Annotated in this window: 98 protein-coding genes, 2 tRNA genes and 1 CRISPR repeat array (2 of these 101 running past the window's edge); of the genes, 39 read left to right on the top strand and 61 right to left on the bottom strand. The window is 58.1% G+C overall.

All coding sequences use genetic code 11. The features are described 5' to 3' along the window. Nucleotides 1-1,617, top strand: the 3' portion of a protein-coding gene (locus CWM54_RS12700; RefSeq protein WP_100680807.1) for a thiamine pyrophosphate-requiring protein. The gene continues 93 nt to the left of window position 1, outside the view; only the last 1,617 of its 1,710 coding nucleotides appear in the window; its start codon lies beyond the left edge, outside the window; it ends in the stop codon at nucleotides 1,615-1,617. A gap of 39 nt (nucleotides 1,618-1,656) precedes the next feature. Here the strand turns inward: CWM54_RS12700 and CWM54_RS12695 are convergent, their stop codons facing one another. Continuing rightward, nucleotides 1,657-1,950 carry a SelT/SelW/SelH family protein gene (locus CWM54_RS12695; RefSeq protein ID WP_061153534.1) on the bottom strand — a complete coding sequence of 98 codons (294 nt, stop codon included), beginning with the start codon at nucleotides 1,948-1,950 and terminating at the stop codon, nucleotides 1,657-1,659. Between the two features lie 215 nt (nucleotides 1,951-2,165). On the opposite strand from CWM54_RS12695, the gene CWM54_RS12690 reads away from it, so the two are divergent. The 6 genes from CWM54_RS12690 to CWM54_RS12665 all read left to right on the top strand — a co-directional run bounded on the left by CWM54_RS12690 (nucleotide 2,166) and on the right by CWM54_RS12665 (nucleotide 8,947). Then, on the top strand, nucleotides 2,166-4,529 hold the full coding sequence (locus CWM54_RS12690) for a TonB-dependent receptor domain-containing protein (protein WP_100697337.1): 2,364 nt from the start codon (nucleotides 2,166-2,168) through the stop codon (nucleotides 4,527-4,529). Between the two features lie 71 nt (nucleotides 4,530-4,600). Continuing rightward, nucleotides 4,601-5,632, top strand: a complete 1,032-nt coding sequence (locus CWM54_RS12685; protein ID WP_061153532.1) for a hemin-degrading factor — start codon at nucleotides 4,601-4,603, stop codon at nucleotides 5,630-5,632. Then, nucleotides 5,629-6,447 carry a heme/hemin ABC transporter substrate-binding protein gene (locus CWM54_RS12680; RefSeq protein ID WP_023342105.1) on the top strand — a complete coding sequence of 273 codons (819 nt, stop codon included), beginning with the start codon at nucleotides 5,629-5,631 and terminating at the stop codon, nucleotides 6,445-6,447. Before CWM54_RS12685 ends, CWM54_RS12680 begins: the two co-directional genes overlap by 4 nt. Then, a complete protein-coding gene (locus CWM54_RS12675; protein WP_100680803.1) occupies nucleotides 6,447-7,442 on the top strand; it encodes a FecCD family ABC transporter permease in 996 nt (331 codons plus the stop codon). Before CWM54_RS12680 ends, CWM54_RS12675 begins: the two co-directional genes overlap by 1 nt. Then, on the top strand, nucleotides 7,435-8,214 hold the full coding sequence (locus tag CWM54_RS12670) for a heme ABC transporter ATP-binding protein (protein WP_048268101.1): 780 nt from the start codon (nucleotides 7,435-7,437) through the stop codon (nucleotides 8,212-8,214). The genes CWM54_RS12675 and CWM54_RS12670 overlap by 8 nt, the downstream gene beginning before the upstream one ends. 115 nt (nucleotides 8,215-8,329) lie before the next feature. Then, nucleotides 8,330-8,947, top strand: coding sequence for a Fic/DOC family protein (locus tag CWM54_RS12665; RefSeq protein WP_016161715.1), 618 nt, complete (start codon nucleotides 8,330-8,332; stop codon nucleotides 8,945-8,947). On the opposite strand, the gene CWM54_RS28615 is transcribed toward CWM54_RS12665, so the two are convergent. Further along, entirely contained in the window at nucleotides 8,944-9,111 is a 168-nt protein-coding gene (locus CWM54_RS28615) for a hypothetical protein (RefSeq protein WP_165451328.1), read from the bottom strand. The genes CWM54_RS12665 and CWM54_RS28615 overlap by 4 nt on opposite strands. Nucleotides 9,112-9,405: 294 nt before the next feature. On the opposite strand from CWM54_RS28615, the gene mutS reads away from it, so the two are divergent. Beyond that, on the top strand, nucleotides 9,406-11,967 hold the full coding sequence (mutS, locus tag CWM54_RS12660) for a DNA mismatch repair protein MutS (protein ID WP_100697335.1): 2,562 nt from the start codon (nucleotides 9,406-9,408) through the stop codon (nucleotides 11,965-11,967). A 118-nt stretch (nucleotides 11,968-12,085) separates the two neighbouring features. Here the strand turns inward: mutS and CWM54_RS12655 are convergent, their stop codons facing one another. The 4 genes from CWM54_RS12655 to CWM54_RS12635 all read right to left on the bottom strand — a co-directional run bounded on the left by CWM54_RS12655 (nucleotide 12,086) and on the right by CWM54_RS12635 (nucleotide 14,844). After that, nucleotides 12,086-12,238 (bottom strand): Hok/Gef family protein, encoded by a 153-nt coding sequence (locus CWM54_RS12655; protein WP_002915097.1) that lies wholly within the window; start codon nucleotides 12,236-12,238, stop codon nucleotides 12,086-12,088. Nucleotides 12,239-12,576: 338 nt separating this feature from the next. Then, nucleotides 12,577-12,813 (bottom strand): non-oxidative hydroxyarylic acid decarboxylases subunit D, encoded by a 237-nt coding sequence (locus CWM54_RS12645; RefSeq protein ID WP_061153527.1) that lies wholly within the window; start codon nucleotides 12,811-12,813, stop codon nucleotides 12,577-12,579. 10 nt (nucleotides 12,814-12,823) lie between these two features. Beyond that, nucleotides 12,824-14,251 carry a non-oxidative hydroxyarylic acid decarboxylases subunit C gene (locus CWM54_RS12640; RefSeq protein ID WP_100631349.1) on the bottom strand — a complete coding sequence of 476 codons (1,428 nt, stop codon included), beginning with the start codon at nucleotides 14,249-14,251 and terminating at the stop codon, nucleotides 12,824-12,826. Continuing rightward, nucleotides 14,251-14,844, bottom strand: coding sequence for a non-oxidative hydroxyarylic acid decarboxylases subunit B (locus CWM54_RS12635; RefSeq protein ID WP_002915099.1), 594 nt, complete (start codon nucleotides 14,842-14,844; stop codon nucleotides 14,251-14,253). Before CWM54_RS12635 ends, CWM54_RS12640 begins: the two co-directional genes overlap by 1 nt. A gap of 174 nt (nucleotides 14,845-15,018) precedes the next feature. Between CWM54_RS12635 and CWM54_RS12630 the strand changes: the two genes are divergently transcribed. Then, the gene (locus tag CWM54_RS12630; protein ID WP_061153525.1) at nucleotides 15,019-15,426 is read left to right on the top strand and encodes a MarR family winged helix-turn-helix transcriptional regulator; all 408 of its coding nucleotides are present in this window, start codon (nucleotides 15,019-15,021) and stop codon (nucleotides 15,424-15,426) included. A gap of 8 nt (nucleotides 15,427-15,434) precedes the next feature. Here the strand turns inward: CWM54_RS12630 and CWM54_RS12625 are convergent, their stop codons facing one another. Further along, nucleotides 15,435-16,322 carry a LysR family transcriptional regulator gene (locus CWM54_RS12625; protein ID WP_061153524.1) on the bottom strand — a complete coding sequence of 296 codons (888 nt, stop codon included), beginning with the start codon at nucleotides 16,320-16,322 and terminating at the stop codon, nucleotides 15,435-15,437. A gap of 108 nt (nucleotides 16,323-16,430) precedes the next feature. On the opposite strand from CWM54_RS12625, the gene CWM54_RS12620 reads away from it, so the two are divergent. Both CWM54_RS12620 and CWM54_RS12615 read left to right on the top strand, forming a co-directional pair. Beyond that, a complete protein-coding gene (locus tag CWM54_RS12620; protein WP_100697333.1) occupies nucleotides 16,431-17,633 on the top strand; it encodes an MFS transporter in 1,203 nt (400 codons plus the stop codon). Continuing rightward, on the top strand, nucleotides 17,630-18,007 hold the full coding sequence (locus CWM54_RS12615; RefSeq protein ID WP_100697332.1) for a DUF4440 domain-containing protein: 378 nt from the start codon (nucleotides 17,630-17,632) through the stop codon (nucleotides 18,005-18,007). The genes CWM54_RS12620 and CWM54_RS12615 overlap by 4 nt, the downstream gene beginning before the upstream one ends. Before the next feature lie 52 nt (nucleotides 18,008-18,059). Here CWM54_RS12615 and rpoS read toward each other — a convergent pair whose 3' ends face one another. From rpoS to cysG, 13 genes are all read right to left on the bottom strand, one after another. After that, nucleotides 18,060-19,052: an RNA polymerase sigma factor RpoS gene (gene rpoS, locus CWM54_RS12610; RefSeq protein ID WP_002915106.1), complete on the bottom strand. Its 993-nt coding sequence runs from the start codon at nucleotides 19,050-19,052 to the stop codon at nucleotides 18,060-18,062. A 157-nt stretch (nucleotides 19,053-19,209) separates the two neighbouring features. Further along, the gene (gene nlpD / locus CWM54_RS12605; RefSeq protein WP_100697330.1) at nucleotides 19,210-20,355 is read right to left on the bottom strand and encodes a murein hydrolase activator NlpD; all 1,146 of its coding nucleotides are present in this window, start codon (nucleotides 20,353-20,355) and stop codon (nucleotides 19,210-19,212) included. Between the two features lie 125 nt (nucleotides 20,356-20,480). Next, nucleotides 20,481-21,107 (bottom strand): protein-L-isoaspartate(D-aspartate) O-methyltransferase, encoded by a 627-nt coding sequence (locus CWM54_RS12600; protein ID WP_002915108.1) that lies wholly within the window; start codon nucleotides 21,105-21,107, stop codon nucleotides 20,481-20,483. Continuing rightward, nucleotides 21,101-21,862, bottom strand: a complete 762-nt coding sequence (gene surE / locus CWM54_RS12595; protein WP_012540737.1) for a 5'/3'-nucleotidase SurE — start codon at nucleotides 21,860-21,862, stop codon at nucleotides 21,101-21,103. Before surE ends, CWM54_RS12600 begins: the two co-directional genes overlap by 7 nt. Further along, nucleotides 21,843-22,892 (bottom strand): tRNA pseudouridine(13) synthase TruD, encoded by a 1,050-nt coding sequence (gene truD, locus CWM54_RS12590; RefSeq protein ID WP_100680796.1) that lies wholly within the window; start codon nucleotides 22,890-22,892, stop codon nucleotides 21,843-21,845. The genes surE and truD overlap by 20 nt, the downstream gene beginning before the upstream one ends. Further along, a complete protein-coding gene (gene ispF, locus CWM54_RS12585) occupies nucleotides 22,889-23,368 on the bottom strand; it encodes a 2-C-methyl-D-erythritol 2,4-cyclodiphosphate synthase (RefSeq protein WP_100697328.1) in 480 nt (159 codons plus the stop codon). The genes truD and ispF overlap by 4 nt, the downstream gene beginning before the upstream one ends. Beyond that, a complete protein-coding gene (gene ispD, locus CWM54_RS12580; RefSeq protein ID WP_074387742.1) occupies nucleotides 23,368-24,078 on the bottom strand; it encodes a 2-C-methyl-D-erythritol 4-phosphate cytidylyltransferase in 711 nt (236 codons plus the stop codon). Before ispD ends, ispF begins: the two co-directional genes overlap by 1 nt. Before the next feature lie 19 nt (nucleotides 24,079-24,097). Then, nucleotides 24,098-24,415 carry a cell division protein FtsB gene (ftsB, locus tag CWM54_RS12575; protein WP_002915156.1) on the bottom strand — a complete coding sequence of 106 codons (318 nt, stop codon included), beginning with the start codon at nucleotides 24,413-24,415 and terminating at the stop codon, nucleotides 24,098-24,100. Between the two features lie 140 nt (nucleotides 24,416-24,555). Next, nucleotides 24,556-24,882 carry a DUF3561 family protein gene (locus tag CWM54_RS12570; protein ID WP_100697326.1) on the bottom strand — a complete coding sequence of 109 codons (327 nt, stop codon included), beginning with the start codon at nucleotides 24,880-24,882 and terminating at the stop codon, nucleotides 24,556-24,558. Nucleotides 24,883-24,932: 50 nt separating this feature from the next. After that, entirely contained in the window at nucleotides 24,933-25,538 is a 606-nt protein-coding gene (gene cysC, locus CWM54_RS12565) for an adenylyl-sulfate kinase (protein WP_002915158.1), read from the bottom strand. Continuing rightward, complete coding sequence (gene cysN, locus CWM54_RS12560; RefSeq protein ID WP_100680793.1) at nucleotides 25,538-26,965, bottom strand: sulfate adenylyltransferase subunit CysN; 1,428 nt, start codon at nucleotides 26,963-26,965, stop codon at nucleotides 25,538-25,540. Before cysN ends, cysC begins: the two co-directional genes overlap by 1 nt. A gap of 9 nt (nucleotides 26,966-26,974) precedes the next feature. Further along, nucleotides 26,975-27,883, bottom strand: a complete 909-nt coding sequence (cysD, locus tag CWM54_RS12555) for a sulfate adenylyltransferase subunit CysD (RefSeq protein WP_061153518.1) — start codon at nucleotides 27,881-27,883, stop codon at nucleotides 26,975-26,977. 9 nt (nucleotides 27,884-27,892) lie between these two features. After that, nucleotides 27,893-29,299, bottom strand: a complete 1,407-nt coding sequence (gene cysG, locus CWM54_RS12550; protein WP_165785926.1) for a siroheme synthase CysG — start codon at nucleotides 29,297-29,299, stop codon at nucleotides 27,893-27,895. Nucleotides 29,300-29,545: 246 nt separating this feature from the next. Here cysG and CWM54_RS12545 point away from each other — a divergent pair, with 246 nt between their 5' ends. Genes CWM54_RS12545 through CWM54_RS12535 form a run of 3 tightly spaced genes read left to right on the top strand, consistent with a single transcriptional unit; the run spans nucleotide 29,546 to nucleotide 32,048 of the window. Further along, entirely contained in the window at nucleotides 29,546-30,601 is a 1,056-nt protein-coding gene (locus CWM54_RS12545) for an aminopeptidase (protein ID WP_100697324.1), read from the top strand. Between the two features lie 34 nt (nucleotides 30,602-30,635). Then, nucleotides 30,636-31,553 (top strand): DUF3142 domain-containing protein, encoded by a 918-nt coding sequence (locus CWM54_RS12540; protein ID WP_227521625.1) that lies wholly within the window; start codon nucleotides 30,636-30,638, stop codon nucleotides 31,551-31,553. A gap of 27 nt (nucleotides 31,554-31,580) precedes the next feature. Beyond that, complete coding sequence (locus tag CWM54_RS12535; protein WP_227521624.1) at nucleotides 31,581-32,048, top strand: hypothetical protein; 468 nt, start codon at nucleotides 31,581-31,583, stop codon at nucleotides 32,046-32,048. Nucleotides 32,049-32,280: 232 nt separating this feature from the next. Next, nucleotides 32,281-36,458: a CRISPR direct-repeat array (repeat unit 29 nt; unit sequence CGGTTTATCCCCGCTGGCGCGGGGAACAC). A 95-nt stretch (nucleotides 36,459-36,553) separates the two neighbouring features. Here CWM54_RS12535 and cas2e read toward each other — a convergent pair. Genes cas2e through casA form a run of 7 tightly spaced genes read right to left on the bottom strand, consistent with a single transcriptional unit; the run spans nucleotide 36,554 to nucleotide 42,432 of the window. After that, complete coding sequence (cas2e, locus tag CWM54_RS12530; RefSeq protein ID WP_012967338.1) at nucleotides 36,554-36,847, bottom strand: type I-E CRISPR-associated endoribonuclease Cas2e; 294 nt, start codon at nucleotides 36,845-36,847, stop codon at nucleotides 36,554-36,556. Nucleotides 36,848-36,849: 2 nt separating this feature from the next. Beyond that, nucleotides 36,850-37,767, bottom strand: a complete 918-nt coding sequence (cas1e, locus tag CWM54_RS12525) for a type I-E CRISPR-associated endonuclease Cas1e (protein WP_100697322.1) — start codon at nucleotides 37,765-37,767, stop codon at nucleotides 36,850-36,852. Then, nucleotides 37,767-38,471: a type I-E CRISPR-associated protein Cas6/Cse3/CasE gene (gene cas6e / locus CWM54_RS12520; RefSeq protein WP_100697320.1), complete on the bottom strand. Its 705-nt coding sequence runs from the start codon at nucleotides 38,469-38,471 to the stop codon at nucleotides 37,767-37,769. The genes cas1e and cas6e overlap by 1 nt, the downstream gene beginning before the upstream one ends. Then, nucleotides 38,471-39,196 (bottom strand): type I-E CRISPR-associated protein Cas5/CasD, encoded by a 726-nt coding sequence (cas5e, locus tag CWM54_RS12515; RefSeq protein ID WP_100697318.1) that lies wholly within the window; start codon nucleotides 39,194-39,196, stop codon nucleotides 38,471-38,473. Before cas5e ends, cas6e begins: the two co-directional genes overlap by 1 nt. A gap of 9 nt (nucleotides 39,197-39,205) precedes the next feature. Beyond that, entirely contained in the window at nucleotides 39,206-40,261 is a 1,056-nt protein-coding gene (gene cas7e, locus CWM54_RS12510) for a type I-E CRISPR-associated protein Cas7/Cse4/CasC (protein WP_100697316.1), read from the bottom strand. Between the two features lie 21 nt (nucleotides 40,262-40,282). Next, entirely contained in the window at nucleotides 40,283-40,882 is a 600-nt protein-coding gene (casB, locus tag CWM54_RS12505) for a type I-E CRISPR-associated protein Cse2/CasB (protein ID WP_100697314.1), read from the bottom strand. Next, a complete protein-coding gene (gene casA / locus CWM54_RS12500; protein ID WP_100697312.1) occupies nucleotides 40,879-42,432 on the bottom strand; it encodes a type I-E CRISPR-associated protein Cse1/CasA in 1,554 nt (517 codons plus the stop codon). Before casA ends, casB begins: the two co-directional genes overlap by 4 nt. Nucleotides 42,433-43,021: 589 nt before the next feature. Here casA and CWM54_RS12495 point away from each other — a divergent pair. Further along, complete coding sequence (locus CWM54_RS12495) at nucleotides 43,022-45,715, top strand: CRISPR-associated helicase/endonuclease Cas3 (RefSeq protein WP_100697310.1); 2,694 nt, start codon at nucleotides 43,022-43,024, stop codon at nucleotides 45,713-45,715. A 48-nt stretch (nucleotides 45,716-45,763) separates the two neighbouring features. Here CWM54_RS12495 and cysH read toward each other — a convergent pair whose 3' ends face one another. From cysH to cysJ, 3 genes are all read right to left on the bottom strand, one after another. Further along, on the bottom strand, nucleotides 45,764-46,498 hold the full coding sequence (cysH, locus tag CWM54_RS12490) for a phosphoadenosine phosphosulfate reductase (protein ID WP_008806238.1): 735 nt from the start codon (nucleotides 46,496-46,498) through the stop codon (nucleotides 45,764-45,766). Nucleotides 46,499-46,595: 97 nt separating this feature from the next. Next, nucleotides 46,596-48,308 carry an assimilatory sulfite reductase (NADPH) hemoprotein subunit gene (gene cysI, locus CWM54_RS12485; protein WP_061153512.1) on the bottom strand — a complete coding sequence of 571 codons (1,713 nt, stop codon included), beginning with the start codon at nucleotides 48,306-48,308 and terminating at the stop codon, nucleotides 46,596-46,598. Further along, nucleotides 48,308-50,107, bottom strand: a complete 1,800-nt coding sequence (cysJ, locus tag CWM54_RS12480) for an NADPH-dependent assimilatory sulfite reductase flavoprotein subunit (protein WP_100680790.1) — start codon at nucleotides 50,105-50,107, stop codon at nucleotides 48,308-48,310. Before cysJ ends, cysI begins: the two co-directional genes overlap by 1 nt. Nucleotides 50,108-50,423: 316 nt before the next feature. Here cysJ and queD point away from each other — a divergent pair, with 316 nt between their 5' ends. Beyond that, nucleotides 50,424-50,789 carry a 6-carboxytetrahydropterin synthase QueD gene (gene queD / locus CWM54_RS12475; protein ID WP_012967329.1) on the top strand — a complete coding sequence of 122 codons (366 nt, stop codon included), beginning with the start codon at nucleotides 50,424-50,426 and terminating at the stop codon, nucleotides 50,787-50,789. Between the two features lie 40 nt (nucleotides 50,790-50,829). Here the strand turns inward: queD and queE are convergent, their stop codons facing one another. Further along, nucleotides 50,830-51,501, bottom strand: a complete 672-nt coding sequence (gene queE, locus CWM54_RS12470; protein WP_008806241.1) for a 7-carboxy-7-deazaguanine synthase QueE — start codon at nucleotides 51,499-51,501, stop codon at nucleotides 50,830-50,832. A 475-nt stretch (nucleotides 51,502-51,976) separates the two neighbouring features. Between queE and CWM54_RS12465 the strand changes: the two genes are divergently transcribed. After that, nucleotides 51,977-53,086 carry an SDR family oxidoreductase gene (locus CWM54_RS12465; protein ID WP_074387736.1) on the top strand — a complete coding sequence of 370 codons (1,110 nt, stop codon included), beginning with the start codon at nucleotides 51,977-51,979 and terminating at the stop codon, nucleotides 53,084-53,086. Nucleotides 53,087-53,150: 64 nt separating this feature from the next. Here CWM54_RS12465 and eno read toward each other — a convergent pair whose 3' ends face one another. From eno to rlmD, 5 genes are all read right to left on the bottom strand, one after another. Continuing rightward, nucleotides 53,151-54,449 (bottom strand): phosphopyruvate hydratase, encoded by a 1,299-nt coding sequence (gene eno / locus CWM54_RS12460; RefSeq protein WP_061153500.1) that lies wholly within the window; start codon nucleotides 54,447-54,449, stop codon nucleotides 53,151-53,153. 80 nt (nucleotides 54,450-54,529) lie between these two features. Then, nucleotides 54,530-56,167 (bottom strand): glutamine hydrolyzing CTP synthase, encoded by a 1,638-nt coding sequence (gene pyrG / locus CWM54_RS12455; RefSeq protein WP_061153499.1) that lies wholly within the window; start codon nucleotides 56,165-56,167, stop codon nucleotides 54,530-54,532. Nucleotides 56,168-56,446: 279 nt separating this feature from the next. After that, nucleotides 56,447-57,238, bottom strand: a complete 792-nt coding sequence (mazG, locus tag CWM54_RS12450; protein ID WP_061153498.1) for a nucleoside triphosphate pyrophosphohydrolase — start codon at nucleotides 57,236-57,238, stop codon at nucleotides 56,447-56,449. A gap of 412 nt (nucleotides 57,239-57,650) precedes the next feature. After that, nucleotides 57,651-59,888: a GTP diphosphokinase gene (relA, locus tag CWM54_RS12440; protein ID WP_061153497.1), complete on the bottom strand. Its 2,238-nt coding sequence runs from the start codon at nucleotides 59,886-59,888 to the stop codon at nucleotides 57,651-57,653. Nucleotides 59,889-60,009: 121 nt separating this feature from the next. Then, a complete protein-coding gene (gene rlmD, locus CWM54_RS12435; protein ID WP_100680788.1) occupies nucleotides 60,010-61,314 on the bottom strand; it encodes a 23S rRNA (uracil(1939)-C(5))-methyltransferase RlmD in 1,305 nt (434 codons plus the stop codon). A gap of 112 nt (nucleotides 61,315-61,426) precedes the next feature. On the opposite strand from rlmD, the gene barA reads away from it, so the two are divergent. Then, a complete protein-coding gene (barA, locus tag CWM54_RS12430) occupies nucleotides 61,427-64,177 on the top strand; it encodes a two-component sensor histidine kinase BarA (RefSeq protein WP_100680787.1) in 2,751 nt (916 codons plus the stop codon). A gap of 157 nt (nucleotides 64,178-64,334) precedes the next feature. Here barA and CWM54_RS12425 read toward each other — a convergent pair whose 3' ends face one another. From CWM54_RS12425 to syd, 8 genes are all read right to left on the bottom strand, one after another. Further along, nucleotides 64,335-65,474: a glycerate kinase gene (locus tag CWM54_RS12425; protein ID WP_100697306.1), complete on the bottom strand. Its 1,140-nt coding sequence runs from the start codon at nucleotides 65,472-65,474 to the stop codon at nucleotides 64,335-64,337. Between the two features lie 72 nt (nucleotides 65,475-65,546). Beyond that, complete coding sequence (gudD, locus tag CWM54_RS12420; protein WP_100680786.1) at nucleotides 65,547-66,887, bottom strand: glucarate dehydratase; 1,341 nt, start codon at nucleotides 66,885-66,887, stop codon at nucleotides 65,547-65,549. Between the two features lie 17 nt (nucleotides 66,888-66,904). Beyond that, nucleotides 66,905-68,245 carry an enolase C-terminal domain-like protein gene (locus CWM54_RS12415; RefSeq protein ID WP_100697304.1) on the bottom strand — a complete coding sequence of 447 codons (1,341 nt, stop codon included), beginning with the start codon at nucleotides 68,243-68,245 and terminating at the stop codon, nucleotides 66,905-66,907. Beyond that, nucleotides 68,242-69,600, bottom strand: coding sequence for an MFS transporter (locus CWM54_RS12410; protein ID WP_061153492.1), 1,359 nt, complete (start codon nucleotides 69,598-69,600; stop codon nucleotides 68,242-68,244). The genes CWM54_RS12415 and CWM54_RS12410 overlap by 4 nt, the downstream gene beginning before the upstream one ends. Before the next feature lie 471 nt (nucleotides 69,601-70,071). Beyond that, nucleotides 70,072-70,515, bottom strand: coding sequence for a flavodoxin (locus CWM54_RS12405; RefSeq protein WP_008806253.1), 444 nt, complete (start codon nucleotides 70,513-70,515; stop codon nucleotides 70,072-70,074). Nucleotides 70,516-70,519: 4 nt separating this feature from the next. After that, a complete protein-coding gene (gene truC, locus CWM54_RS12400) occupies nucleotides 70,520-71,314 on the bottom strand; it encodes a tRNA pseudouridine(65) synthase TruC (RefSeq protein WP_100697302.1) in 795 nt (264 codons plus the stop codon). Next, on the bottom strand, nucleotides 71,314-71,643 hold the full coding sequence (locus CWM54_RS12395; RefSeq protein ID WP_100680783.1) for a YqcC family protein: 330 nt from the start codon (nucleotides 71,641-71,643) through the stop codon (nucleotides 71,314-71,316). The genes truC and CWM54_RS12395 overlap by 1 nt, the downstream gene beginning before the upstream one ends. Nucleotides 71,644-72,274: 631 nt before the next feature. Then, complete coding sequence (gene syd / locus CWM54_RS12390; protein WP_061153491.1) at nucleotides 72,275-72,820, bottom strand: SecY-interacting protein; 546 nt, start codon at nucleotides 72,818-72,820, stop codon at nucleotides 72,275-72,277. Nucleotides 72,821-72,888: 68 nt separating this feature from the next. Between syd and queF the strand changes: the two genes are divergently transcribed. The 5 genes from queF (at nucleotide 72,889) to CWM54_RS12365 (ending at nucleotide 79,525) form a co-directional block, all read left to right on the top strand. Then, nucleotides 72,889-73,734: an NADPH-dependent 7-cyano-7-deazaguanine reductase QueF gene (gene queF / locus CWM54_RS12385; RefSeq protein ID WP_100680782.1), complete on the top strand. Its 846-nt coding sequence runs from the start codon at nucleotides 72,889-72,891 to the stop codon at nucleotides 73,732-73,734. Nucleotides 73,735-73,845: 111 nt separating this feature from the next. Next, complete coding sequence (gene ppnN / locus CWM54_RS12380; RefSeq protein ID WP_061153489.1) at nucleotides 73,846-75,213, top strand: nucleotide 5'-monophosphate nucleosidase PpnN; 1,368 nt, start codon at nucleotides 73,846-73,848, stop codon at nucleotides 75,211-75,213. Between the two features lie 509 nt (nucleotides 75,214-75,722). Continuing rightward, nucleotides 75,723-77,012: an HAAAP family serine/threonine permease gene (locus CWM54_RS12375; RefSeq protein WP_032731171.1), complete on the top strand. Its 1,290-nt coding sequence runs from the start codon at nucleotides 75,723-75,725 to the stop codon at nucleotides 77,010-77,012. A 65-nt stretch (nucleotides 77,013-77,077) separates the two neighbouring features. Then, nucleotides 77,078-78,445: an L-serine ammonia-lyase gene (locus tag CWM54_RS12370; protein ID WP_012540721.1), complete on the top strand. Its 1,368-nt coding sequence runs from the start codon at nucleotides 77,078-77,080 to the stop codon at nucleotides 78,443-78,445. A 138-nt stretch (nucleotides 78,446-78,583) separates the two neighbouring features. Then, complete coding sequence (locus tag CWM54_RS12365; RefSeq protein ID WP_061153486.1) at nucleotides 78,584-79,525, top strand: aliphatic sulfonate ABC transporter substrate-binding protein; 942 nt, start codon at nucleotides 78,584-78,586, stop codon at nucleotides 79,523-79,525. A gap of 45 nt (nucleotides 79,526-79,570) precedes the next feature. Here CWM54_RS12365 and CWM54_RS12360 read toward each other — a convergent pair whose 3' ends face one another. From CWM54_RS12360 to CWM54_RS28605, 9 genes are all read right to left on the bottom strand, one after another. After that, the gene (locus CWM54_RS12360) at nucleotides 79,571-80,794 is read right to left on the bottom strand and encodes an acyl-CoA dehydrogenase family protein (protein ID WP_100680781.1); all 1,224 of its coding nucleotides are present in this window, start codon (nucleotides 80,792-80,794) and stop codon (nucleotides 79,571-79,573) included. A gap of 10 nt (nucleotides 80,795-80,804) precedes the next feature. Continuing rightward, nucleotides 80,805-82,226 (bottom strand): MFS transporter, encoded by a 1,422-nt coding sequence (locus CWM54_RS12355; protein ID WP_074387726.1) that lies wholly within the window; start codon nucleotides 82,224-82,226, stop codon nucleotides 80,805-80,807. Nucleotides 82,227-82,420: 194 nt separating this feature from the next. After that, nucleotides 82,421-83,299, bottom strand: coding sequence for a MetQ/NlpA family ABC transporter substrate-binding protein (locus tag CWM54_RS12345; RefSeq protein WP_100697299.1), 879 nt, complete (start codon nucleotides 83,297-83,299; stop codon nucleotides 82,421-82,423). Further along, entirely contained in the window at nucleotides 83,296-83,994 is a 699-nt protein-coding gene (locus CWM54_RS12340) for a methionine ABC transporter permease (protein ID WP_008806263.1), read from the bottom strand. Before CWM54_RS12340 ends, CWM54_RS12345 begins: the two co-directional genes overlap by 4 nt. Then, nucleotides 83,991-85,013 carry a methionine ABC transporter ATP-binding protein gene (locus CWM54_RS12335; protein ID WP_100697297.1) on the bottom strand — a complete coding sequence of 341 codons (1,023 nt, stop codon included), beginning with the start codon at nucleotides 85,011-85,013 and terminating at the stop codon, nucleotides 83,991-83,993. The genes CWM54_RS12340 and CWM54_RS12335 overlap by 4 nt, the downstream gene beginning before the upstream one ends. Then, on the bottom strand, nucleotides 85,010-86,416 hold the full coding sequence (locus tag CWM54_RS12330) for an LLM class flavin-dependent oxidoreductase (protein WP_100697295.1): 1,407 nt from the start codon (nucleotides 86,414-86,416) through the stop codon (nucleotides 85,010-85,012). The genes CWM54_RS12335 and CWM54_RS12330 overlap by 4 nt, the downstream gene beginning before the upstream one ends. Before the next feature lie 73 nt (nucleotides 86,417-86,489). Further along, entirely contained in the window at nucleotides 86,490-87,887 is a 1,398-nt protein-coding gene (locus CWM54_RS12325) for an FAD/NAD(P)-binding protein (RefSeq protein ID WP_100697293.1), read from the bottom strand. 46 nt (nucleotides 87,888-87,933) lie between these two features. Further along, complete coding sequence (gene ssuD / locus CWM54_RS12320; protein ID WP_022065017.1) at nucleotides 87,934-89,106, bottom strand: FMNH2-dependent alkanesulfonate monooxygenase; 1,173 nt, start codon at nucleotides 89,104-89,106, stop codon at nucleotides 87,934-87,936. Nucleotides 89,107-89,183: 77 nt separating this feature from the next. After that, the gene (locus CWM54_RS28605; protein ID WP_165785925.1) at nucleotides 89,184-89,300 is read right to left on the bottom strand and encodes a hypothetical protein; all 117 of its coding nucleotides are present in this window, start codon (nucleotides 89,298-89,300) and stop codon (nucleotides 89,184-89,186) included. Nucleotides 89,301-89,377: 77 nt separating this feature from the next. Between CWM54_RS28605 and CWM54_RS12315 the strand changes: the two genes are divergently transcribed. Both CWM54_RS12315 and xni read left to right on the top strand, forming a co-directional pair. Next, nucleotides 89,378-91,321 carry a sigma-54-dependent Fis family transcriptional regulator gene (locus tag CWM54_RS12315; RefSeq protein ID WP_100697291.1) on the top strand — a complete coding sequence of 648 codons (1,944 nt, stop codon included), beginning with the start codon at nucleotides 89,378-89,380 and terminating at the stop codon, nucleotides 91,319-91,321. 96 nt (nucleotides 91,322-91,417) lie between these two features. Beyond that, on the top strand, nucleotides 91,418-92,173 hold the full coding sequence (gene xni / locus CWM54_RS12310) for a flap endonuclease Xni (RefSeq protein ID WP_004142871.1): 756 nt from the start codon (nucleotides 91,418-91,420) through the stop codon (nucleotides 92,171-92,173). Nucleotides 92,174-92,243: 70 nt separating this feature from the next. Here the strand turns inward: xni and fucO are convergent, their stop codons facing one another. Together fucO and fucA are read right to left on the bottom strand one after the other, a co-directional pair. After that, nucleotides 92,244-93,392 (bottom strand): lactaldehyde reductase, encoded by a 1,149-nt coding sequence (fucO, locus tag CWM54_RS12305; RefSeq protein ID WP_100697289.1) that lies wholly within the window; start codon nucleotides 93,390-93,392, stop codon nucleotides 92,244-92,246. Nucleotides 93,393-93,419: 27 nt separating this feature from the next. Then, a complete protein-coding gene (gene fucA, locus CWM54_RS12300) occupies nucleotides 93,420-94,067 on the bottom strand; it encodes an L-fuculose-phosphate aldolase (protein WP_100697287.1) in 648 nt (215 codons plus the stop codon). A 566-nt stretch (nucleotides 94,068-94,633) separates the two neighbouring features. Here fucA and fucP point away from each other — a divergent pair. The 5 genes from fucP (at nucleotide 94,634) to fucR (ending at nucleotide 100,471) form a co-directional block, all read left to right on the top strand. Further along, the gene (fucP, locus tag CWM54_RS12295; RefSeq protein ID WP_020317279.1) at nucleotides 94,634-95,944 is read left to right on the top strand and encodes an L-fucose:H+ symporter permease; all 1,311 of its coding nucleotides are present in this window, start codon (nucleotides 94,634-94,636) and stop codon (nucleotides 95,942-95,944) included. Between the two features lie 32 nt (nucleotides 95,945-95,976). After that, nucleotides 95,977-97,752 carry an L-fucose isomerase gene (gene fucI, locus CWM54_RS12290; RefSeq protein ID WP_100697285.1) on the top strand — a complete coding sequence of 592 codons (1,776 nt, stop codon included), beginning with the start codon at nucleotides 95,977-95,979 and terminating at the stop codon, nucleotides 97,750-97,752. Between the two features lie 107 nt (nucleotides 97,753-97,859). Further along, complete coding sequence (gene fucK, locus CWM54_RS12285) at nucleotides 97,860-99,278, top strand: L-fuculokinase (protein WP_100697283.1); 1,419 nt, start codon at nucleotides 97,860-97,862, stop codon at nucleotides 99,276-99,278. 1 nt (nucleotide 99,279) lies between these two features. Beyond that, the gene (gene fucU, locus CWM54_RS12280) at nucleotides 99,280-99,702 is read left to right on the top strand and encodes an L-fucose mutarotase (protein WP_017899197.1); all 423 of its coding nucleotides are present in this window, start codon (nucleotides 99,280-99,282) and stop codon (nucleotides 99,700-99,702) included. Between the two features lie 58 nt (nucleotides 99,703-99,760). Beyond that, nucleotides 99,761-100,471 (top strand): L-fucose operon activator, encoded by a 711-nt coding sequence (gene fucR / locus CWM54_RS12275; protein ID WP_012540709.1) that lies wholly within the window; start codon nucleotides 99,761-99,763, stop codon nucleotides 100,469-100,471. A gap of 56 nt (nucleotides 100,472-100,527) precedes the next feature. Here the strand turns inward: fucR and rlmM are convergent, their stop codons facing one another. From rlmM to CWM54_RS12255, 4 genes are all read right to left on the bottom strand, one after another. After that, nucleotides 100,528-101,628, bottom strand: a complete 1,101-nt coding sequence (rlmM, locus tag CWM54_RS12270; protein ID WP_061153473.1) for a 23S rRNA (cytidine(2498)-2'-O)-methyltransferase RlmM — start codon at nucleotides 101,626-101,628, stop codon at nucleotides 100,528-100,530. Then, nucleotides 101,621-102,016 carry a DUF423 domain-containing protein gene (locus tag CWM54_RS12265; RefSeq protein ID WP_002915543.1) on the bottom strand — a complete coding sequence of 132 codons (396 nt, stop codon included), beginning with the start codon at nucleotides 102,014-102,016 and terminating at the stop codon, nucleotides 101,621-101,623. Before CWM54_RS12265 ends, rlmM begins: the two co-directional genes overlap by 8 nt. A gap of 19 nt (nucleotides 102,017-102,035) precedes the next feature. After that, nucleotides 102,036-102,953 (bottom strand): glycine cleavage system transcriptional regulator GcvA, encoded by a 918-nt coding sequence (gcvA, locus tag CWM54_RS12260; RefSeq protein WP_002915545.1) that lies wholly within the window; start codon nucleotides 102,951-102,953, stop codon nucleotides 102,036-102,038. 352 nt (nucleotides 102,954-103,305) lie between these two features. After that, nucleotides 103,306-103,530 carry a YgdI/YgdR family lipoprotein gene (locus tag CWM54_RS12255; protein ID WP_002915549.1) on the bottom strand — a complete coding sequence of 75 codons (225 nt, stop codon included), beginning with the start codon at nucleotides 103,528-103,530 and terminating at the stop codon, nucleotides 103,306-103,308. A gap of 197 nt (nucleotides 103,531-103,727) precedes the next feature. On the opposite strand from CWM54_RS12255, the gene csdA reads away from it, so the two are divergent. Both csdA and csdE read left to right on the top strand, forming a co-directional pair. Continuing rightward, nucleotides 103,728-104,933, top strand: a complete 1,206-nt coding sequence (gene csdA, locus CWM54_RS12250; protein ID WP_100697281.1) for a cysteine desulfurase CsdA — start codon at nucleotides 103,728-103,730, stop codon at nucleotides 104,931-104,933. Next, entirely contained in the window at nucleotides 104,933-105,370 is a 438-nt protein-coding gene (gene csdE, locus CWM54_RS12245) for a cysteine desulfurase sulfur acceptor subunit CsdE (protein ID WP_100697278.1), read from the top strand. Before csdA ends, csdE begins: the two co-directional genes overlap by 1 nt. Before the next feature lie 141 nt (nucleotides 105,371-105,511). On the opposite strand, the gene tcdA is transcribed toward csdE, so the two are convergent. Together tcdA and mltA are read right to left on the bottom strand one after the other, a co-directional pair. Next, nucleotides 105,512-106,321, bottom strand: coding sequence for a tRNA cyclic N6-threonylcarbamoyladenosine(37) synthase TcdA (tcdA, locus tag CWM54_RS12240; protein WP_008806278.1), 810 nt, complete (start codon nucleotides 106,319-106,321; stop codon nucleotides 105,512-105,514). An 88-nt stretch (nucleotides 106,322-106,409) separates the two neighbouring features. Further along, nucleotides 106,410-107,507, bottom strand: a complete 1,098-nt coding sequence (mltA, locus tag CWM54_RS12235) for a murein transglycosylase A (RefSeq protein WP_071839043.1) — start codon at nucleotides 107,505-107,507, stop codon at nucleotides 106,410-106,412. A 210-nt stretch (nucleotides 107,508-107,717) separates the two neighbouring features. On the opposite strand from mltA, the gene CWM54_RS12230 reads away from it, so the two are divergent. The 7 genes from CWM54_RS12230 to CWM54_RS12200 form a co-directional block, all read left to right on the top strand. Beyond that, nucleotides 107,718-107,794, top strand: a tRNA-Met gene (locus tag CWM54_RS12230). A gap of 33 nt (nucleotides 107,795-107,827) precedes the next feature. Continuing rightward, a tRNA-Met gene (locus tag CWM54_RS12225) sits at nucleotides 107,828-107,904 on the top strand. 1,232 nt (nucleotides 107,905-109,136) lie between these two features. After that, nucleotides 109,137-109,385 (top strand): hypothetical protein, encoded by a 249-nt coding sequence (locus CWM54_RS12220; protein ID WP_100697275.1) that lies wholly within the window; start codon nucleotides 109,137-109,139, stop codon nucleotides 109,383-109,385. 1 nt (nucleotide 109,386) lies between these two features. Then, complete coding sequence (gene tssK, locus CWM54_RS12215; protein WP_100697273.1) at nucleotides 109,387-110,727, top strand: type VI secretion system baseplate subunit TssK; 1,341 nt, start codon at nucleotides 109,387-109,389, stop codon at nucleotides 110,725-110,727. After that, nucleotides 110,724-111,389, top strand: a complete 666-nt coding sequence (tssL, locus tag CWM54_RS12210) for a type VI secretion system protein TssL, short form (protein WP_100697271.1) — start codon at nucleotides 110,724-110,726, stop codon at nucleotides 111,387-111,389. The genes tssK and tssL overlap by 4 nt, the downstream gene beginning before the upstream one ends. A 2-nt stretch (nucleotides 111,390-111,391) precedes the next feature. Next, nucleotides 111,392-113,095: an OmpA family protein gene (locus tag CWM54_RS12205; RefSeq protein ID WP_100697269.1), complete on the top strand. Its 1,704-nt coding sequence runs from the start codon at nucleotides 111,392-111,394 to the stop codon at nucleotides 113,093-113,095. A 215-nt stretch (nucleotides 113,096-113,310) separates the two neighbouring features. Then, nucleotides 113,311-115,343 carry the 5' portion of a DUF2345 domain-containing protein gene (locus CWM54_RS12200; RefSeq protein ID WP_100697267.1) on the top strand. The gene runs 448 nt beyond the window's last position, so only the first 2,033 of its 2,481 coding nucleotides appear in the window; the start codon lies at nucleotides 113,311-113,313; its stop codon lies beyond the right edge, outside the window.

Raw genomic sequence — 115,343 nt, 5'->3', positions numbered from 1 at the left:
TATCCGCCGGTTATTGAAGCCTGGGCAAAGGCCCGGGCGACCGGGCAAAAGGTACCCGAGCTGGTGATCTGCCCGCATGAAAACGCCGCCATCGGCATGGCGCACGGCTACTACCTCGGCACCGGCAAGGTGCAGGCGGTGATGGTTCACACCAACGTCGGGTTAGCCAACGCCGCCTGCGGCGTCATCAACCTCGCCAACAGCAATATTCCGGTGCTGATTTTTGGCGGCCGCACGCCGATTAGCGAACATTCCCACTTCGGCTGCCGCAATACGCCGATTGGCTACGGCCAGGAGATGCGCGACCAGGCGGCGCTGATCCGTGAATCCGTGAAGTGGGATTTTGAACTGCGGCTGGCCGATCAGATCGGCGAGCATGTTGACCGGGCCTGGGCGATTGCCAGCTCCCTGCCGAAAGGGCCGGTCTACCTGAGCTTACCGCGCGAGCCATTGTGCGAGACCTTTGCCATTGATGAGGCCGCGCTGCAGGCCGGTCCTTCGCAGCAGCCGGTCCGCTATGCGCCAGTCCGGGAAGATATCGCCCGCGCCGCCGAGGCAATCGCCTGCGCCAGGCATCCCGTCATCTTCGCCCAGCGTGGCGCCCGAACGGCGGGTGGCTTTGCGCGCCTCAATAGCCTGGTGCGCGAATGGGCGATCCCATTGGTGGAATACTGGGGTACCGAGGTGACCCTGAGCGCCGATAATCCACTGCTCGCCGGGGCTGATCCCAGCGTCTGGCTCGCCGACGCCGATGTGATTCTGGTGGTCGACTCGCAGGCGCCATGGATGATCGCCGAGGGCGACTGTCGCCAGGACTGCACCGTGATCCAGATGGGCCCCGATCCGCTCTTCTCCCGCTACCCGGTGCGCGGCTATCGCGCGGACATCAACCTGGCGGGCGAGACCGATGAAGTCTTCGGTCTGCTGGAGGAGGCGCTGCACCCACTGCAGGCCGCCCGCCAGCGGCATGTGGCGGAGCGGGCGGCATATACGCAGAACCGCATCCAGCAAAAGAAAAACCAGCGCGACGCGCTTCTCCATGCCAGCCAGACCGGGGTCATTACCAAACCCTGGCTCAGCTACTGCCTCGGCCATCTGGCGAATCAACACCGCGGCCGGATCGTTTCTGAACTGACCACGCTGCCGCAGTTTGCCGGACTGATCCATGCCGAGAGCTATTACCAGGAAGCGCTGGCCGGCGGCCTGGGCGAAGCCCTGCCTATCGCACTGGGGCTGCAGCTTGCGCGCCAGGAAGAGCTGATTATTGCCGCCGTCGGCGACGGCTCGTACCTGTTCGCCAACCCTGCGGTCTGCCACCATATTGCGGAGGTAATGAAGCTCCCCGTCCTCGTCGTGGTCGGAAACAACGGCGGATGGGGCGCCGTCGCGGGCGGCACTAAAGCGCTCTACCCGGACGGCTACGCAGCCCGCGCGGAGACCATTCCGGCCACCGCCTTTACCACCTCGCCGGATTTCGCCGCGATCGCCGCCTCCAGCCGCGCGGCGGCCCTGTCGGTTTCCCGGGCCGAAGATCTCCCCGGTGTGCTGGAAGAGGCGGTCACCCTCATACGCACCCGCCGACAAAGCGTGCTGGTTGACGTGCAGTTAGCCCGCTAACGGCTTCTCCTCCGGGCGCTTGTCGCCCGGAGGGGGTTGTCACCCCTTCTGATCACCTTTATCCACATGGCCCAGCGGCTTCTCCGGGAAGCAGACATCGCGCACCCGGCGTTTCAGCTCGGCCGCATCCGGAAAACCGCCATCCTGCTTGCGCTCCCAGATCTGCTGACCGTCGATATCGATCGTGAAGATCCCGCCGGTCCCCGGCACCAGCGTCACCGAGGCGATGTCGGTGCTGAAGGTATGTAACAGCTCCTGCGCCATCCAGCTGGCGCGCAGCATCCAGTTGCACTGGGAACAGTAGGTGATGGTGATGGCCGCTTTTGAGTTCATCGTCGTCTCGCTCAGGCTGAAAGGGCATATTGTAAACAAAGTGCAGTTTAAATGAAGAACACATGATTATTTTGTTGCAAACGATAATACCTATCATTACCATTCGCAATCAACAAATGGAGTAAGACCCCATCCGCAACGGAAAAGACGGAGCAACCTGCAACTCTGGAAGTAACGCGTGAGCCGATACTAATAACGATCAAGGCGTGGCGACTATGTACAAATCGACTCCGTCAGCAGCATGGTGTAAAAAACGCCTGCTGGTGACCTCTTTGCTTGCAGCAATTTATCAGACTTCTGCCATCGCAGCAGACACTTCCGCCGTTAGCGGCGAGGCGGTGGATGACACCTCGGAACAAATGACCGTTACCGCTCCCGCACCGGTGCAGAAAGCCGGTAGCGAACACAGCATCAGCGCCCGGGAGCTGGAGGATAAAGGCGCTAACGATTTTGGCTCTATCATGCGCTATGAGCCGCTCATCAGCGCCACCGGGGCCAGCGGCGGCTCCGGCAACGGCAAAAGCGGCTTCGACCGCGGAGGCTACACCGGCTACAACATTCGCGGCATGGAGAGCAACCGCGTCGGCATCGACGTGGACGGTATCGCCCAACCCAACGCCACCGGCCGCGGCTACGTCGGCCGCGCCGGGCTCAACACCTTCGGCATTGGCCGCGATTATATCGACCCGTATATGTACGGCAGCGTGGATATCCAGTCCGGCGCCACCTCGACGGAAACGGCCAACAGCGCTATCGGGGGGAATGTCTCCTTCCGCCCGAAATCGGCGGATGATTACCTGCGCCCGGGCAAGACCAGCGCCTTCGGCTACCGCAGCGGTTACGACTCTGCGGATCGCAGCTGGCACAACGGGGTGACCGTCGCCGGCGGCGATGAGTTCCTGCGCGGCATTTTGGTCTACAGCCGCCGTGACGGTCAGGAAACTGAAAACAACAGCGGCACCGTCGACGCCTACCCGGCGAACTGGCACTCCGATGCTTTTCTGGCCTCCGGGATCTGGCAGCCTAACGATGAGCACAAGCTGACCAGCACCTTCGACTATTACCATAAAACCAACCACACCCACTACGATACCTGGGACTCCAGCGGCAACAGCACCATCGGCACCGCCAACCAGACCAGCCAGACCCGGCGCTGGGGCCTGAGCCTGAAGGATGACTGGACGCCGATGAACGACTACCTCGACAGCGTCTCCACGAAAATCTACTACCAGCATACCGAAGCTCATGACTGGACTTATATGCCGGACAGCGTCACCCGCAGAATGCAGACGGTGAACTCCAACTATGACACCGACACCTGGGGCCTGCAGACCGCGCTGGCGAAAACCCTGGGCCGCCACGATCTGAGCGCCGGCTTCAACGCCAGCACCAGCAAAACCCAGCGGCCGTTCAGCCAGTCACCGATCCCCAGCGTTTACAGTGAGATCATGCAGCCGGAGGCAGACAGCCGCAGCTACACCCTCGGCGGCTTTGTCCAGGATAAGATCAACTTCGATCTCGATAGCCACAACTTCGCCATTATTCCCGGCGTGCGCGTGGTGCATCAATCGACTAAGCCGGAAAATCTGTCCGACCTTGCCGCCAACAGCAGCGTGCTGAGCGAATCGTCGGTGGCGAATCTGTACGGCAAAAACAGCGATACCCAGGTTCTGCCGTCGTTGACCTTCCAGTACGACATTACGCCGCGGCTGATGACCTACCTGCAGTACCAGCGCGGCGCGCAGTTCCCCAACGCCAGCCAGCTGTATGGCTCCTGGAACCTCGGCTCCAGCTACGCCGGTAGCCAACAGTATGCCCTGATCGGCAATACCGATCTGAAGACGGAAACCAGCGATAATCTCGAGTGGGGGCTGAAGGGCGAAGTCACAGAAGGCATCACCGTGCGCACGGCGCTGTTCTACAACAGCTATAAGAACTTTATCGCCTATACCCGCTATACCCGCGCCAATAATCCGGGCCAGTTCACGAATGTGCCGTCGAACATCTACACCATTTATCAGGCGGAAAACCGCGATAAAGCCTATATCTACGGCGGTGAGATCAGCACCAAATTTAACTTTGGCACCTGGTTTGAGCAGGTGAACGGCCTGAGCACCACCCTAGCCCTCGGCTATAGCGAAGGGAAATCGAAATCCAGCTACAGCGGCGATAAATACGTCGACCTCGACAGCGTGGCGCCGATGAAAGCCATCGTCGGCGTGGCATGGGACGATCCGGCGAAACGCTACGGCACCGCCCTGACAGCGACCTTTGTCAAAGGGAAACAGGCGACCGCCACCAACCGCGAAAGCTACAGCAACAGCGGATCCACCATCACCGATGCCAGCAGCGACTATATGCGCGTGCCGGGCTACGGCATGCTGGACTGGACCGCGTACTGGCAGGTGGCGAAAAACGTGCGCCTCAATGGCGGGGTCTACAACCTCACCGATCGTAAATACTGGGATTACCTGAGCAGCCGCAATATCGAGACCGGCACCAACCAGGACGCCAACGATAAAGCGCTGGCGGTGATGCCGGGCCGCACCTGGCAGCTGGGCGTCAACGTCGACTTCTGATTGCCCGAATAATAACGCACCTGCCCCCGGCCCGCCGGCCGGGGATATTCATCGTCGAGAAGGATATGATTATGCCAAATGCACACCCTGACCTGTGGCAGCGCTACCAGGCCACCAAAGCGGCCAGTACCGCGAAATATGCCCGCGATATCGCCGCGGAAATGGGGATCAGCGAAGCCGAGCTGACCGCCGCCCGCCTCGGCCACGATGCCGTGCGCCTGAGCGATGACGCCCGGGCGCTGATTGCCGCCCTGGAGCGCGTCGGCGAAACCAAATGCATCTGCCGCAACGAGTATGCCGTGCATGAGCAGGTGGGCCAGTTCACGCACCAGCACCTCAGCGGCCACGCCGGGCTGGTGCTGAACCCGCGCGCGCTCGATCTGCGCCTGTTCCTCAGCCAGTGGGCCAGCGCCTTCCATCTGAACGATAATGGTCGTCAGAGCATCCAGTTTTTCGACCACCATGGCGACGCCCTGCTGAAAGTCTATGCGACCACGCAGACCGACATGGCGGCCTGGGACACCCTGATCGCGGAACATCGGGTGGCGGCGCCGGCGCCGCTGGCCCTGCGCCCGCTGGAGCCGGTGAAATATGCCGACACCGCCGACGGTGCCGCGCTGGAGAACGACTGGCGCGCGATGACCGACGTTCACCAGTTCTTCGGTCTGCTGCGTAAATATCAGCTTTCCCGCCAGCAGGCCTTCTGTCTGGTGAGCGACGACCTCGCCTGCCGCGTGGATCGCCATGCGCTGCCGTTGCTGCTGGAGACGGTGCGCCAGGAGGGCAATGAAATCATGATCTTCGTCGGCAATCGCGGCTGCGTGCAGATCTTCACCGGCGCCCTGGAAAAGCTCGCCCCCATGCGCGGCTGGCTAAATATCTTCAATACCACTTTTACCCTGCATCTGCGCGAAGAGAGCCTCGATGAAGTGTGGGTGACCCGCAAGCCGACCTCGGACGGACACGTCACCAGCGTCGAACTGTTCGCCAAAGACGGCACCCAGATTGCCCAGCTCTATGGCCAGCGCAGCGAGGGCCACCCCGAGCAGGCGCAATGGCGCCAGCAGGTAGATCGTCTGACCCGTGAAGGACTGCCAGCATGATGCGCTGGTTACTGCTCTTCATCGCTTTCCCGCTGCTGAGCCACGCTGCCGTTGAGCGGCTCGTCACCCTCGGCGGAGATGTCACTGAGATCGTCTATGCCCTTGACGCGGAACAGAGCCTGGTGGCGCGGGACAGCACCAGCAGCTGGCCCCCGGCGGCGCAAAAGCTGCCGGACGTCGGCTACCTGCGGCAGCTGAACGCCGAGGGGATCCTCGCGTTACGCCCGCAGCTGGTATTAGCGAGCGCCCAGGCGCAGCCCTCGCTGGTCTTACACAAAGTACAGGCGAGCGGGGTGAAGGTGGTTAACGTGCCGGGCGGCGAAAGTCTGTCCGCGATCGATAACAAAGTGGCCGTCATTGCCGAAGCGTTAGGTAAAACAACGGCTGGCGACGCGCTGCGCCAGCAGCTTCAGCAACAGATCGCCGCCATTCCCACGCAGCCGGTTGCTAAGCGGGTGCTGTTTATTCTCAGCCACGGCGGAATGAATACCCTGGTGGCCGGACAGCACACCGCGGCCGATGGCGCCATTCGCGCCGCCGGGCTGCAGAACGCGATGCAGGGCTTCGACCACTATCGCGCCATGTCGCAGGAAGGGGTCGCCGCCAGCCAGGCGGATCTGGTGGTGATCTCCGCCGATGGTCTCAAAGGGATGGGCGGCGAAGCTGGGCTGTGGAAACTGCCCGGTCTGGCACAGACCCCGGCGGGGCGTCATAAACAGCTGCTGACGATCGACGATATGGCCCTGCTGGGCTTCGGGCCGCGCACACCGCAGGCGATAATCGCGCTGCGAAACAAAGCGGAGCAGTTGCCCTGATGCGCCCTGCCCTCGCCCGCCGTTTGCTGTTGATGACGCTGCTGCTGGTCTTCCTGACGCTGTTTGCCACCACCCTCGGCGCCATGCGCTTGCCGCTGGTCAACTTGCTGCCTTCCGGGGATGAGATGCTGCGCCACATCTGGCTGAGTATCCGTCTGCCGCGGGTGCTGCTGGCCCTGCTGGTGGGCGCGGCGCTGGCCCTCTCCGGTTGCGTGATGCAGGGGCTGTTTCGCAACCCGCTTGCCGACCCGGGCCTGCTGGGCATCAGCAGCGGCGCCGCGCTGGCGGTGGCCAGCTGGCTGGTGCTTCCGTTCTCCACTACGGGGCTGATCGCCCTGTACATGCCGATGCTGGCGGCGTTTATTGGCAGCCTGGCGGTGATGGTGGTGATTTTCATCCTCAGCCGGGCGGAGGAGGGTTCGCTGTCGCGCCTGCTGCTGGTGGGGATCGCCATCAACGCGCTGTGCGGCGCGCTGGTCGGCGTCCTGTCCTGGCTGAGCAATGACGCCCAGCTGCGCCAGCTGTCGCTGTGGGGCATGGGCAGTCTGGGCCAGGCCGAATGGCCGACGCTGCTGGTGGCCGCGACCTTGATTATCCCGGCGGCGCTGGCGGTGTGGTGGATGGCGTCCCGCCTCAATCTGCTGCAGCTTGGCGATGAAGAGGCACACTATCTCGGGGTCAACGTGCAGGCGCTACAGCGCTGGCTGCTGCTGTGCAGCGCAGTGCTGGTGGCCGCCGCGGTGGCCATCAGCGGAGTCATCGGCTTTATCGGCCTGGTGGTACCGCACCTGATGCGCCTGTGGCTGGGGCCGGACCATCGCGGACTGATCCCCGGCTCGCTGTTGGCCGGCGCGATCCTGCTTCTGCTGGCCGACACCCTGGCTCGCACCGTGGCGGCGCCGGCGGAGATACCGGTCGGTCTGCTCACCAGCCTGCTGGGCGCCCCCTGGTTTCTGTGGCTGGTCTTTCGTCGGGAGAACTCCAGACATGGTTAATGAATACTGCGCCCAGGGGCTGGCGCTTCGCCTCGGCCAGCGGCAGATCATCGACAACGTCTCCGTCGCGCTGCGCGGCGGCGAGATGACGGCGCTTATCGGGCCGAACGGCGCCGGGAAATCCACTCTGCTGCGGCTGTTGACCGGCTATCTGACTCCGGACAGCGGCACCCGCCGTCTTGCAGGAAAGCCGCTGGAGGCCTGGTCCCCCGAGGCGCTGTCGCGCCGGCGGGCGGTCATGCTGCAGCGAACGGCCCTGCAGGCCGACTGGACGGTGGAAACGGTCATTGCCATGGGACGCGCACCGTGGGGCGCGACGGCAGATCCAGCGGTGCTGGCGGCGGTGATGGCCGTCACCGGCTGCGATGGCCTTGCCGGTCGCCGCTATCCCGGCCTCTCCGGCGGCGAGCAGCAGCGGGTACAGCTGGCCCGCTGTCTGGCGCAGCTGTGGCGCGACGGCGCGCCGCAGGGCTGGCTGTTTCTTGATGAGCCCACCTCGGCGCTGGATCTTTACTATCAGCAGCATCTGCTGCGCTTGCTCAAACGGCTCACCGCCGGCGGGCAACTGCATGTCTGCGTGGTGCTGCATGACCTTAACCTCGCCGCCCTGTGGGCCGACCGCATTCTGATGCTTCACCAGGGCCATCTGGTCGCCCAAGGCACGCCGCAGGAGGTGATCCAGCAGCCGGTTATCCATCGCTGGTACGGGGCGGATGTCCGCCTCGTCCAGCACCCGGACAACGCGGCCCCCCAGGTTTATCTGGCGCCATAATCCCCGCGCGGCGCAACTGGAATCCGGATCGCGCCGCGCGCTTTCGGTATTACACCGCATAAGTTAATGGGCGTTATACTTTCATATCTCTCAGCGCTCCCTTTTGAGGGTCCCCATGAACCGATACACGGTAGCTGGCAGCGAAGGCCAATTTGAGAAAAATTCAGATGAACGGGTTTTGGCTAATAAACTCGGGATCGCTGACGCAAATGAGATTGATAGCGTAGAACTGGTGCTTCTGGAACAACTTTATCGCTCAGTTTTTGAGGAGCACTTTCCAACTGGATTACTCAGCGTCGACATCCTGAAAAAGTGGCACTATCGCTGGTTAGGCAATATCTATGCATGGGCAGGCCAGGAAAGAACGGTCAATATCAGCAAAGGCGATTTTATGTTCGCCCCTTCAGCGCAGTTGGCGAAACTGCTAAACGATTTTGATAAGAAATACCTTGCACATTATACGCCTTGTTCAGGCATGAATGAATTGCAGCTCATAGAAGCTATCGCAGTCACCCATGTTGAATTGATCCTCATCCATCCGTTCAGAGAGGGTAACGGGCGTTTATCACGATTATTAGCCGATGTGATGGCTGTGCAGGCTGGCTATAAACCGCTGGATTATCAAAGCTGGGAACAAAACAAAACCCAGTATATATCGGCTATCCATGCGGGTTTGACTCTGGACTATCGACCGATGAAACACTGGGTCAGCAAGGCCTTAAGAAGAGATTAGGCAAGACGAAGATGCGCATATTTTTTGCGTGCCGCTTCAAGACTCACTTCAACTCTGGCTGATGGTTGCCCTGTCTCGACCGCGGTTGATGTCGCAACAGAACGCGCGATGTCAGCGCGGGAAGGTCTGGCGTATGCGGCCTGAACTTTTTTGTTGTAACTCATGGCATCTCCCGTTTCATTCACCTGATGGTTTCAGTATATCAAGGATCGTCGCTAACTGCTGCCATTACGTATACCAGGGGAATATCGGATATGTCTTTTTCTGACCGGTAACCGCACATCCCGATGCTGGCTTGTTATGTCTCAACCCTCTCTGCAACTGGAATCCGGATCGCGCCGCGCGCTTTCGTCGGTTTCCCTCACCTGCCCATCTCCGTTATTATGTCTCATCCATGTGATAACGACGACAACTACAAAATCGCAGCCATTTCAAATCAGGGATCTGGATAACACCCCATGAGCACAATTGACAATCTCGACGCCCACACGCCGATGATGCAGCAGTATCTCAAGCTGAAGGCGCAACATCCTGACATTCTACTGTTTTACCGGATGGGGGATTTTTACGAGCTGTTTTATGACGATGCGAAACGCGCGTCGCAGCTGCTCGATATCTCGCTGACCAAGCGCGGCGCCTCCGCGGGCGAACCCATCCCGATGGCCGGCATCCCCCACCACGCTGTGGAGAACTACCTCGCCAAACTGGTCAATCAGGGCGAGTCGGTGGCCATTTGCGAGCAGATAGGCGACCCGGCCACCACCAAGGGACCGGTCGAGCGTAAAGTGGTGCGTATCGTTACGCCGGGCACCATCAGCGATGAAGCGCTACTGCAGGAGCGTCAGGACAACCTGCTGGCCGCTATCTGGCAGGACAGCAAAGGCTTTGGCTACGCGACGCTGGATATCAGCTCCGGGCGCTTTCGCCTGAGTGAACCGGCCGACCGTGAAACCATGGCGGCAGAGCTGCAGCGTACTAATCCGGCGGAACTGCTGTATGCGGAAGATTTTGCCGAATCGTCGCTGATCGAGGGCCGCCGCGGCCTGCGCCGTCGCCCGCTATGGGAATTTGAAATCGACACCGCGCGCCAGCAGCTCAACCTGCAGTTCGGCACCCGCGATCTGGTCGGCTTCGGCGTGGAAAACGCCCCGCGCGGCCTGTGCGCCGCCGGCTGCCTGCTGCAGTATGTCAAAGACACTCAGCGTACCTCGCTGCCGCATATTCGCTCCATCACCATGGAACGCCAGCAGGACAGCATCATTATGGATGCCGCCACCCGCCGTAATCTTGAGATTACCCAGAATCTCGCCGGCGGCACCGACAACACCCTGGCCTCGGTACTCGACTGTACGGTGACGCCGATGGGCAGCCGGATGCTCAAGCGCTGGCTGCATATGCCGGTCCGCGATACCGCCGTGCTGGTTGAACGCCAGCAAACCATCGGCGCGCTGCAGGAGCGCTATACCGAGCTGCAGCCGGTGCTGCGCCAGGTCGGCGATCTGGAACGTATTCTGGCGCGTCTGGCGCTGCGTACCGCCCGGCCGCGCGATCTGGCCCGCATGCGCCATGCCCTGCAGCAGTTGCCGCTGCTGCGCGAGCTGCTGGCCGACGTTGACCGTCAGCCGGTGCAAAAATTGCGTGAGAAAATGGGCGAGTTCACCGACCTGCGCGAACTGCTGGAGCGCGCGGTGATCGACGCGCCGCCGGTGTTGGTCCGCGACGGCGGGGTTATCGCCCCAGGCTACAGCGAAGAGCTGGACGAGTGGCGGGCGCTGGCCGATGGCGCCACCGATTATCTCGATAAGCTGGAGATCCGCGAGCGCGAGCGGCTGGGCCTCGATACCCTGAAAGTCGGCTACAACGCCGTCCACGGCTACTACATCCAGATCAGCCGTGGCCAGAGCCACCTCGCGCCGATCCACTACGTGCGCCGCCAGACGCTGAAAAACGCCGAACGCTACATTATTCCTGAGCTGAAGGAATACGAAGATAAGGTGCTGACCTCCAAGGGCAAAGCGCTGGCGCTGGAAAAACAGCTTTATGACGAGCTGTTCGACCTGCTGCTGCCGCATCTCGCCGACCTGCAAACCAGCGCCAGCGCGCTGGCCGAGCTGGACGTGCTGGTCAACCTGGCGGAGCGTGCGGAAACCCTGAACTACTGCTGTCCGACCTTTAGCGATAAGCCAGGTATTCGCATCAGCGAAGGCCGCCATCCGGTGGTCGAGCAGGTACTGAAAGAGCCGTTTATCGCCAACCCGCTGCAGCTGGCGCCGCAGCGGCGGATGCTGATCATCACCGGGCCGAACATGGGCGGTAAAAGTACCTATATGCGCCAGACCGCGCTGATTGCGCTGCTGGCCTATATCGGCAGTTACGTCCCGGCGCAGAAGGTGGAGATCGGGCCCATCGATCGCATCTTTACCCGCGTCGGCGCGGCGGATGACCTGGCCAGCGGCCGCTCGACCTTTATGGTGGAGATGACGGAAACCGCCAATATCCTGCACAACGCCACCGAGCATAGCCTGGTGCTGATGGATGAGATTGGCCGCGGCACGTCCACCTACGACGGGCTATCGCTGGCGTGGGCCTGTGCGGAAAATCTGGCCAACAAAATCAAGGCGCTGACGCTGTTCGCCACCCACTACTTCGAGCTCACTCAGCTGCCGGAGAAAATGGAAGGCGTCGCCAACGTCCACCTCGACGCGCTGGAGCACGGCGATACCATCGCCTTTATGCACAGCGTGCAGGACGGCGCGGCCAGCAAGAGCTATGGCCTGGCGGTCGCCGCGCTGGCCGGGGTGCCGAAAGAGGTGATCAAGCGCGCGCGGCAGAAACTGCGCGAGCTGGAGAGCATCTCGCCCAACGCGGCGGCGACCCAGGTCGACGGCACGCAGATGTCGCTGCTCGCCGCCCCGGAAGAGACCTCGCCTGCGGTTGAGGCGCTGGAGAATCTTGATCCGGACTCTCTGACCCCGCGTCAGGCGCTGGAGTGGATCTACCGTCTGAAAAGCCTGGTTTAGCAACCCATTAAGGTGAAAAACGGCAGCGCCGCTCAGCGCTGCCGTTTTAGCAAACCAAAAATGGGTGCAAGAGGATGCGTCCTGACAACCCATACGCGGGGTTGCCCCCGCGCGGATGCTACTTCTTCGATTCGTAAGCGAGAACAGCTTTAAACTCAATATTACGCTCTTTAATACTCAGCTCGCATAGTGAGCTGTGAACCAACAGCGTAAATCCCAGTACCGTAATACAGAGTACGATGATTGCCACAAGGGCATATTTTGTCAGCATATCTTGCCTCCCTGCAAAGAAGAGACTAACATCTGAATTGTCTATGTTCATTCGCTAGCCTCAGTTGATAGAAATATCTCCTGGGGCTTTCGTCTGTCTGGGGTCCTGGTAATGCTCAAGGCCAGACAGCCTCAAGCACCCGCCACTATTCTATACTCGTCAGGACGTGAAATTTATCTGCAAGGAATTAATCAGACGGATTTTATAATAATCTGGAAGCAGGCTCGCAAAGTTATCCCAGTATATTAACCCTTCACGTAATTTTTTAATTTAATGAAAAAATAGCTTCTATAATTGTACTAAATATAAAAAAGGCCCGACTTAGCGGGCCCCTTTCATTAACGCTTATCTTCCGGCAATAGCGGCGGTACGTGTGGCACCTGCGGTGCCTCATCAATATCTTTCTGCGTCATCCGGAACGCTTCCGGATAGTGCTCGCGGCTGGTGCGGCGCAGCGGCTCGGTATTTCGCCAGGTATAAAGACAGTGCTGGCACTGATACACGGTCCAGACCCCTTTCACCGGCGACGTCGCCATCACTTCAATCTTTTCATCGGCGCAACGTGGACAAATCATCTTTTTCTCCTTATTTACGGTTGGCCAGCATAGCGGTCAGTTTTTCAGCCCAGGCTTTGGTTTCCGGCAGATCCTGCACCGGCTGGCTGTAGTGGCCGCGAAGGTCCGGCGCAACCGGGGTGGTGGCGTCGATAATCAGTTTGTCGGTGATGCCCGCCGGGCTGGAGCCTGGGTCAAGTTCAAGGACCGACATGTTCGGCAACTGCACCAGGTCACCCGCCGGGTTAACCTTCGAGGAGAGCGCCCACATCACCTGCGGCAGGTTGAACGGGTCAACGTCTTCATCAACCATGATCACCATCTTCACATAGCCGAGGCCGTGCGGAGTGGTCATCGCCCGCAGGCCCACCGCGCGGGCAAAACCGCCATAGCGTTTTTTGGTGGATATGATCGCCAGCAGACCATGGGTGTACATGGCGTTGACCGCCTGTACTTCCGGGAACTCGGCCTTCAGTTGCTGATACAGCGGCACGCAGGTCGCCGGCCCCATCAGATAGTCAATTTCGGTCCACGGCATACCGAGATAGAGCGATTCAAAAATCGGTTTGCTGCGATACGAGACTTTGTCGATACGCACTACCGTCATGTTACGACCGCCGGAGTAGTGGCCGGTAAACTCACCGAACGGCCCCTCGATCTCACGCTTACGCCCTTCAATGACCCCTTCGAGGATCACTTCCGAACCCCAGGGTACATCAAAGCCGGTCAGCGGCGCGGTGGCGATGGGATACGGGCTCTCGCGCAGCGCGCCAGCCATTTCATATTCTGACTGATCGTATTTCAGCGGCGTGGCGCCCATCAGGGTAATAATCGGGTCGTTACCGAGGGTGATGGCAATCGGCAGATCTTCCCCACGCTCTTCCGCTTTATGCAGATGCAGCGCGATATCATGCATCGGCACCGGCTGCAGGCCGAGCTTGCGCTTGCCTTTCACTTCCATGCGGTAGATACCGACGTTTTGCTTACCGAAGTTGTCAGGATCAAGCGGGTCGCGTGATACGACACAGGCTTTGTCGAGGTAGAAACCGCCGTCACCATCGTTGAGGCGGAACAGCGGCAGAATATCGAACAGGTTGATATCGTCGCCATCAACGGTGTTTTCCGCCCACGCCGGGTTGGCGCGGCGCTCTGGCGTCACCGGGAATTTATCCCAGCGGCGAATGAATTCATCAATCTGCTTTTTCACCGGCGTGTTAGGCGGCAGGCCCAGCGAGATGGCATGGTTCTGCCACGAGCCGATGGTGTTCATCGTCACGCGGGCGTCAGTAAAGCCACGAATATTATCGAACCACAGCGCCGGGGCGCCGTCGCCGATACGTCCGGTCGCATTGGCGGCCGCCGCCAGATCGGGCTCGGCGTTTACCTCTTCACTGATTTTCAGCAGTTGTCCCTGGTCATCCAGCGCCTGCAAAAAGCTGCGCAAATCATCAAAAGCCATTATTCGATCTCCTGTGCAAATTGTTCTGCCGTGCGCAAGCCGTTCCAGCGGCGCGCTTTGTGATAGTCGAGGCCAAACTGATCCAGCACCCGGGTGACGATATGATTGGTGATATCGTCAACCGTCTCCGGGTGGTTGTAGTAAGCCGGCATCGGCGGCACCATCGCCACGCCCATGCGCGACAGCGCCAGCATGTTCTCCAGATGGATCGTGCTGAGCGGCATTTCCCGCGGGACCAGCACCAGCTTGCGCCCCTCTTTGAGCACCACGTCCGCCGCGCGGCCCACCAGCCCTTCGGCATAGCCCGCGCGAATGCCTGCCAGCGTTTTCATACTGCAGGGAATAACGATCATGCCGTCGGTACGAAATGAACCGGATGAGATGGTGGCGGCCTGGTCAGCCGGGCTGTGGGAAAAGTCCGCCAGCGCGGCCACTTCGCGCGCTGTCCAGGGCGTTTCCAGCTCGATGGTGGTTTTGGCCCATTTCGACATCACCAGGTGGGTTTCCACCTCCGGCATATCACGTAGCGCCTGCAGCAATGCCACCCCAAGCGGAGCCCCGGTGGCCCCCGTCATCCCAATAATCAGTTTCATTCCAGACCTCACTTATTTTGTTCGTACACGAACTTTATATTTAAATTACCCTCTCCGGACGGTGATGACAAGATCGTTCGTATACGTGCGCATTTTTAATCAAAAACGCAGAAAGGGTATAAAATGGCGTACGAACGGCTATCATAGAGGTGACAGTTTTGTTACGGAGTATTCATGGAGTTACGAAACGAAGCATTTCACCTGCTGCGCCAGCTTTTTCAACAACATACCGCCCGCTGGCAGCAAGCGTTACCGGATCTGACTAAACCTCAGTACGCGGTGATGCGCTCGGTAGCGGAGCAGCCGGGTATCGAGCAGGTCGTGCTGATTGAAGCGGCGGTCAGTACCAAGGCCACGCTGGCGGAGATGCTCAGCCGGATGGAGGCACGCGGCCTGGTGCGCCGTGAGCACGATCCCGCTGATAAACGCCGCCGTTTTGTCTATCTGACCGAACAAGGCGAGGCGTTGCTTAACCGTTCGATTCCGCAGGGCAATGAGATCGATGACGAGTTTCTCGGCCGCCTGAGCGATGACGAACGCGAACAGTTCTCCCGGCTGGTCCGCAAAATGATGGCGCCCTGAGCGGTCAATTAAACGACCTTCTCACGCAGGAAATCGATAAACGCCCGCACCCGGGTCGGCATGTGCTGCGCATCGGGATAAAGGGCATACACTCCTTGCTGTGGGAAATGGTATTCCGACAGGAGCGGCACCAGCTCCCGCTGCGCCACTTTTTCGGCTACCAGCCATGCCGGCAGCAAGGCGATACCGCACCCGGCCAGGGCAAAGCTCATCAGCGCCGTAGCGCTGTCGGCTGAAAAGCGCGGCGCGCTGGCGATGGCGAAATCCACCTCTGTCTGTTGATCCGTTCGCAGCTGCCAGCGCAGCGGCGCCGACAGACGCTCATGAATAATCCAGTCGGCTTGCGCCAGATCGGACAGCGTCTGCACCGGATGGCTTGCCAGCCAGGCCGGAGAGGCGACGGGCAGGATCGCGAAACTGGCTATCCGCGTCGCCCGATAGCGGGAATCGGCCAGCGTACCGAGGCGTATCGCCACATCAAATCGTTCTGAAATGAGGTCCGCATGGTGGGAGGACGAAACGTGGCGCACCCGCAGCGCCGGGTGACGACGGGCAAACGCGGCCAGCGCCGGAATGATAACCTGCGCGCCATACTCCGGCGTGGTGGTGATCCGCAGCTCTCCACTTAATCCAGTATGGCTGGCCCGCACCTCATCCTGCAGATTTTCCGCCGCTTTCAGCAGCGCCACCCCACGCTGATAGAACAACGTCCCGGCGTCGGTGAGCCGCAGACGACGCGTTGAGCGCAGCAGCAGAGTCACCCCCAGTTCATTTTCCAGTTGCCGAACGTTAAAGCTGACCACCGCCTTGGTCTGCCCCAGCGCCGCAGCGGCCAGGGTGAAGCTGCCGGCATCCACCACGGCGATAAACATGGTCACACGCTGAAGATTAAGCATTGTCGTCCGGATGATTGTCAAAAATATTCAGACAGTATATCCCGATTCACCCCGTTTATCCCCCGCAGAACCGGGTTTACAGTAGCCGCCTGTCTGAGGGAGTGAACCATGACCTATCGCCACCGCGTTGCCACCGTTTTTCTGTTCGGCTTTTTTCTCGATTTAATCAATATGTTTATCGCCAGCATCGCCTTCCCGGCCATCAGCCGCGCGCTGACGGTTTCCGTCTCTCAGCTGGCGTGGGTCAGCAATGCTTATATTCTCGGTCTGACGGTCGTCGTACCGTTCAGTGCCTGGCTTAGTCAGCGCTGGGGGGCGAAACGACTGTTTTTACTCTCGCTGGGGCTGTTCAGCCTTGGCGCGCTGGCGGCAGGGCTTGCCAGTAGTCTCGGCGAGCTGATTTTCTGGCGGACGCTGCAGGGGATGGGCGGCGGGCTGTTAATCCCCCTTGGCCAGGCATTGACGTGGCCGCTGTTTCAGCCGCATGAGCGGGCGAAACTGTCGGCGGCGGTGATGCTGGTCGGCCTGCTGGCGCCAGCCTGCTCGCCGGCGATCGGCGGCCTGTTAGTCCAGGCCTTCAGCTGGCGCTGGGTCTTTTTCGCCAGCCTGCCTGTGGCTCTGCTAACCTTTGTGCTGGCGGTGCGATGGCTGAACGACAGCCCCGGCCCGGTTCGCCCAACTCGCTTTCTTCCGCTGTCGTTGCTGGCCGATCCCCTGCTGCGCTTCGCGATGCTGATCTACCTCTGCGTACCGGGGATGTTTATTGGCGTCAACGTGGTCGGGATGTTCTACCTGCAACGCGTCACCGGGATGGCGCCGGGGGCCATCGGTGCCCTGATGGTGCCCTGGTCGCTGGCCTCGTTCGCCGCCATCACTTTTACCGGCAGGTATTTCAACCGCTTCGGGCCACGACCGCTGGTGATGGTTGGCTGCTTGCTACAGGCGGCGGGGATCCTGCTGCTGCTGAAGATCGATGCGCACAGCCCGCTGGCGCTGTTGATTCTGGCCTTTACGCTGATGGGCGGAGGAGGCAGCTTATGCAGCAGCACCGCGCAAAGCAGCGCCTTCCTGCATACGTCTGCCGAAGAGATGCCTGACGCCAGTGCGCTGTGGAATCTGAACCGCCAGCTCAGCTTCTTTGCCGGCAGCGCGCTGCTCGCCGTGCTGCTGAGGGGATTTCCGCCGGCCTACGCCTGGCAAATCGTGTTTATTAGCGCCGCCGCCATCACCCTGTTGCCGCTGCTGTTTTGCCTGCGGCTGAATAATCGGGCGATTATCCATCGCCTACACACCACTCTGGAGAAGTCATGAACCCTTATCTGCAGGAAGTCCTCGACGCCCATGTCCTTATCGAACGCTGGTTAAGCCAGGGGGAAGGAAGCGCTGAGACACTGATGACACGTTTTGCCGCCGAATTCACCATGATCCCTCCGAGCGGCGAGAAGATGGACTACCCGGCGGTGAGCCGTTTTTTCCACCATGCGGGCGCAACCCGTCCGGGATTACACATCGTGGTGGATCAGGCGAAAATCATTAGCGAGTGGCACGACGGCGCCGCAGTGCTATACCGTGAAAGCCAAACGCTGGCGGATGGCAGTGAGAACGTACGCTGGTCGACGGCGATTTTTCAGCAAACGGAAGGGAAAATTATCTGGCGTCATCTGCAGGAAACCCGCCTCGGCTAGGGCAAAGAAAAAGGCCCCGACTGTCGAGGGGGCCTTTTTGAGAGAAAAGATCTTATTCGCGGAAGAGCGCCTCGATATTCAGCCCCTGCCCCTGCAGAATTTCCCGCAGGCGACGCAGACCTTCCACCTGGATCTGCCGCACACGCTCGCGGGTGAGGCCAATTTCACGGCCCACATCTTCCAGCGTGGCTGCTTCATAACCCAGCAGACCGAAACGACGCGCCAGAACTTCACGCTGCTTGGCGTTCAGCTCGAACAGCCATTTGACGATGCTTTGCTTCATATCATCGTCCTGCGTGGTGTCTTCCGGGCCGTTCTCTTTCTCATCGGCCAGAATATCCAGCAGCGCTTTTTCTGAATCGCCACCCAGCGGAGTATCCACGGAGGTGATGCGCTCGTTCAGACGCAGCATACGGCTGACGTCATCGACCGGTTTGTCCAGCTGTTCGGCTATCTCTTCCGCACTTGGCTCGTGGTCCAGCTTATGGGACAACTCGCGCGCGGTACGCAGATAGACGTTCAGCTCTTTAACAATATGGATCGGCAAACGGATCGTACGGGTTTGGTTCATGATCGCCCGTTCAATGGTCTGGCGGATCCACCAGGTCGCATAGGTCGAAAAACGGAACCCACGTTCCGGGTCAAACTTCTCAACGGCGCGGATCAGGCCGAGGTTACCTTCTTCAATCAGATCCAGCAGCGCCAGACCACGATTGCTGTAACGACGGGCAATCTTCACCACCAGACGCAGGTTGCTTTCAATCATGCGACGGCGTGAAGCGACATCACCACGCAGTGCGCGACGCGCGAAATAGACTTCCTCTTCCGCGGTCAGCAGTGGGGAATAACCAATCTCTCCAAGATAAAGCTGAGTGGCGTCAAGTACGCGTTGTGTTGCGCCTTGCGACAGTAGCTCTTCCTCAGCCAGATCGCTATCACTGGGTTCCTCTTCTACTAAGGCCTTCTCGTCGAAAACCTCAATTCCGTTCTCATCAAATTCCGCGTCTTCATTTAAATCATGAACTTTCAGCGTATTCTGACTCATAAAGGTGGCTCCTACCCGTGATCCCTGAGCAAAGCACCTTCCACGGCACATCAACAAACGACGCCTGGACGATTTCCCCTGCCCTCTCTGCGAGAGTGGCGTAGACACCGCCCTGGCGCCTGTTAGCTGATGCTTCGCTTATCCGTACTTTGCCAAATTATCGCTGCGGTAAGTACTGCAGCGGGTTGACGGATTTCCCCTTGTAACGAATTTCAAAATGTAATCTTGTTGAGCTGGTTCCGGTGCTACCCATGGTAGCGATTTTCTGCCCCGCTTTGACTTCCTGTTGCTCCCGAACCAGCATGGTATCGTTATGAGCGTAGGCACTCAGGTAATCATCGTTGTGTTTGATGATAATAAGATTACCGTAGCCGCGCAGTGCGTTACCGGCATAGACGACACGCCCATCGGCGGTCGCGACAATAGCCTGTCCCTTACTGCCTGCAATGTCGATACCTTTATTGCCGCCTTCCGCGCCGCTAAAGTTCTCGATAACCTTGCCATCAGTCGGCCAGCGCCATGATGAGATCGGCGAACTGGTTGACGTACTGCTTGCAGTCGGCTGGGTTGTGCTCACCGTTGTTGGTGCCGTCACCGGCGCGACAACCGTTGTGGTCGTGGTCGCTGGTTTATTATTAGGCAACATCTTGGTAGCACTCTGTTCACCTGAAGATTCAGAATACGTAATAGTCGGTTGTGAAGCAACCACCGCGGTCGATTTTTGTGCAGAAGTTGTGGTGGCTGTCGCACCGCCGCTCGCCCTTGCGCTGGCCTGAGAAACGGCGTTTTCACCGGTGATCGGCTGGCCTGAGGCGTTGCCGACCTGCAGCACCTGACCCACGTTCAGGGCGTACGGGGCCGGGACATTGTTGCGTTGCGCCAGGTCACGGAAATCGTTGCCGGTGACCCACGCGATATAGAACAGCGTGTCTCCCCGTCTTACCGTATAGGTACTGCCGCCGGTATAGCTACCTTTCGGAATATCGCCATATTTGCGGTTGTAAACGATCTTACCGTTCACCGTCTGCACCGGCTCCTGCGCCATCGGCGTCGGCTGCGGCTGAATGGTTTGGGTCTGTACCGGCTGGATCGGCTGGATCGGCTGCGCCTGAGGAGCAGACTTGACGCCGGAGGATGGCGGCGTAATCAGCATGCCGGAGTTGGTGCTGGAAGAGGCGGCACCGCCGGCAGAGCTAACCGGCGCTGGCGGATTATTGGTGTTGGTACACCCGGCCAGCCAGAGTGAAACCAGTGAAAGAGCCGCAATACGGCTGACGGTAAATTTGGTGCTTCCCGCGCTCATTTATCCCCCAGGAATATGTTAACTGCCAATATCTTGCTTACCGGGCGGCGCCCGGCCAGGACACTGAAAAATGTGTCCACCCTACGCCTAAAGTCAGGCAAAAAAAACCTGGAATAATCCGGGTCTCAGGCCAGCTCCCCCTTCACCAGGGGAACAAAGCGAACGGCCTCGACGGTATCAATGATAAATTCGTTGCCCCGGCGACGGATCCGTTTGAGAAACTGATGCTCTTCGCCAACCGGCAGCACCAGCACGCCATCGTCATCCAGCTGCGCCAGCAGCGCGGTTGGAATCTCCGGCGGCGCCGCCGTCACAATAATGGCATCAAACGGCGCCCGTGCCTGCCAACCTTGCCACCCATCGCCATGACGGGTTGAAACATTATGTAAATCAAGTTGTTTCAGGCGACGACGCGCCTGCCACTGTAAACTCTTAATCCGCTCCACCGAGCAAACGTGATGCACCAGGTGCGCCAGGATGGCCGTCTGGTAGCCGGAACCAGTGCCGATCTCCAGCACGCGCGACTCCGGCGTCAGCGTCAGCAGCTCGGTCATCCGCGCCACCATGTAAGGCTGGGAGATGGTCTGCCCCTGGCCAATCGGCAGCGCGGTGTTTTCCCACGCTTTATGTTCAAAGGCTTCATCAACAAATTTTTCGCGCGGGACAAGCGCGATCGCCTCGAGGACACGCTCATCGACGATGCCCTGCGTGCGCAGTTGATTCAACAAACTTTCAACACGTTTACTTACCATTGCCCGTCAACCCCGACACGTTCCAGCCAATCGCTGACTACCTCATGCGCCTGATGGGCGGTTAAATCGACGTGCAATGGCGTCACGGAAACATAGCCTTCATCCACTGCCGCAAAATCGGTGCCCGGCCCGGCATCGCGCTTATCGCCCGGCGGGCCAATCCAGTACAGGGTGTTGCCGCGCGGATCTTTTTGCGGGATCACCTGGTCGGCCGGATGGCGGTTGCCGCAGCGGGTCACGCGAATGCCCTTGATTTGATCAAGCGGGAGATCCGGCACGTTGATGTTAAGGATCCGCCCGGTACGCAGCGGCTCGCGGCTTAAGGCGCGCAGAATGGTGCAGGTTACCGCCGCGGCGGTATCGTAATGCTGATAGCCGTTCAGCGACACGGCCAGCGCGGGGAACCCCAGATGGCGGCCTTCCATCGCTGCGGCCACGGTGCCGGAATAGATGACGTCATCGCCCAGGTTGGGACCCGCGTTAATGCCGGAAACGACGATGTCCGGACGTGGGCGCATCAGCGCGTTCACGCCGAGATAGACGCAGTCGGTCGGGGTGCCCATCTGGACGGCGATGTCGCCATTTTCAAAGGTAAACGTACGCAGGGATGATTCCAGCGTCAGCGAATTCGAGGCTCCGCTGCGGTTACGATCGGGTGCAACAACCTGGACCTCGGCAAACTCCCTTAAGGCCTTTGCCAGGGTCTGTATCCCCGGCGCATGGATCCCGTCATCGTTACTCAGCAATATTCGCATAGTCACCCGTTGTATTGATAAGCTCCCTGACCACGCTGGTGGCGAAGCTGCCCGCCGGCAGCCAGAAACGCAGTTCAACGGTTACGTCATCCCACCAGTTCCAGCTAAGCTGCTGCGGATAGAGGAGCATCGCCCGGCGCGCCGCCTCAACTTTCTCCCGCACCAACAGCGCCTGCAGCGACGTTTCTTCGGCGATGGCGGCCTGCTCGGCGGCCAGAGCGTCGCGCTGGCTTCCCCAGTCGCCGCTGCCCGGCAGCGCAGCCGTGATCATCAGTTCGCGGTTGTTCACCCGCGCCTGCGAAACCTCGAGTTCTTCCGGTGTGACGACAAACCAGCTCCCACGCCCCGCTAATTGTAGCGCATCGCCATCAACAACCTGATTAAATTCCGTTTTTTTTAATCTAATACTGACTTGCTGATTAAACAACGCACTGCGGGCCGCCGACAACCAAAAACTGCGCTTATTGCGATCGCGCACCGGCGCGTCGCTTTCCGCCCAGCGCAACGCGCCCTGCAGATTACTGCCGCCAATGCCAAAGCGCTGCGCGCCGAAATAGTTCGGTACGCCCCGTTCAGCGATGGCCTGCAGACGCGTCTCCACGTCCTGTCGATCGCTAATCTCGCGCAGGATCACGGTAAACTGGTTGCCTTTCAGCGCGCCTAAACGCAGCTTACGCTTATGGCGGGCATATTCCAGTACCTGGCAGCCCTCGAGCTGAAATTTGCTCAGGTCCGGCATCTCTTTGCCGGGCACCCGCGCGCACAGCCACTGCTCGGTGACGGCGTGCTTATCCTTTTGCCCGGCGAAGCTCACTTCACGGGCGTGGATCTTGAGGAATTTCGCCAGCGCGTCGGCGACAAAGCGCGTATTGCAGCCGTTTTTCAGGATCCGCACCAGCACATGTTCGCCTTCGCCGTCCGGCGCAAAGCCCAGATCCTCCACTACCAGAAAATCTTCCGGATTGGCTTTCAGCAGCCCGCTGCTCTGCGGCTTGCCGTGCAGCCAGGTCAGTTGGTCAAAGGCGATCATTTTTCGGCCTTACGCAGCAGCGCGACCGCTTCGCAGGCGATCCCTTCCCCGCGGCCGGTGAAGCCCAGCTTCTCGGTGGTGGTCGCTTTCACGTTGACGTCGTCCATATGGCAGCCGAGATCTTCAGCGATAAAGACGCGCATCTGCGGAATATGCGGCAGCATCTTCGGCGCCTGGGCGATAATGGTGACGTCGACGTTGCCGAGCGCATAGCCTTTGGCCTGAATACGACGCCACGCTTCGCGCAGCAGTTCGCGGCTATCGGCGCCTTTAAACGCCGGATCGGTATCGGGGAACAGTTTGCCGATATCGCCGAGCGCCGCGGCACCCAGCAGCGCGTCGGTCAGCGCATGCAGCGCGACGTCGCCGTCGGAGTGGGCCAGCAGCCCTTTTTCATAAGGAATGCGTACCCCGCCAATAATGATTGGGCCTTCACCGCCAAAAGCGTGTACGTCAAAACCATGTCCAATTCGCATTAAGCTTTCTCCTGGTGTCGGGAACGGGTGAGGTAAAATTCAGCCAGCGCCAGGTCTTCCGGGCGCGTCACTTTAATATTATCCGCGCGACCGGCGACCAGCTGCGGATGGAAGCCGCAGTACTCCAGCGCCGAGGCTTCATCGGTGATGGTCGCCCCCTCGTTCAGCGCCCGGGTGAGGCAATCCACCAGCAGCTCGCGAGGGAAAAATTGCGGGGTCAGCGCATGCCACAGGTCATTGCGATCGACGGTATGGGCGATAGCGGTTTTGCCCGGTTCGGCGCGCTTCATGGTGTCACGAACCGGCGCCGCGAGGATCCCCCCGACACGGCTGGTTTCGCTGAGCGCCAGCAGGCGGCTGAGGTCGTCCTGATGCAGGCAGGGGCGCGCGGCGTCATGCACCAGCACCCACTGCGCCTCCGGCAACGCCTTCAGGCCCGCGAGCACGGAATCGGCGCGCTCGGCGCCGCCATCCACGACGGTAATTTGCGGGTGCTGCGCCAGCGGTAGCTGGCTGAAGCGCCGATCGCCGGGGCTGACGGCAATTACCACGCGCTGGACGCGCGCATCCGCCAGCAGCGCAGCGACCGCATGTTCGAGAATCGTTTTGTTACCGATTGAGAGATATTGTTTCGGGCATTCCGTTTGCATGCGGCGGCCAAAACCGGCTGCCGGCACCACGGCGCAAACGCCCGGAAAAGTGGCTGCCATGTTGTTATCCTGGGCCTGGTTATCGATTGTTCTGCTGTTGCCCCGATGCCTGGTTGCGTTTAGACGCATCCGGTACCAGACGATAGAAGGTTTCGCCCGGGCGGGTCATACTGAGTTCATTGCGCGCGCGCTCCTCGATCGCTTCCTGCCCGCCGTTGAGGTCGTCAATTTCGGCAAATAGCTGATCGTTGCGTGCTTTTAATTTGGCGTTAGTCGCCTGCTGGGCGGTGACGTCGTCGTTAACCCGCGTGTAGTCGTGCAGGCCGTTTTTACCGAACCACAGCGAATACTGTAGCCAGACCAGCAAAGCTAATAATAGCAGCGTTAGTTTACCCATCCTGCCCCCTGACAAACGGCATCATCATCCCAAAACTCGCCCGGGTACGCTACCAGGGCGCGCGGACGATGCCGCGTAACGCGGGGACTGTACCATATTTTTGCTGCCGATACCCATGCTTGATTCATACCAGAAACGGGTTATCCCAACAGCCAGAGGAAGAGTAGCGCAAACATCATCCCGACGGTCAGGATGGTCGCGCTGGCGCTATAGAGCAGCTTGCCATTGAGCAGAGAGTGCAGCGCAATACCGACCACTACCGCCACCGGCATCAACGCCAGGAAGAACGGCCAGGTGTAAAGGAGGAAGAAGAGCGTATTACTGCCATAGAGAAGGAAGGGAATACCCAGCGCCAGCAGCCATGAAATAAAGCCCACGGCAGCGCCCGACAGAGACCAGGTGGTCTCGTCGCCGATCGCCGGAGGCGGTTCTGAACGAATAATACTGAGGTTCTGGGTATTGCGCATATCGAATCCTGTAGACCGGGCAACCGGCACCCCTCGATGCCGCTGCCGTTTCAGGATCTGATAATATCGCTCTGTTGCAGCAGGTCTAATAGTTGGTGCACCAAATTTGTTACCAATTGTTCACCATCCAGATGAATTTCCGCCTTTTCCGGTGCCTCATAGACCGAGTCTATGCCGGTGAAATTGCGTAATTCCCCTGCCCGCGCCTTCTTGTACAACCCTTTCGGATCCCGCGCCTCGCAGATGGCCAGCGGGGTATCGACGAACACTTCGATGAAGCGTCCCTCCCCCAGGCGCTCGCGCACCATCTGCCGTTCCGCGCGGTGTGGTGATATAAATGCCGTCAATACCACCAGACCGGCATCGACCATCAGCCTGGCCACTTCGCCGACGCGGCGAATGTTCTCTTTGCGATCCTCATCACTGAATCCCAGATCGCTGCACAGGCCATGGCGCACATTGTCGCCGTCCAGCAGATAGGTGCTGACGCCGCGCTCATGCAGCGCCTCTTCCAGCGCCCCGGCGACGGTGGATTTACCCGACCCCGAAAGGCCGGTAAACCACAGCACCACGCCGCGATGGCCGTGATGCTGTTCCCGCTGCTGCTGGGTCACAGGATGGGCATGCCAGACGACGTTTTCGTCATGCTGGGCCATTATTGGCCTCCCAGCAGGTCGCGGGCGTCCCAGTGAGGGAAGTGTTTACGGATCAGCTGGTTCAGCTCCAGCTCAAAGGCGCTGTACGGCGATGCCGACGTCGACGCCTGCAGGTGCGGCTCGTTGACCATCCCGGCGCCCACAGTGACGTTGGTCAGGCGATCGATAAAGATAAGCCCGCCGGTCACTGGGTTTTGCTGATACGGATCCAGCACTAAAGGTTCGTCAAAGGTCAGCTCCACCAGCCCAATGCCGTTCAGCGGGAGAGACTCGACTTCACGTTGGGTCAGGTTGTTAATATCGACCTGGTAGCGGATAGCGTCGACGCGAGCGCGAGTCTTCTTGCCGGCGATTTTAATGTCGTAGCTCTGCCCCGGGGTCAGCGGCTGCTCGGCCATCCACACCACGTCGATGCTGGCGCTTTGCACCGCCGGCAGCGAGGCTTGCGCGTCAACCAGCAGGTCGCCGCGGCTGATGTCGATTTCATCTTTCAGCACAATGGTAATGGCTTCGCCGGCGGCAGCTTCCTGCAGGTCGCCGTCGAAGGTGACGATACGCGCCACGCTCGATTCGACGCCCGACGGCAGCACCTTCAGACGCTGGCCAACGGTAACCGTACCGGAGGCGACCGTGCCGGAGAAGCCGCGGAAATCGAGGTTCGGACGGTTAACATACTGCACCGGGAAGCGCAGCGGCTGGCTCTCGACCACCCGCTGGATCTCCACGGTTTCGAGGACTTCCAGCAGGGTCGGACCGCTGTACCACGGGATGTTCGCGCTCTGGCTGGCGACGTTATCGCCTTCCAGCGCCGACAGCGGCACAAAACGGATATCGAGGTTGCCCGGCAGCTGCTCGGCAAAGGTCAGATAATCTTCCCGGATCTCGTTGAAGCGCGCTTCGCTAAACTCGACGAGATCCATTTTGTTGACCGCCACCACCAGGTGTTTAATGCCCAGCAGCGTAGAGATAAAGCTGTGACGGCGGGTCTGGTCGAGCACGCCTTTGCGCGCATCGATCAGCAGGATCGCCAGGTCGCAGGTTGACGCGCCGGTGGCCATATTGCGCGTGTACTGCTCGTGCCCCGGGGTGTCGGCGATGATAAATTTGCGTTTTTCGGTCGAGAAGTAGCGATAGGCGACATCGATGGTGATGCCCTGCTCGCGCTCAGCCTGCAGGCCGTCCACTAGCAGCGCCAGGTCCAGTTTTTCACCCTGGGTACCGTGACGCTTACTGTCGTTGTGCAGAGACGACAGCTGGTCTTCATAGATCTGGCGAGTATCGTGCAGCAAACGGCCAATTAAGGTGCTTTTGCCGTCATCTACGCTGCCGCAGGTCAGAAAACGCAGCAGGCTCTTGTGCTGTTGCGCGTGCAGGTAAGCTTCTACGCCGCCTTCATTAGCAATTTGTTGGGCAATTGTGGTGTTCATGGCGGCTCCTTAGAAATACCCCTGACGTTTCTTCAGCTCCATCGAGCCGGCCTGGTCGCGGTCAATCACGCGGCCCTGACGTTCACTGGTGGTTGATACCAGCATCTCTTCAATAATTTCCGGCAGCGTCTGCGCTTCAGACTCCACTGCGCCGGTCAGCGGCCAGCAGCCAAGGGTACGGAAACGCACCATCCGTTTTTCAATCACCTCGCCCGGCTGCAGATCGATACGGTCATCATCGATCATCATCAGCATACCGTCGCGCTCCAGCACCGGGCGCTCAGCAGCCAGATACAGCGGCACGATTTCAATATTTTCCAGATAGATGTACTGCCAGATATCCAGCTCGGTCCAGTTGGAGAGCGGGAAGACGCGGATGCTTTCGCCTTTGTTAATCTGGCCGTTGTAGTTGTGCCACAGCTCTGGACGCTGATTTTTCGGGTCCCAGCGGTGGAAGCGGTCGCGGAAGGAGTAGATGCGCTCTTTCGCGCGGGATTTCTCTTCGTCGCGACGCGCGCCGCCGAACGCGGCGTCAAAGCCGTATTTGTTCAGCGCCTGCTTCAGGCCTTCCGTTTTCATGATATCGGTATGCTTAGCGCTGCCGTGGACGAACGGGTTGATGCCCATCGCCACCCCTTCCGGGTTTTTATGCACCAGCAGCTCACAGCCGTAGGCTTTGGCGGTATGGTCACGGAACTCATACATCTCACGGAATTTCCAGCCGGTATCGACGTGCAGCAGCGGGAACGGCAGGGTTCCCGGATAAAACGCTTTGCGCGCCAGATGCAGCATTACGCTGGAATCTTTCCCGATGGAGTACATCATCACCGGGTTAGAAAATTCGGCGGCCACCTCACGAATAATATGGATGCTTTCCGCCTCCAGTTGCCGCAGGTGAGTGAGTCGTTTTTGGTCCATAACCGTTCCTTAAGCCAGATTGACCACCGAAGAGTTAAACCCCTCGGCGGATGATGTATGTTGAAACCAGGCGAGCTGCTGATGCAGCTGCACCACTTCGCCCACCACCAGCAGGGCGGGCATCGGGGCGTCTTTCGCCAGGTGTTCGAGTTGTTGCAATGTGCCGGTTATCGTCTGCTGATCGTCGCGGGTACCGCGGGAAATCACCGCGACCGGCGTAGTGCTGTCGCGACCGTGGGCGATCAGCTGCGCGCTGATTTCTGCCGCCTTCATGGTGCCCATGTAGATCGCCAGCGTTTGTTGGCTCTTCGCCAGCAGCGACCAGTCGAAGGGGGCGCTGTCCGGCTTATAGTGGCCGGTGACAAAGACGGCGCTTTGCGCATAATCGCGATGGGTCAGCGGAATACCGGCGTAGGCCGTCGCCCCGGCGGCGGCAGTGACGCCAGGCACCACCTGGAACGGGATCCCCGCTTCGGCGGCAGCCTGCAGCTCTTCTGCGCCGCGGCCAAAAATAAACGGATCCCCGCCCTTCAGACGCACGACGGTTTTCCCTGCCTTCGCCGCCGCCACCAGCAGCTGATTGGTTTCATGCTGCGGCACCGAGTGCTCGCCGGCGCGTTTGCCGACACAGATTAACTCGGCATCGCGGCGCACCAGCTCGAGAACCGGCTGGGTCACCAGATGGTCGTGGAAAACCACGTCCGCCTGCTGGATCGCCTGCAGACCACGAAGGGTCAGCAGCCCGGCATCGCCCGGGCCGGCGCCCACCAGAATAATTTCTCCCGTCTCGCGTTCGGGCTTATCCAGCTCATCCTGCAGCGCCTTTTCCGCCTCCGCATGATTGCCCGCCACCATCAGGCTGGCAAAGCGGCCGGTGAAGACGCGTTCCCAGAAGCGACGACGCGCTTCGGTGGTCGTCAGACGGGTTTTCAGATGGTTACGCCAGTAGCTCGCCGATTCCGCCAGCCGTCCGAGGTTCGTCGGCAGCAGCGCTTCAATTTTCTCGCGCAGAATGCGCGACAGCACTGGCGCTTTGCCGCTGGAGGAGATCGCCACCAGCAGCGGCGAACGGTCGACGATAGAAGGGAAGACAAACGAGCACAGCGCCTGGTTATCCACCACATTGACCAACCGGTAGCGCGCGTTAGCCGCCGCAAACACCCGCTGGTTAAGCGCCTCGTCCTCCGTGGCCGCAATCACCAGAAAGACATCATCCACCAGCGACTCGCTAAATTCCGTCGCCCGCCAGCTAAGCGCCTGGCGCGCCGCCAGATCGGCCAGCGCCGGAGAGAGCGTCCCGGCGACCACCTGCACCTGCGCCTGGGCGCGCAGCAGGAATTTAATCTTGCGTTCAGCAATCTCACCGCCGCCGATCACCAGCACGGGCCTTTGTTTCAGTTCGGCAAAAAGGGGCAAGTAATCCACGGCGCAACAACTCTCTTACAATCAGCGATACTGCGACTATAGGGTGCGCCTAAGAGCAAATGAAATTACGAAATGGAATGAGTTGTGACGCAAAGGAATAACGCTGTGGAAATACAAATATCAAAAAGTGCTTAACGCGCTATTTTTCCGCTATTTAAGAGCGATTGAAATTGTTTAACCGCGGTCACAGTTTCATACTGTACGCGTCAAATTGTCTTGTTCGTGTAAGGACCCCTTATGTTTTCCGCGTTGTGCCGCCGTCTGCTTCCTCTGGCGCTCGGCACCGGTTTTGTTTTCGCCGCCGCCCCCGCATTCAGCGCGCTGGGCGACACCGCCAGTAGCCAGGCCCGTCATATCGCCACCGTCTTCCCGGGACGAATGACCGGAACACCAGCCGAGATGTTGTCAGCCGAGTACCTCCGCCAGCAGTTCGCCCAGATGGGTTATCAGAGCGACGTGCGCAGCTTCAATACCCGCTACATCTATACCGATAACAATCAGCGTAAGAACTGGCATAACGCCACCGGCAGTACGGTGATCGCCGCCCATGAAGGCCAGTCCCGCCAGCAAATCATTATTATGGCGCACCTCGATACCTACGCGCCGCAGAGCGATAAAGACGTGGAGAACAACCTTGGCGGTCTGACGCTGCAGGGAATCGACGACAACGCGATGGGGCTCGGCGTGATGCTGGAGCTGGCGGATCATTTAAAGAATATCCCCACCCGCTATGGCATTCGCTTTATCGCCACCAGCGGTGAAGAGGAAGGTCGTCTCGGGGCGCAAAATCTGCTGCAGCGCATGAGTGAGGCGGAAAAGAAAAATACCCTGCTGGTGATCAACCTCGATAATCTGGTGGTGGGAGATAAGCTTTACTTCAACAGTGGCCGCCGCACGCCGGCCTCGGTGCGTAAGCTTACCCGCGACCGCGCGCTGGCTATCGCCCGCAGCAAGGGGATTGTCGCGGCGACCAATCCAGGACTGAACCCAGCATACCCAAAAGGCACCGCCTGCTGTAACGACGCCAGCGTCTTCGACAGCGCGGGGATCCCGGTGCTGTCGGTCGAGGCAACCAACTGGTCACTCGGCAAAAAGGATGGCTATCAGCAGCGCCAGAAATCCCGCGCCTTCCCGGACGGCACCAGCTGGCATAGCGTGCAGATTGATAATCAGCAGTATCTCGACCACGCGCTGCCGGGACGCATAGAACACCGCAGCCGCGAGGTAGTGAAAGTGATGCTGCCGCTGGTGAAAGAGCTGGCGAAGGTGGAGAAGCCATCGTCTTTAAAATAATCGGTTAGTCAACACCGGCAACAAGGACGTCGCCATGATTAATTTTCGCTGTTCTGGCCTTCTTCTTCTTCTGATGCTGGCTGTCAGCGCGGGGGCTCTCGCCGACAGCCAGGTCTATATCTGGCAGCGCGTCTGGAATGACCAGCATAAAGCAGCGCTACGGCAAAGCCAGGAGCTGTTTTCCACCTTGCGCGTTCTGGGGATCCAGTTTCATCCTCAGGAAGGCGTCCGCCTGGCCCACGTTAATACTTCCTTATTACAGCAGGACGGCCGCCCGGTGTGGCTGGTCGTCCGCCTGGACGGCAGCCTGACGCAGCTCGATGCCACCACAATACTGCCGCAGATAAAGCGTCTTGTGACCCACTGGCGCCAGGCGGGCGTTAACCTCTCCGCCATTGAAATCGATTATGATGCTCCCACTTCACGGCTCTCCGATTATCAACGTCTGCTGATGGCCTTGCGCCAGGGGCTGCCTTCAGACATCACGCTCAGCATCACGGCGCTCCCTACCTGGCTCACCTCCCCTGGGCTACGTCCTCTGCTGAAAGCGGTAGATAGCTCCGTATTGCAACTCCATAGTGTGCAATCTCCCGGTCAGGGATTGTTTGACCCCACGCCGGCCCGGCGCTGGAGCAGGCAGTATGCGCTTATCGCCCCGCATCCCTTTTACCTCGCGCTCCCGGCCTATGGTTCCGCGCTCATCACTGCCCCGGGACAGCCCGCCAGCGTCGAGAGTGAGTCGCCGCTGTGGATTGCGGCTGAAAAAGAAGAACTGAGTGTTTCACCGCAGCAAATCGACACGTTTATTCGCGAACTGGAACAACGGCCGCCGCCTCATTTTTCAGGCTTCGTCTGGTTCCGTCTGCCGCTGGATAACGATACCCGCGCCTGGTCGCTCAGCACGCTGGCGGCCGTCATTCACCACCCGCAGGCTGTGGCTGGCGTTTCCTGACAAGGCCAGTATCCGCTGGTGACGCTCATGTTGAAAAATGCCAAAGAAGACGGGCTTACCGCCTGGGTGAGAGCCAAAATGGCGCTGCGGGCGGGTGATGCCATAACAGCGGCGGCATGGTTCGCCCAAGCGGCTGCGTCATTCCTGCCAAACGAAGCATGGGGCTTCCAGCAGTCTAGTGATGACATTATCAGCGAGGAGTTTGTGACGCTGGTCTGCCGTATTCACGCCCAGCAGGCGATACTCGCGCTCAACCGCGACGACTATCTGCAGGCGATGTGGTTGATGTATCAGGCGAAAGAAAATTACTGGCCGGATGTCGCGCACATTGCCGAACGGGAGCTAACGGTCAATGAGCTCATTGCTTTCGTGGATAAAAATGTCCCGGCACCTTCTCCTTCTGATCTTAATATGCCGAAAAATGCCGGGCGCGAAAGCGCCGACGCCAGGCTACGCAATCTGCTCGCACGACGCCTGATGCGCACGGGCCAGTAGCAAAAGCTCTGGCCTATTTTGCGCTAACTGAGGATAGAGACACCGCCCAGGCGTTTATCAATACCTTGCCGACAAAAGGACACAAAAAAGCTCAGGCGCAGGGCTGGTGGCAAGCGGTGCTGATCCTGCGCCATCAAACAGCCTATGAGATGGCGCCTGATTGTTAGTTGCGGGCTTATCCCCGTGAATGCGGGGAACACGCATACATCACCATCACGCAGAACATCGTCGATGGTTTATCCCCGCTGGCGCGGGGAACACGAAAGGCATACCGCCACCATACTGACGGGCATCGGTTTATCCCCGCTGGCGCGGGGAACACGACGCATTGCACCTTAATAATAACGGGGCAGACGGTTTATCCCCGCTGGCGCTGGGAACACTCACACCAGCAGAACTGATTCGACTGAATCTGCGGTTTATCCCCGCTGGCACGGGGAACACACCACCAGCGTCACGGTATTGATCAGTTGTTTCGGTTTATCCCCGCTGGCGTGGGGAACACATCTCATTTTCTGGAAAATAAACGTTTTTAAACGGTTTATCCCCGCTGGCGCGGGGAACACCGCTCATCCTTCGTCTTTACCTGTTCCTGCATCGGTTTATCCCCGCTGGCGCGGGGAACACCTGACGGTAACGCTGTTTCAGTTTATGACACCCGGTTTATCCCCGCTGGCGCGGGGAACACTAGCACCGGGCTGGTGGATATCGGCGGGGTGACGGTTTATCCCCGCTGGCGCGGGGAACACGTACGACGACGCCACATACCCCGGCGACGCTGCGGTTTATCCCCGCTGGCGCGGGGAACACACAATATCGCTCTCCTTCATCACCGGTTGATGCGGTTTATCCCCGCTGGCGCGGGGAACACCTGCGAGAGCGCATTGCTCGTGTTGTTCGCGCCGGTTTATCCCCGCTGGTGCGGGGAACACATACGCCGCAGTTCCAGTTCACGAATGCCCGCCGGTTTATCCCCGCTGGCGCGGGGAACACATGCTGGCCGGCAGGTTAACGAAATTCGCCACCGGTTTATCCCCGCTGGCGCGGGGAACACAATGGCCTGGGAAACGAGCTGTGCTCGTAGCTCGGTTTATCCCCGCTGGCGCGGGGAACACGGGAAATCTGCGCCACATCCGCCGGCCATACGCGGTTTATCCCCGCTGGCGCGGGGAACACGATGGTTCCATATTGACGATCTGCCAAAGCCGCGGTTTATCCCCGCTGGCGCGGGGAACACGAGGTGCGTATGACCATCCTCTTTCATTTGCCCGGTTTATCCCCGCTGGCGCGGGGAACACCTGGTCAGAGCGACCAAAGAGGGCGCTCACGACGGTTTATCCCCGCTGGCGCGGGGAACACGCAACCCCAAAAAGATTGAGTTCACGATTAGTCGGTTTATCCCCGCTGGCGCGGGGAACACTACCGCGCCAAATGCTATGTGGAAAAAGCGCCCGGTTTATCCCCGCTGGCGCGGGGAACACAGATGGACCGCAATGATAATGCCAATATGACTCGGTTTATCCCCGCTGGCGCGGGGAACACATATACCTGCGTAAAGGGTACGAGCATGAATGCGGTTTATCCCCGCTGGCGCGGGGAACACGGCGTAGCTCCGCCGCAGGAAGATATTGATAAAGGTTTATCCCCGCTGGCGCGGGGAACACACGTCCTGGGCAAGGCGGGCAAGACGGGATCTCGGTTTATCCCCGCTGGCGCGGGGAACACCGTGTCTATCGTGTGCTAAGATGTGTTTGACACGGTTTATCCCCGCTGGCGCGGGGAACACCGCGCCGCGAATAGTCAACGGAACGTCAGAACCGGTTTATCCCCGCTGGCGCGGGGAACACCTGAACACGTCCAGGTTGGTGCGCGATGTTGCCGGTTTATCCCCGCTGGCGCGGGGAACACGTCCTCAATCAGGGAGGTTTATGAGCCGCGTACGGTTTATCCCCGCTGGCGCGGGGAACACACCACGAGCAATAAAGCGCCGGACATTACCCACGGTTTATCCCCGCTGGCGCGGGGAACACTAACCCCTGAAGAAGTGGGACAACGTTTACTGCGGTTTATCCCCGCTGGCGCGGGGAACACAGCCTGTGCCATTTTGTCAATTTCACCAGCCGCGGTTTATCCCCGCTGGCGCGGGGAACACGACGTTACCGGGCGTACGGAATTTGTATTCAGCGGTTTATCCCCGCTGGCGCGGGGAACACGCCATATCATCGTAGCGGCGAGCTACTGCGATAGGTTTATCCCCGCTGGCGCGGGGAACACTTTGCCAACGCCGGCGGTTTCCAGGCTGGTGACGGTTTATCCCCGCTGGCGCGGGGAACACGTCCAGCCGTTCGGCTCACCGTCATAGTCAACCGGTTTATCCCCGCTGGCGCGGGGAACACTTCACCAGCCCGGCAAGATTCTCCAGCCCCCGCGGTTTATCCCCGCTGGCGCGGGGAACACCTGGCTGCGGAGAATGTGGGGCTGAAAGGTGCCGGTTTATCCCCGCTGGCGCGGGGAACACGAGTTTGCCAAGTATAACCAGCTGTACCCGGATGGTTTATCCCCGCTGGCGCGGGGAACACCCTATGTTGAATACCGGCATCACTGCGACACTCGGTTTATCCCCGCTGGCGCGGGGAACACGCCGTGTGCTCAAGCCAAATGGCAGTATTTATCGGTTTATCCCCGCTGGCGCGGGGAACACCGATAGCGAACTGCTCGCCTCTTTTTACGAGTCGGTTTATCCCCGCTGGCGCGGGGAACACGACAAGCGGCCTAATCTCTCGCTCTCCAAAGGCGGTTTATCCCCGCTAGCGCGGGGAACACTCATATTTCCCGCGTGTCGTTGTGTGATTGCACGGTTTATCCCCGCTGGCGCGGGGAACACTTAAAATCAATGTAATCAAATTTAAAAGATGCCGGTTTATCCCCGCTGGCGCGGGGAACACGCGTTAATGAAAATGGTGAAGACGTTTTTGAGCGGTTTATCCCCGCTGGCGCGGGGAACACTCCATGAGCCTGTTAGATGATGCGATTGGTGTCGGTTTATCCCCGCTGGCGCGGGGAACACCGTTGATTCGTATGTGGTCAGCAAGACGCAGCCGGTTTATCCCCGCTGGCGCGGGGAACACTGTGTTCGGATGAAACTGAAAATATCAACGGCCGGTTTATCCCCGCTGGCGCGGGGAACACAGCGCGAATTACCTCCGCCTCTCCTGTACGTTCGGTTTATCCCCGCTGGCGCGGGGAACACCCGGAAAGCAGTACGCGAGCTATACGAAGGGGCGGTTTATCCCCGCTGGCGCGGGGAACACTTAGCCTGGCGCGGTGACCATATCCAGTTAACCGGTTTATCCCCGCTGGCGCGGGGAACACTGTAGATGGCGCTGGCATCCCCGGTCAGCCACCGGTTTATCCCCGCTGGCGCGGGGAACACGCATAGCGCCCTGCCCCGGCTGCCGGAACGAACGGTTTATCCCCGCTGGCGCGGGGAACACCGATGGTATGGGTGTTCTCACCGTTGCAGATACGGTTTATCCCCGCTGGCGCGGGGAACACCAAATCCCCCTCTCTCCGCCACTATTCAAACACGGTTTATCCCCGCTGGCGCGGGGAACACAGTTGAGACGTCGCGGAATGTTGTCACGTAGCCGGTTTATCCCCGCTGGCGCGGGGAACACATACGTCTGCTCTTGTGCGATCCAGGTATTAGCGGTTTATCCCCGCTGGCGCGGGGAACACGCGTCCAGCGGGATTCCCACTGTTTCTCGCCGTGGTTTATCCCCGCTGGCGCGGGGAACACGGGAAAACTTGGCGCCGCAAGTCGCTGGAATACGGTTTATCCCCGCTGGCGCGGGGAACACGCACAGGGCTATATAGACGAAATCCGAGCAACGCGGTTTATCCCCGCTGGCGCGGGGAACACCATACATGAAGCCGCTGCTCATCCTTTCAGTGCGGTTTATCCCCGCTGGCGCGGGGAACACTTTATGCGAATGATAACGCGAAAGAAACCCGCCGGTTTATCCCCGCTGGCGCGGGGAACACTCCAGAGTGCAGGCTTCGAACCGGGCCGGGACCGGTTTATCCCCGCTGGCGCGGGGAACACCCGAACTCCCGCCAAACATTGGCTATGGCGTACGGTTTATCCCCGCTGGCGCGGGGAACACGGGCTTTATACCTCGCCGGGCAGCCTGGTTTACGGTTTATCCCCGCTGGCGCGGGGAACACTATCCCCTACATGGGATAATGACATGAATATCCGGTTTATCCCCGCTGGCGCGGGGAACACGGCCCGGCGTATTGCGGATGCCGGACTGGACGCGGTTTATCCCCGCTGGCGCGGGGAACACAAAAACTGCGTCAGAGTGCTCAACGCTTCCTCCGGTTTATCCCCGCTGGCGCGGGGAACACACTAAAAAAATAGACTTCAATATCAATAGCTTTTAACTGAAAAACAATTCACCAACAATTAAGAAACAATTTTACATTATTAAAGAGCATATAACTCATTGTTTTAAAACAGGAAGGAAAGATACTAACCGCAGTCCATCCAAATCCACCGGAATACGTCTATTCACACCATATGTCTGAAACTCAAATCCGGATTCGGTATTCGTCGCCCAAGCCATAACAACATTCCCCTCTTCTGCCAGAACGGAAACCTGTTGCCATATCATTTCTCGTGTCTTTGTTGAGATGTCCCCAACATACACACCAGCGCGAATCTCCAGCAACCAGACGGCTAACCGTCCACGGAGTCGCGGAGGAACATTCTCTGTCACCACAACCAACATACTCATCGTTAACGACTCCGATGGCCTGCATCACCTAAAGAGACAGGGAGTGGGATAGCTACAGGATGTGCATCTTCAGGTGGTGGGGGTGGCTGAATTTCGCCTGCCGCAAGAACATCGTCAATAAGCGGAATTAATTTCGCCAGTATTTTGCTACTGCGGAAAATATCCCTGCAGGCTAGCCGGACTTCGCGATCGGGCTCGGCTGGATTACGCCGCGCTATCTCGAATGCTTTTGGCACGACGGTATCAAACTTAATGATATCAGCAATATCGTAGACAAAAGAAAGTGGTTTACCAGTATGTACAAAGCCTATCGCTGGCGCGTATCCAGCAGCAAGTATTGCTGCCTCCGTCACACCATACAGGCAGGCCGTCGCCGAACTAATACACTGGTTGACCGTATCCCCTTTCTCCCAGTCTTTCGGATCGTAGCGGCGTCCCTGCCACTTTACGCCATACTGTTTCGCCAATAATGCGTAAGTCGCCCGCACACGACTCCCTTCAATGCCGCGTAACTGTTCGACAGAACGTCGGCTTGGCGCTGGCTCACCAAAACGCAACTCGAACATTCTACGCACTACTTTCAGACGGAGCTCATCATCTAAGGCCAGCTTTGCCTGATAGAGCAATTTATCGGCTCGGGCACCACCTGGTTGCCCAGAGGCATAGAGACGGACACCCGCTTCACCAACCCATACCAGCAACGTGCCCACTGTCGCCGCCAGCCTTACAGCGGCATGAGAAACACGCGTCCCCGGTTCCAACATCAGACAGGCCACCGATCCGACAGGAATATGTGTACGGACGCCGGTTTTATCGATTAAAACGAATGCCCCATCGATAACATCAACTTGCCCATACTGGAGAAAGATCATCGATACACGATCTTTAAGCGGGATCGGATTTAATGGCAGCCAGCTCATTAGCGCCTCCTTTTTACCATCAGCATCCCACAACCCAACGCTTTACTCTTACCTAAGCCAGAGAACAGCACCTGGGAGAAAAGCGGAACGTCTGTAACACAAAGTGTTCCGCAAAAATCCACACTGCTGTACGTGATCGGTTCTTCCCGATTATGGCGAACAAAACGATGCTGTTGATACGCTTGCACACAGCCACAGCGCGTCTGCATTTCCCTGTATTCCTCACCAGCCCACAAAGCCAAAGCATCTGCCTCTGGCTCAAGCAAGTAAAAACCATGCTGCTGCCCTTGCCTCTCCAGCCACGCCTGAGCAGCCTGCTGCTGTACCTCCCACCAGCGTTCTTTTACAACGCCGCTTGCTTTTGCATGGTATTTGGCATCCATCATCACATCGCTGCGTTTACCATCTCGGGTAATCACCGGGTTAGCCCGTAGTTGAAAATCCAGTATCAAGCCCTCCGTCAGTTGTGGATTAAATGGTTTGGTTTCAACCACAAACAGAGAATGCTGGGACAGTGGCGGCGTTGTCGAGAGCACAAAAAAGCTGCCTTTCGCTTCCTGACGAAACAAGAACTGACGTGCCGTTTGTTGTGGAAAAAGCTGCCAAAGCCACTGATGACTAGCGTAAGGCCTGGCTGATTCCCATTTTTTCAACATTTCAGGACGAAGGTTTTTGAACAGAAGCTGGATACGAGACAAGTACATTACGCCCTCCCTTGCAACAGACCGCTAAAGCGGATATAGCTGCCGAACTGCCAACGCTGGCGGCTGAGTGGGTGATTATGGCTATGGATTTTCTGCTGCCATTGCAGACTCTCTTCATCGGGATCGTCCCAGTAGCAAATACCCTCTTTCGAGGTAAACCCATTTAATTCCGCGGCGGACATTTCCTGAGCAGCAAGAATGAATATCTCTTTTAACGTACCAGTCATTAATCGGGGCGCCAGCGGCAAGGCTAACGGACAAGACTTTCTTCCGAGATATAGCGGAAAATAAGGTGTCAGCAGTGCTTCACGCAACGCCGTCAACGCATACGGAGCACCAGCGGTAGCACTTAACGCCACGTGCCAGTAACCATCGCAACGATATTCACGCTGCGAAATCAGGGTGCCGATTTCATCGGGCGCGAGAGTCAGTTCATCCCGTCGCGTGAAGTAACGATACTTTTTATTTTCTCGTGGCGCACTAACCGTATGATAATCCCGTAGCCAGCGCTCTTGCGAGGCTAGCGCATGCACTGCCAAATGATAGTGTTGGTTAAATGTATTTAACCGTTCTTCTTCATCGCGGCGTATCCCAAGCGCGGCGGCAACCAATCCTAATAATGCCGATCGCGTAGGTACTGCCGCAGAGTGGCGGATCTCACCTGACGCTTCTTCTCCCCATGATGCCAGTGGCGCATAGAGCTGAAAAACCAGATATTCCTTCATCATTCATCCTTACTGGCTGACAAAGGCCAGTAATTCCGCCAGCGATCCGATGCCTTCATGAACGTTCAGTTCTTGATAAGCGTCAGTACAGTTGCCATAGACCCGATCGAAGCTATCACGCTGCTGTTTTAAGCGAGCAATCGCCGCCGGTATCTGATCGGTATCGCGTACGGGCTGGAAAAATGCCGCGGCCAACGCTCGCGGTTGTTTTTTCCCGATTTCGGCCAGCGCATAAGTAGCATAAGCGCGAGAGGCAAAGCTGTTTTGCTTTCCCGTTGGTGAAACAGTTAGTGCTGTTTCGGTGAGCGCCGCAATGGCGCGTTTCGCTAGTTCCTCATTACCACCGAGGTTTTCTACCAACAAATCCCGGCTGATGCAGATATAGGTATAGAAAAGCGCTGAGGCAAACCCCTGTTCCCCCATATGAGCAGAACCGGCATCTTCTTTATTATTGAGGTCATCTACAGCAGTAAAGAAATCAGACTCAATGGTCACGGCACTCACACCCAGCGCATGAGAAACCTGGCATGCGGCCTCAACGTTAAACTCAGGTGATGATGCCAGCATACGGCCAAACAATGCCATGTCCACGCTACGCTGTTCATTACGCAGTAATTTAACCTCTTCATCGGTCGGTATACGCTGTTCAGCGATCAGAGTTTTAACCAATTGCTCAATCAAATGAATTTCATGACTGCTGACGTGGACGATCTGCTCAATCTCTAGATTTTTTTCATCATTCGCATTTTTGTCATTTTTCAATTTACCGAACTGCTCAGCGATTTTCTCTGCCGCGCTTTTTGCGACTTTAGCTGCAGTATCTGCAGCAATCATTGGACGATAGACATAGTCCACTCCAATTCGACGAGTGCGCTTCCCGATGAAACCATCCATTGCTTCTTCAAACGTTTCCGAAACGCGCCAGGCACGTTTTAGGCTTTGTGACGACACTCGCAGGCGCTCTACACCGCCCATAAATGCCGTTTTAGGCCTGCCGGAATCGTCACGGTTAAGGTTAGCGGGTGCATATGCCGTTAATAAGTGTAACTGAATAAAAGTGGTCATTATTAAATCCCTCTAAGTTACTTATTTGCCATAGGATGTTGAAAGATATTCGTTAGCCCAGCGGATGCGGTTTCGCTTAAAGGGATCTCGATGTTCTGGCTCATGATTTTCACGACGTTGCCATTCTTCCATCCACAGGAAAATACTGTCGGCCAGAGACAAGACATTCACTCCCTCCGCCCCACGAATATTCACCACCTGAATTAGCAACTGACAGAAAATTTCCGGATCGGCCGCCTTTTGCAAACGTTCAAAGCGCAGAGCAGAAACACATGCCGTTGTTCCATTTAGCTTTTCTCCCAATTGTGCGGCAAAACTGGCTTTTTCTTTATGACTTTTAATATGCGCAGCGACGCTGATAAACAGCGCCAGAGCCATTTCATCAACAGGCTGTAAGGGAATATATTTAAGCAGGGCCTGGCGAAGCGCGCCATAAGCTTCACACATCATCACCCCATATGGCGGGGTCATTTTTTTCAGCTCCGCACGCCAGGCCCGGCCGTTGATTCGCTTATCGTCCCGGCGCTCATAGCGTTCAGACAGGATGGCAAACCATTCCAGCAATGCTTTCTGTGCATCAGGGTGCGTGATTTTGCACAACATTGCAGTATGACTGTTCATAGAGTCTCCTTTGGTTCCTCGGCAAACATCAAGATTTCCTTGCGCGCTTTGTGTTTACGGTAGCTGCTCTCAAGTTCTCGTCGAGCCGCAAGCTGGCGCAACAGAATGTCGTCGGGACTATCAGGATCGGTTAGAGCATCACGGTCAAATACCTGTAAGAGATACCGAAGGAGTTCCCGATCCCACTGACGCAATGCATGACGGGAAGGGGCATCCTGGCGTAACGGATCCTGCTCCAGTGCGTCGAGAAGCTGCCGAAAAGCGGGTTCAGTTTCCTGCCAGAACGCAATATCCACCATACTGAAATCCATTTTGGCTTCTTTTGGCGTATCAAACTTAGCGCTTTTAAACGCGTATCTCAGCAGCGACAGCGCTTCCGATGCGAATACCAATACGTTATTGAGGACGGCAATAAATTGCTCTTCATGAGCAACACGGATCAAAGGAATACGATGCTGATACCAGCAGCGAGCTTTCGCATTATCCATATCCCAAGCAAAACACCACAGGCCCAATTTTTTACGCCGCCCGGCAGCCAGAACCACCTTTGCAGGTTGCATTCGGTTAAATTTATCCTCGCGTTTCATGAGCAACCCGAGCCAGTCTTTATAATTTAATCCGCCAGGCTGCCCCTTCAGAGCCAGCCAAGGCGCAGAGGGATCTTTCAATGCCTGCCGATAAGGTGAGAAGGGATGGAGCCAGCTATCATATTGAACACCATAGTTTTTACTGCGCATTTGCAATAGTAGCGACGGATGACTGTCTCCACATAAATTACAAACGCCGGCCACGGTTTTAGTGAAATCCAATTCGATTCGCCGCGGCATTCCCCAGTACGCCTGTAACGGATGGGCATTTTCAGGCGTCACGACATTTCCGGCCTTATCGCTGGTTTTAGTTGGTGCAAGCCAGGGGAAAATAAGCGCATGTTGTGCAGGGGTAGGTTTCTGCGCCAGCGGCAAAACGTTGAGCCAAAGTTTTTGCCAGAGAGGATATTTATCTTCCTCTTTTGGTACAACCAGCGTAGTAAGCGGCCCGCCGCCGCGCATCCCTACCCGATAACCCGCCCCACCGGCAGGGGAATTGGTCTGAATCGTAAATAATGCTATCGCGGCGCAGTCCGGGCAGATATGTTCAACTTGACCACGTTTAACAAAATGATCTTTATTGAGCTTAAGCGTGTTACCGCCGGGTGCATCAATTAACAATCCGGCAATGGAACCATATTCGCTATCCAGAGGATCAAAACTTTGCAGGAACGAGGGCTTTTGCTCACCAAATTGGAGAACGGGAGACAATGCCTGGAGTGCTTCCTCCCAGCGTTCAGGTTCGATACCTTCGTTCCAAATATCCTCCCAGTCATCTTTATCCTCTGGCACGATAGTGCACTGTAGAATGCCGATGAGCATTTGCCATGCAGCCCCCTGAAAATCGGATCGTGGATAGGCTACATCACGAATTTGATTATCAAGAAGTTCAGTTAATGCGATTTTTGTATGCTTGCCGCTGGATAAGACGACGGGAAGCCATTTTTCCCTGGTTAAATCCATTGAGTGACTCCTGTAAAACTGGAGCGAGGCTGAACCACCAACTAAACAAAATACCTATAAGGTAGGCTCCTTTCGGAGCCTACCGGACATTAACGCTTCAATGCTGAACAGAGTAAAGCTAAAAACATCATCATTTCTGCATGATTAAGCGTAAAGGTAATCACCATACAGGTACCGTTTTTAGTTGCTGGCGACCAGGACGTCCGTTTAGAATGCAAGTGCTACGTCGCTTCGGCAATGGATGCCCTCCTATCCAGGGGAGCTCCATTGCTGGAGTGCCAAAGGCTTCCCCTGTTGAACTTCATCGTAGTGGGTTTAGAAGTTGAACGCAACGGCAAAAAAGCAATAAGCTATTTAGCCACAACCTCGATGTACATTTTCTGTAGCCCTGCTAAAATTGCTACGTTCCTCATTTCAATGAGGATGAACCGCAATAGGCCATGTAGCCGAAGCTAAAATGCAACCCGTTCCCCGCGCTAGCGGGGATAACCCTCTTGAGTTAAAGGTAAAAAACATCTGGTCTGTTCTTACTATCTCGCACTAAGATTAACGTCGTTATATTTTCCTCGCTACAAAAATGAGGACATTTATGAGATATATCAATTATCTTCGTTATTGGGGAAAAACCAGTAAAGTAACTTCCACAAAAATAAAGCCTTATCATCTACTGGCATATCATTGTCTGGATGTGGCCGCCTGTGGATATTACATAATAAAAAACAATATTTTTAATTCCAGAGATATTTTGGAAGAATGTAATCTTATCGATAAGGATGCTGAAAGATGGATGATATGGTTGCTTGCCAGTCATGATATCGGCAAATTCGCCAGAGGCTTTCAAAGATATGCCTCGTTCCCCGATACGCCACTGGTTCCACCTGTGAGCACAATTGCTGCATTTGAGCGGCACGATACGTTAGGCTTCTATTTATGGGAAAAAATTAGCGACGCCTGGCAGGAAGGAAATAACGACATCATTGCCGGTATTGATCCCGAAAACCGTGGTAGTTTCACCAGTGCCTTAAACATCTGGATGCAGATAAGCACTGGTCATCATGGCATTCCACCCGACACCCAGCAAAATAGCAGTGCACTGGCATTTACCGATGAGGATATCATCGCCGCCACGCATTATCTTGAAACGCTAAGTCAGTTGTTTCCTTTTACGTTGCCTTCAGTCTGGAAAACCAAGACCGGACGGAAAAGTTTAAAGCGCCACAGCTGGTTCTTTGCCGGTCTTGTCACCCTCACTGACTGGATGGGATCAGATGAAACTCACTTTCCCGCCGTCAGCAATGCGATGCCTTTGCAAGATTATTGGCCTCTCGCCTGCGAAAAGGCGCAACAGGCCATCCTCACCATTCCACCATTATCACCACACATCTTTTATCATAATCATCAAGCTCTGTTTCCCTTTATTCATACGCTCACTCCGCTCCAGCAGCGAGCTAATACTCTGGATATCTCATCGCCAGGTCCGCAACTCATTATTCTGGAAGACGTAACCGGAGCTGGTAAAACAGAAGCAGCACTGATTCTGACTCATCGTTTAATGTCTGCAGGTAAAGGCCATGGACTTTACGTTGGACTGCCGACCATGGCAACCGCGAATGCTATGTATAAACGCTTGTCGGCGGCTTACCGTGCGCTGTTCGCCGATGATGCCAGGCCGTCGCTTATACTGGCTCATGGCGGAAGAGAAATGTCAGAAACTTTCCGGCAATCCATCTGGCAGCCAGTCAATGAGACGGCAGAAGATTACGCGCAAGACGATCGCAACGCCGCCAGTGAATGCCACATCTGGTTCGCTGATTCCCGCAAAAAAGCGCTACTCGCTGAAGTTGGTGTCGGTACTCTCGATCAGCTTTTAATGGCGGTGATGCCATTTCGCCATCAGTCGCTTCGTTTACTTGGCATGCGCGATAAAATCCTGCTGCTGGATGAGGTTCATGCCTATGATGGTTACATGGTGAAATTAATGGAAGGATTGCTCAGTTTCCATGCCGCCCAGGGAGGGAGCGCCATCATACTGAGCGCCACACTACCCGCCACCTTACGTGAAAAGCTACTTAATGCATTCAGTCATGGCGCCGGTAGTTCGGTCGTTATCCCCAACGTCGATGCTGGTTATCCATGGCTCAGCCACCTCTCGTCGGCAGGCCTGCTGGAACAACCGCTAACCACCCGACCAGAAGTCCAGCGTACCGTAACCGTTAACTGGATACAGCAGCGCCGGGAAGCACTGGAGCTTATTTATCGCGTTGTTGCAGCCGGACAGTGTGTTTGCTGGATCCGTAATACGGTTGACGAGGCACGAGAGATTTTCCAGCAGTTGCGCAGCGACGGGCGGGTGCCAGAACAGGATATAGTGCTCTTTCACAGCCGCTTTGCTTTCGCTGACCGCATTGCCATTGAAGATAAAACGCTGAGCTGGTTCGGCAACCATGCTCCCGCTACTGCACGAAAAGGAAAAGTATTAATCGCAACACAGGTCGTCGAACAGAGTCTTGATCTGGATTTTGACTGGATGATCTCCGATCTGGCACCAATGGATTTATTGATTCAACGCGCAGGTCGTCTACAACGCCATATCCGCGATGCTGACGGGCAACGCAAACCCGCTCTTCCTGATGGGCGCCAACCTCCAATATTACATATCCTGGCCCCTGAATGGCAGGAACAAGCAGCAGCGGGCTGGTTGGGACAGGAACTACGAGGTACAGGTTATGTTTATCTCGACCATGCCTGCCTGTGGCGTACCCAGTCGTTGCTGCGTCAGTATGGTGAAATCAGCATGCCGGATAACGCCAGAAAGCTAGTTGATGGTGTTTATGAGCAGACGATAGCTGCCCCACCAGAGCTGCAAACCTTATCTGATGTCGCTTTCGGCAACGTTCTCAGTCAACGATCGGTTGCTGCGCAAAATCTATTACGTCACGATGTTGGCTACGCTCGAGAGGCCAGTGATTTTTTATGGGATAACGACAGAGAATTTTCGACTCGTCTGGGTGAAGAAAGCCTGGATGTCTACCTTGCCTGGCAAGATGGTGAAGGGGAATTACATCCCATAGCCGCCGAAGGCGATTTCCGCTGGGAAATGAGCAGACTGTCGGTTCGCCTCTCATGGTGGAAAAAGCATGCAGGTGAATTTAGCCTGCCCGATGCTGAATCACTTGAACAATTCCGCAAGGCACAACGTCGCCCAACAGGTCAAGTACTACTGGTTTCGTCAGACGGCGAAGCGAGCTATTACAGTAAACAAAGTGGATTAGGTAACGGATAGGAGAACCAGCATGAGCAGAATGTCATCTGTCATGCTGGTTAGAGAAACTTAACCCTCGTGCAATCCGCACTCGCGTTTAAGCCCGAAGAACCGGGTCTCTTCTTCTGCCATGCCTGGCTCCCATTTGCGGGTGGTGTGGGTATCGCCTACCGACAGATAGCCCTGATCCCACAGCGGGTGGTATTTCAGCCCGTGCTTTTGCAGGTACTGATATACCGTCCGGTTATCCCAGTCGATAATCGGCAGCACCTTGAACACCCCGCGCTGGATAGCCAGCACCGGTAAGGTCGCCCGGCTACCGGACTGCTCGCGGCGCAGACCGGCGAACCAGGTCTGGGTATTGAGCTCTTTCAGCGCCCGGTTCATCGGCTCGACTTTGTTGATCTCATTGTATTTCTCAATGCCCTCAACGCCCTGCTCCCACAGCTTACCGTAGCGCGCCTCCTGCCAGGCGGCGCTCTCCTGCGCCCGATAGACCTTCAGGTTCAGCTTGAGCTTGTCGGTTAACTCATCGATAAACTGATAGGTTTCCGGAAACAGATAGCCGGTATCGGTGAGGATCACCGGAATATCCGGGCGCAGCTGGTTGACCAGGTGCAGACTCACCGCCGCCTGAATGCCAAAGCTGGAAGACAAAGCATACTCGCCAGGCAGATTTTCCAGCGCCCACGCTACGCGTTCTTCGGCGCTGAGCTTCTCCAGCTTCGCATTGGTCTCCGCCAGCGCCAGGATACGTTCCACTTTCGGCAATGCATTAAGCGCGTTTAGATCGAGTACGGACATATAAACCTCGTTTGCCTGTTATGCCGGGCGGCACTGCGTTTGCCCGGCCTACGGGTTTTGTAAGCCCGGACGCTACGCGCCACCGGGCACCAGGATGTTATTCCCAGAAATCGCGGGCTGGGTCGAGCACCGGGCGAATGATGCCCGCACGCACCGTAAAGTCGCCGAAGCCTTCACCCGCTTCACGCTCTTTCGCCCAGCGCCCTACCAGTTCGTCTAGCGAGTCGAGAATTTCCGACTCGGTAATATTTTCACGGTACATCCGCGGGATGCGGGTGCCGCTGCGGTTACCGCCAAGGTGCAGGTTGTAGCGGCCTGGCGCTTTGCCCACCAGCCCCACTTCCGCCAGCATCGCGCGACCACAGCCGTTCGGGCAGCCGGTGACGCGGGTGACGATATGCTCATCGCTCACGCCGTGCTTGTTCATCACCCCTTCCACCTTGTCGATAAACGACGGCAGGAAACGCTCAGCTTCCGCCATTGCCAGCGGGCAGGTCGGGAAGGAGACGCAGGCCATCGAGTTTTCGCGCTGCGGAGTAACGGCATTCATCAGACCATGATCCCGCGCCAGCTTCTCGATCCGCGCCTTCTGATCTTCCGGTACGCTGGCGATGATCAGGTTCTGGTTGGCGGTGATGCGGAATTCGCCTTTATGGATCTTAGCAATCTCCAGCAGGCCAGTCTTCAGCGGGCGTCCCGGATAATCGAGAATGCGGCCGTTTTCAATAAACAGCGTCAGGTGCCATTTGTCATCAATCCCTTTCACCCAGCCGATGCGGTCTCCGCGGCCGGTGAATTCGTACGGACGGATCGGCTCAAACTTAATGCCAGCCCGGCGCTCCACTTCCGCCTTGAAGGTTTCGACGCCAACGCGCTCAAGGGTGTACTTGGTTTTCGCATTCTTACGGTCGGTACGGTTGCCCCAGTCGCGCTGGGTAGTCACGACCGCTTCCGCCACCGCCAGAGTATGCTCCAGTGGCAGATAGCCGAATTCGCTCGCCGTGCGGGCGTAGGTTTTCTTGTTGCCGTGTTCGATAGAGAGACCGCCGCCCACCAGCAGGTTAAAGCCCACCAGCTTGCCGTTTTCGGCGATCGCCACGAAGTTCATGTCATTAGCGTGCAGATCGATATCGTTCTGCGGCGGGATCACCACCGTCGTTTTAAACTTACGCGGCAGATAGGTCTGACCGAGGATCGGCTCTTCGTCGGTAGTCGCGACCTTTTTCTGATCCAGCCAGATCTCGGCATAAGCGCGGGTACGCGGCAGCAGATGCTCGGAGATCTTTTTCGCCCACTCGTAGGCCTCAGCGTGCAGCTGCGACTCATGCGGGTTGGAGGTGCACAGCACGTTACGGTTCATATCGTTGGCGGTGGCCAGCGCGTCCAGCCCCACCGAGTGCAGCATCTGATGCACCGGCTTCACGTTCTTTTTCAGAATACCGTGGAACTGGAACGTCTGCCGGTTGGTCAGGCGAATACTGCCGTAAATGGTGTTGTCAGCGGCAAACTTATCGATCGCCTTCCACTGGGTAGTGGTGATCACCCCGCCCGGCAGACGGCAGCGCAGCAGCATCGCATGACGCGGCTCCAGCTTCTGGGCGGCGCGTTCCGCGCGGATATCGCGATCGTCCTGCTGGTACATGCCGTGGAAACGGATCAGCAGGAAGTTATCACCTTTAAAACCGCCGGTCAGACCGTCGTTTAAATCTTCCGCAATGGTGCCGCGCAGGTAGTTGCTCTCAAGCTTCATGCGCTCGGCATCGGTCAGTTTACCTTCGACCACTAAAGGCCCCGGATGTTTTTCGCTCATTAGTAGACATCTCGCTGATAACGGCGCTCAACGCGCAGCTCACTTAAAAATTCGTCCGCCGCTTCGGCGTCCATCGCGCCGTATTCGGCAATCACTTCCAGTAAAGTATGTTCCACGTCTTTCGCCATACGATTGGCGTCGCCGCAGACATAAATGTGGGCGCCATCATTGATCCAGCGCCACAGCTCGGCTCCCTGCTCGCGCAGTTTGTCCTGCACGTAGACTTTTTGTTGTTGATCGCGGGACCAGGCCAGATCGATACGGGTCAGCAGACCTTCCTTCACATAGCTCTGCCACTCCACCTGATAGAGGAAATCTTCAGTGAAGTGCGGGTTGCCGAAGAATAACCAGTTCTTGCCTTGCGCCCCGTCCGCTGCGCGCTGCTGCATAAAGGCGCGGAACGGCGCAATACCGGTGCCCGGGCCAATCATGATCACCGGCGTCTCCGGGTTAGCCGGCAGACGGAAGTTGTCGTTGTGTTCAATAAAGACGCGGACTTCGCCATCTTCTTCCACGCGGTCGGCGAGGAAGCTGGAGGCACCGCCAGCGCGGGCGCGACCTTCAATTTCATAGCGCACTACGCCTACGGTGACATGTACTTCGCTTTCCGCTTCCGCCTGCGAGGAGGCAATCGAGTACAGGCGCGGCGTCAGCGGACGCAGCAGACCGATTAACGCCTCGGCGTCCAGCTGTGCCGGGGAGAAACGGACCATATCGATGATCGGCGTCGCAGCAGCATACTGCTGCAGCTGAGCTTTATCTCCCACCAGCGGCAGCAGCGATTCGCTGCGGGTCAGGGTGGCGTAGTTTTCGACGATAGTCGCGGTGTTAACCGTCAGCTCAAAATGCCACTCCAGCGCTTCCGCCAGCGGCAGAGTTTTGCCATCAACGGTTACCGGCTCGTCACCTTTCAGCCACAGCAGCTCCACCAGCTCTTTGACCAGCTGAGGATCGTTTTGATACCAGACGCCCAGCGCGTCGCCCGGCTGATAGCGCAGACCGGAATCACCGAGGTCAATTTCAATATGGCGCACATCTTTTTCGGAATCGCGGCCAGTGATTTTCTGGTTGACCGACAGGGTCGCCGACAGTGGAGCCTCTTTGGTGTACGGGCTGGTATGGATGTCGTTCACCGCGCCGCTGGTGGCCAGCTGAGCGGGCGCGGCAACTGGCGCACGGGCTTTCAGCACCTCAACGACGCGCGCGCGCCATTCCGCAGCCGCGGTCTGATATTCGACGTCGGCATCGACGCGATCGAGCAGGCGTTCCGCGCCGAGCTCGGCCAGCTTGCTGTCGAAATCTTTGCCGGACTGGCAGAAGAATTCATAAGAAGTATCGCCGAGGCCAAAGACAGCGAACGCGGTCCCGTCCAGCTTCGGCGCTTTTTTCGAGAACAGGAACTTATGCAATGCGACCGCTTCTTCCGGCGGCTCACCTTCCCCCTGGGTGGACGTCACGACCACCAGCAGTTTTTCCGCAGCAATTTGTTTGAATTTATAATCGCCTGCATTCACCAGCTTCACGTTCAGCTTCGCTGCCAGCAGATCGTCGCGCAGCGCTTCGGCGACGCGACGGGCGTTGCCGGTTTGCGAGGCGGAAATCAGCGTGATCGAGGGCACCTCAGCGGCCTGGACAGGAACGGCCACAGCCGCGCCGGACTGCTGATTCAGCACGCCCCAGAAATAGCCAGACACCCAGGCAAGCTGGGTAGGCGTGAAGTCAGTGGTGGCCGCCTGAAGGCGCGCCAGTTGCTCCGGGTTGAGCGGCAGCAAGTTGGAAGGTGAGGCCTGTGTCGTCATGCGTCGTTTGTTCCAGTAAGCAAAGCTGTTATTCGCACCCTGTCAGCGCGACAAAAACAGAAGAGAATAGAAGGGTAACGGTGCTGATAGTAACAATTAAAGAAGGGATGGAAATAATAAATAACCAAATGGACTAACCTGTTTTAGTTGTAGTTATTAACAACAAAATCGATTAAATAACCACATGAAATATAACCATTTAATCCAGATAACCCAGATAAATGTGTCCATTTTCTGTTCAGGGCCGTTTTAGTTAATGCGAAAAAATGTGCTTTCCGGTACCCTACGGCGGTTTTTTTCGTCCTGTTGAGAGTCAATGATGTCCACCACGCTGTTTAAAGATTTCACCTTCGAAGCCGCCCACCACCTGCCGCACGTTCCGGAAGGACACAAATGCGGTCGCCTGCATGGCCACTCCTTTATGGTGCGTCTGGAGATCACCGGTGAAGTCGATCCCCATACCGGGTGGATCATGGATTTTGCCGAGCTGAAGGCCGCCTTCAAGCCGACATACGATCGCCTGGACCACTATTATCTGAACGATATCCCCGGTCTGGAAAACCCCACCAGCGAAGTGCTGGCGAAATGGATCTGGGATGAGATGAAACCGCGGGTACCGCTGCTGAGCGCCGTGATGGTCAAAGAGACCTGCACCGCTGGCTGCATCTATCGCGGCGAGTAAGCGAAAAAAAAGCCCGGTCAGTACGCTGCCGGGCTTTTTTTCAGGCAATATTCAAATACTTGTGCGTCTGCATGGACAGGCGCCAGTTGCGGGCGATGCAGGTGTCGATACACAGGCGCGTCGCGTCTTCTTTCTGACTGATCGGCTGCAGGGCGATGATCCGCGGTTTGTCATCGCTCAGCGTTTCCAGCAGTTCGTCCAGCGCTTCGATGTCGCGGACGCGCCCTACCGGATGCTTGATCTCATCCGCCCGCTGCAGAGCCTGAGACAGCACATCATACCCACCACGCATATTGACCTTCGGGGATACCGTCACCCAGGTGTTGTGGCTGCAGCGCACTTCATGGGTGCCGCTGGTTTCAATCTGACAGCTAAAGCCGTTTTGTTCCAGAAGCGAGGTTAACGGCGTTAAATCATGAATGCAGGGTTCACCGCCGGTAATGACCACGTGGCGGGCAGTCCACCCCTGACGTCCAATAATCGCCAGCAGATCCTCGCTGCTTGCCGGACCCCATTTATCACTCTCTTTAGTTTTCGCCAGAATGCTGAACAACGACACTTCCCGATCGGCCAGCTTGTCCCAGGTATGCTTGGTGTCACACCACGCGCATCCTACCGGGCATCCCTGCAGACGAATAAAAATGGCAGGCACGCCGGTGAAGTAACCCTCGCCTTGCAGGGTCTGGAACATCTCGTTAATCGGGTACTGCATAGTCATCTCTGTTTAGGGTCATAAACGTCCATTATCGCAGATTTCAGCGCACAGGTCTTGTCCTGCGCTGCGATCCCTTTTTTACCCCTCCGTCAATATCCGTGTCGGGAATAATATTATTGATTAAAAAAGCAATCTTTTCTTTTGGCTTAGTTTATTAGCATGATAAGAATTAAAATAAATAGCATTCTGACGCGTGAGCGGAAAATATGTAACAGAAAATGTTATCCCTGTCATTCCGGATAAAATAACAGGTCCAGAAATCAAAACAAAAAACCTTAAAATACAACAATGTACAAACAGATACATGAAAGAGTGAATTATCTATCTGATCTGAGAGTCTAATTCAATCCGCCGATGATAATAACCTTAAACTGGTCTTAATAAAGCCCTGATCGGGCCCCTTTTTTATTTAATCGTCGTTTACTTTTGCCCACCTAGAATCCCGCAGACCAACCATAATGAGATAGCGTTTATGACCACATTATTAATTACCGGCGTTACGGGTTTTCTGGGCGGTGCCGCGTTAGAGAAAATACTCCATCAGGAAACCCGGTTAGACCTGCTGCTGCTGGTGCGTGCTGATAGCCCCGAGGCAGGCCTCGAACGGGTCAAAGAGAACATGCGTAAGTTCAATATTGCCGAGGAGAAGCTGGCGATGCTTCACCCGCAGCATATCCTGCTGGGCGATCTCGCTTCTCCGGAGCATTTTCTTAACGATCCGCGCCTCGATCAGGTGACGCATGTCCTCAACTGCGCCGCTGTCGCCTCGTTTGGCAGCAATCCGCTCATCTGGAAGGTTAACGTTGAGGGTACGCTGCGCCTGGCGCAACGGATGGCGCAGGTTGAGGGTCTACAGCGCTTTCTGCACGTCGGCACAGCCATGTCCTGCTCACCTGAGCCGGATTCACTGGTCGCCGAAAGCGCGGAGTTTCGGGAACGCGCTGAGCACCTGGTGGAATACACCCACTCAAAATCGACCATCGAGCAGTTGATGCAGCAGCATTGCCCTACGCTGCCGCTGGTCATTGCCCGCCCTTCTATCGTGGTGGGTCATACTCATCACGGCTGCCGGCCTTCCAGCAGTATTTTCTGGGTGTTCAGCATGGGGCTGATGCTGCAGAAATTTTTATGTTCCATGGAAGACCGAATCGATGTCATCCCGGTGGACTACTGCGCTGATGCCTTGCTGATGTTACTTAACCAGCCGCTGGCCCACGGCGAGGTGGTGCATATCTCTGCCGGGGAGGAGAATAGCGTGAAGTTTGCCGAAATCGACCGGGCGATGGCCCAGGCCCTGGAGCAGGCCCCGGTAGGGGATAAGTACGCCCAGGTCAGCTATGAAACGCTGGTCAAAATGCGTCGTGAACTGAAAGGGATCTTTGGGCCATGCAATGAACGTCTGATGCTGAAAGCCATGCGTTTATATGGCGCCTTCGCCACGCTGAACGTGCGCTTTAGCAACGACAAGCTGTTGAGCATGGGAATGCCAAAACCACCGCGCTTTACGGATTACATCGACCGCTGCGTGGAGACCACCCGCGGGCTGTCGATCCCCCAGCAAATGGCCGTCGATTTTAAATGATGGCTGACGGCGTAAAAAAAAATGCCAGCCCTGAGGCTGGCATTTTTATTTCACAAAGACAGGATTAAGCCTGGCCTTTGATCTCTTTACGACCGTTGAACGGCGCTTGCTCACCCAGCGCTTCTTCGATACGAATCAGCTGGTTGTATTTAGCAACGCGGTCAGAACGGCTCATAGAACCGGTTTTGATCTGGCCTGCAGCGGTACCGACAGCCAGGTCAGCGATGGTTGCGTCTTCAGTTTCACCAGAACGGTGAGAGATGACAGCGGTGTAGCCAGCGTCTTTCGCCATCTTGATTGCAGCCAGAGTTTCGGTCAGAGAACCGATCTGGTTGAATTTGATCAGGATGGAGTTAGCGATGCCTTTATCGATACCTTCTTTCAGGATCTTGGTGTTGGTTACGAACAGGTCGTCACCAACCAGCTGGATTTTGTCGCCCAGTACTTTGGTCTGGTATGCGAAACCGTCCCAGTCAGATTCGTCCAGGCCATCTTCGATGGAGACGATCGGGTACTGTTTGGTCAGATCTTCCAGGAAGTGAGTGAACTCTTCAGAGGTGAACGCTTTGTTGCCTTCGCCAGCCAGAACGTATTTACCATCTTTGTAGAATTCAGATGCTGCGCAGTCCATCGCCAGGGTGATGTCTTTGCCCAGCTCGTAGCCAGCTGCTTTAACCGCTTCAGCGATAACAGCCAGTGCTTCGGCGTTAGAACCCAGGTTCGGCGCGTAGCCGCCTTCGTCACCAACGGCAGTGTTCATGCCTTTGGACTTCAGCACTTTCGCCAGGTGATGGAACACTTCAGAACCCATGCGTACGGCTTCTTTCAGGGTCGGCGCGCCAACCGGCTGAATCATGAATTCCTGGATGTCGACGTTGTTGTCAGCGTGCTCACCACCGTTGATGATGTTCATCATCGGAACCGGCATGGAGTATTTGCCCGGAGTGCCGTTCAGTTCCGCGATGTGCGCGTACAGCGGCAGGCCTTTGGACGCTGCAGCTGCTTTGGCGTTTGCCAGAGAAACAGCCAGGATAGCGTTCGCACCGAAGTTAGATTTGTTTTCAGTACCGTCCAGGTCGATCATGATCTTGTCGATGCCAGCCTGATCTTTAGCATCTTTGCCCAGGATTGCCTGAGCGATCGGGCCGTTTACCGCAGCAACAGCTTTGGTTACGCCTTTACCCAGGAAACGGGATTTGTCGCCATCGCGCAGTTCCAGCGCTTCGCGGGAACCAGTAGAAGCACCTGACGGAGCAGCTGCCATACCGACGAAACCACCTTCCAGGTGTACTTCGGCTTCAACAGTCGGGTTACCACGGGAGTCGATGATTTCACGACCGATGACTTTAACGATTTTGGACATTAGGTTTTCCTCAGTACAAGTTAAACTAAAACTCCAGACAAACAATGCACCCAGTTGGGTGCATTGCCGTTCTAACTCTTTTACTTCGCCTGACGCTTCTGGTACTCGCTCGCGGCTTTCACAAAGCCGGCAAACAGCGGGTGGCCGTCACGCGGCGTCGAAGTAAACTCCGGGTGGAACTGGCAGGCAACAAACCACGGATGGTTCGGCACTTCGATGATCTCGACCAACTGATCATCCCCGGAACGGCCCGCAACGCGCAGACCAGCAGCTTCAATCGGTTTCAACAACATGTTGTTGACTTCGTAGCGGTGACGATGGCGCTCGGTGATAGTCGGCTCGCCATACAGCTGACGAACCAGAGAATCATCATCCAGCTGGCACTGCTGCGCACCCAGGCGCATGGTGCCGCCAAGATCGCTCTTCTCAGAACGAACCTCAACGTTGCCTTCTTCGTCACGCCATTCGGTAATCAGCGCCACCACCGGGTACTTACAGTCTGGCACAAATTCCGTAGAGTTGGCGTTTTCCATGCCCGCTACGTTGCGCGCGAATTCAATCAGCGCAACCTGCATACCCAGGCAGATGCCCAGATAAGGAATATTGTTCTCACGCGCATAGCGCGCGGTGGCGATCTTACCTTCTACACCGCGGTAGCCGAAGCCGCCCGGGATAAGGATCGCGTCCAAATTCTTAAGGATTTCGACGCCGCGCGTTTCCACATCCTGCGAATCGATCAGCTTGATGTTGACGGTCACGCGATTTTTCAGACCACCGTGTTTCAGCGCTTCAATCACCGACTTGTAGGCATCCGGCAGTTCAATGTACTTACCGACCATACCGATGGTGACTTCGCCTGCCGGATTGGCTTCTTCATAGATTACCTGTTCCCATTCGGCCAGGTTTGCTTCCGGACAAGTTAAGCTGAATCGTTTACAAATATAATCGTCCAGCCCCTGAGATTTCAACAGGCCCGGAATTTTATAAATGGAATCGACGTCTTTCAGAGAAATCACAGCCTTTTCCGGAACGTTACAGAACAAAGCAATTTTCGCACGTTCGTTGGCCGGAACTGCGCGGTCTGAGCGGCAGATCAGGATATCTGGCTGAATACCGATGGAGAGCAGCTCTTTCACGGAGTGCTGGGTCGGCTTGGTTTTGACTTCGCCCGCGGCGGCCATGTACGGCACCAGGGTCAGGTGCATAAACAGGGTATGCTCGCGGCCGATTTCTACCGCCATCTGACGAATGGCTTCGAGGAACGGCAGGGATTCGATGTCGCCTACAGTACCGCCGATTTCCACCAGCACCACGTCATGGCCTTCGCCACCCGCCAGTACGCGCTCTTTGATAGCGTTGGTGATGTGCGGGATAACCTGAACGGTCGCGCCCAGATAGTCACCACGACGCTCTTTACGCAGTACATCAGAGTAGATACGGCCGGTGGTGAAGTTGTTGCGACGCGTCATCTTGGTACGGATGAAACGCTCATAGTGGCCCAGGTCCAGATCGGTTTCTGCGCCGTCTTCAGTAACGAACACTTCCCCATGCTGGATTGGGCTCATGGTGCCCGGATCGACGTTGATGTACGGATCCAGTTTCATGATGGTCACGTTGAGACCACGGGCTTCAAGAATGGCTGCCAGGGAGGCTGCGGCAATGCCTTTACCCAGAGAGGATACGACCCCGCCGGTCACAAAAATATAGTTCGTTGTCATGCTGAACCTGAGAAGTTAGGGTAAAACGATGGAATAACCAGGACGGGAAAGTAGTATACCCGAACATGCGTGACGCCACAAACTTTCATTCTCCCCTCCCCTTCGTTCTTCAAGTTGCACCTGTGTTGCGACTCGAACAACTCGAAGAGGCAGGCTACATGGTGTTTCAACGACATAACGGAAAGAGAAAATAGACGCTTTTGGCGAAATGTTTTTGACGTAAATCAAGCGCTTGTTATTTATAAAATCACACAAATCGCGCTTGATCACGAAAACTCGTTAGAGATCAGTTTCCTGGCGCTTTACTTCCTGCCACACTTCTTCCATGGTATCGAGGTCGACACCGGTCATTTCGAGGCCGCGGGCGGCGACAATGCGCTCGACTTCACGGAAGCGACGCTCAAATTTGAGGTTCGCTTTCTGCAGCGCGACCTCGGCTTTGACGCCCAAATGACGGGATAAATTCACCGTGGCAAACAGCAGGTCACCGACTTCCTCTTCCAGTTTCGCTTCATCCACTACCGCCTGCTGCGCTTCATGCATCACTTCATCAATTTCTTCATGCACCTTGTCGAGCACCGGTCCCAGCGAGGTCCAGTCGAAACCCACTGCCGAGCAGCGGCGCTGGATTTTATGCGCGCGCATCAGCGCCGGCAGGCTATGGGGAATGTCGTCCAGCGCCGAATGCTGGGCTTTTTCCGCCCGCTCCGCGCTTTTGATCTGCTCCCAGCGGGCCAGGACTTCGCTGCTGTTTCCTGCGGTAGCATCAGCGAAAATATGGGGATGGCGGCGCTCCAGCTTGTCGCTGATGGCGGCGCAGATATCGTCAAAGTTAAAGCGTCCTTCTTCCTGCGCCATTTGCGCATAGAACACCACCTGGAACAGCAGATCGCCCAGCTCACCGCGCAGGTCGTCAAAATCCTCTCGCGAAATGGCGTCCAGTACTTCATAGGTTTCTTCGAGGGTATACGGGGCGATGGTGGCGAAAGTCTGCTCTTTATCCCACGGGCAGCCGTTTTCCGGGTCGCGCAGGCGCTTCATAATGCCTAGCAGGCGGTCGATTTGGGTCATGTGAGGATCCTGGAAATGTAAAAAATGGTAGAAATTGATATCGGTTTGCAACTTTTGAGCCCGGGAAAAGCGTTTTTCACGTGTGACTCCAGCGTACTTTGCGCTCCCGGTGAATGTTCTGCCATATGTCTCCTGTGGTACAGGGAGCGCACAGGGGGCGGCCAGTCGCCGCCGCCCCCTGTACCCCCAGGCTCCGGCCAGCAAAATCGCCACTTCGTGGTGCCTTCGACTTATCCCTGCAGGCTGCGGGTCGGGCCGAGGCAGCGTCCCTGCAAAACACGGCCCTCAGCCCGCATCCATGCGGGCTGCCCCTGCCTTCCGGGAACGTCTCAGCGATTTTGAGGCCGCCAACTCCGGCAGTTTCAGCAGCTATTGCCCCGGCGGTAATTCATTGACCTGGCCTGGAGAGGACTTAACCGCCGTGCAGACGGCGCGCGTCAATGACATCGGGCACCTGGTTCAGCTTACCGAGCACCCGGCCCAGCACCTGCAGGTTGTAAATCTCAATGGTCATATCGATGGTTGCCAGCTGCTGACGGGTATCACTGCGGCTGGCGACACCCAGCACATTCACCTTCTCATTGGCGAGGATGGTGGTGATATCGCGCAGTAAACCGCTGCGATCGTTCGCCTCCACCCTGACCACCAGCGAGTAGCCCGCCGAGTAGCTTTCACCCCATACCGCATCGACGATGCGCTCCGGGGCATGCGACTGCAGTTCAGCCAGCTGATCGCAGTCGGCGCGATGCACGGAAATCCCGCGCCCCTGGGTGATAAAGCCGACGATCTCATCGCCCGGGATCGGCTGGCAGCAGCGGGCAATATGGTGCATCAGGTTGCCTACCCCTTCCACCACCACCCGGCCATTGTCCTTGGTGCGGTTCTGTGGGGCGTAGGTTTTCTGCTGCAGCTGCTTCAGCGCGGCCGCATCCTGCTCAGCGGCGCTCGGTTTATTGAACTGCGCCTGCAGGAAATTGACCATCTGGTTGAGACGGATATCGCCGCCGCCGATGGCGGCCAGCAGTTCATCGAGCTCGTTGAAGTTGTAGCGCGGCAGCAGGTGTTTTTCCGCATCCTTAAGGCCGATGCCCAGATGCTCCAGCTCGTCGTCGAGGATCTGCCGCCCGGCGAGAATGTTCTTGTCGCGGTCCTGCTTACGGAACCAGGCGTGGATCTTGGAGCGTCCGCGGCTGGTGGTCACGTAACCGAGGTTAGGATTCAGCCAGTCACGGCTCGGGTTCGGCTGCTTCTGAGTAATAATTTCAATCTGATCGCCCATCTGCAGCTGGTAGGTGAACGGCACGATACGGCCGCCAATTTTGGCGCCGATGCAACGATGGCCGACGTCGCTGTGGATATGGTAGGCAAAGTCGAGCGGCGTCGACCCCGCCGGCAGGTCCACCACGTCGCCTTTCGGCGTAAAGACATAGACCCGATCGTCGAAGACCTGACTGCGCACTTCGTCGAGCATTTCGCCAGAGTCGGCCATCTCTTCCTGCCAGGCAATCAGCTTACGCAGCCAGGCGATGCGGTCCTCATAGCCACGGCCACCGCCGGTGCCCGCTCCCGCGCCCTCTTTGTACTTCCAGTGCGCGGCCACGCCAAGCTCAGCATCTTCATGCATCTGCCGGGTGCGAATTTGAATCTCCACCGTCTTGCCGCTCGGGCCCAGCACCACGGTATGAATAGACTGATAGCCGTTGGGTTTCGGGTTGGCCACGTAGTCATCGAATTCATCCGGCAGGTGACGATAGTGGGTATGGACGATCCCTAGCGCGGCGTAACAATCCTGCAAACGCTCGGCCACGATGCGCACCGCGCGAACGTCAAACAGCTCGTCAAACGCGAGGTGTTTTTTCTGCATTTTGCGCCAGATGCTGTAGATGTGTTTCGGCCGGCCATAGACTTCCGCCTTGACGCCTTCGGCTTTCATCTCCGAGCGCAGGTGGCCGACGAACTCGTCGATGTAATGCTCACGGTCGATACGACGTTCGTGGAGCAGTTTAGCTATACGCTTGTATTCTGCCGGATGCAGATAACGGAAGCAGTAATCTTCCAGCTCCCACTTCAGCTGGCCGATACCTAAGCGGTTCGCCAGCGGCGCATAGATATTGGTGCACTCTTTCGCCGCCAGTACGCGTTCATCTTCCGGCGCGTCTTTGACCTCGCGCAGATGCGCGATCCGCTCAGCAAGCTTGATGACCACGCAACGGAAATCGTCAACCATCGCCAGCAGCATGCGGCGAATGTTATCCACCTGCTCGGAAGATACCGAGTCGGTATGGGTGGCTTTTAACTGGCGGATAGCGGCCATGTCCCGCACCCCGTGAATCAGGGTCACGACCGATTTACCCACGCTCTCCTGCATGACCTCTTCACTGACGACTTCACCGTCCGCCAGTGGGAACAACAGCGCCGCGCGCAGCGTATCGAGATCCATACTCAGGGTGGACAGAATCTCCACCATTTCGACGCCACGCCACAGCAGCAGGTCTGCCTGCGGGTGTCCTTGCGTTTTTTCGCGACAATAATCCCAGGTTTCGGCTAAGCGCTCACACGACTGCTGGCTGGAAATCCCCAGACTCGCGATCCATTTCTTCGGGTCAAATTCACCAGCTTTATTAAGATGTGCACTTCTTACCGCAACCATTGTCCTCTCCTTAAGGGACCGGCCTGCCGAAGTCGGCAAGCCTCAACTTTCTACATGTCATCCTGCAGGTCGCGTCAGCATTGACGGCCAGGGTAGCTCTTCTGCGACGTTGTGAATGACCTTATGTAAGCCTGCGCTCAAACAACACCATTGATTCCAGATGACCGGTATGCGGGAACATATCCAGCATCGCCAGGCGTTGAATCTGATATCCAGCCTGCAACAGGGTTTCGCTGTCTCGCGCCAGCGTCGCCGGATTGCAGGAAACATACACCACCCGCCGCGGTGCCAGTTTTATAATATGCGGCATCACGCCCGGCGCGCCGGCGCGGGCCGGGTCCAGCAGCACTTTATCAAAGCCGTGCTTCGCCCAGGCCTGACGGGTGACATCCTCTTCCAGATTTTCATGGAAGAAAGTGACATTTGATAAACCATTGAGGGCGGCGTTTTCCCGCCCCTTTTCTACCAGCGCGGGCACCCCTTCCACCCCCACCACGTGGGCGGCGCGAGTCGCCAGCGGCAGGGTAAAATTGCCCATTCCGCAGAACAGATCCAGTACCCGGTCCTCTGGCTGCAGATCCAGCCATTCCAGCGCAGTACGCACCATCTGCTGATTCACGCCGTCGTTGACCTGGATAAAATCCCGCGGACTGAACACTAAGCGTAGTCCGTCTGAGGTATACCATGGCGCTTCGCCATGAATATGTTCCAGTATCTCGCTTTGCGGCGCGAGGTACAGGGAAAGACCGTGAGTTTGCGAAAAGCGTTCCAGTTTTTCCCTGTCGCCCGCTGGCAGGGCAGCGGTATGGCGCAGCACCATCAGCGGGCCGTTGTCCGCCTGCACCAGCTCGACGTGGCCGAGGTGGCGTAATGCGCTCAGCGCGCTTAAGCACTCGCGCACGGCAGGCAGCAATGCCTCAAGTTGGGGCACCAAAACAGGGCATTGCACCACATCGACGATCGCTTTGGCGTTGGCCTGGCGAAAACCCATCTGCAATTGTTGGGTCTTTGGCTGATAATTCAAGCTTAAGCGCGCGCGACGGCGGTAGCCCCACGGCACGCCGGCGATGACCTCATCCACCTCACGCTTCATCAGCCGCGCCAGCGCGGCGCGTTTACTTTGCTGCTGAAGCACGACGCTGGCATGCTGTTGTTGGCAGCCGCCGCAGACGCCAAAATGCGGGCAGCGCGGCGCCTGGCGCTGCGGGCTGTCGGTTAGACGGCGTTTCACCTGGGCGCGGGCGTACTGTTTTTTGTCTTCCACCAGCACCACCTCGGCCTGCTCCTGCGGCAGCACACCGCTCACGAACAGCGCCTTCCCCTGGTGGCGGGCAACGCCCTGACCAAAGGGATCGAGGTCATTGACTGTAACGGTTATGATCTGGCGCGTCGTCACACGCCGTTTTGCAGAGTAGAATTGCGCCATCGTAGAGAGTTGTCTCAATCAAATAAAACGAGCTCGTTCAGGGCGGCAGTGCCGCGAAGCGCACCGACGCGCACAGAACGATGATGTCTATATTCTCCCATAATGGAACCGCATGACCAACTACAGCCTGCGTGCTCGCATGATGATTCTGATACTGGCGCCAACCGTCCTGATTGGGCTGTTGCTCAGTATTTTCTTTGTTGCTCATCGTTATAACGACCTGCAACGCCAGCTGGAGGACGCCGGCGCCAGCATTATTGAGCCGCTGGCGGTCTCCAGCGAATATGGCATGAATTTGCAAAACCGCGAATCCATCGGCCAGCTGATCAGCGTCCTGCATCGGCGTCATTCGGAGATCGTGCGGGCCATCTCGGTGTATGATTCGCATAACCGGCTGTTTGTCACCTCCAATTACCAGCTCAACCCCAGCGAACTGCAGATCCCGAAAGGCGAGGCATTTCCCCGCCGTCTCAGCGTCATCCGCGACGGCGACATCATGATCCTGCGCACGCCGATCGTCTCGGAAAGCTATTCGCCCGATGAGTCCCCCGAATCTGACGCCAAAATGCCGGGCAATATGCTGGGCTACGTCGCGCTGGAGCTGGATCTGAAATCAGTCCGCCTCCAGCAGTACAAAGAGATTTTCATCTCCAGTGTGATGATGCTGTTCTGCATTGGCATCGCGCTGATCTTCGGCTGGCGCCTGATGCGCGACGTCACCGGGCCAATCCGCAATATGGTCAACACCGTCGACCGCATCCGCCGCGGACAGCTGGACAGCCGGGTCGAGGGCTTTATGCTCGGCGAACTGGATATGTTGAAAAACGGCATTAACTCGATGGCCATGTCGCTGGCGGCGTATCATGAGGAGATGCAGCACAACGTCGACCAGGCGACCTCCGATCTGCGGGAAACCCTTGAGCAGATGGAGATCCAGAACGTTGAGCTGGACCTGGCGAAAAAGCGCGCCCAGGAGGCGGCGCGCATTAAGTCTGAGTTCCTGGCCAATATGTCCCACGAACTGCGCACCCCGCTCAATGGGGTGATCGGCTTTACCCGCCTGACGCTGAAAACCGATCTCAACGCCACGCAGCGCGACCACCTGACCACCATCGAACGTTCGGCCAATAATCTGCTGGCGATCATCAATGACGTGCTCGACTTTTCCAAGCTGGAGGCCGGGAAGCTGATTCTGGAGAGTATTCCGTTCCTGCTGCGCACCTCGCTTGATGAAGTGGTCACCCTGCTGGCGCATTCCGCGCACGATAAAGGGCTGGAACTGACGCTGAACATTAAGAACAATGTGCCGGATAACGTCATTGGCGATCCGCTGCGTCTGCAGCAGATTGTGACCAACCTCGTGGGCAATGCGATTAAATTCACCGAGCACGGCAATATCGACGTGCTGGTGGAGCAGCGGGCCATCAGCAACTCGCGGGTACAGATCGAAATTCAGATCCACGATACCGGCATCGGCATCCCCGAGCGCGACCAGTCCCGACTGTTCCAGGCCTTCCGTCAGGCCGATGCCAGCATTTCACGCCGTCACGGCGGCACCGGGCTCGGGCTGGTGATCACCCAGCGTCTGGTCAAAGAGATGGGCGGCGATATTTCGTTCCACAGTCAGCCGAACCGCGGCTCCACCTTCTGGTTCCATATCAGCCTCGATCTCAACCCGAACGCCATTCCGGATATGCTGAACACCGACGGGCTGACGGGAAAACGTCTGGCCTATGTGGAAGCCAACGCGACGGCGGCGCAATGTACGCTGGAGATGCTGGCCGCCACGCCGCTGGAGGTGATCTACAGCCCTACCTTCTCCTCGCTGGCGGAAGCGCAGTACGACATTCTGCTGGTCGGCATCCCGGTCTCAATGCGCGATTTGTCGCCGCACCGGGAGAAATTAGTCAAAGCCTGCGCGATGTCTGACAACGTGCTGCTCGCTTTGCCATGCCATGCCCAGGTCAGCGCCGAAGCCCTGAAGCGCGACGGCGTCGCTGCCTGCCTGTTGAAACCGCTCACCACCACCCGTCTGCTGCCGGCGCTGGTGGCTACCAATCATGCGCCGGCTTCCGCGCCGTTGACGCAGGCCGACAGCCATAAGCTGCCGATGACCGTGATGGCCGTCGACGACAATCCGGCTAACCTGAAGCTGATTGGCGCCCTGCTGGACGACCTTGTGCAGCAGGTGATCCTCTGCGACAGCGGCCAGCAGGCCGTGGACCAGGCCAAGCGGCTGCAGATGGATCTGATCCTAATGGATATTCAGATGCCGGATATGGACGGCATCCGCGCCTGCGAGCTGATTCATCATCTGTCACATCATCAGCAGACCCCGGTGATTGCAGTCACCGCGCACGCCCTGGAGGGCCAGCGGGAGAAGCTGTTGAGCGCCGGCATGAACGATTATCTGGCGAAGCCGATTGAAGAAGAGAAACTGCACGCTCTGCTGCTGCGCTATCAGCCCGGCCTGCACAGCGTCGCTCCGGCGGCGCTACCGCCTGCAGAGCCGGTCATCGACCATAACCTGACGCTTGACTGGCAGCTGGCGCTGCGTCAGGCCGCCATGAAGCCGGATCTGGCGCGGGAGATGCTGCAGATGCTGATCGCCTTTATGCCGGAGGTGCGTAATAAAGTGGAAGAGCAGCTGGTCGGCGAGCAGCCGGAAGGGCTGGTGGATCTGATCCACAAGCTGCACGGCAGCTGTAGCTACAGCGGCGTGCCGCGGCTGAAAAAGCTCTGTCATACCCTGGAGAGTCAGCTGCGGGCGGGTACCGCCGCCGAGGATCTGGAGCCGGAGCTGCTCGAGCTGTTAGACGAGATGGATAATGTGGCCCGCGAAGCTTGCCGGATGGGAGTGTAAACCCCGGATAGCGGCGCTACGCGCCTCATCCGGGCTACGCCCTACGGTCCAGTACTCGGTTGGTAGCCCCGGTAAGCGTAAGCGCCACCGGGGACGGTTCCCGGATCGCGGTGCTACGCACCTTATCCGGGCGACAAATACCACTACGCCAGCCGGGTTACCGCTTACCGCCCATCTGCAAAACCGCGGCGACGTTACGCGCCGTCATCCGCAGGTTGGCGGCGGCATTGGCCAGCGCTTCATCCAGGGTACAGATGGTATATAACACGCTGAATACCGCATCCAGCCCGTGCTGATGCACCACCCCGACATCGGCGGTAAGGCTGCCGGCAATCCCAATCACCGGGACGTTAAAACGCTTCGCCACCTTCGCTACTCCCACCGGCACTTTGCCGTGGATCGTCTGGCTATCGATACGCCCTTCGCCGGTGATCACTAAATCGGCATCCGCCACCCGCGTCGCCAGCTGCAACGCATCGGTGACGATCTCAATGCCCGGGCGCAGCGTTGCGCCACAAAACGCATACAGCGCCGCCCCCATGCCGCCCGCTGCGCCGCCGCCTTCCAGGCTCAGCACATCGATATCTAAATCGCGGGCGATAATCCGGGCATAGTGCAGCAGGCCGCTGTCGAGGCGGTCGATCATCTGCGTCGTCGCCCCTTTTTGCGGGCCAAACACCGCGCTGGCCCCCTGCGGGCCGGTTAGCGGGTTGGTGACGTCGCAGGCAACCTCAATTCGGCAATCTGCCAGTCGTAGATCGAGTTCGCTAAGGTCGATACGCGCCAGCGTCTCCAGCGCGCCGCCCCCGGAGGCGATTTGCTGGCCGTCGGCGGTCAACAGTTTCGCCCCCAGCGCCTGCGCCATCCCGGCGCCACCGTCATTGGTCGCACTGCCGCCAATGCCAATAATGATCTGCCGCACGCCGGCGTCCAGCGCGTGGCGGATAAGCTCCCCGGTCCCCCAGGAGGTGGTTAGCAGCGGATTACGCTGCGCCGGCGGGACGCTCTCCAGCCCGCTGGCTGCCGCCATTTCGATAAAGGCGCACTGGCGATCGCCGGACAGCCCATAAAATGCCTCAACCGGTTCACCCAGCGGCCCGGTGACCGTCAGCGGAACCTGATGCCCGCCGGTCGCCGCCACCATGGCTTCCACCGTCCCTTCACCACCGTCGGCAACCGGCAGCTTGACGTACTCCGCGTCAGGATAAATCTCGCGAAAGCCTTGCTCTATCGCCGTGGCCACTTCCAGCGCGCTCAGACTCTCCTTCCAGGAATCCGGTGCGATCACTATTTTCATGTGCTGTCCTTACTCTGAGCCAACCCCTGGCGCTGTCGCGCAATGCCGGCCCCCGCAGAGGCCGGCGGCCATTTAGCGCACCATGCATGGACGCTTGTTGTCAAAGGTCCAGCCCGGGATCAGATACTGCATCGCCATCGCATCGTCGCGGGCGCCAAGACCATGTTTCTTATATAGCTCATTTGCCTGCATCACGCGGTCCATATCCAGCTCAACCCCCAGGCCCGGGGTACTCGGTACCTGCACCATACCGCCTTTTATTTCAAAAGGTTGTTTGGTCAGACGCTGGTTGCCCTCCTGCCAAATCCAGTGGGTATCAATCGCGGTGATTTTGCCCGGCGCCGCTGCCGCGACGTGGGTGAACATCGCCAGCGACACGTCGAAGTGGTTATTGGAGTGCGATCCCCAGGTCAGGCCGAACTCATGGCACATCTGCGCCACACGCACCGACCCCTGCATGGTCCAGAAGTGCGGGTCAGCCAGCGGGATATCCACCGACTGCAGGGACAAGGTATGGCCCATCTGTCGCCAGTCGGTGGCGATCATATTGGTCGCGGTCGGCAGGCCCGTCGCGCGGCGGAACTCGGCCATCACTTCGCGGCCGGAGAAGCCCTGTTCGGCGCCGCACGGATCTTCCGCATAGGCCAGCACACCTTTCAGCTGTTTACCTATCTGAATGGCTTCATCAAGCAGCCAGGCGCCGTTGGGGTCGAGGGTCACGCGCGCATCGGGGAAACGCTTCGCCAGGGCGCTGATCGCCTCAGCTTCTTCAAAACCGGCCAGCACGCCGCCCTTCAGCTTAAAGTCGTTGAAACCATATTTTTCATACGCCGCTTCCGCCAGGCGGACCACCGCATCCGGCGTCATCGCCTCTTCATGGCGCAGGCGATACCATTCGCACTGCTCATCCGGCTGGCTCTGATAGGCCAGCGGCGTGGCGTGGCGGTTGCCGACAAAAAACAGATAGCCCAGCATTTCGACTTCGCTGCGCTGCTGGCCATCGCCAAGCAGGGAAGCGACATTGACGCCAAGGTGCTGGCCCAGCAGGTCCAGCAGCGCCGCTTCAATCCCGGTTACCACGTGAATGGTGGTACGCAGGTCGAAGGTCTGCAGGCCGCGGCCCCCGGCGTCGCGGTCGGCAAACTGGTTGCGCACCGCGCCCAGCACATTCTTGTACTCGCCCAGCGTTTTGCCCACCACCAGCGGCGCGGCATCTTCCAGGGTCTGGCGGATTTTTTCACCACCGGGGATTTCGCCGACGCCGGTATGCCCGGCGTTATCTTTGATAATCACAATATTGCGGGTGAAGTACGGAGCGTGCGCGCCGCTCAGGTTCATCAGCATGCTGTCATGGCCGGCAACCGGGATCACCTGCATGGTCGTAACAACGGGCGTTGAAGTGAAAGTCGTCATAGCATCATCCTTTTTAATTAGTGGCGGCCGAAAACGGGACGTTTGCGGTCGAATGTCCAGCCGGGGATCAGGTACTGCATCGGGCCTGCGTCGTTGCGCGCGCCGCCCGGCAGCGCTTTATAGGCCTCATGGGCTTTGCGCACCTGCTCCCAGTCAAGTTCCACGCCGAGTCCCGGCGCGTCTGGCACGGCAATGTTGCCGTGAATAATCTGCAGCGGATTTTTGGTCAGGCGCGCGTCGCCCTCCTGCCAGATCCAGTGGGTGTCAATGGCGGTGGGGTTGCCCGGCGCGGCGGCGCCGACGTGGGTAAACATCGCCAGGGAAATATCAAAGTGGTTGTTGGAATGGCAGCCCCAGGTCAGCCCCCAGTCGTCACACAGTTGCGCCACCCGTACCGCGCCGGAGAGCGTCCAGAAATGCGGGTCCGCCAGCGGGATGTCGACGGCGTTGAGCATCACCGCATGGCCCATTTCACGCCAGTTGGTGGCGATCATATTGGTGGCGACCGGCAGCCCGGTGGCACGGCGGAACTCGGACATCACCTCCCGGCCGGAGAAACCTTGCTCGGCGCCGCACGGATCTTCGGCATAGGTCAGGACATCCTGCAGCCCTTTGCACAGCGTGATGGCCTCATCCAGCAGCCAGGCGCCGTTCGGGTCGACGGTGATGCGCGCATCCGGGAAACGCTTTTTCAGCGCCCGGGCGGTGTCGATCTCCTGCTCGCCGGGCAGCACGCCGCCTTTCAGCTTAAAGTCTTTGAAACCGTAGCGATCCTGGGCGGCTTCCGCCAGACGTACTACCGCCTCGCTGCTCAACGCCTGCTGATGACGCAGGCGGTACCATTCATGATCGCCCGGCGTATGGTCCAGATAGCCAAGGTCGGTTTTCTGCCGATCGCCAATATAAAACAGGTAGCCCAGCACGGTGACGGCATCACGCTGCTTACCCGGCCCCAGCAGCTCGCAGACCGGCACCTTCAGCACTTGACCGAGCAGGTCGAGCAGCGCCGCTTCCAGCGCCGCCACCGCGTTAACCTTCAGTTCGAAGGTCCACGCCCCTTTGCCAAAGGTATCGAAATCCGCCGCCTGATTGCCTTTATGCACCTGCTGCACCACGCGATTGAGACGGGCGACCTCCTGGCCCACCACCTGCGGGATCGCCGCCAGCAGCGTCTGGTAGATAACCTCCCCGCCGGGCGCTTCGCCAACGCCGGTGTGGCCGGCGTTATCGGTCAATACCACGATATTGCGGGTAAACCAGGCGTTGTGCGCCCCGCCGATGTTCAGCAGCATGCTGTCGTGCCCGGCCACCGGAATGACCTTCATCTCTGTGATAATCGGGCTGGATTGGGTCGTCATGATGAGCGCCCCACCACAGGTTTCAGTTCGATGCGTTTGATATCGCCCACCAGCACCAGGTAGCTCAGCACCGCCACCAGGGCATGGATGCCGACGTAAATCAGCGCGCCGTTGAACGAGCCGGTGGTGCCAACGATATAGCCGATGGCGATGGGAGTGACGATACCGGAGATATTGCCGAACATGTTGAACAGACCGCCAGAGAGACCGCTAATTTCTTTCGGCGCGGTATCCGCCATCACCGCCCAGCCGAGCGCGCCGATCCCTTTGCCGAAGAAGGCCATTGCCATAAAGCCGATCACCATCCACTCCACGTTGACATAGTTACACATCAGCATGGTCATGGAGAGCAGCATCCCCAGCACGATCGGCGTTTTGCGCGCGATGTTCAGCGAGCCGGTGCGGCGCATTAACCAGTCGGAAATCACCCCGCCCAGCACCCCGCCGACAAAGCCGCACACCGCCGGAATCGACGCGACAAAGCCGGCTTTGAGGATCGACATACCGCGCGCCTGCACCAGGTAAACCGGGAACCAGGTGATAAAGAAGTAGGTTAAGGCGTTGATGCAGTACTGACCGATATAGATGCCGATCATCATCCGCGATCCGATCAGCTGTTTGATCTGCCCCATTTTGACGCTAAACGGCACTTTCTGCGCGCTGCTCTTCTGATCCATGTTGATCAGCGCCCCGCCTTCGGCGATATAGTCCAGCTCTTTCTGGTTCACGCCCGGATGGTTGTTCGGATCGTGGATCACTTTCAGCCACACAAAGCTGATCACAATCCCCAGGCCGCCCATAAAGAAGAACACGTGCGACCAACCCACCTCATGCGTCAGCCAGCCCATGATCGGCGCGAAGATAACGGTGGCAAAGTACTGGGCGGAGTTAAAAATCGATACCGCCGTCCCCCTCTCCTGCGCCGGGAACCAGGCGGCGACGATACGGCTGTTGCCGGGGAATGACGGCGACTCGGCAAGGCCGACGAGGAAACGCAAAGTGAACAGCGCGATGATAATGCCAAAGCCGCTGAAGATATCGACGAAGCCCTGCAGCAGGGTAAACATCGACCAGATGAAGATCGACCAGAAATAGACGCGCTTCGAACCGAAGCGGTCGAGCAGCCAGCCGCCCGGGATCTGGCCGATGACATAAGCCCATGAGAACGCGGAGAACACATAACCCATGCCAACAGGATCGAGGCCGATATCTTTGGCCATTTCCGAACCGGCGATCGACAGCGTCGCCCGGTCACCATAGTTAAAAGAAGTGACGATAAACAGCATCACCACTATCCAGTAGCGGGCGTTGGTGCGCTTTTCAGCCGCCGTCGCCGCCTGACTTAATGAACTCATTGTTGTACTCCTGAATCATAGCGTTTAGCTACGTTCATTCTGAACAGCACAACCTGTAGGGTAATCAGAATGACGTGGTCGTGTTTTGATAGTTGTCGTTATATCTGGCACTGCATTTATCACTGGCTGGAGCAGTATATGAAGAGGCACACCGCGGCTCACCGTGCATCTACACAGTTTTTATGCCGCTATTACAGGTGGTTTGTGGCGAATGCCTGAAAGAATGGGGGGAAGTTCACGGAAATGAAAAACCAGCGCCGCTGGAGCCGCAAAGCGCAGCAAAAAGAGCCGGAGTGTGAAATACCTCACTTGACCCGGTGAAACTGGCTGGCTTAAGCCATGATCTTTCTAAGGATATTGTGGCGTTTGCCTAAAGGCGTGGCGCCAGGAACGCGCTACCATTGTGACGTCCGCATATCTGGCCGCGACGTATTGAAAGAGCGCCCTCTGCGTAGGGAGAGGGCAGCGCTTTTATTCGAGCAGGGTGGCCCACTGCTCAACCCACGGATTGGAGACGCTCTCCGGCTCCGGGTCTTCGCTGGCGTCAATCTTCAGCATCTCGCCGATGCGCTTCGCGCCCTGCTCCTGCAGCAGCTGGTCGAACTTCAGCCCACCGCCGCAAAAGTTAGCATAGGTGCTGTCGCCGAGCGCGATAATGCCGTAGCGCAGATGGGGCTGATACATATCTTTCATCCCCTCATACAGCGGGACAATGCTGTCCGGCAGATCGCCCTGCCCGGTGGTGGAGGTGACCACCAGCACATATTTACCGGTATAGGATTCCCAGTCGTTGACCTGCGGATCCTCATACACGGTTGCCTTGTGTCCCAGTCCGCTGAGGATCGCTTCCGCTTCTTCCGCGACCAGCAGCGAGTTGCCGTACATGGTGCCGACAAAAATTCCGACTTCCGCCATGCTATTATCTCCCTGGATTGACCTTATTTCCTTCATCCTGACCGCAGTCGTCGGCAAACTCAACCCTTTCATTTAGCGGGAGAAGCCCGCGCCAGCCAAACTGCGACAGGGCGCGCATCCAGACCTCGTCAAAACTGGCGCGCAGAGTCAGCGGCTCGCCGGTAAACGGATGGGTTAGCGACAGCTCGCTGGCGTGCAGCATCAGGCGGTGACAGCCAAAATGTTCCGCGGCGCTGCGGTTTTGCCGCAAGTCGCCGTGCTTGCTGTCGCCAAGGATCGGATGACGCAGATGGGCAAGATGGCGGCGCAGCTGGTGCTTACGGCCGGTTTTCGGCTCCAGTTCCACCAGCCCGTAGCGCGTAGTGGGATAACGCCCGGTTGCCACCGGCATCTCCACCGTCGCCAGGCCGCGGTAGTGGGTCACCGCCGGCTGCGGATCTTTGTCCTCACGAGCAAATTTATCGGCGATTTTATCCAGCTCTTCCACCAGCGGGTAATCCAGCAGCGCTTCGTCCATCAGCCAGCCGCGAACGATCGCATGGTAGCGCTTTTGGATCTGGTGCTGTTCAAATTGCTGCGCCAGCAGCCGGCCCGCTTCGCTCGACAACCCCATCAGCAGGACGCCGGAGGTGGGCCGGTCGAGACGATGGGCGGTAAAGACATGCTGGCCAATCTGATCGCGCACGGTCTGCATCACCACCACTTTCTCGTCGCGATCGAGCCAGCTGCGATGCACCAGCCAGCCCGAGGGTTTGTTGACCGCCACCAGCCAGTCGTCCTGGTAGATAATCTCCAGCATCAGGCCTGCTCACCGGCAAACAGCGCATCTAACAGCAGAAGTTCCGCCAGCATGGCTTCGCGAACCGGGTGGGCCTGATCCAGGGCCATCTCGTAATAAGGCGCGACGGCAAAATTTTGCGGCAGCGGCTGACCGCTCTCCAGCAGCTGATGCATACGCGGGATCAGCACCCATTGCAGCCACTCCAGCGGCTCCAGGGTATCCAGGCAAAACGGCTTATCGCTGGCGAAGGCGCTGCTGTTCGGCGCCGTCGCCTGCCAGTGCTCTGTTTCGCGCAGCAGGGCTTCAATGGCGCGCAGGCGATCGCGCACGCTATCGTGAAGAGTCATGGGAAACCTCGATGAGTTAAAAACCGGGCGCAGGATAGCAAATCCGCAGAAGAAATAAAAAAAGGGAGCACTGTAAAAACAGTGCTCCCGGTTCGTTTTGCAGCATTCCCGCTACATTGGTGCTCCCTGCTCGTCCTTGAAAACTTTTCCTGAGGTCTCCTGACCAATGTTCATCCATAAACTCGTGCATCCTGCTTTCACACCACCCCGATGTGAAATGACTTATCCATAAGTTTGTCCCGATCTTCCTGATCCACCGTTCATCCTGAGCGGCTCTCGTTCTCCATCCTGGAGGTGTCCATTACGCGATCCTGCGTTATCCTTGCTTCATCCTGAAGCCTGTCCTTGCAACGCCATCCTGGCGGGTCCTGCAGAAGCGCCATCATCCTGATGTTCGCTTCATTTCGCGACTCCCTGTCGACAGACATAGGATCACTGATTCTGCCTCGTCTTACAACCCTTCTTGAGACAATCTCTTAAGATTAGTCCCCACTCAAAAGGACGAAAAAATTAAGATCTGATTTAATACCAATGAGTTATAAAAAAATGAAGGGATTAAATTTGCCTTAAATGATGACGATCTCTTACAGGTTTTGTAAGAGATCTCTCACAAACGACCAGGTAGACTGGATTACAGAACCGGCTCAAGGTGGCTAAGGAAACTCGCAAGCGAGGGGGAAAGCGTGATGCGTTTGGCGGTACCGAGGGTCTCTTTGATCACCTCGCCGCTGAGATTACAGACGGAAATAACATCCCGTTCACTCTCGAGGGTGGCGATAAACAGCGTCGGCGCCAGCTTCAAGCGCTTCTGTACCACCAGGTGTCCGATTAAGTTTTCCTGCACCCGCTGGAAATCCTCTTCACTCCAGGTCTGCAGCAGCGTCAGCGTTTCGCCGTCAAACCGGCCGGTCATGTCGCCGGCAAACTGAGTGGTATAATAAGAATGAAGCGGCTGTTGTACCACAATATCCAGGGCGCGTTCAACCGCGCTAATATTTTGCGCCAGCGAAAACGGCTGCGGCTGCCAGAATACGGCCTCGCCCTGGGTATCAACGACGCAAGGCGACGGGACGCCGTAAAGCTCTTCACTGCGCGGCAGGCTGTTACGCTGCTGCTGCCAGGCGGCGCAATAACGTTGGGTAAAAGCGCGCAGCGCTTCTGCGGTCTGATGGTCCACCGGTTTCTCTCTTCACGTTAGACAGGATACACTGGAGAGATAGTGTACCCGCTTTACTATGGTGAAACATGTCTTCTTACGATAATCATCAGGCGCTGGCCGGCCTGACGCTCGGTAAATCAACCGATTACCGCGATACTTATGACGCCTCGCTGCTGCAGGGCGTTCCGCGCAGCCTTAACCGCGATCCGCTGGGCCTGCATGCCGATAACCTGCCGTTTCACGGCGCCGATATCTGGACGCTGTACGAACTCTCCTGGCTGAACGGCAAAGGTCTGCCGCAGGTCGCTGTCGGCCACGTCGAGCTACCCGATACCAGCGTCAATCTGGTGGAGTCGAAAAGCTTTAAGCTGTACCTCAACAGCTTTAACCAGACGCGTTTCGCCAGCTGGCAGGACGTTGCAGAGACGCTGACTCGCGATCTCAGCGCCTGCGCGCAGGGTGAGGTCAAGGTGTCGCTGTATCGGCTGGATGAACTGGAAGGCCAGCCGATCGCCCATCTGCACGGCGCCTGCATCGACGATCAGGATATCGAGATCGATAACTATCAGTTCAGCGCCGACTATCTGCAGGGTGCCGCCAGCGGCAAAATCGTTGAAGAGACGCTGGTCAGCCATCTGCTGAAATCCAACTGCCTGATCACCCATCAGCCGGACTGGGGCTCGGTGCAGATCCAGTATCGGGGGGCGAAAATCGACCGTGAGCAGCTCCTGCGCTATCTGGTCTCATTCCGCCACCATAACGAATTCCATGAGCAGTGCGTCGAGCGCATCTTTAACGATATTCTCCGTTTCTGCCAGCCGGAATCGCTTTCCGTTTACGCCCGCTATACGCGACGCGGCGGTCTGGATATCAACCCCTGGCGCAGCAACGGCGACTTTTCCCCCGCCACTGGCCGCCTCGCCCGACAATAATAAATAATTTCACAATTTGCGTGCGTTTAGGCGCGCGCAAGGTTGTGGAAACGCCGCTCGCAGGGCTATTGTAATCACAGGAAGACCATAAGCGTCCTGTAAGGAGTTCACTTGATTACACATGTTAGCCCGCTTGGTTCAATGGATATGCTGTCGCAGCTGGAAGTGGATATGCTTAAGCGCACCGCCAGCAGTGACCTGTATCAACTCTTTCGCAACTGCTCGCTTGCTGTGCTCAACTCGGGGAGCCTGACCGATAACAGCAAGGAGCTGCTCTCCCGTTTTGAAAACTTCGATATTAACGTGCTGCGTCGCGAACGTGGCGTGAAGCTGGAACTGATCAACCCGCCGGAAGAAGCTTTCGTTGACGGGCGCATTATCCGTTCCCTGCAGGCCAACCTGTTTGCCGTGCTGCGCGATATCCTGTTCGTTTACGGCCAGATCCACAATACCGTTCGCTTCCCGAACCTCGATCTGGAAAGTTCGGTCCATATCACCAACCTGGTGTTTTCGATCCTGCGCAACGCCCGCGCGCTGCACGTCGGCGAAGCGCCGAACATGATCGTCTGCTGGGGTGGCCACTCCATCAATGAAAACGAATATCTCTACGCCCGCCGCGTCGGTACCCAGTTGGGACTGCGCGAACTGAACATCTGCACCGGCTGCGGACCTGGCGCGATGGAGGCCCCGATGAAAGGCGCCGCCGTCGGCCACGCGCAGCAGCGCTACAAAGACAGCCGCTTTATCGGCATGACCGAACCGTCCATTATCGCCGCAGAACCGCCGAACCCGCTGGTCAACGAACTGATCATCATGCCGGATATCGAAAAGCGTCTGGAAGCCTTCGTGCGTATCGCCCACGGGATCATTATCTTCCCGGGCGGCGTCGGTACTGCCGAAGAGCTGCTCTACCTGCTGGGTATTCTGATGCATCCGGAGAACAAAGCGCAGGTGCTGCCGCTGATCCTCACCGGACCGAAAGAGAGCGCCGACTACTTCCGCGTGCTGGACGAGTTTATCACCCATACTCTGGGCGAATCCGCCCGTCGTCACTATCGGATCATCATCGACGATCCGGCGGAAGTGGCGCGGCAGATGAAAAAAGCGATGCCGCTGGTGAAAGAGAGCCGCCGCGAAACCGATGATGCCTACAGTTTCAACTGGTCGATTCGCATCTCGCCGGACCTGCAGATGCCGTTCGAACCGACCCATGAAAACATGGCCAATCTCAAGCTCTCCCCGGACCAGCCAGTAGAAGTGCTGGCCGCCGACCTGCGTCGCGCCTTCTCCGGGATTGTCGCGGGTAACGTCAAAGAGGTGGGCATCCAGGCCATTGAGCAGTACGGTCCTTACAAGCTGCATGGCGACCCGGAGATGATGCGCCGCATGGACGATCTGCTGCAGGGCTTCGTCGCCCAGCACCGTATGAAACTACCGGGCGGCACCGCCTATATTCCCTGCTACGAAATCATCGCCTGATTTCTCGCTCTCCCGCCGGGGTATCTTCTGCAGCCTGCCCCCGGCGGGCTCTCTTCCTCTGACTTCCAGATCGCGCTAAAAACCTTTCTGTTATTATTCAGTCACCTGAATCATTTCTACAAAGCCAATCGTTTGCGTTTGTAAAAACTGCGACAATTATCACTGCAAAAAATGGTTTTAAGCGCAAAAACGTCGACTACTTCTCTTTTTTACAGTAAATCCCTCGTTATTACGCCACTCCGCTTTTATCTCATATGCTGCAAATGGTAGCCTGCGCGCCACAAATCGCTGGCTGATCACCAGAAACAGGCTGTTGGACTAAAAATACGCACATTGAAAGTGGATTATTGCATTTGAGATCGCGATCACTGATGCATAAACCATATAAATGTATCTTTCCGGCCCAATTATTACGGAGAAAATTTCTAAAAAAACCGTAATTAAACGAATTTCATGTTACGCAATTGTATTTGTTCATTAGATTTTGTTGATTCCTCCAGGAGATACAGATGGAAACCACTCAAACCAGCACCATCGTTTCGGGCGAAACCCGCAGCGGATGGCGTAAAACCGACACCATGTGGATGCTGGGCCTGTACGGTACAGCGATCGGCGCGGGCGTCTTGTTCCTGCCGATCAACGCCGGCGTCGGCGGCATGATCCCCCTGATTATCATGGCGATTCTGGCCTTCCCGATGACCTTCTTCGCTCACCGCGGTATGACTCGCTTCGTCCTCTCCGGGAAAAACCCGGGCGAAGACATCACCGAAGTGGTGGAAGAACACTTCGGCGTAGGCGCAGGGAAGCTGATTACCCTGCTCTACTTCTTCGCTATCTACCCGATCCTGCTGGTGTACAGCGTGGCGATCACTAACACCGTCGAAACCTTCATGTCGCACCAGCTGCACATGACGCCGCCGCCGCGCGCCATTCTGTCGCTGATCCTGATCGTCGGCATGATGACCATCGTGCGTTTCGGTGAGCAGATGATTGTGAAAGCGATGAGCATCCTGGTGTTCCCGTTCGTTATCGCCCTGATGATTCTGGCGCTGTACCTGATCCCGCAGTGGAACGGCGCGGCGCTGGAGACGCTCTCCCTGAGCAGCGCCTCCGCAACCGGCAATGGCCTGCTGATGACCCTGTGGCTGGCGATCCCGGTGATGGTCTTCTCCTTCAACCACTCGCCGATCATCTCCTCCTTCGCGGTGGCCAAGCGTGAAGAGTACGGCGCAGGCGCCGAGAAGAAATGCTCCAGCATCCTGGCCCGCGCTCACATTATGATGGTGCTGACCGTGATGTTCTTCGTATTCAGCTGCGTCCTGAGCCTCTCTCCGGCGGACCTGGCGGCGGCGAAAGAGCAGAACATCTCGATTCTGTCTTACCTGGCAAACCACTTTAACGCGCCGGTTATCGCCTGGATGGCGCCGATCATCGCGATGATCGCCATCACCAAATCCTTCCTCGGCCACTATCTGGGCGCCCGCGAAGGCTTTAACGGCATGGTGATTAAATCCCTGCGCAGTAAAGGCAAATCTATCGAAGTCAACAAACTGAACAAGCTGACCGCGCTGTTCATGCTGGTGACCACCTGGATTGTGGCGACGCTGAACCCGAGCATCCTCGGGATGATCGAGACCCTTGGCGGCCCGATTATCGCGATGATCCTGTTCCTGATGCCGATGTACGCGATTCAGAAAGTGCCGGCGATGCGTAAATACAGCGGCCATATCAGCAACGTCTTCGTGGTGATTATGGGTCTGATTGCCATCTCCGCGATCTTCTACTCGCTGTTCAGCTAATTCAGTCAATACCTCCCCCCGCGCCGCTTAACGGCGGCGCGCTTTCCGACAGCACGGGAATACATATGATCAGCGTATTCGATATCTTTAAAATCGGCATTGGCCCTTCCAGCTCCCATACCGTTGGACCGATGAAAGCGGGCAAACAATTCACTGACGATCTGATCGCACGCGGCCTGCTGGCCGACGTCAGCAAAGTCGTCGTCGACGTCTATGGCTCCCTCTCCCTGACCGGTAAAGGCCACCATACCGACATCGCGATTATCATGGGACTCGCCGGCAACCTGCCGGACACCGTCGACATCGACGCCATTCCGGGCTTTATTCAGGACGTTAACACCCATGGCCGCCTGATGCTGGCCAACGGTCAGCACGAAGTGGACTTCCCGGTCGATCAGTGCATGAATTTCCATGCCGACAACCTGTCGCTGCATGAGAACGGCATGCGCATTACCGCCCTGGCCGGTGACAAGGTGATCTACAGCCAGACGTATTACTCTATCGGCGGCGGCTTTATCGTCGACGAAGCGCACTTCGGCCAGATCGCCGATGCGCCGGTTGCGGTTCCTTACCCTTATAAAAACGCCGCCGACCTGCAGCGTCACTGCCGTGAAACCGGGCTGTCGCTCTCTGGGCTGATGATGCAGAACGAACTGGCGCTGCACAGCAAAGAAGCGCTGGAGCAACACTTTGCCGCGGTATGGGAAGTGATGAGCGCCGGTATCGAACGCGGCATCACCACCGAAGGCGTTCTGCCGGGCAAACTGCGCGTGCCGCGCCGGGCCGCCGCGCTGCGCCGCATGCTGGTGAGTCAGGACACCACCAACAGCGATCCGATGGCGGTGGTCGACTGGATCAATATGTTCGCCCTGGCGGTGAACGAAGAGAACGCCGCCGGTGGCCGGGTCGTTACCGCGCCAACCAACGGCGCCTGCGGTATCGTGCCGGCGGTGCTGGCCTACTACGACAAGTTTATCCGCAAGGTGAACAGCAACTCTCTGGCCCGCTATATGCTGGTCGCCAGCGCGATTGGTTCGCTGTATAAGATGAACGCGTCCATCTCCGGCGCCGAAGTCGGCTGTCAGGGTGAAGTGGGCGTCGCCTGCTCGATGGCGGCGGCCGGTCTGGCGGAACTGCTGGGCGGTAGCCCGGGTCAGGTGTGCATCGCGGCAGAGATCGCCATGGAGCATAACCTCGGCCTGACCTGCGACCCGGTTGCCGGCCAGGTGCAGGTACCGTGCATCGAACGCAACGCTATCGCCGCCGTGAAAGCGGTCAACGCCGCGCGAATGGCGCTGCGCCGGACCAGCGAGCCGCGCGTCTGCCTCGATAAAGTGATCGAGACCATGTACGAAACCGGTAAAGACATGAACGCCAAGTACCGGGAAACCTCTCGCGGTGGCCTGGCGATGAAGATCGTCGCCTGCGATTAATCCTCAGACCCGGCACGCGTCGGCGTGTCGGGTCATCGTCCTGAACAACTCTTTTTGTTATATCAATAAAATTTTAGTTATTTAATGGTTATAAGCGCTGTTTGTTACCTTACGCAAAACCGCTAAGGAGAACAGACAATGTCCAACCGATTCCGCCCCGCCTGGCTGCTGGTCCTCGCCGCCCTCTCTACCTCCACGCTGGCCAAAGCGCCGGAAACCGTCAACATCGGTTATCAAAAAGCGAATATCTTCGCGCTGCTGAAGTATCGCGGCACGCTGGATGAGAGCCTGAAAAAACAGGGCATTGCCGTACGCTGGGTCGAATTCCCCGCCGGACCGCAAATGCTGGAGGGGCTGAACGTCGGTAGTATCGATCTGGCCGCGACCGGCGATGCGCCTCCGGCCTTTGCCCAGGCGGCGCAAGCCGATCTGGTCTACCTTGCCCACTCCCCTGCTAACCCGAAAACGGAAGCGATTGTGGTGCCTGAACAGTCGGCAATCCACAGCGTGGCCGATTTGAAGGGCAAGCGTGTGGGGTTGAACAAGGGGTCTGACGTCAACTACCTGCTGGTTGCCGCACTGGAAAAAGCGGGCCTCAGCTATAAAGACATCACCCCGGTCTATCTGCCGCCGGCGGACGCCCGCGCCGCTTTCCAGCGCGGGGCGATTGATGCGTGGGTGATCTGGGATCCGTTCCTCGCAGAAGTGGAAACCAACGCGAAAGCCCGACAGATCCGCAATGCCGAGGGGCTGGTGCCGCACTACACCTTCTATCTCGCCAGCCGTAAGTTTGCAGATACCTACCCGGAGACAGCAAAGCAGGTGGTGGATGAGTTGGGTAAACTCAGCGCGTGGGCGAACAGCCATCAGGACGAGGCCGCCGGGCTGCTGTCGACCTCAACCGGGCTGGATAAAGCCATCTGGCTGAAGACCCTGGCCCGCCTGCCCTACGGTGCCGAACGCATGACGCCGGCGGTGTATAACGAACAGCAGGCGCTGGCGGATACCTTTACGCGCATTGGCCTGCTGCCGGTGAAAGTCGACGTGCGCAGCGCCACCTGGTCGCTGGATAAACCTTGATTTTTCTGACGACGGGAGGCACTGCGCCTCCCGTCGCCGACAGGCTTACCCCGCCGTTTTCTCACCATTGCCAATCTGCCAGATAAAGGTGGGCGCTTCACCGTTCACCAGCCAGTTACCGATATTGCGTGCCTTATAAATCACCGGATTATGTGAGGCGACCGTCCGCGCATTGCGCCAGTGGCGATCCAGCGCCAGACGGGTTCGCGTATCCGACGCCCCGAGGGCATTAAACAGCTCCGTCGCCGCCCGCGGGATCCAGTCGCTGGCGATCACCTGCGCCTGCGCCGCTTCCACTTCCGCCAGCTGGTTACGCTGGGCAATCAACGCGTCGTCGTCGCTGGCGTGCACCACATAGGCCTGTTGCAGCGATTCCGCGGCCTGCAGGACCGCGGCCCGGGTCGCCCATGCCCAGCTGCTGATCTGCCCAACGACCTGCAGAACCTGGGCGTCATCGCGCGGCACGGCGGCGTTACCGTGGCTGTACATCCGGGAGCGGTGTTTGACGCCCTGCGCGGCATCCCGCTCAACCGCCAGGCCAATGCCCGCGAGGGTCGCCAGCAGTACATGCTGGTAGAAAGCGGTCTGATAGCGAAAGCGCCGGGCAAAATCATAGACATGTTCGGTTTCCACCCTGGCGTCGGTGAAGCGGGTGGTTCCGCTGCCGGTCAACCGCTGGCCAAAGCCATCCCAGTCATCTTCCCGCGCCACGCCGGTCTGATGGGTGCTGACCAGGGCAATCACGTCGCCGGCGGTATCACTGCGCCGGGCAAACACATCGATCCAGTCGGCGTATAACGCGCCGGTGCTGTAAAACTTCTCGCCGTCGAGTCGCCAGCCGCCCTCTGTCGGCGTCACCCTGGTGTTCACCTCTCCCAGCTTCACCGCGCCGATCTCCGTCCAGCCGCTGCCCACCAGCTCGCCGTCGAGGAAGCGACGAAACCAGCGGTCGCGCCCGGCAGAATCCGGCTGATTCAGTTGATCTTCCACAAAGGCAAAGTGCGCGCGCAGGGCCTGCGGCAGGTTAGAGTCCGCTTGCGCCAGCTCGATCAGCAGCGCGCTGAGCTGCGGCAGCGAAGCGCCCCAGCCGCCCTTCTCGCGCGGGATACGCAGCGTGCCGAAGCCCGCTTCCTTCAGCCAGCGGATCGGCTCATCGGGCAGAGTGCGCTGCTGTTCGCGCTCCGCGGCGCCCTGGGCGATACGGGTGAATATCGGGCGGAAGGCGGCCGCCAGCGCGTCATAATCGGTGCCTGTGGAGAGCAAGGTCATGGTCAGTTCCTTATTCATGGATTGCGTCGATATCTTCTCGCGTCGGTTCATGACGGACCGCCAGCAGGAAGAAAATGGGAATAATGGCGGCAAGCGAGACCACCCAGAACATCTGCGTGCCGAGCGAGGCCTGCAGCAGCGGCAGAATAAACAGCGCCAGCGCACTGCCGATCCCGGAGAGCGCCCGGCTGAAACCGACCCCGGTGGCGCGAATGGCAGTAGGATAGGAGAGCGCCGGGTAGATCATCAGCTGCGCACCCGGGCCAAACCCTTCGGCGAATAGCCACAGCCCCAGCATCGCGATGGCCAGCACGATGCCTGCCGTCGCGTGCGGTTGCCCCACCAGCGCCAGCACAATCAGCGCCACAAACTGCAGGGCGAAGCCGGCTATCGCCACATGACGCGAAGGATATTTCCACGCCAGATGCATACCGAGCAGCCCGCCGGTAAAAGCAAACAGGGCGTTCAGCCCCAGCGATGCCGAAATAGTTTCGAAGACGCCAGCCCCGAGGAACTGGGCAAGAATTGACGGCAGGAAAAAGGCAATCGCCGTGTACTCGAAGGAGATACAGATATTCATCACCCCGGCGACGATAGTCCGCTCACGGTACGGTTTTTCGAACAGCACGCGGAAGCTCACTTTCGGCGCTGGCGCGGGCTTCGCCGCCGGGACCTCATGGGCATGGATCCCCCAGGAGTCGCGTAGAATACGCACCGCAGAGGTCAGATCGCCCTGGTTTGCCGCCCACAGCGGGGATTCGTTCATAAACCGGCTGCGGACGGCAATAATCAGCAGTGCCGGCACGGCGCCGAACAGCAGGGAGGCGCGCCACAGCCAGTCAAGATGCTCCTGCGGCAGCAGGAAATAGAGGCCGAAGATAATGAGAAAGCAGACGGTTGAGGCGGCGTACCACATCGGGCACCACGCCGCGAGGCGAGCCGCTTTGTTGCCTTTGCCGGCAAAGCGGGAAAACTCGGCCAGATAGGACATCGCCACCGGCAGGTCGATGCCGACGCCGATGCCCATCAGGAAGCGGGCGCCAATCAACACCCAGACGTTCGGCGCCAGCCCGGCGGCGATAGCCGAAATCACGAAAAAGAACATATCGGCCATAAAGACCGAATAGCGACCATATTTATCGGTCAGCCAGCCGCCGATAATATTGCCGACGATGGTTCCGACCATAATGGACGAAGTCACCAGGCCGGTCAGCAGCGGTGAGAGCTGAAATTCACGCACGACGTCATCAATACCGTAGGAGAGCGTGGTTAAGTCATACGCGTCGAGAAAGACGCCCCCCAGCGCGAGGAAGACAATCATCCGCGCATATTTCGCTTGTTCCTTGCCGGAATTAATTAACCGCGCCACATCCCCGACGCTACTGACCGGTACCGAAGCGATACCGGGATTATCCACTGGAAATGTACTCATTTTTTTCACCTTATTATTTTGTGCAGGTCATTAGCGGTTATAGACCGCGCGCGGCGAGAATCAAAACAACAAATCATTATATAAAAATCAATATAATCAATAAGTTAATAAATATTGCCAGCACAAAAAGGACGCGCTTTCGCGCATCCTCAAGGGAAATAAATAACAACGAAAATAGACGTCGTGCAGGATGCTTATTCCGCGGACACCGGAACTAATACGTCTTTTACCAGCGGGTCATCGGTGGTTTTTAACCACGTCTGGATCCGTGGGTCAGAAAAAGCCTGTTTTAATTTGACGATATTTTCCTGCGATAAATACGGCGTACCAATCACTAATTGCGAAGCAAAGGTGCGCGGCGCCGGCGGGAATAATATGCCTTTCTCCCGCGGGACTTTCCCGGCATCAAATTGCGAGACATAGCCGATGGCGGCATCTACCGAATTTAACGCCCGCGGCATGGTCAGCAGATCCAGCTCTTTAAAGACAAACTGATGCGGGTTGCCGACAATATTTTTCAGCTTCGCCGTGCGCGGCTCCACCGCCGGGTCGAGCGAGATCAACCCAATGCGCTGGAGCAGCCACAGAGCCTGCCCCTGATTGGCGCCGTCGTCAGGCACGACAATAGTCGCGCCGTTGGGCAATGCCTGTACCGACGAGTAGCGGTCGGAATAGATACCGAACGCCCACTGGAACACCGGCACCGTGATCGACAGCGCAAAGCCGTTAGCGTCCACCACCTGTTTAAGCCACCACTGATGCTGATAGATCGTCCCGGCATACTGTCCTTCCGCTACCGCGCGGTCAGCCTGGACCGGATCCTGCACCCCCACCGCCTCCAGTTTCAGACCGTAATCGGGCGCAATATGCTGATTAATATACTCAATGATCCGCTGCTCGCCGGCCATCGCCGGCTCGTAGTGAATTTTTAACGTGCTGCCGAAGACCACCTGCTGGCTTTGGGTATGTCCCCGCCACCACCAGAAGGCGATGGCGAGCAGGATAATCACCGCCAGCGCTGCCAGCCAGGGCCAGCGCCGCGCTTTACGTAACTCAAATTGTTCTGTTGTCATACAAGGTTCCCCTGCGTGTGGCGTAAACGGTTGACCAGACGGTCACCCAAAAATTGAATCAACTGGATCGTGGCGATCAGGGCAACGATCGTCGCGATCATGATGTGGTTGTCGAAGCGCTGATAGCCGTACACCACGGCCAGGTAGCCGATGCCGCCAGCACCGATGGTCCCGGCGATAGCCGAATACTCGATCATCGAGACCAGGTTTAGCGTCACCGCCGCCACCAGCGCGGGCAAGGCTTCACTGAGCTGCGCGCTGGCAATGATTTGCCAGCGCGACCCGCCGCAGACGACCCCCACCGCGGTAACCTCCGCCGGTAATTCGCGCAGCGCGTTCTCCACCAGACGGCCAAAGAACGGGACGCCGGCGGCGATCATCGGCACCACCGCGGCGGGGATGCCAATCGTGGTGCCGGTCAGCCAGTATGTGAACGGGATAATGGCGGCCATCAGCACCAGAAACGGCAGCGAACGTCCCATGTTGACCACCCAGTTCAGCAGCCGGTACAGCAGTGCGTGCGGAAATAAACCCCGCGGCGAGGCGTTAAACAACACCACCCCCACCAGCCCTCCCAGCGTGACGACAAACAGCATCACAATGGCCACCATCAGCCAGGTTTCGCCATAAGCGGGGAGCAGCAGCGAAGGGATTTCGCCCCAGGGGGTATCCTGGCTGATGACTGTCGGTTTCATACCGCCTCCCTGAGCAATGGCGCGCTGTCGAGGATCTCCGCCGTAATGCCGAGCTGCGCCAGCAGGCCCTGCAGTCGCGCCGGTGACAGGCGTTCGCCCTGAAAACGCACTCCGGCCTGCAGGCGACCGGCCAGCCGACCATTGATCACCTCGACGTGACCGCCAAGGAGATCGATCTGCAGCGCCCACTGCTGGCTCAGGCGGCTGATCCAGTCGGTGGCCACCGGCACATCCCAGCGGTAGCTCAGACGCAGCAGCAGATCGCTGTGGGTCGCTGCCGCCGGCGTCAGCGGCAACAGCTGCTGGCCGAGCAGAGAATCGGGACGCGCCAGCAGATCTTCGATCTGCCCGTACTGGACGATCGTCCCGTCGCGGATCTCCGCTACCGCATCCGCCGCCGTGCGCACCGCGTCCATTTCATGGGTGATCAGGACGATCGCCAGCTGGTACTCGTCACGCAGCCGCTTGAGCAGAGCCAGCACCGAGGCCGTGGCCTGAGGATCGAGGCCGGAGGTGGCTTCATCCGCCAGCAGAACGGACGGGCGCAGCGCCAGCGCGCGGGCAATGCCGATCCGCTGGCGCTGGCCGCCTGAGAGCTGGGCCGGCCAGGCATCCGCTTTGTGGCTCAGGCCAACGCTCTCCAGCAGCTCGCCAACCCGCGCCTTAATATCGCGCTCCACCACACCAAGCCACGCCAGCGGCAGGGCGACATTCTCCCAGGCGGTCCTGCGGCTCAACAGCGCCGAAGACTGGAAAACGGTGCCAATCGCCCGCCGCTCCCGGCGCAGCGCCTCGCCGGACAGCGCCGACAGATCCTGGCCATTGATACGGATGCTGCCGCTGTCCGGTTGCTCCAGCAGACTGATGCAGCGCGCCAGGGTTGATTTACCGGCGCCGCTCGGCCCCACCACCGCGGTGATGGAGCGCTCAGGCACCTGCAGCGACAGCCCTTTCAGCACCGCGCTGAGCCGGCCATCCGCCGTGCGGTAACTTTTATGCAGGTCATCGATAGCGATCATGTCACCTTCTCCTCTACCGACGCCGCCGTGCGCGCATCGCGGCGGTAGCTGGCACCCGGGTGAGGCGCGGCCAGACGCGGGCTGGCGCCGAACAGTTTTTCGCGCAGGGTCCCCTCGCGGTACTCCTGCTTAAAGACGCCGCGCTTTTGCAGCTCAGGCACCAGCAGCTCGACGACGTCGCGGAAGGTTTCGTGAGTGACGGCATAGGCGAGGTTAAAGCCATCGACGTCCGTCTCTTCGACCCAGGACTGCAGTTCGTCCGCCACGGTTTGCGCGCTGCCGACCACCAGCGGACCGAAGCCGCCGATCCCCGTCCAATCGGCCAGAGCCTGCACCGTCCACTGGCGGTTCGGATCAGCGGTCGAAAAGGCCTCCACCGCCGACTGAATGGCGTTGGTGTGCAGATACTTCAGCACCTGATCCGGCTGATACTGGCCGAAATCGATCCCCGTCCAGCCGGAGAGCAGCGCCAGCGCGCCTTCATAGCTGACGTACTGCTTATATTCCTGCCACTTCGCCTGCGCCTCGCGGTCGGTGTCGCCGACAATCACCGTCTGCAGGTTGAAGATCAGGATGCTGTGCGGATCGCGCCCCGCCTCAACTGCCCGGCGGCGAATATCCGCCACCGTCTTCTTCAGCAGCACCTTCGACGGCGCTGCGACGAAGACGCATTCGGCATGGCCGGCGGCGAACTGTTTGCCGCGGCTGGACGCCCCCGCCTGATACAGCACCGGCGTGCGCTGCGGGGATGGCTCGCAGAGGTGGATCCCCGGCACGGAAAAGAACTGTCCTTGATGGTTAATGGGATGGATTTTCCGCGGATCGCTGAAGATCTTCCGCTCTCTGTCGCGCAGCACCGCCCCGTCCTCCCAGCTTCCCTCCAGCAGTTTGTAGATCACCTGCAAATACTCATCGGCATAGTCATAGCGGGTGTCATGATCGGTCTGAGTCTGCTGGCCGATATTGCGCGCCCCGCTCTCCAGATAGGAGGTGACGATATTCCAGCCCACCCGCCCTTTGGTCAGATGATCGAGCGTCGACAGACGACGAGCGAAGGGGTAAGGATGCTCAAACGACAGCGAGGCGGTCAGGCCGAAGCCCAGATGCTCCGTCACCAGCGCCATCGGGGTGATCAGAGCCAGCGGATCGTTGACCGGGACCTGCGTCGCCTGGCGGATCGCCGCGTCGCCGCTGCCGTCCAGCACGTCATAGATCCCCAGCACGTCGGCGATAAACAGCCCGTCGAACTTGCCGCGCTCCAGCAGCCGCGCCAGATCCACCCAGTACTCCAGATCTTTATACTGCCAGGAGCGATCCCGGGGATGCGCCCACAGGCCCGGCGACTGATGGCCGACGCAGTTCATATCGAAAGCGTTAAGACGAATTTCACGTTGTGATGACATAGCAATCTCCATAGCGCGGCCCGTCGCCAGGGCGCACGCGGCAAAATGAATCAGGGAAAATAAAGGGAGGTATTCAGTACGCAGGACATCGGGAGTCCTGCGGGATCCCGAGCGTGAGTAACGCTTGCGCCGCCACGTCAGCGGCATGGTCGGCTACCTGCGGCAGGCCCATCAGTTCGCCAAAACGCCCGCGGGCGGCCGGACCAGCCACCAGCACTGGCAGCGCCTCAACGTGCGGCTCAGCCACTGCCCGGGAACGGCTGTCTACTTCCAGGCCCATGCCGAGGGCATCGGCGCGAATCAGGCCGCGGCGGGCGAGGTCCTGTAAAAATGGCTGGCTGTCGGTCAGGGCGCGGTGTGCGGGTCCGGTGGTCAGGATCAGGTGATCGACGCTCAGCGTCTGCACGCCGCCGCCGCGCCGCGACAGCGTCAGACGTAACGTCTCGCCTTCACCGCTCATCGACAGTAACCTGGCCGCCTGCACCTGCAGACTGCCCGTGTGCTGGCGCGCCTCCAGTACCTCGGCGACCTGCGGCGCCACGCGGTAGCGGTGGACATCCCAGTAATGGCGCAGATGGCGCAGAAAACGCTGGCGATCGGCGACGCTGAGCGCCTGCCAGATCTGCTGCCCCTGCTGACGAACCGCATCCAGCACCACCTGCCAGCTCAGGCCCTGCTGCGCCGCACAGGCGACGTCGAGGCGGATCTGGCGCAGGCGTTGACGCAGGCTGCCCTGCTGATAGTCGCCAGGCCAGGTTGCCCCCGCGCCGCTAAGGTTGCCGCGCGACAGCAGGCCGTGGCGCGAAAAGGCGACGATACTGCCGCGGTGGCCCAGCCGGTCCAGCGTCGCGACCGTATCGGCCATGGTTAATCCGGTGCCCATCACCGCCACCCGGGCATGCGGGGCGATGGCATCGAGCGCGCCGGGCTGCCACGGGTTGGCAATCAGCGCCGGATGATGACGCCAGGCTTCGGCCTGTGCCGGTAGAGAAGGCGGTGGATGACTGATCGCCAGCACCAGCAGATCGGCCTTAAGCTGCAGGCCGCCGTCGGTGGTCACCGTCCCCTGATGAAAAGCGAGCGCCCGATCGCGCAGGTGGCGAAGCCGTCCGCCGCTGGACGCCGCGGCGCCAGCAAAACGCTGTGCCACATAGCGACCAAACTGGCCGCGCTGAGGGTAGACGGAACCGTCCGGGCGCAGCGCCTGCACATCGACGGTAAAGGCAGGCTGATGGCGGTACCAATGATCGAAGGCGCCCTCTTCGTCGCCGGCCAGCTGCATGCGAGCGGCCGGGACGTTAATCCGGTGCGTCGGCTCCGCAGTGGAGTAGGCCACCCCGGCGCCGGGGGATTGGCGCGGCTCCAGCAGCGTCACGCGCACCCCGTTCGGCGCCAGGCGCAGCAGCTCAATCGCCACCGCCGCGCCGCTAAAGCCGCCGCCGATAATCACGATATGCGGTTCTGCACTCATCGCTGCCCTCCTCCGGTATGCTGTCTCATGGTCGCGCTCCGGGCCATTAGCTGGCGCTGACCTGGCGCACCGGGCGCTTATCGCCGCCGATGGTTTCGCCAAACGGACCGGTGTTCACGCTACGCGCCTTCGACGAGGCCGCGTTTTCCAGCGGCAACAGAGGCATCACCAGCTCAGCAAAGCGGTGCGCTTCTTCCAGATGCGGGTAGCCGGAAAAGATAAAGTTACTGATGCCGAGCGCCTGATATTCGCGGATGCGTTCCGCCACCTGCTGTGGATTACCCACCAGCGCGGTACCCGCGCCGCCGCGCACCAGCCCGACGCCGGCCCACAAATTGGGCGCAATGCGCAAATTATCGCGCGATCCCTGATGCAGGGCGCTCATCCGCGCCTGGCCGGCCGAGTCCATGCGGGCGAAGATCTTTTGCGCCTGGGCGATGGTATCGTCGTCAAGATGGGCGATCAGCCGGTCGGCGGCGGCCCATGCCTCTTCTTCCGTTTCGCGCACAATGACGTGCAGACGAATGCCGTACTGCAGGGTGCGTCCGCGGGCCGCGGCGCGCTCGCGCACCACCGCCAGCTTCTCCGCCACCAGTTCCGGGGGTTCGCCCCACGTCAGATAGCTGTCGATCTGCTCGGCCGCCACATCAATGGCCGCATCAGAAGAGCCGCCGAAATAGAGCGGCGGGCCATTCTCCTGCACCGGCGGGAACAGCACTTCAGCGCCTTCCACGTGAATATGCTCACCGTGATAGTCCACTTTTTCCCCGCGCAGCAGGCGGGTGTAAACATCGAGAAATTCGCGGGTCACCTGATAGCGCTCGCTGTGGCTGAGGAAGATACCGTCGCCTTTGTTTTCCACCGGGTCGCCGCCGGTGACGACGTTGATCAGCAGCCGACCTTCCGATAAACGGTCGAGAGTGGCCGCCATCCGCGCCGCCAGGGTTGGCGGCTGCAGGCCCGGCCTGACCGCCACCAGATAGCGCAGACGGCGGGTCAACGGCGCCAGCGCCGAGGCCACCAGCCATGAATCTTCACAGCTTTTACCGGTGGGGATCAGCACGCCGTAGTAGCCCAGGCTGTCGGCCGCCAGCGCCACCTGCTGCAGGTAAGGTAAATCGACAGGGCGTCCACCCTCGGTGGTACCCAGATAGCGGCCATCGCCATGAGTAGGTAAGAACCAGAAGACATTGATCTTGTCGGGAGCTTGCTGCGTCATTATCTATTTCCTATATAACCATATCCGATATTTATCGAAGAGATGTTTTAATTTGGTTATATGAGTGTTAGCGATAATCATGCCAATGGTGAATGAAAAATTAATCTTTTAAAATCAAGGCACTGAAGACAGCTTCGTCGCGCCACGCTGTTGCAAATCACGCAGCCGCCGCGCATCCGCTGGCGCATTTGCAACAGCCGCTGGCCTTCCCCCTCTGGTTTCCGCTGCCGCCGCAGGATAAGTTCAGAGCGTCAATGATCGGAGGCCCGCTATGCTGAACCCAGAATCCCCTTCCACCGCTCCTGCGCTGATCGACCCGGCGTCGAAGGCTTTCCAGAGCCTGCTGGACAAGCTCGCGCCGACGGAGGCTACCGTGCTGATCGTGGGCGAAACCGGCACCGGCAAGGAGGTGGTGGCGCGCTATCTCCATCATCACAGCGCCCGTCGCCAGCAGCCGTTTCTGGCGGTCAACTGCGGCGCACTGACCGAGAGCCTCGCCGAAGCCGAACTGTTTGGCCATGAGAAAGGCGCCTTCACCGGCGCACAGCAGGGGCAGCCCGGCTGGTTTGAAGCCGCGGAAGGGGGGACGCTGCTGCTGGACGAGATCGGCGAATTAAGCTTGCCGCTGCAGGTCAAGCTGCTGCGGGTGCTGCAGGAGCGTGAAATTACCCGCGTCGGCTCACGCAAAGCGATTAAAGTGAATGTCCGGGTGATTGCCGCCACCCACGTTGACCTGGCCCAGGCTATCCGTGAGCGCCGCTTTCGCGAGGATCTCTACTATCGACTGAATATCGCGGTGGTGCCGCTGCCGCCGCTGCGCCAGCGTCGGCAGGATATCCCGCTGCTGGCGCACCACTTTTTATCACTCTACGCCCGGCGCCTCGGGCGGCCAACCCTGCGTCTGGCGCCGGAATCACTGGCCCGGCTGATGGACTATTCGTGGCCGGGCAACATTCGCGAGCTGGAAAACACCCTGCATAACGCAGTGCTGCTCAGTAAAGAGGAGGAAATTAGTCCTGCCCAGCTGCGCCTGGCGACGCTCAACGACGCCCCGTCGCCAGCGAACGACCATGAACTGGATGACTTTATTCGCCACCAGCTGGCGCTTCCCGGCGAGCCGCTGTGGCAGCGAGTCACCAGCGCCCTGATTCGCCACGCCATGGTGCATTGCGATGATAACCAGAGCCAGGCGGCCGCGCTGTTGGGGATCAGTCGGCATACCTTGCGCACCCAGCTTGCCAACCTCGGGCTGATCAAAAGCCGCCGCCGCCCGCCTGCGCCGCCGCGGGCGTTCGCCAGCGAGGCCGGGGCCGATCGCGAACTGCGCATTGGCTACCAGCGCTTCGGCAGCCTCGGGATCCTGAAAGCCCGTCAGAGTCTGGAAACCGCCTTCGCCAGCCTCGGCGTCAACGTGCTGTGGAGTGAGTTTCCTGCCGGACCGCAGCTCCTCCACGCCCTCGCCTGCAACGAGATCGACTTCGGCACCACCGGGGAAGCGCCGCCGGTGTTTGCCCAGGCCAGCAATAGCGAACTGATGTACGTCGCATGGGAGCCGCCGGCACCGCGCAGCGTGGCGATGGTCGTCCCGCAGGAGAGCGACATTCGCCAGCTCAGCGATCTGCGCGGCAAACGCATCGCCCTCAATAAGGGGTCGAATGTCCACTGGCTGCTGCTGCAGATCCTCGAAGACGCCGGGCTGGGGCTGAACGACGTGCGGGTGGTCTATACCCCGCCGAAATATCCGCTGACCGCCAGCGACTACCTGGCGGTTGACGCCTGGATGATGTGGGACCCGTTGCTCAGCGACGCCGAGCACACCGGCGAGCTGCGGGTGGTTGCCAGCGGCGAAGGACGGGTCAACAACCATCAGTTTTATCTTTCGCGACGGGACTACCTCGCTCAGCATGGCGATATCATGCGCCGTCTGCTGACGGAGCTGACCCACACCGGGCAGTTTATCGACTCACATCGTGGCGAAGCGGCCCGCTTACTCTCGGCAGAGCTGGGGATTGACGCCCGGTCACTGAGCATGGCTCTCGCCCGCCGCAGCCATCGCCCAAGGCCGATGGATCTGTCAGTGATCCGCGCCCAGCAGACTATTGCCGATCGCTTTTACGCCCTTGGGCTTATCGCCAAACCGGTTTCGGTGCGCGAAGCGGTGTGGTACGGCGAACCCGCGCCCGGTATCGTCAGCCCGATGATGGCGGTCAGTTAGCGAAATTTGCGCGTTATCTTCCTGATTGTTCAGGCGCAGATAGCCTCGATCCGATGGCGATGTTACCCTAAAGACGCTGAGAATAAGGGGGTATCTGTGGCTGTTCATCTGTTAATCGTCGACGCGTTAAATCTGATCCGCCGCATCCATGCGGTGCAGGGTTCGCCCTGCGTCGATACCTGCCTGCATGCGCTGGAGCAGCTGATCGTCCACAGTCAGCCCACCCACGCGGTGGCGGTGTTTGATGATGAAGATCGCGCCCACGGCTGGCGCCACCAGCGCCTGCCGGAGTACAAAGCCGGCCGCGCGCCGATGCCGGAAACGCTGGTGGCCGAGATGCCAGCGCTGCGGGCGGCCTTCGAACAGCGGGGGATCCGCTGCTGGGCCTCGCCGGGCAGCGAAGCGGACGACCTCGCCGCCACCCTGGCGGTAAAGGTGGCCCAGGCGGGCCATCAAGCCACCATTGTCTCCACCGACAAAGGCTACTGTCAGCTGCTGTCGCCCACCATCCGCATCCGCGACTACTTTCAGAAGCGCTGGCTGGATGCGCCCTTCATCGCCAGCGAGTTCGGCGTCACCCCAGAGCAGCTAGCGGATTACTGGGGGCTGGCGGGGATCAGCAGCTCGAAGGTGCCGGGCGTGGCGGGCATTGGACCCAAAAGCGCCGCCCAGCTGTTGAACGAGTTTCAGGACCTGGAGGGGCTGTACGCCCGTCTGGCCGAGGTCCCGGAGAAGTGGCGCAAAAAACTGGCCGCGCATCAGGAGATGGCCTTCACCTGCCGGGAAGTGGCCCGCCTGCAGACCGACCTCCAGCTGGATGGCAATCTGCAGCAGCTGCGGCTGACGCGCTAACCATCGTTAAGAGGTGCGCCGGTGCAGGGTAACTGCCTCCGGCATTGCCTGCTTTACCCGGGCCAGGCAATCACCAGGCCGCCTGATATAACCCGACGATATCGGCCAGGCTCGCCTCACGCGGGTTACCGCCGGTACACACATCCTCCAGCGCCGCCTGCGCCAGCGCCGGAATATCCTCTTTCCTGACGCCCACCTCGCGCAGATGGCCGGGAATACCGACATCGCGGTTTAGCTGGCAGACCGCCTCCACTGCCGCCTGGCGCGCGGCAGTCAGGCTTAACGCTTCCACCCTGACGCCCATCGCCTGGGCGATATCGCGATATTTTTCCCCGGTCGCCTCAGCATTAAAGCGCATCACGTGCGGCAGCAGGATGGCATTCGCCACGCCGTGCGGCGTGTTGTAAAAAGCGCCGAGCGGATGCGCCATGCCGTGCACCAGCCCGAGCCCGACGTTGGAAAATCCCATCCCCGCGACGTACTGGCCCAGCGCCATGGCTTCGCCCGCGCCGGCATCCCCGGCAACCGAGCCGCGCAGCGCCCCGGCAATGATCTCGATGGCCTTGAGGTGCAGCGCATCAGTCAAAGCCCAGGCGCCGCGGGTGAGATATCCTTCGATAGCGTGCGTCAGGGCGTCCACGCCGGTGGCCGCCTTCAGCGCCGGCGGCATGGCGTCCATCATATCGGCATCGATAAAGGCCACCTGCGGGATATCATGCGGATCGACGCAGACGAACTTACGCCGCTGTTCTTCATCGGTGATGACATAGTTAATCGTCACCTCCGCCGCGGTACCCGCGGTGGTCGGCACCGCGAAGATCGGCACGCTGGGCTGACGGGTGGGCGACAGCCCCTCGAGGCTACGGACATCGGCGAATTCCGGGTTACGCTGAATAATACCGATCGCTTTACAGGTATCCTGCGGCGAACCGCCGCCGATGGCGATCAGGTAATCCGCCCCGCTGCGCTGAAAGGCCTGCAGTCCCTGCTGGACCACGGCAATGGTCGGGTTAGGGATCACGTCGCTGAACATATCCCATGCCAGCCCGGCGGCATCCAGTTTATCAGTGACTTTCGCCGCCACGCCGCAGCGGGCGAGGGTGCTGTCGGTGACGATCAATGCTTTACGATAGCCGCGCCGAGCTACTTCATCGGTTAATGCGTTTATCGCCCCCCGGCCAAACCACGCCGTTTCGTTGAGGATCATTCGGTTTGCCATCGCGTCTCTCCTGTTAGCGTTGCGGCATCACTCTTCAATACGTAATCCGTAGGTTTTGAACTTCTCCAGCACGATGGCGATCGCCTCCTCATCCAGCACCGGTACCGGGTCGATAATCGCCAGCGTGCTGAGGTAGAGCTGGGCCAGGACCTCCACTTCATGCGCCAGCCAGAGCGCTTTCTCCAGGCTGGCCTCGCAGGCGATCAGGCCATGATGCTGCAGCAGCGTGGCTTTGCGGTGCTTCAGCGCTACCGCGACATGCTCAGACAGCTCGCGGGTGCCGAACGTGGCATAGGGCGCGCAGGGGATCGAATTCCCGCCGGCCGCGGCGATCATATAGTGGATGGCCGGGATGGGCCGGTTGAGGATCGACACCGCCGTACAATGGACGGCGTGATTGTGGACCACCGCCTGGGCATCGGGCCGCGTCTGGTAGGCCGCCTGATGAAAACGCCATTCGCTGGAGGGCAATTTTCCCTGCTCATGCTGACCATCGGCATCAATAAAGACGATCTTGTCTTCCGTCAGCTTTTCATACGGGATACCGGTGGGGGTGATCAGCATTCCTCCCTGATAGCGCACGCTGACATTGCCGGCGGTCCCCTGATTTAACCCCAGGCGGGTCATTTCCAGGCAGGTATCGATAATCTGCCGGGCCAGTCTGTTTCTTTCCATTGCGTTCCTCTTTTGGTGACTCATCATCCGTCAACGGCAGGGCAACAGAAATATCGTCGGCTACCGTGGGATAGGGTGAATAATGGTCTTCATCATCAACCTGAATAATCAAAGGGGAATTTTCATGACTATATTTTGTGAACCGCGTCAATAATTCCGCCATGAATAAAGCAACCATGCCCATTAAGAGAGTGTTTAAAATGCCCGTTCTTAATAATATTTCATCAAGCGGGCATTTTATTTCTTTGTAACATTTGCCCGTTTTCCACGATATACATTCATTCGGTCATTAGCGTTGTGGTTTTGTGAATTTATTTTCTCAAACGGTCAGCGTTTTTGAAAAATTAAAGTGACAATTATCACATAAAATGGCCCGCAGCGCGTTAAGTGTGACCATCATCATATTAACAGGCGGTTTTTATTTGAAAATGAAGTCATGAGTTCCGCCGTGACTTTCATTTCACTCACCGGCGCGTCACCTGAGCTCACTTAATTTTGCGGTCTGCTGCAGCACCAGACTGCGCCCTGAATGCTGTTGTAAATGCTTCTGAACTGATGAGGACGCTATGGGAAACACAACGATACCAACGCAAAGTTACCGCGCCATGGAGAGCGGGCAGAGTAAGAGCTACATTATTCCTTTTGCTCTGCTGTGCTCCCTCTTTTTTCTGTGGGCGGTGGCTAATAATCTGAATGATATTTTATTACCGCAATTTCAACAGGCCTTTACCCTGACTAATTTCCAGGCCGGATTAATTCAGTCGGCCTTTTATTTTGGCTATTTTATTATTCCCATCCCCGCCGGGATGCTGATGAAAAAATTCAGCTATAAAGCAGGCATTCTTACGGGTCTGTTTTTATATGCCTGCGGCGCCGCGCTGTTCTGGCCTGCCGCCGAAGTGATGAACTACACTTTATTCCTGATTGGATTATTTATTATCGCCGCCGGGCTTGGCTGCCTGGAAACGGCGGCCAACCCGTTTGTGACCGTTCTCGGTCCGGAAAGCGGCGGTCACTTCCGCCTTAATCTGGCCCAGACCTTTAACTCCTTTGGCGCCATTATTGCCGTGGTATTTGGCCAGAGTCTTATTTTGTCTAACGTCCCGCATCAGCCGCAGGAGGTGCTGGATAAAATGACGCCAGAACAGCTCAGCGCCTGGAAGCACAGCCTGGTCCTGTCGGTACAAACCCCCTATATGATTATCGTGGCCATCGTCCTGCTGGTTGCCCTGCTGATCGTCTGTACCCGCTTCCCCTCCCTGCAGAGCGATGACCACAGCGACAGCGCGCAGAGCACCTTCCTCGCCTCGCTGACGCGCCTGATGCGCATCCGTCACTGGCGCTGGGCGGTGCTGGCCCAGTTCTGCTACGTCGGCGCGCAAACCGCCTGCTGGAGCTACCTGATTCGCTACGCTATCGAAGAGATCCCGGGCATGACGGCCGGTTTCGCCGCCAACTACCTGACCGCCACCATGGTCTGCTTCTTTATTGGCCGTTTTACCGGCACCTGGCTTATCCGCCGCTTTGCGCCGCATAACGTGCTCGCTATCTATGCGTTTATCGCCATGCTGCTCTGTTTGCTCTCCGCCTTCAGCGGCGGCCACGTCGGTCTGCTGGCCCTGACCCTGTGCAGCGCCTTTATGTCCATTCAGTACCCGACCATCTTCTCGCTGGGGATTAAGCATCTGGGCCAGGACACCAAATATGGCTCGTCCTTTATCGTCATGACCATTATCGGCGGCGGGATCGTCACCCCGGTGATGGGCTTTGTCAGCGACGCCGCCGGCAATATCCCGACCGCCGAACTGGTCCCGGCGCTGTGCTTCGCCATCATCTTTATTTTTGCCCGTTTCCGTTCACAAGCGGCGACGAACTAAACCTGTTATCCGCATAACCTGAGGGATCTGTAATGAAAAAAATCAGCTTACCGAAGATCGGTATCCGCCCGGTAATCGATGGTCGTCGCATGGGGGTCCGCGAGTCGCTGGAAGCGCAAACCATGAACATGGCGAAAGCCACCGCCGCGCTTATCAGCGAGAAACTGCGCCACGCCTGCGGCGCCCGGGTGGAGTGCGTGATTGCCGATACCTGCATCGCCGGCATGGCCGAGTCGGCCGCCTGTGAAGAGAAATTCAGCAGCCAAAACGTCGGCGTCACCATCACCGTCACCCCCTGCTGGTGCTACGGCAGCGAAACCATCGACATGGATCCGCTGCGCCCGAAGGCCATCTGGGGCTTTAACGGCACCGAACGTCCGGGGGCGGTCTATCTGGCCGCCGCGCTGGCGGCCCATAGCCAGAAAGGGATCCCGGCGTTCTCCATCTACGGACATGACGTGCAGGATGCCGATGACACCTCGATCCCGGCGGATGTCGAAGAAAAACTGTTGCGCTTCGCGCGCGCCGGCCTGGCCGTCGCCAGTATGAAAGGGAAAAGCTATCTGTCGCTGGGCGGCGTCTCAATGGGCATCGCCGGCTCCATCGTCGACCATAACTTTTTTGAGTCCTGGCTCGGCATGAAGGTGCAGGCTGTCGACATGACGGAGCTGCGCCGGCGAATCGATCAGAAAATCTATGATGAAACCGAGCTGGAAATGGCGCTGGCGTGGGCGGATAAACATTTCCGCTACGGCGAAGATCAGAACGCCGAGCAGTATAAGCGCAATGAGGCGCAGAGCCGCGCGGTGCTGAAAGAGAGCCTGCTGATGGCGATGTGCATCCGCGACATGATGCAGGGCAACCCGAAGCTGGCGGAAAAAGGGCTGGTGGAGGAGTCGCTGGGCTACAACGCCATCGCCGCCGGTTTCCAGGGTCAGCGCCACTGGACCGATCAATACCCCAATGGCGATACCGCCGAAGCGCTACTCAACAGCTCTTTTGACTGGAATGGGGTGCGCGAGCCCTTTGTCGTCGCCACCGAAAACGACAGCCTCAACGGCGTGGCCATGTTGATGGGTCATCAGCTCACCGGCACCGCCCAGGTGTTTGCCGACGTGCGCACCTACTGGTCGCCGGACGCCGTTGAGCGGGTCACCGGGCAGCCGCTCACCGGGCGGGCGGAGCACGGCATTATTCACCTGATTAACTCCGGCTCTGCGGCGCTGGACGGCTCCTGCCAGCAACGCGACGCGCAGGGCAACCCGACGATGAAACCTCACTGGGAGATTGAACAGAACGAGGCGGATGCCTGCCTCGCGGCGACCGAATGGTGCCCGGCGATCCACGAATACTTCCGCGGCGGCGGCTTCTCTTCCCGCTTCCTGACCGAAGGCGGCGTACCGTTCACCATGACCCGGGTAAACATCATCAAAGGCCTGGGGCCGGTGCTGCAAATTGCCGAAGGCTGGAGCGTGACGCTGCCCAAAGCGATGCACGACCAGCTCGACGCCCGTACCAACTCCACCTGGCCCACCACCTGGTTTGCCCCACGCCTGACCGGCAAGGGTCCGTTCAGCGATGTGTACTCGGTGATGGCTAACTGGGGCGCCAACCACGGCGTGCTGACCATCGGCCACGTTGGCGCGGATTTCATTACCCTCGCCGCCATGCTGCGCATTCCGGTCTGCATGCACAACGTGGAAGCGGCGAAAATCTACCGCCCCTCCGCCTGGGCCGCGCACGGCATGGACATCGAAGGTCAGGACTACCGCGCCTGCCAGAACTACGGGCCGCTGTATAAGCGTTAACAGGTTGGTTTTGCCCGGTAGCGCAGGCTTACCGGGCCTACCGACGCGCTCTGTTAGTAGGCCGGATAAGCGCAGCGCCATCCGGCCATGTTGTTTCGGGAGTCACTATGAAGCAAGACGTTATCCTGGTCCTCGACTGCGGCGCCACCAACGTGCGGGCGATGGCCGTTGACCGACAGGGAAACATTATCGCCCGCGCCGCAACGGCGAACGCCAGCGACATCGCCACGGAGAGCAGCGACTGGCACCAGTGGTCGCTGGAGGCCATTATGCTGCGCTTTGCCGACTGCTGTCGGCAGATCCATGACCAGCTGGCCTCCTGCACGGTGCGCGGCATCACCGTCACGACCTTTGGCGTCGATGGCGCGCTGGTGGATGAGCAGGGTGCCCTGCTGTATCCGATCATCAGCTGGAAATGCCCGCGCACCGCGGCGGTGATGGAGAATATCAGCCAGTATATGCCAGCACACCAGCTGCAGCAGATTACCGGCGTCGGCGCGTTTGCGTTCAACACCCTGTATAAGCTGGTGTGGCTGAAAGAGAACCACCCGCAGCTGCTGGCGCAGGCCCATGCCTGGCTGTTTATTTCATCTCTGATCAACCACCGGCTGACCGGGGAGTTCACCACCGACCTCACCATGGCAGGCACCAGCCAGATGCTCGATCTCCGGCAGCGCGATTTCAGCGCGCCAATCCTGCAGGCGACCGGCCTGCCGCGCCGCCTGTTCCCGCGGCTGGTTGAAGCAGGCCAGCCGATCGGCGCCCTGCTGCCAGATGCCGCTGCGCTGCTGGGCCTTCCCGCCGGGATCCCGGTTATCTCGGCCGGGCATGACACCCAGTTCGCTCTGTTTGGCGCTGGCGCCGGGCAGGATGAGCCGGTGCTCTCTTCCGGGACCTGGGAGATCCTGATGGTACGCAGCGCCCAGGTCGACACCTCGCTGCTCTGTGGCTACAGCGGCTCCACCTGCGAACTGGACAGCCAGCCGGGCCGCTATAACCCGGGGATGCAGTGGCTGGCCTCCGGCGTGCTCGAGTGGGTGCGCAAACTGCTGTGGAGCGCTGACACCCCGTGGCAGACCCTGATCGACGAAGCGCAGGCGATCCCACCCGGCGCCCAGGGCGTCAGGATGCAGTGCGACCTGCTCGCCAGCCAGCACGCCGGCTGGCAGGGCGTCACGCTCAACACCACCCGCGGCCATCTTTACCGTGCCGCGCTGGAGGGGTTAAGCGACCAGCTGGCGCAGCATCTGCAAACGCTGGAAAACATCGGCGGCTTCAGGGCGCAAGAGCTGCTGCTGGTCGGCGGCGGCAGCCGCAACGCGCTATGGAACCAGATCAAGGCCAACCGACTCGGGATACCTGTCAAAGTCCTCGATGATGCCGAAACCACCGTGGCTGGCGCGGCGATGTTTGGCTGGTATGGCGTGGGCGAGTTCTCTTCGCCGGAACAGGCCAGAGCGCAGGTCGCGTACCGCTACCGCTATTTCTGGCCACAAACTGAACCTGAACTGATAGAGGAAGCCTGAGATGCTCAAAACCATTTCCCCGCTGATATCGCCGGAACTGCTGAAAGTGCTGGCCGAAATGGGCCATGGGGATGAAATCATTTTTTCCGATGCCCACTTCCCGGCGCACAGCATGGGGCCCCAGGTGATCCGCGCCGATGGCCTGCGGGTCAGCGATCTGCTGCAGGCGATTATCCCGCTGTTCGAGTTAGACAGCTACGCGCCGCCGCTGGTGATGATGGCCGCCGTCGAAGGCGATGCGCTCGACCCGACGGTGGAACAGCGCTATCGGCAGGCGCTCTCGGCGCAGGCGCCCTGCCCGGACATCGTGCGGATTGACCGCTTTGCCTTCTACGACCGGGCGCAAAAAGCCTTTGCGATCGTTATCACAGGAGAGTGCGCTAAGTACGGAAATATCCTTTTAAAAAAAGGAGTCACGCCGTAATCTCATGCCGGAGCGTCTGCATCAGGCAGACGCTCAATCAATGATGGGGTGAGAATAAATGAAAGCGGCCCGCCAGCAGGCGATCGTCGATCTCTTGATCAACCACAGCAGCCTGACCACCGAAACCTTGTCAAAACAGCTCAACGTCAGCAGGGAAACCATTCGCCGTGATCTGAGCGAGCTGCAGGCGCAGGGCAAAGTGCTGCGCAACCACGGCCGGGCCAAAGTGATCCACCAGCGCAGCCAGGACAGTGGCGACCCTTTTCACATGCGGCTGAAAAGCCATTACGCGCATAAAGCCGATATCGCCCGCGAAGCGCTGGCCTGGATTGACGAAGGGATGGTGATCGCCCTCGATGCCAGCTCCACCTGCTGGTATCTCGCCCGCCAGCTGCCCGACCGCCCGCTGCATGTCTTTACCAACAGCCAGCCCATCTGCCAGGAGCTGGCCAAACGCGACCAGATCACGCTCACCTGCTCCGGCGGCACGCTGCAGCGGAAATATGGCTGCTACGTGAACCCGGCGCTGATTTCCCAGCTGAAATCGCTGGAGATCGATCTGTTTATTTTTTCCTGCGAAGGCATCGACCCGCAGGGCGCGCTGTGGGACTCCAATGCGTTCAATGCCGACTTTAAATCGATCCTGCTAAAACGGGCGGCACAGTCGCTGCTGCTGATCGACAAAAGCAAGTTCAACCGCTCCGGCGAGGCGAGGATTGGTCATCTGGATGACGTGACGCACATCGTGTCGGATGCGCCACAGCCTTAATAACAGGGCGGGAAGGCCGGAGAACACCCACGCGTCTCCGGCCTGCGGTGTAGTGATTAACGCTCGTCGCGACGTCCGCCGACGGCGGCCCACAGACGACGCACGTGAACGGTCACCTCTTCACGATCGTGATACAGCTGACGCGCCTGGATCTGGGCGTTGATACCGTGCTCGTCCAGCTGTTCCTGGATATAGGCCAGGTTGCGCGAAAGCTCTTCGTAGCGCTTTTTCATCGGCAGCTTAAGGTTGAAGATGGTTTCACGGCACCAGCCGTTGACCAGCCACTGCGCCATCAGCGCCGCCACTTTCGCTGGTTTCTCTACCATGTCGCAGACCATCCACGAGATGTTGTTGCGGTTCGGACGATAGCGGAAGCCATCTTCGCGCAGCCAGGTCACCTGGCCGGTGTCCATCAGGCTCTGCGCCATCGGGCCGTTATCCACCGAGGAAACCCACATATTGCGTTTCACCAGCTGATAGGTCCAGCCGCCCGGGCAGGCGCCGAGATCGACGGCATACATACCGTTCGCCAGACGCTCATCCCACTCATCCGCCGGAATAAAGACGTGGAACGCCTCTTCCAGTTTGAGGGTGGAGCGGCTCGGCGCATCGGACGGGAATTTAAGACGCGGAATGCCCATATAGAACGGCGAGTTGTTGTTAGACAACGAGTAGCCGGTGTAGCAGCAACCGGGGGCGATAAAGAACACATGCACCACCGGACGTTTTGACGTTTCATAGTTGGTCAGCACGCCCGCCTCACGCAGCGCCGCACGTAACGGTACCGTAAACTTACGGCAGAACTTCATCAGCTCTTTGCTTTCGTTGGTATCCGCCACTTCCACGCGCAGCTCGCCACCCTTCTCCACCACGCCCTGCAGCATACCGACGATCGGGGAAATCCGGTCTTCTGGCGGCAGATCGCGCAGCAGTTCGCCGACCACAAACATCTGGCGGGCGAACACCAGGGAGCTGAACGGCAGTTCGCGCACCAGCTTTTCGCCATCTTCGGCCTGATAGCACTCAAAAATCACATAGCCGGAGTCATCTTTGACTCGGGCAAAACCAAATACCTCAAGGCGGGCGGCCTTATCGGTAATTTCTGCTGCGCACTCTTTCTCAAACCCAGGGCGACAATAGAGGACAACCTTATTCATGAACAACGCCCTTACGTTTCAGACGAATTGCACCAATTAACATTAAAACCCAACCGGCGAGGAAGCTCACGCCACCCACCGGGGTCACGAACGCCCACAGGCGTAAATGAGACAGCGCCAGACAATAGAGGCTGCCGCTGAACAGCACAGTCCCTAACGCCAGAAATACGCTACTCCAGTAGAACCAGATGCTGATCCGGCGCTGCATCGCCACCGCCAGACCAAAAATCGCCAGGGTATGGAAGGCCTGGTACTCCAGGCCGGTATGGATCCAGGCCATCTCCGCCGCGCCGAGCGATTGACTTAATACATGCGCGCCAAAGGCACCCAGAGCCACAAAGATAAAGCCGCTAATCGCGGCGAATATCAGCATAAAACGGCTGGTCATGTTTTTACCCTACAAGTATTTATTGTTCATAACGAAAGCGGAATTTTTCTTGTTCACTTGCCGCTTTCGCCAGGATCCACTGCCGGAAAGCGGCTATTTTACCCAGTTCTGCCTGACTGTCATGGCAAACAAGGTAAAACGCATTCTTACTGACCAGAACATCATTAAACGGACACACCAGACGACCGGCTTCAATTTCGGACTGCGCCATCACGTTGTTGGCTAGCGCCACGCCCTGTCCGTGAATGGCCGCCTGCAGCACCATCGCGCTGTGGCTGAAAATCGGCCCCTGTTGCACATTAATATGGCTTAGACCAAGCTGGCGGGTATAAGTTTGCCAGTCGCGGCGGGACGCATCGTGAAGCAGCGTATGTTGCGCCAGATCGGCAGGCGTTTTCAATGCTTTGTCGCCGGTGAGCAAGAGCGGGGAACAGACCGGCAGCAGATACTCGGCGTACAGTTTTTCCACACGCAGGCCCGGCCAGTTGCCGCGCCCGTAAAAAATCGCCACATCGACATCGTCCGCCAGCTTATCCTCCTGGCGGTCCACCGCCTGGATCCTGACGTCGATTCCCGGATAAGCTGAGTTAAAGCTTGTCAGTCTCGGCACCAGCCACTGGATGGCAAAACTTGGCAATAAACTGACCGTTAATGCCCCTTTGGCGCTGCGCGCCTGCAGTTTACGCGTCGCTTCCGTCAGTTGCGAAAAAATCTCTTTAATATCCTGAAAATAGCTCTGCCCTTCTTCCGTTAACAGCAGCGAACGATTGCGCCGCCGGAACAGCTTAAGGCCCAGGAAATCCTCGAGAGACTTGATTTGATGGCTGACTGCGGCCTGCGTCACAAAAAGCTCATCGGCTGCCCGAGTGAAGCTGAGATGACGTGCGGCTGCATCAAAAACACGTAATGCATTCAGAGGTGGTAATCGCTTCGACATGGTTATTCTGGCTTAGATGTTAACTCGACTTAACAAACAGGAAACAATGGTTAACCTATTAGTTTTTTTTATCTGAGCCATTATAAATTGTCCGTTGAGGTTCTACCAGCAAATACCTATAGTGGCGGCACTTCCTGAGCCGGAACGAGAAGCTTTTTTTTGGAATGCGTGTTCCATCAAGCTTTTGGCTTACGGTTGTGATGTTGTGTTGTTGTGTTTGCAATTGGTCTGTCTTTGCAGACCCTGGTAGCAAAGCTACCCCTTTTCACTTCCTGTACATTTACCCTGTCTGTCCATAGTGATTTAATGTAGCACCGCAACGCGCGGTGCTTTTTTTTGCCTTTTTACTGCCTTACTCGTCCAGCTCACCCAGCTGTTTCACGTCAGAGCGATTGATCTGCTGTTTGTTGCCCCACGCGTCCTTATACGAGATCATGCCAGTATCATTATCGGTTTGCGGTTTCCCGTCGGTAACGATGGTCCGCCCATCATTGGTATGCATCACATAGTTAGAGGAACAGGCGCTCAGGCCTAAAGTCAGCATACAGGCAGAGATAATCGCAGCGGCCTTAGTCATTTTCATTTTTCTCTCCTTACGGCTATTTATACTATTCGTGACTCGTTAAGTAATAGGTTAAAACACAAACCCAACACTTTTCAGCATAACCCTCTTTGACCTATGTGGAGTCACATTCGGACAATTCCACAGGACGCAGAGGCCTTGTCACGCCCGGCAAATTGCGCGACGATCGCGGTATTGATACGAGGAATTCCATGAACGCATTCAACCCTGCGCACTTTCGCGCGCAGTTTCCGGCTCTGGCCGATGCTGGCGTCTATCTCGACAGCGCGGCGACAGCGCTCAAACCGCAGGCGGTGATCGACGCCAGCGACCAGTTTTATCGCCTGAGCGCCGGTAACGTCCATCGCAGCCAGTTCGCCGCCGCCCAGCGGCTGACCGAGCGCTATGAGGCGGCCCGCGAGCGCGTGGCGGCGTGGCTTAACGCCCCGTCCGGCAAAGATATCGTCTGGACGCGGGGGACCACCGAGGCCATCAATATGGTGGCGCAGAGCTACGTCCGGCCGCGCCTGCAGCCTGGCGATGAAATTATCGTTAGCGAAGCCGAGCATCATGCCAACCTCGTGCCCTGGCTGATGGTGGCCGGGCAGACCGGCGCCAAAGTGGTCAAACTACCGCTTGGCGCTGACCGCCTGCCGGATATCGCCAGCCTCAGCGCGCTCATCACCCCGCGCAGCCGGGTGCTGGCCATCGGTCAGATGTCCAACGTCACCGGCGGCTGCCCAGACCTGGCGCAGGCTATCCGCCTTGCTCACGCCGCCGGGATGGTGGTGATGGTCGATGGCGCCCAGGGAGCGGTGCATTTCCCCGCTGACGTGCAGGCGCTGGATATCGATTTTTACGCTTTTTCCGGTCATAAGCTGTATGGCCCAACCGGGATCGGCGCCCTGTACGGCAAAAGCGAGCTGCTGGCGGCGATGTCGCCCTGGCTCGGCGGCGGGAAAATGATCGCCGAGGTCAGCTTTGACGGCTTTACGCCGCAGCCGGCCCCTTATGGTCTCGAGGCCGGTACGCCGAATGTCGCCGGGGTTATCGGCCTTAGCGCCGCCCTGGAGTGGCTGGCGCAGAGCGATATCGGCCAGGCGGAAAACTGGAGCCGCAGTCTGGCGAGCCTGGCGGAAGAGGCGCTGGCGAAACGGCCGGGCTTCCGCTCTTTCCGCTGCCAGCAGTCAAGCCTGCTCGCCTTTGAATTCGACGGTGTTCATCACAGCGATCTGGTGACGCTGCTGGCAGAGTCGGGCATTGCCCTGCGTGCCGGGCAACACTGCGCCCAGCCACTGCTGGCGGCCTTAGGGGTCAGCGGCACGCTGCGGGCCTCTTTCGCCCCCTACAATACCCAAGACGATGTTGCGGCGCTGGTCCACGCGGTGGATCGCGCCCTGGAAATTCTGGTGGATTAATGACAACTCTGCACCCCTTCGGCACAACCATTACCGACGCCACGCTGCGCCAGACCTTCGCCCCGCTGAACCAGTGGGAGGATAAATATCGTCAGCTGATTTTATTGGGCAAAAAGCTGCCGACGCTGACCGATGAGCGCAAAGCGCAGGCCCGGGAGATTGCCGGGTGTGAAAACCACGTCTGGCTGGGCTATGAGGAGGACGCCGAGGGCAGGCTGCACTTCTTTGGCGACAGCGAAGGACGGATTGTGCGCGGTCTGCTGGCGGTACTTTTGACCGCCGTGGAAGGAAAAACCCGCGCCGGGATCCTGGCGCAGGATCCGCTGGCGCTGTTCGACGAGTTGGGGCTGCGCGGCCAGCTCAGCGCCTCGCGCAGCCAGGGCCTCAGTGCCCTGAGCGAGGCAGTGCTCGCCGCCGCCCGCGAGGTTGAGGTTTAAGCTCATCCCGGGGGCGGCGCTTGACGCGCCTTGCCCGGGCTACGGGCTCGTGCAGTTTTGTCGCCCGGACAGGTGCGCAGCGCCGCCTCCGGGGAATTGTCCTGTAGACCGGGTAAGGCGCCTGCGCCGCGACCCGGGAATTTACGTCGTCTGCCGCTCCGCTTTCGCCAGCATCTTCTTCAGAGCATGCGATACCGCGACGAAGCCAAAGGTCGCGGTCACCATGGTGGCCGCGCCAAAGCCGGAAGCGCAGTCCATCCGTTTCGGCCCTTCCGCCGTGCTCTTCATCGCGCAGACGCTGCCGTCCGCTTGCGGGTAGACCAGCGCTTCCGTAGAGAAGACGCAGTCCACGCCGAGCTTACCTTTACTGTTTTTCACCACTCCAAACTGACTTTTCAGCCGCTCACGCAGTTTGGCCGCCAGCGGATCCTGGATGGTCTTCGCCAGGTCAGCGACCTGGATCTGCGTTGGGTCAATCTGACCGCCCGCCCCGCCGGTGGTGACCAGTGGCACTTTGTAGCGGCGACACCAGGCGATAAGCGCCGCTTTCGGCCGGACGCTATCGATCGCGTCGATGACATAGCTAAAGCCGACGCCCAGGTATTCGGCCACATTTTCCGGGGTCACGAAATCATCCACCACCGTCACCCGACACTCCGGGTTGATGAGACGAATACGTTCCGCCATCACTTCCGCTTTCGCCAGCCCGACGTTGCCGCTCAGGGCGTGGATCTGACGATTAGTGTTGGTAACGCAGACATCATCCATATCAATAAGGGTAATCGCCCCGATGCCGGTTCTCGCCAGCGCTTCCGCCGCCCACGAGCCGACCCCGCCAATCCCGACCACGCAGACGTGGGCATCAGCAAAACATTGCAGTGCTTTTTCACCATATAAACGTGCCGTACCGCCAAAACGCTGGCGCCAGGCATCGCTGATTACAACAGACATAGAACCTCAGAACAAAATGACAGCGCCCGGAGGCCGCCGTAAAACGGCGTCATCCGGGCGCCCAGGTCAACAGGCATGGCCAGGGGAGTTAGCCGCTAAAGACGTTCCCCGCGCCCGGGGCGTTTTTCAGCACCCATACGCGGCCGTAATGGTTATACCAGCCGGCACGGTGGCCTGCGTCAGGCCCAATGCCCTGATAAATGTCGAAATGCTGGCCTTTGATGGCCCCGCCTACGTCGAGAGCGACCATCAGGCGCAGTTCGTACTGGCCGTTAAACTTGCCGTTATTATCCAGCAGAGGCACCTCGGCCAGCAAGGTAGTTCCCGGCGGAATAATCGACCGGTCGGAAGCCACCGAAGCGCGGCCGATCAGCGGCACGGCGCTGGCGCCTTTCACCGGCGCGAAGGACTGTGGTTTAAAGAACACAAACGACGGGTTCTGCTCCAGCAGCTCGCGCACTTCCGCTTCGCTGTGCTTTTCACCCCACTCGCGGATCGCCTGCATCGACATATCTTCTTTCTTGACTTCCCCACGGTCGATCAGCACTTTGCCGATACTCCGGTAGGACCAGCCGTTTTTCCCGGCATAGCTAAAGAAGTTGAGCGGCGAACCATCGCCAAAATCGATATAGCCGCTGCCCTGCACGTCCATGATGAAGTTATCCATCAGCGAATTGCTGTACGCCAGCACATAGTTGTCGCTCAGCGCGCCGGCATAAATGCTGGCGCGGGACGGCAGCTTGCCGCGTTTCGGCGGCATACGGTAAATGGGGTACTGGAATTCACCCTGACGGGTGTGGCGCGCCTGCACGACCGGCGTGTAGTAGCCGGTAAACTGGACGTTGCCATAGTTGTCGGTGCCCTGCATCTGCCAGGCGTCAATGCCGAACTGGCGCAGCGTACGCGTGTCACCGCCCGCGCGCAGCCACTCCTGCAGCGCATTATAGACGTTGCTCTGGCTATTATAGAGGCGCGGCGAGGCGTTACGAATTTGATTAACCTGTTCGGAGAAGTCGCCGGCGTTGATCGGCGCTCCGACGGCATCCGGCTGGTTTACCAGTGAAAACGGCTGGGTGAACTTGCCATCGCTATATTGCTGACCGCGGTCGGTCGGTTTTGAGGAACAGGCGGCGAGCATAGCCAGCATTGCCCCCGTCGCTACATATTTTGCCCAACGTCCTTTCATGGTGTCTCATCTTTTGCTGCGAAGCCTTAGTGCGTGTTGAAGATAACAAAGCGCCGGGGCTATTGAAATGCGCGATCTCATCGATGGCACAGATTTGTGTAAAAAAACACCACAACATGGCGTTTTATAAGCCAATTCTTACAAAAATGTCGATTTGGTCGAAAAAAGGTTGCAACATCTCGCTAGCGGAGTATAGTGCGCTTCCACGGACGCGGGGTGGAGCAGCCTGGTAGCTCGTCGGGCTCATAACCCGAAGGTCGTCGGTTCAAATCCGGCCCCCGCAACCAATCAAAATTTGACTAAGTGAAGCAGTACGGTGACGCGGGGTGGAGCAGCCTGGTAGCTCGTCGGGCTCATAACCCGAAGGTCGTCGGTTCAAATCCGGCCCCCGCAACCAACATTATAAACACCCTCAAGGGTGTTTTTTTGTTTCTGCCGCCGGCAAAACCTCTGCCGAAAACGGGAACGGCTATTGCCGCCCCCTCGCCGGTTTGTTTTACGTCGTCCGTAACAGCACCTGAAATACAAGAAACCGCAATTTATCAACGTCTTTTTATACTTCCCTGTATCTATCAGGGGATCCACAGATAATGTGTGGACAAATGAGTGTACGGCTAAAAGCCACTTACTTAATCCACTGATTTTGCATTTTGCGCAATAAAAGGACTAAATTCCCGGAGCTACCGTTATCTTTGCGTTTGTAATCGACCTCTGGCCAACAAGAATGAAGATAGCAGTCTTGATATAATCATTATATTTCGGTGCTTATCTTGCCAGACAGGGTACTGCAACAAACAGAATTTAATTGAGATAATGTATCTATGATAGTTTTCATTATAAATCAACACCATACTTTTATTACTGAATAAATCACGACAATTGATACAAATGTTATATTTTTGATACCAGAGATTCTTCTAATTGTTTTTAATTATGGTATTAATTTCATCCTTCCCCCTCCTGTACTTCACTAATCTCGCAGTAGACAGTCGAACTTTTTGCCACCAAATTATTCACAACAAAAATATCATTTATTAAGTGGGCATTTATTTATTCCGAAAAAGTGGAGCTATAACATTCTTACGTGATCGTTTATCGATATTTTATGCTTATATTCTCCCATAACCAAACCGATTACCCTTGATGGTCAATGAATTGAGAAGCTTCATATAAATAAACTTATTTTAGGGTACGAGCCAAAGTATTTACAGCAGTAATAAGAATGATCTTTCAGACACTGACCACATTGCACCCCGCTTTATTTAACTGTTAAATTGGATCAAGATCAGATAGTTAGACAGGGAGAAGCAACATGGCTAAAAATTTTCTAAATGACGCCCCCGAAACTCGCTTTAACATAAAGCCGGGCCTGAAAACAGCAAGTGCCATGAATGTGAAGTTACCTCTACATCTTCTCTCCGCCAGGGATTGTAGTGTCCACCAGACATTTATTAACTATAGCCCCAATAATTGGCCTTAATTTAAACCAAAACAACTTCACTAACGCCATGACTGAACCTGAAGCGATGGAAGAATTAACAAGAATGTCGTTACAGGAGAGGGGTTAACCTGCACGCCTGGGAAAGTCATTGGGCAAAACCGGATAAAAGTTTCAAAAGGGAAATTTTGATGTCTGCAAAGGAACATATTTCTTCATCTGCGGCTATGTCAACAATGATGGGATCAGGCGGCATTTATCAGTCTTTGTTTAAAAAAATTCATCTGACGGCAGCTATCCATACCCCACTTTCCTGTCTGGCGAAATCTGCGGAGGATGTGGTTATGCATCAGCCAGACGTCCAGCACGTTAAGTCACGCTGGCACGGTCTCAGGTTTCTCAAATGCCAAAAGCAAAAACCTGACCGGGCGGTGGTGTAGTATGAAAATTCATCGACCACTATGGGCTGAGGGAACGTTCCTGTCCTCACAACAGTTTCAGCAGCAGGCCCGCTGGGAAACGTACAGTAACAACAGCATTGCACAGCTGGGTATCCGTCATCCATGGGGTGTGGCGAGAGTCGAGTTTGACAGAGAAGCGCTGGCGTTAGGGAAGTTAAAATTACGTACCCTGCGCCTGCGTTTTTCCGATGGCTCGTTGATCGACTCCGAAGTTTCCGATGCGCTGCCTCTGGCTTGTGATTTACATATTCTGGCGGTGGAAAATACGGCAATAGTTGTCCTGGCGTTACCGCTGGAACATGCGAATGGCGGTAATCTGGGACAGGAAAAGCATACTGAAAGCCCCCTGCGTTATCGTCAGGAATGGCATAAAGTACAGGATATTTATGGCAGCGACAGTGAAGAAATGGCCGTTGAATGCCATGCGCTGTCATTGCGTTTCGCCCATGATAACAATCAGGATTATATCACCTGCCCGCTTGCACGTCTGACGCGGAATGGTCAGGGTAACTGGTCTCAGGATGAAAGCTACATCCCGCCGCTGCTGGCCCTCAGCGCACATATTGGTCTGGTGGAGCGACTGGATACGTTGCTGTTGCAGCTACAAGCGAAGTGCCGGCGTCTGATGGCCCTGCGCCGGGAAAGCAATCAGCGTATGGCGGACTTCGCGGTAGCGGATGTGTCCCTGTTCTGGTTACTCAATGCGTTGAACAGCGCTGAACCGGTTCTAAGTGATTTTTTACGGTATCCGAGCATCCATCCTGAACTCGTCTGGCGCGAACTGGCTCGTCTGGCCGGCGCGTTGCTGACCTTTTCCCTTGAACACAACGTGAGCGCCATTCCCGCATATGTCCATGATGCTCCAGCCTCCGTTTTTCCGCCGCTTTTTACCCTGCTCAGCGAACTGCTCGAAGCCAGCCTGCCGTCGCGGGTGATTGCGCTCGAGCTGGAATCCCTTCCCGGCAACCGCTGGAAAGCCGAACTTCACGATCCACGCCTGCGGGAAGAGGCGGATTTTTACCTTTCTGTTCGCTCCTCGCTGCCGACGCACGTCGTTCTGCAACAGTTACCACGGCTCTGCAAAATCGGGGCGCCAGATGACGTTACGTTGTTGGTTAATGTTGCGCTGAACGGTGTCCCTGTTGTTCCGCTGACGCAGGTTCCGGCTGCATTGCCATTACGGCTGGAGAATCAGTATTTTGCGCTGGATATGCAGAGCGCTCCGGCTAAAGCCATGCTGGATGCTGGGTGCTGCATGATTTACGCGCCGGGTACGCTGGGTGATCTGAAACCCGAGCTTTTTGCGGTACTGCGGTCATGACACAGGAACGGAAAATCGACATTAACGTACTACTTCGCGACACCTTTCTGACGGTGGTGGAACTGCGTCAGGACACTTCTGCAAGACACGGACAGGAACTATATCGCCATTGTCTGCAGCAGGTGGAAGGGGTACGCGAGCGTCTGACAGCGGCCGGATTCAGCCAGCAGGACATAGAACATATCACTTACGCTCAGTGCGCGCTGCTGGACGAAACCGTTCTCAGCCGGGACGGGATGGATGATGGCCAGATGGTCTGGCTAAAAAACCCTCTCCAGTCGCATTTTTTCAATACCCTTCAGGCGGGCGAACTACTGTATGAGCGTATGAAGCGGGTTTTACAGGAGCCAGCCCCCACGCCGGCGGTCCTGACCTGTTTTCATCGCGTGCTGTTGCTGGGGTTTCGCGGGCGCTATCAGGACCCCGAATCTGATGAACGGCAGCATCTCATTGCGATGTTCAGCAAGCGGGTTGAGCCATTCAGGGTGCAAGAAGATTCGGCAGTGCTGAACGTGCCTTTGACCAAGCGTCAGCATTACCTGTGGCAGTCTCCTTTTTGCTGGCTGCTACTGCTAATGCTTGTGCTGGTTGGCGTCTGGTGGGGGTTGCATAGCTGGCTGAATGTACTGGTGGATGAACTGCTGCCAACAGGCAAGTCTTGAAGATGAGCCGGGTGAGTAACACGCTGAAACAGGCGCTTTTGCTGTGGGGCATGCTGCTGGTGCTGGCGCTATGGCTGGGGTTCAATCAGGCCTCTACGGCGATGAAATTTGGCGTGACAGTGGCGCTTATCGTCATCGCAGTAGGCCTGCTGGCGTGCTGGCGCGGAAAAAAAAGACAGACTGAGGCCGACAGCGTATGGCTGTCCCGATTGCCGCCCAAAACATATCGGCAGCCCGTAGTGCTGGTGTGCGGCGACGCGGCAGCATCGTTATTCACAGAAAACCCGCTGCGGCAGGTCGCGGGAGGGCTGTACCTGCACATTGCGGATGAAGAGCAACTTATCAGACAGGCTGAAGTGCTGCTGGCTGACCGCCCCGCATGGGTTTCTCAGTTGTGTGTGGCCTGCACGGTCGTGCCGGTTGTTCATCTGGATATGGCTGTTCTGGCGGGACGATTGCGACGCTTTGTCGGCGGTCTGGCGACAGTGCGCCGCAGGGCGGGCATAAAAGTGCCGCTGCTGCTGTGGAGCTGGCTGCCCGGCACAGGGCGAGAGGATGATCTACCGTGGTTTATCTGCGCCGGCGGCAAGGTTCAGGTGGTGACGCCCGCCGGAGAAAGCTCTCCGACGTCATGGGCGGCACAGCCCGGAACCGATGGGAGCAGCCTGCGGCTTTGCCATCTTCTGCGGATGGAAAGCCTGATGCAGTGGCTCAATCAGATGGTGTTTCCAGAGCTGAACGGGTATCCGCCGCTGGCGGCGGGCATGGGGCAGGCGCCATCGCTGCCTGCGCTGGAAGGCAATCTGTGGCAGACATGGACAACGGCAAAAACGGGACTGACGCCGGAGGCGATACCGAAGATCGGCGCATCTCCCCTGCCGTTCCCGGACATGATGCTGCCGCTGTTACCACGTCAATCAGGATTTACGCCAGTTCGCCGCGCCTGCGTGGCGGCGCTGCTGATGACCACCGTGGCAGGAGTGGCTGCGCTCTGTCTGTCAGCAACCGCAAACCGCAGCCTGCTGCTGCAGGTGAGCGACGATCTACATAAATATGATGCCGTTCCGGCAGACAACGACGCCGCTAAAGCCCACCACCTGTCGGTCCTGAAGGACGATGCAAATATTCTGGATAGCTATTTTCGCGAAGGGGAGCCATTACGTCTCAGTCTGGGCTTATATCCCGGCGAACGGCTACGCCAGCCGGTATGGCGGGTTATTCGCGATTACCGTCCACCTGAGAAAAAAAGGGATGTAGCAGACGCATTACCGGTACAGAGCGTGCGTCTCGACAGCATGACGTTGTTTGACGTTGGACAGGCCCGTCTGAAAGACGGCTCGACAAAAGTGCTGATTAACGCCCTGGTAAATATCAGGGCAAGGCCGGGCTGGCTGATTGTGGTCACCGGATATACCGATACCACCGGCAATAAAAAAGCCAATCAGCAATTGTCGCTGCGACGCGCGGAAGCCGTGCGCGACTGGATGCTACAGACCAGCGACATTCCGGCCACCTGTTTTGCCGTACAGGGGCTGGGCGAAAGCCATCCTGCGGCAACTAACGACACGCCGGAAGGCAGGGCCGCTAACCGGCGCGTCGAAATCAGTCTGGCACCCCGCACTGACGCCTGTCAGGACGTGAAACAGAACATGCTGCCAGAACCGGCGTTATCTCAGTTAAATCCACAAGGAGTTTCTGCCCGCTAACCGTGGCTGGCAGGAAGCCTTCTGCTTTTTTGGCACGGGTTCGATATGCGGCTCGCTGAATATCGGTGGTACCGGTACCGAGCAACCGCTATTCACAATTTAGCCAGATGTAAACCTGATGGGCACGAGGTCATGGCTATGGGCGGTAGCGTGCCTGAACAGGGCCCCGCAAGAGGAACTTCTGTGGAATTTGTTACGAAATAAGGAAGCCCACGATGGATGTACAGAACTTCGACCACTCACACCACGCGTTAAAAATCCGCGGCCTGAGCAGCGGCGTGGACGTACTGTCCTTTGAAGGCAAGGAGCAATTAAGCACCCCGTTCCGCTATGACATTCAGTTTACCAGCAGCGATAAGTTTATTGCGCCGGAGTCGGTACTGATGCAGGACGGGGCATTCAGCCTGACCGCCCCGCCGGTGCAAGGGATACCGACGCAGACGCCCCTGCGTACCTTGTACGGGGTGATCACCGGATTTAAGCAATTGTCTTCCTCACGGGACGAGGCGCGGTATGAGGTGCGGCTGGAGCCCCGTCTGGCGCTACTGTCCCGCAGTCATCAGAACGCAATTTATCAGAACCAGACGGTGCCGCAAATCGTGGAGAAAATACTCCGCGAGCGGCATGAGATGCGCGGTCAGGACTTTGTGTTTAACCTGAAAAGCGACTACCCGTCACGCGAGCAGGTCATGCAGTACGACGAAGACGATCTGACATTCATCTCACGGTTGCTGTCGGAGGTGGGTATCTGGTTCCGGTTCAGTACCGACGCCCGACTGAAAATCGGGGTTATCGAGTTTTACGACGACCAGAGTGGCTATGAGCGCGGCCTGACGCTGCCGCTGCGTCACCCTTCGGGGATGAGCGACAGCGGAACCGAAGCAGTGTGGGGTCTGAACACGGCCTACAGCGTGGTATCGAGGTCCGTCACGACGCGGGATTACAACTACCGTGAAGCGATGGCGGAGATGACAACAGGCCAGTTTGACGTAACAGGCGGGGATAACACCACCTACGGTGAAGCCTATCATTACGCTGACAATTTTCTGAAAACGGGTGACAAAGCGACGCCGGAGAGTGGTGCATTCTATGCGCGTATCCGCCACGAACGCTACCTGAACGGACGCGCCATCCTGAAAGGACAGAGCACCAGTTCTCTACTGATGCCGGGACTGGAGATAAAGGTCGAGGGTAATGATGCGCCAGAGGTATTCCGCAAGGGCATTCTGATAACCGGGATTACCGCCAGCGCAGCACGAGACCGCAGTTACGAACTGACATTCACCGCCATCCCCTATTCCGAACGCTACGGCTACCGCCCTCCTCTCATCCGCAGGCCTGTGATGGCAGGGACACTCCCGGCGCGGGTGACCAGCACCACGGCAAATGATATCTACGCTCATATCGACAAAGACGGGCGCTATCGAGTGAACCCGGACTTTGACCGGGATACGTGGAAGCCGGGTTTCGAGAGCCTGTGGGTACGGCAGTCACGCCCCTATGCGGGAGATACTTACGGTCTGCACCTGCCGCTGCTGGCGGGAACCGAGGTTAGCATCGCGTTTGAGGATGGCAACCCGGACAGGCCATATATCGCCGGGGTGAAACACGACTCGGCGCACACCGACCATGTGACCATCCAGAACTATAAGCGCAACGTGCTGCGCACCCCGGCGAATAACAAAATCCGGCTGGACGATGAGCGGGGTAAGGAGCACATCAAGGTCAGCACAGAGTACGGCGGAAAGAGCCAGCTGAACCTGGGACATCTGGTGGATGCCGGGAAGCAGCAGCGCGGTGAGGGTTTCGAACTGCGCACCGATATGTGGGGTGCGATAAGAGCGAAAAAAGGTGTCTTTATCAGCGCCGATGCGCAGGAAAAGGCGCAGGGGCAGGCGCTGATGATGGATGAAGCGTTAAGCCAGCTCCAGGAAGCGCTGTCTTTAGTGGAAGCACTGCATAGCGCCGCTGAAGTGGCAAAATCAGAGCTGGCGGATTTACAGACACAAAAAACGCTATTGTCAGAAACGCTGACCGAGCTGAAAAAATCAGCGCTACTGCTTTCTGCTCCCGCGGGGATTGCACAGGTTACGCCCAAAAGCCTGCAATTATCCTCAGGGGAAAACCTGATTAGCACCAGTGGGAAAAATACGGATTTCAGCGTATTTAAAAAATTCACTGTAGCTGCGGGAGAAGCAGTAAGTCTGTTTGCTCAAAAGCTTGGTATTAAAATTTTCGCCAGCAAAGG

Origin of the sequence: Klebsiella sp. D-Nf1 (genome assembly GCF_002810515.1) — a bacterium.
GTDB lineage: Bacteria > Pseudomonadota > Gammaproteobacteria > Enterobacterales > Enterobacteriaceae > Klebsiella > Klebsiella variicola.
Note: the sequence above shows the minus strand (reverse complement) of the source record. Positions and strands in the feature narration are given on the sequence as shown.

What these genes read in the sequence shown, in the direction of transcription:
- CWM54_RS12540 (WP_227521625.1), top strand. Translation starts at nt 30,636, where the DNA reads ATGATTAATTTTCGCTGTTCTGGCCTTCTTCTTCTTCTGATGCTGGCT.
- cas7e (WP_100697316.1), bottom strand. Translation starts at nt 40,261, where the DNA reads ATGACCACTTTTATTCAGTTACACTTATTAACGGCATATGCACCCGCT.
- relA (WP_061153497.1), bottom strand. Translation starts at nt 59,888, where the DNA reads ATGGTTGCGGTAAGAAGTGCACATCTTAATAAAGCTGGTGAATTTGAC.
- CWM54_RS12600 (WP_002915108.1), bottom strand. Translation starts at nt 21,107, where the DNA reads ATGGTAAGTAAACGTGTTGAAAGTTTGTTGAATCAACTGCGCACGCAG.
- CWM54_RS12620 (WP_100697333.1), top strand. Translation starts at nt 16,431, where the DNA reads ATGACCTATCGCCACCGCGTTGCCACCGTTTTTCTGTTCGGCTTTTTT.
- csdE (WP_100697278.1), top strand. Translation starts at nt 104,933, where the DNA reads ATGACAACTCTGCACCCCTTCGGCACAACCATTACCGACGCCACGCTG.
- fucK (WP_100697283.1), top strand. Translation starts at nt 97,860, where the DNA reads ATGAAGCAAGACGTTATCCTGGTCCTCGACTGCGGCGCCACCAACGTG.
- mazG (WP_061153498.1), bottom strand. Translation starts at nt 57,238, where the DNA reads ATGACCCAAATCGACCGCCTGCTAGGCATTATGAAGCGCCTGCGCGAC.
- gcvA (WP_002915545.1), bottom strand. Translation starts at nt 102,953, where the DNA reads ATGTCGAAGCGATTACCACCTCTGAATGCATTACGTGTTTTTGATGCA.
- fucO (WP_100697289.1), bottom strand. Translation starts at nt 93,392, where the DNA reads ATGGCAAACCGAATGATCCTCAACGAAACGGCGTGGTTTGGCCGGGGG.
- CWM54_RS12425 (WP_100697306.1), bottom strand. Translation starts at nt 65,474, where the DNA reads ATGAAAATAGTGATCGCACCGGATTCCTGGAAGGAGAGTCTGAGCGCG.
- CWM54_RS12675 (WP_100680803.1), top strand. Translation starts at nt 6,447, where the DNA reads ATGCGCCCTGCCCTCGCCCGCCGTTTGCTGTTGATGACGCTGCTGCTG.
- tcdA (WP_008806278.1), bottom strand. Translation starts at nt 106,321, where the DNA reads ATGTCTGTTGTAATCAGCGATGCCTGGCGCCAGCGTTTTGGCGGTACG.
- cas5e (WP_100697318.1), bottom strand. Translation starts at nt 39,196, where the DNA reads ATGAAGGAATATCTGGTTTTTCAGCTCTATGCGCCACTGGCATCATGG.
- tssL (WP_100697271.1), top strand. Translation starts at nt 110,724, where the DNA reads ATGACACAGGAACGGAAAATCGACATTAACGTACTACTTCGCGACACC.
- fucI (WP_100697285.1), top strand. Translation starts at nt 95,977, where the DNA reads ATGAAAAAAATCAGCTTACCGAAGATCGGTATCCGCCCGGTAATCGAT.
- CWM54_RS12615 (WP_100697332.1), top strand. Translation starts at nt 17,630, where the DNA reads ATGAACCCTTATCTGCAGGAAGTCCTCGACGCCCATGTCCTTATCGAA.
- CWM54_RS12335 (WP_100697297.1), bottom strand. Translation starts at nt 85,013, where the DNA reads ATGATCGCTATCGATGACCTGCATAAAAGTTACCGCACGGCGGATGGC.
- rpoS (WP_002915106.1), bottom strand. Translation starts at nt 19,052, where the DNA reads ATGAGTCAGAATACGCTGAAAGTTCATGATTTAAATGAAGACGCGGAA.
- CWM54_RS12220 (WP_100697275.1), top strand. Translation starts at nt 109,137, where the DNA reads ATGTCTGCAAAGGAACATATTTCTTCATCTGCGGCTATGTCAACAATG.
- CWM54_RS12265 (WP_002915543.1), bottom strand. Translation starts at nt 102,016, where the DNA reads ATGACCAGCCGTTTTATGCTGATATTCGCCGCGATTAGCGGCTTTATC.
- csdA (WP_100697281.1), top strand. Translation starts at nt 103,728, where the DNA reads ATGAACGCATTCAACCCTGCGCACTTTCGCGCGCAGTTTCCGGCTCTG.
- cas1e (WP_100697322.1), bottom strand. Translation starts at nt 37,767, where the DNA reads ATGAGCTGGCTGCCATTAAATCCGATCCCGCTTAAAGATCGTGTATCG.
- CWM54_RS12340 (WP_008806263.1), bottom strand. Translation starts at nt 83,994, where the DNA reads ATGAAACCGACAGTCATCAGCCAGGATACCCCCTGGGGCGAAATCCCT.
- barA (WP_100680787.1), top strand. Translation starts at nt 61,427, where the DNA reads ATGACCAACTACAGCCTGCGTGCTCGCATGATGATTCTGATACTGGCG.
- rlmD (WP_100680788.1), bottom strand. Translation starts at nt 61,314, where the DNA reads ATGGCGCAATTCTACTCTGCAAAACGGCGTGTGACGACGCGCCAGATC.
- CWM54_RS12685 (WP_061153532.1), top strand. Translation starts at nt 4,601, where the DNA reads ATGCCAAATGCACACCCTGACCTGTGGCAGCGCTACCAGGCCACCAAA.
- CWM54_RS12415 (WP_100697304.1), bottom strand. Translation starts at nt 68,245, where the DNA reads ATGACGACCCAATCCAGCCCGATTATCACAGAGATGAAGGTCATTCCG.
- CWM54_RS12670 (WP_048268101.1), top strand. Translation starts at nt 7,435, where the DNA reads ATGGTTAATGAATACTGCGCCCAGGGGCTGGCGCTTCGCCTCGGCCAG.
- CWM54_RS12680 (WP_023342105.1), top strand. Translation starts at nt 5,629, where the DNA reads ATGATGCGCTGGTTACTGCTCTTCATCGCTTTCCCGCTGCTGAGCCAC.
- CWM54_RS12625 (WP_061153524.1), bottom strand. Translation starts at nt 16,322, where the DNA reads ATGCTTAATCTTCAGCGTGTGACCATGTTTATCGCCGTGGTGGATGCC.
- gudD (WP_100680786.1), bottom strand. Translation starts at nt 66,887, where the DNA reads ATGACGACTTTCACTTCAACGCCCGTTGTTACGACCATGCAGGTGATC.
- cysN (WP_100680793.1), bottom strand. Translation starts at nt 26,965, where the DNA reads ATGAACACCACAATTGCCCAACAAATTGCTAATGAAGGCGGCGTAGAA.
- casB (WP_100697314.1), bottom strand. Translation starts at nt 40,882, where the DNA reads ATGAACAGTCATACTGCAATGTTGTGCAAAATCACGCACCCTGATGCA.
- CWM54_RS12365 (WP_061153486.1), top strand. Translation starts at nt 78,584, where the DNA reads ATGTCCAACCGATTCCGCCCCGCCTGGCTGCTGGTCCTCGCCGCCCTC.
- CWM54_RS12570 (WP_100697326.1), bottom strand. Translation starts at nt 24,882, where the DNA reads ATGCGCAATACCCAGAACCTCAGTATTATTCGTTCAGAACCGCCTCCG.
- mutS (WP_100697335.1), top strand. Translation starts at nt 9,406, where the DNA reads ATGAGCACAATTGACAATCTCGACGCCCACACGCCGATGATGCAGCAG.
- cysI (WP_061153512.1), bottom strand. Translation starts at nt 48,308, where the DNA reads ATGAGCGAAAAACATCCGGGGCCTTTAGTGGTCGAAGGTAAACTGACC.
- CWM54_RS12465 (WP_074387736.1), top strand. Translation starts at nt 51,977, where the DNA reads ATGACCACATTATTAATTACCGGCGTTACGGGTTTTCTGGGCGGTGCC.
- CWM54_RS12375 (WP_032731171.1), top strand. Translation starts at nt 75,723, where the DNA reads ATGGAAACCACTCAAACCAGCACCATCGTTTCGGGCGAAACCCGCAGC.
- ispF (WP_100697328.1), bottom strand. Translation starts at nt 23,368, where the DNA reads ATGCGAATTGGACATGGTTTTGACGTACACGCTTTTGGCGGTGAAGGC.
- CWM54_RS12695 (WP_061153534.1), bottom strand. Translation starts at nt 1,950, where the DNA reads ATGAACTCAAAAGCGGCCATCACCATCACCTACTGTTCCCAGTGCAAC.
- CWM54_RS12255 (WP_002915549.1), bottom strand. Translation starts at nt 103,530, where the DNA reads ATGACTAAGGCCGCTGCGATTATCTCTGCCTGTATGCTGACTTTAGGC.
- pyrG (WP_061153499.1), bottom strand. Translation starts at nt 56,167, where the DNA reads ATGACAACGAACTATATTTTTGTGACCGGCGGGGTCGTATCCTCTCTG.
- queF (WP_100680782.1), top strand. Translation starts at nt 72,889, where the DNA reads ATGTCTTCTTACGATAATCATCAGGCGCTGGCCGGCCTGACGCTCGGT.
- ispD (WP_074387742.1), bottom strand. Translation starts at nt 24,078, where the DNA reads ATGGCAGCCACTTTTCCGGGCGTTTGCGCCGTGGTGCCGGCAGCCGGT.
- ssuD (WP_022065017.1), bottom strand. Translation starts at nt 89,106, where the DNA reads ATGACGCAGCAAGCTCCCGACAAGATCAATGTCTTCTGGTTCTTACCT.
- CWM54_RS12545 (WP_100697324.1), top strand. Translation starts at nt 29,546, where the DNA reads ATGTTTTCCGCGTTGTGCCGCCGTCTGCTTCCTCTGGCGCTCGGCACC.
- tssK (WP_100697273.1), top strand. Translation starts at nt 109,387, where the DNA reads ATGAAAATTCATCGACCACTATGGGCTGAGGGAACGTTCCTGTCCTCA.
- CWM54_RS12535 (WP_227521624.1), top strand. Translation starts at nt 31,581, where the DNA reads ATGTTGAAAAATGCCAAAGAAGACGGGCTTACCGCCTGGGTGAGAGCC.
- fucA (WP_100697287.1), bottom strand. Translation starts at nt 94,067, where the DNA reads ATGGAAAGAAACAGACTGGCCCGGCAGATTATCGATACCTGCCTGGAA.
- CWM54_RS12330 (WP_100697295.1), bottom strand. Translation starts at nt 86,416, where the DNA reads ATGTCATCACAACGTGAAATTCGTCTTAACGCTTTCGATATGAACTGC.
- CWM54_RS12665 (WP_016161715.1), top strand. Translation starts at nt 8,330, where the DNA reads ATGAACCGATACACGGTAGCTGGCAGCGAAGGCCAATTTGAGAAAAAT.
- CWM54_RS12635 (WP_002915099.1), bottom strand. Translation starts at nt 14,844, where the DNA reads ATGAAACTGATTATTGGGATGACGGGGGCCACCGGGGCTCCGCTTGGG.
- queD (WP_012967329.1), top strand. Translation starts at nt 50,424, where the DNA reads ATGATGTCCACCACGCTGTTTAAAGATTTCACCTTCGAAGCCGCCCAC.
- CWM54_RS12640 (WP_100631349.1), bottom strand. Translation starts at nt 14,251, where the DNA reads ATGGCTTTTGATGATTTGCGCAGCTTTTTGCAGGCGCTGGATGACCAG.
- fucU (WP_017899197.1), top strand. Translation starts at nt 99,280, where the DNA reads ATGCTCAAAACCATTTCCCCGCTGATATCGCCGGAACTGCTGAAAGTG.
- CWM54_RS12630 (WP_061153525.1), top strand. Translation starts at nt 15,019, where the DNA reads ATGGAGTTACGAAACGAAGCATTTCACCTGCTGCGCCAGCTTTTTCAA.
- cysC (WP_002915158.1), bottom strand. Translation starts at nt 25,538, where the DNA reads ATGGCCCAGCATGACGAAAACGTCGTCTGGCATGCCCATCCTGTGACC.
- mltA (WP_071839043.1), bottom strand. Translation starts at nt 107,507, where the DNA reads ATGAAAGGACGTTGGGCAAAATATGTAGCGACGGGGGCAATGCTGGCT.
- CWM54_RS28615 (WP_165451328.1), bottom strand. Translation starts at nt 9,111, where the DNA reads ATGAGTTACAACAAAAAAGTTCAGGCCGCATACGCCAGACCTTCCCGC.
- truD (WP_100680796.1), bottom strand. Translation starts at nt 22,892, where the DNA reads ATGATCGCCTTTGACCAACTGACCTGGCTGCACGGCAAGCCGCAGAGC.
- eno (WP_061153500.1), bottom strand. Translation starts at nt 54,449, where the DNA reads ATGTCCAAAATCGTTAAAGTCATCGGTCGTGAAATCATCGACTCCCGT.
- CWM54_RS12690 (WP_100697337.1), top strand. Translation starts at nt 2,166, where the DNA reads ATGTACAAATCGACTCCGTCAGCAGCATGGTGTAAAAAACGCCTGCTG.
- cas2e (WP_012967338.1), bottom strand. Translation starts at nt 36,847, where the DNA reads ATGAGTATGTTGGTTGTGGTGACAGAGAATGTTCCTCCGCGACTCCGT.
- fucP (WP_020317279.1), top strand. Translation starts at nt 94,634, where the DNA reads ATGGGAAACACAACGATACCAACGCAAAGTTACCGCGCCATGGAGAGC.
- ftsB (WP_002915156.1), bottom strand. Translation starts at nt 24,415, where the DNA reads ATGGGTAAACTAACGCTGCTATTATTAGCTTTGCTGGTCTGGCTACAG.
- rlmM (WP_061153473.1), bottom strand. Translation starts at nt 101,628, where the DNA reads ATGAATAAGGTTGTCCTCTATTGTCGCCCTGGGTTTGAGAAAGAGTGC.
- CWM54_RS12410 (WP_061153492.1), bottom strand. Translation starts at nt 69,600, where the DNA reads ATGAGTTCATTAAGTCAGGCGGCGACGGCGGCTGAAAAGCGCACCAAC.
- CWM54_RS12315 (WP_100697291.1), top strand. Translation starts at nt 89,378, where the DNA reads ATGCTGAACCCAGAATCCCCTTCCACCGCTCCTGCGCTGATCGACCCG.
- CWM54_RS12395 (WP_100680783.1), bottom strand. Translation starts at nt 71,643, where the DNA reads ATGACTCTTCACGATAGCGTGCGCGATCGCCTGCGCGCCATTGAAGCC.
- CWM54_RS12370 (WP_012540721.1), top strand. Translation starts at nt 77,078, where the DNA reads ATGATCAGCGTATTCGATATCTTTAAAATCGGCATTGGCCCTTCCAGC.
- CWM54_RS12355 (WP_074387726.1), bottom strand. Translation starts at nt 82,226, where the DNA reads ATGAGTACATTTCCAGTGGATAATCCCGGTATCGCTTCGGTACCGGTC.
- cysJ (WP_100680790.1), bottom strand. Translation starts at nt 50,107, where the DNA reads ATGACGACACAGGCCTCACCTTCCAACTTGCTGCCGCTCAACCCGGAG.
- queE (WP_008806241.1), bottom strand. Translation starts at nt 51,501, where the DNA reads ATGCAGTACCCGATTAACGAGATGTTCCAGACCCTGCAAGGCGAGGGT.
- fucR (WP_012540709.1), top strand. Translation starts at nt 99,761, where the DNA reads ATGAAAGCGGCCCGCCAGCAGGCGATCGTCGATCTCTTGATCAACCAC.
- casA (WP_100697312.1), bottom strand. Translation starts at nt 42,432, where the DNA reads ATGGATTTAACCAGGGAAAAATGGCTTCCCGTCGTCTTATCCAGCGGC.
- surE (WP_012540737.1), bottom strand. Translation starts at nt 21,862, where the DNA reads ATGCGAATATTGCTGAGTAACGATGACGGGATCCATGCGCCGGGGATA.
- CWM54_RS12360 (WP_100680781.1), bottom strand. Translation starts at nt 80,794, where the DNA reads ATGACCTTGCTCTCCACAGGCACCGATTATGACGCGCTGGCGGCCGCC.
- CWM54_RS12325 (WP_100697293.1), bottom strand. Translation starts at nt 87,887, where the DNA reads ATGAGTGCAGAACCGCATATCGTGATTATCGGCGGCGGCTTTAGCGGC.
- truC (WP_100697302.1), bottom strand. Translation starts at nt 71,314, where the DNA reads ATGCTGGAGATTATCTACCAGGACGACTGGCTGGTGGCGGTCAACAAA.
- CWM54_RS12645 (WP_061153527.1), bottom strand. Translation starts at nt 12,813, where the DNA reads ATGATTTGTCCACGTTGCGCCGATGAAAAGATTGAAGTGATGGCGACG.
- CWM54_RS12205 (WP_100697269.1), top strand. Translation starts at nt 111,392, where the DNA reads ATGAGCCGGGTGAGTAACACGCTGAAACAGGCGCTTTTGCTGTGGGGC.
- CWM54_RS12345 (WP_100697299.1), bottom strand. Translation starts at nt 83,299, where the DNA reads ATGACAACAGAACAATTTGAGTTACGTAAAGCGCGGCGCTGGCCCTGG.
- CWM54_RS12495 (WP_100697310.1), top strand. Translation starts at nt 43,022, where the DNA reads ATGAGATATATCAATTATCTTCGTTATTGGGGAAAAACCAGTAAAGTA.
- CWM54_RS12655 (WP_002915097.1), bottom strand. Translation starts at nt 12,238, where the DNA reads ATGCTGACAAAATATGCCCTTGTGGCAATCATCGTACTCTGTATTACG.
- cas6e (WP_100697320.1), bottom strand. Translation starts at nt 38,471, where the DNA reads ATGTACTTGTCTCGTATCCAGCTTCTGTTCAAAAACCTTCGTCCTGAA.
- cysH (WP_008806238.1), bottom strand. Translation starts at nt 46,498, where the DNA reads ATGTCCGTACTCGATCTAAACGCGCTTAATGCATTGCCGAAAGTGGAA.
- cysD (WP_061153518.1), bottom strand. Translation starts at nt 27,883, where the DNA reads ATGGACCAAAAACGACTCACTCACCTGCGGCAACTGGAGGCGGAAAGC.
- CWM54_RS12405 (WP_008806253.1), bottom strand. Translation starts at nt 70,515, where the DNA reads ATGGCGGAAGTCGGAATTTTTGTCGGCACCATGTACGGCAACTCGCTG.
- nlpD (WP_100697330.1), bottom strand. Translation starts at nt 20,355, where the DNA reads ATGAGCGCGGGAAGCACCAAATTTACCGTCAGCCGTATTGCGGCTCTT.